This window comes from Flavobacterium galactosidilyticum, from assembly GCF_020911945.1.
In the GTDB taxonomy this organism is placed as follows: domain Bacteria; phylum Bacteroidota; class Bacteroidia; order Flavobacteriales; family Flavobacteriaceae; genus Flavobacterium; species Flavobacterium galactosidilyticum.
The window spans coordinates 1,038,086-1,153,428 of the sequence record NZ_CP087135.1; the positions used below are offsets into that span (position 1 = coordinate 1,038,086).

Consider the following 115,343-nt stretch of genomic DNA (forward strand, 5'->3'; position numbering starts at 1 on the left):
GAGCTATTCCTGCGGCAATAGCGTAAATATTTTTAAGCATTGCGGCATATTCTGTCCCTATAATATCATCAGTAATTTTAGTCTTGATGTAATTTCCTGATAAATTATCGGCTACCACTTTAGCTTTGTCGGGATCCCCGCAAGCTATAGTTAAATAAGAAAGACGTTCTAAAGCTACTTCTTCAGCGTGGCAAGGACCTGTAATTACCCCTATATTGTAATAAGGTATGTCGTATTTCACATGAAAATGCTCGCCAACAATCAAACTTGTTTCAGGAACAATTCCTTTTATCGCTGAAAAAATAATTTTGTCTTCTAATGAAACAGTCAAGTTTTCTAATTCAGCTCCCAAAAAAGCGGATGGAATAGCAAATATGATATAATCAGCATAAGCTACAGCCTCATTAATGTCATTAGTTAATTTTAGTTTATTAGTATCAAATTCAACTGAACTTAAATAATTTGGATTGTGTTTGTACATTCTAAGATGTTCTATTGCAGTCTCATTACGCATGTACCAAGAAATTTCTGAAAGGTTTACGCAAAGCATTTTTGCAATTGCTGTTGCCCAACTACCACCACCTATTACTGCAAATTTTTTATTCCCGTCCATTTTTTTATTGTATTTAATCAAAAGTACTTAAAAAAGTATTAATTAAACAAATTAAATTAAAACGGCTAACCTAGAATTCATAAGGCTTTGAGTGAAGTTTTCACAAAATTTTATTTAAATTACACTTATTTTAAGTTTATCAGGCAATATTATTAGTGCTAATTCGTTATCTTTATATATTGTTTTATATTTTAACATAAAAATCTGTTTTGAATTAGTTAGTTAGTATATTTTGAATTTTAAAAGGCGTCTCCCATAGATTATGGAAGACGCCTTTTTATTTGCGGACTTACTCGCTATTTGTTGTAATGACTAATAACTCATCTCTACAATTGATTTTACTTTTTCTAGAGTTATATTTTGTTTTTCACCTAATCCTAACCATTCTCTTTCTTTGAAACGATTCACGATGAAATCAGCAGTGTTATCATACTCTTTTGTATAATCTGATAATTTGGTGTCCATTCCCATTGCGTGGAAGAATTCTACTGTTTTATCAATCGCTTGTCTAGCAATTTCATCTTCAGTTCCAGTTAAGTTAAAAATACGTTTTCCGTATTGTGCTAATTTCCCCTTTTTAGTTTCAAACATTACTCTGTATAAGTTTGGACCTACTACAGCAAGTGTTCTTGCATGGTCAATTCCATATAAAGCGGTTAGTTCATGTCCTATCATGTGTGTTGCCCAATCTTGAGGCACTCCTTTTTGTATCAATCCATTCAAAGCCATGGTACAGCTCCACATAAAATTAGAAGCAAGCGCATAGTCTTTAGGATTTTCTACTACTTTTGGTCCAATTTCAATCAAGGTTTGTAGAATTCCTTCTGCAATTCGATCCTGAAGAAATCCTTCATGAATGTACGTTAGATATTGCTCTAAAACATGTGTGTAAGCATCTACAATTCCGTTTTGTAATTGTCTTTTTGGTAAAGATTCGATTACCGTTGGATCACAAATTGAAAATTTCGGGAATAATGCAGAGCCACCAAATGCTAGTTTTTCTTTAGTTGACTCGATCGTTACTACTGATCCAGAGTTCATCTCACTTCCGGTTGCTGGCAAAGTCAAAATAGTACCAAACGGAATTACAGCAGATAAATCTTTAATAAGTAATCTTTTTTGTAAAATATCTATTGGATTTCCGTCAAATTTGGCTGCAGCCGAAATGAATTTAGTTCCGTCAATTACAGATCCTCCGCCTACGGCAAGAATAAAATCAATATTTTGTTCCTTAACAATAGCTACTGCTTTCATTAAAGTTTCAAAATGTGGATTTGCTTCTATTCCGCCAAATTCTACGATTTCAAAACCTTTAAGATTAGCAATAACTTGAGCGTGGATTCCATTTTTAAAAATGCTCCCACCACCATAAGTGATTAATATTTTCGCTCCTTGTGGTACTAAAGTTGCTAGTTTTTCAATTTGTCCTTTTCCAAAAACTAAATTGGTAGGATTATATAATTCAAAGTTTAACATTGTATTATTTTTTTAAATTCAGTTGATTTAATAATTTTTGAGCTACTAATGTTGATGATGCTGGATTTTGTCCAGTTATTAGTAAACCATCTTCAACGGCGTAAGGCTGCCAATCTCCTACTTTTGAATAAGTTGCTCCATTGGATTGTAACACATCTTCTAATAAAAAGGGAACCACTTTAGTCAATCCTACAGCTTCTTCTTCACTATTAGAAAAACCCGTTACTTTTTTGCCTTTTACTAAATATTCCCCATTTACTTTTACATTTTTAAGCGCACCTGGAGAGTGACAAACAAATGCTACTGGTTTTTTATTGGTGTAAAAAGCTTCAATCAAGGCTATTGAGGTTTTATCTTCAGCTAAATCCCAAAGTGGTCCATGACCTCCTGGATAAAAAACAGCATCATAATCTTCCTGATTTACATCAGTTAATTTTTTAGTGTTTTTTAATTTAGCAAGAACTTCAGTGTCTTTATCTAATCTTTTAGTGTCAGCTGTTGCTGCAGATGGATCTTCGCTTTTTGGATCAATTGGTGGTTGGCCTCCAAGTGGAGTTGCAATATCAATTTGTACTCCTTTATCTGCTAATTCATAATAAGGGGCAGCAAATTCTTCTGTCCAAAACCCCGTTTTTTCTCCTGTGTTTCCTAGTTTATCGTGACTAGTAAGAACAAATAGTACTTTTTTCATGACTTTTTTATTTTGTTTCTGTGCAGTTGCAGTTAAGCAACTAACGGTTAAAGCTACAATAGTAAATAATGCGATTTTTTTCATATTTTATTTTGTTGGAACAAATTTACCTCGAATATGTTATTAGTAAAAATAATTTAAATTATGTTTGTGATAAATATATTTATATCATGGTTAATCTGGAATGGTACAGAACATTTAAGTCCGTTTACAAAAACGGAAATTTCTCACTGGCTGCTAAAGAGCTTTTTATTAGTCAACCTGCCGTGAGCCAGCAAATAGGAATGTTAGAGGCACATGTAGGTTATAAACTTTTCAATCGAAAATCTAAAGGAGTAGAACCAACGGAATATGCTAAGTTACTCAATAATTTAATCATTGAGGCTCTGGATCGTTTGGAAAATGTAGAAAATGGTTTTCGAGCCAAAGCATTCAATGCTAATAGATTAATTTCGGTAGGCATCTCAAAACATTTCATGATTAGTTTAGGGAGTGCTCTGTTATCGAAATTTGATTTTATCGATTTCAGCTTTCATGGAAACGACGCGCTTTTCGAATTAGTAGATTCTAAAAAACTAGATTTTGCTATTGTTACTAAACAATACGACACATTCGATACAATTCAAAGAAAGGTTGGAGTAATTAGACAAGTAATTGTTGGGTCGAATAGTATTGATGAATCAGAATTAAAAGCGAGTATTAAGAATCTGGATTTTGAAGCTACTGAAAACTGGTTAAATGAACAAAAATGGTTTAGCCACGATGCTGGAATTCCGCATGTGAAATTGTTTTGGTTACATGTTTTTAATAAAAAAAGGCCATCGATTGTTCCTAACTACATCATCCCTTCAGAATACGAAATGATAGAAATACTTTCTAGAAACTCTGGTGTTGCTGTAGTTTGGGATATTAATGCAAGGAATTTTATGGCAGATAAAAAAATACAGTTGTTATGGAATAGCAAAGAAATGCCAAGTACGGAAGTGTTTTTATTATCAGCAAAAAAGGAAACTTTAAGTGCCATTTTCGAAAAAATTGAAAAGGAATTAAAAAGTGCTTTGCAGTAATTATTTTTTATAGAAATTATTATGGTCAATATATTCCCACACTTTATTGGGTAATAATGGTTTTACATTTTTGCCGATTTTAATGTTTTCCCTAATAAAAGTAGATGATATTTCTACAATCGGAGCATGAATGATATGAATTTTTGGATGATTTTTGAATTCTAAATTCTCTTCCTCAGAGGATATTCTAGGATATACGTAGATTTCGTGATGCTCTAAAATTACTTCGTAATTTTTCCATTTATGAAGTGACTTTAGATTATCCTCTCCCATAATTAGCGAAAATTCATACTTGGGATATTTCTCCTGTAAATGAGTTAGAGTATTTATGGTATAGTTAGGTTGTGCTAACTTAAATTCTATATCCGAAGGTTTTATTTTTGGAAAATCTTCAGTCGCAAGATGTACCATTTGTAAGCGATGGGAATCATCTAATAGAGTGTTTTTTTTCTTCAAAGGATTGTGTGGCGTCACGACCATCCAAATTTGGTCTAAATCAGAATATTCAGCCATATGATTGGCAATGATAAGATGCCCAATGTGAATGGGGTTAAACGTTCCGAAATACAATCCTATTTTCATATTTATGAATAGTGTATAGTGAGTAGAGAATGCTTTATTCTCACTATTCGCTTTTTATTTGTTTACAAAATCCTTAACCAACTGATGCGCTTCTTCCAAAGCAACTTCCAAATCATAATTTTTGATCACAACATCAAATTGTGGCGCGGTAGCTAACTCAACAGAAGCTTTTGCAATCCGCATATTAATTTTGTCTTCACTTTCAGTAGAGCGTTTTTTTAAACGAATTTTCAACTCGTCGATACTTGGTGGTTTAACGAAAACCGCTAAAGTTTCTTTTGGAAATTTACTTTTGATTCTTAATCCGCCAGCTACATCAATATCAAAAATTACATTTTTTCCTTGCGCCCAGATGCGTTCTACTTCACTTTTTAATGTTCCGTAAAAATTATCGCGATATACTTCTTCCCATTCTAAAAAGTCATCATTTTTGATGTGCTTTTTGAACTCTTCTGTAGATATAAAGTAATAATCTTTCCCGTTTACCTCTTCGCCTCTTGAATCGCGTGATGCTGCCGAAATAGAAAATTCTAAATTCAAATCATCTTGTGCTAATAAATGCTTAACGATAGTCGTTTTTCCAGATCCAGATGGTGCTGAAAATACGATTAATTTTCCTCCTGTGCTCATTCCTGTGTTGTTTATGCTTTTCTAAGCGATTGTTGAAAATCGGATAGTTGTATGTTGTGATACTATGATTTTGTAAAAACGATTTTAATAAAAACAGACGCGATAAATCGCGTCTCTAAATGTTACAATACGTTTAAAACTTGTTCTTTTATTTTTTCCAATTCGTCTTTCATTTGAACGACTAATTTCTGCATTTGGGCATGATTTGATTTAGAGCCCATGGTGTTGATCTCACGACCCATTTCTTGAGTAATAAAACCTAATTTTCTACCATTAGCTTCGGTTCCGTTGATCGTCTCTAGGAAATAATCCAGATGATTGGTCAAACGTACTTTTTCTTCAGTGATGTCTAATTTTTCTAAATAATAAATCAATTCTTGTTCAAAACGATTTTCATCTACGTTTACTTTTAGTTCGGCAATAGCAGTTTGCAAACGGTCTTTAATCGCTTGAACACGTTCTGGATCAAGTGCTAAAGCATCGTTCATATATTGACGTATATTGCCAATTCGCAATTGAAATTCTTTTTCTAACGACATTCCTTCATCTCTTCTGAAAGTCAAAATGTTTTGTAGCGCTTCTTCGATAACGGTTTGAATTTGTATCCAGTCGTTTTCGTCTATTTCATCGCGTTCTACTTTCATAGTATCTGGCATGCGAATCGCCATTTTCATTAATTCAGTTTCATCAGCATCAGCATATACTTCTCGCAGCTGATTGATATATCCTTTTACGATTGGTACATTCACTTTTGTAGAAGTCTGTTCAGCAGTACTTTCGATAAAAATAGAAAAATCAACTTTTCCTCTTTCTAGTTTTAAAGCAATTTGGTTGCGTAAACCCAATTCCATTTCGCGGTAAAGCGAAGGCATTCTTACATTTAGATCTAAACCTTTACTGTTTAAAGATTTTACTTCTACTGTTATTTTTTTGGATGGTAATTGCAAAGTAGCTTTCCCAAAACCTGTCATCGATTGTATCATATAATTTTCTAAAAGAGGGCAAAGATAGTAAAAAGTGGTCAGTGCTCAGTTGTTAGTAGTCAGTTTGGGTATAGCAACTTGCTTTTATTGCTAAAAATAGCAAATTACTCAACACTCTTTTTCTGCGTTACTAAGTAAACTCCAATAAATATAAGCAATGCCGAAATAATCTTGACTACACTCAACTCATCTTTTCCTAAACCTATAGCAAAAATAGTCGCAAACAAAGGTTGTAGATAAATAAAAACCGCTACTGTTGTGGGTTTTAGTTCTTTCATTGAAAGCAAATTCAGTAGATAGGTCAAGAAAGTTGATATGACGACTACGAAAACTATTTTCCAAGAAATTGTAACAGGAATTGCAGACCAATTAACAGCGTCAAATTGGCTCCAGCCAAAAGGTAAAACCATAATAAAACCGAATAAATAAATCCATTTTACAAAGCTAAAAGCATTGTATTTATCCATTAATTTCTTGACGATAATCAGATAGAAGCCATAAGAAATAGCATTGACTAAAACTAGGAAATTTCCCAATCCAGCATTAGTAGCGCTGCCAATCGATTTTCCGTAAAGAATAAGAAAAGCAGTTCCAATTAATCCTAAAATGATTCCAAAAACCATTCTGCTCTTCATTCGTTCTTTCATTATAATTGCCGAAAGTGCTAGTACAATCATAGGCGTCGAAACCATAATTACGGCTGCCGAAATAGGTGAGGTAAGACTCAATCCTTTGAAAAAAGTAAGCATGATAAAAGCTACGCCAAAGAATGCTGCTGCTATAATTCGAGGAAAATCCTGGAGTGCAATTTTTTCTTTCGGCATAAAAAGCCAAACTAGCCAAAATAAAAGCACAGAGCCGCCAGCACGTAGCAAAATAAAACCGTACGCATCAATGTACAAGGGCATGACATCTTTGGCAATGGTAAACGTAACACCGTATATTATAGAAACAATTGTGGCGCCAATCAGTGCCAGATTTCTTTTACTCATCAGCTAAAGCAAGCATTACTTGGTGCATATTTTGTTGTGTGTTACCAATGTAGATTTTTTTATTGATAATGAAAACAGGACGACTCAAAAACGTGTAATGCTCCAGAATGTACTTTTTGTAATCATCTTCAGTCAACGACTTATTTTTTAAATCCATCGATTTGTACAACTGTGCTTTTTTGCTAAAAAGTGCTTCGTAACTTCCAGAAAGTTCGTGCATTTGCTCTAATTCGGTAACGGTAATGGGATCTTGTTTGATGTCACGAAACTTAAAATCATGATTTTTAGGTAATGATTTTATGATTTTTCTACAAGTGTCGCAAGAAGCGAGATAGTATATAATGTCCATAGTAAGGTAGTTTTCTTCGTGTAAAGGAAAATTATTTAATTCGGAAAATGTCTAGTTTTCTCTAAAAGTTCTAGGCCGGTGTCAAGTGATACGTATAATTTTTTTTTAGGAGCTATTCCCGCTATACATTTCCATTTCTGTCACGGTTAGGACATAGAGCGTATCGTTATTTAATCAGTAAAAATTCATTCACTTCTGTGTAAGGCAATAACAATTCCTTTGTTCCATCGGCATACGATGCTACTTCGTACGAGTTGTAGTAAAGAAGCAATCCATTGTCAGTAAAGAAAATATTTTGTGGTAAATGAAATTTTTCTTTCTCGAACATTAAACCAGTAGAGTTGATAGATTTTGGAGAAGGGATTTTATATTTAGCTCTGAATTTTTTTTCGGCGAAAGCCTTGAAAACTTCTCTATCTTTGAATAATTGATTGTTTGAAATTGACTTTCCAGTAGTGGGATTAAATAATAAGGAGCGCAAACCTTGATAGCCGTGTGCGCCGCCAGTGTAAGTGTAATGGTTGATTTCGATATTCAATACATTTTCAGATTGGTAAATTACGCTTGCTTTCACATCAGCTTCCCAACCAAATTTATCATTTGGAAAATCTTTCTGAAGTTTTTCGTAAGAATTGATAAATGAAGTCAATAATCCATTGTAATCTTTTGCAGTATATGGTTTCTCCCCAAAATAAATAATCTCTTTTAATACCGAAAATACTTTTTTATTAATACTATCAGCTACAACTGCGACACCATTTGCAACGGGTATTTTTACACTAATAGATGGACAATTCTCAGTACAAGGTAAAGTTGTTTTTTTTTGATAAGATTCGTCTTCAAAAACCAATTCGTTCGAACATTGTGCTACTGATAAAAGTAGTAGAGTGTAAATTATAAAGTATTTCATGTCAAAAATGTTAATTAAAAACAAAGGTACTTACTAGTTTCTTGGTTAGACAAAATTAAACGGTAAATTTGTAAAACATTTTTGCATAAAAATTCAAGATATGAAATTCAATACTAAAGTTATTCATGGTGGTCAACATCACGATCCAAGTACAGGAGCGGTTATGCCTCCCGTTTATCAAACATCAACATTTGTACAAACAAGTCCTGGACAACCTTTAAATCCAGATTATGAATATAGTAGAGCTGCAAATCCAACTAGGAGCGCGTTAGAAAATGCCCTAGCAAGTATAGAAAACGGCACAAGAGGCCTTGCCTTTTCTTCAGGATTAGCGGCTACTGATTGTGTTTTGCGTTCGTTCAAATCAGGTGATGAAATTATTGCTATGGATGATTTATATGGCGGAACATACAGAATGTTTACCCGTATCTATAAAGATTCTGGTGTCAAATTTCATTTTGTAGATATGAATGATCTGGATAAATTCAAGTCATTAATTAATGAAAATACCAAATTAGTTTGGGTAGAAACGCCTACTAATCCTTTAATGAAATTAGCAGATATTCAAGAAATTGCTAAAATTACAAAGGAAAATAAAATCCTTTTTGCAGTTGATAATACCTTCGCAACACCTTATTTACAAAAACCATTAGATCTAGGAGCTGATATCGTTATGCATTCGGCTACTAAATATTTAGGTGGACATTCTGATGTTATTGCTGGAGCTTTGATCGTAAAAGACGAAGCGCTTGGAGAACAATTGCATTTTCAGCAATTTGCAACTGGTGCTACATTAGGACCTATGGATAGTTTTTTAGTTTTAAGAGGAATTAAAACCTTGCATTTGCGTGTGGAAAGACATTGCGAAAATGGGGCTAAAGTGGTTGAGTTTCTAAACAATCATCCAAAAGTTAAAACCGTATATTATCCTGGATTACCAAGTCATCCGTACCATGAAATTGCAAAAAAACAAATGAGCGGTTTTGGTGGAATGGTCTCTTTTACTTTTGTTTCAGGCACAAAAGAAGAGGCTGTTAAGTTCCTTGAGAAACTTAAAGTATTCACTTTAGCAGAATCTTTAGGCGGAGTAGAATCATTAGCAAATCATCCTGCTTTGATGACACACGCATCAATTCCAGAAGATAAACGAAAAGAAGTTGGAATCACAGACGATCTGGTTCGATTAAGCGTGGGTATTGAAGATGCTACCGATTTAGTAGAAGATTTAAAACAAGCATTAGCTTAAAAATGAATCTCAAACAAATTAAAACCCCAATTCTACATTATTTAAGAATTGGGGTTTATTATTATTATAATTACGTACTAAATAGGCTATTGTAAATAATAGATATAGCCAACATTAAACCAAACTAACCAATCATTAGCTTTGTTTTCTTTGTATATATCTGGATTAGGATTTAAACCATCAACCCAGTTGGAAAAGAAATACTGAGCTCTTAAATCAATCATTAAATCGGATAATGGCGTGAGTTTATAACGAGTTCCTATACTAGAAACGACTGACCATACGGCGCCGCTTTCAGTTGAATAACCATGAAGACGACCCTCCGATGGGGTTAAATATTTTGGAAATGTCGTTAAGGAAGTACCTAATGGACCTAAAGTTGATGATGCCTTAGCATTATAGTAACTGAGCTGACCTCCAAGGCTTACAAATGGTGCTAAGCTACCTACAGTTACACTAAAATCACGAATGCTAAGAGGGAAAAATTCAAGCTGAACTCCTAGGTTTGTTACGGCAGTGCTTCCATGCATTGATCGTAACTGTATACCACCAAGAGTATTTTTTTCTGATTCAGGACCAAAATGATGTAATTCGGTTTTATTATATGATAGTTCTGATCTTAGTTTGAAATGGTCGTTAAAATAAGTATCTTGTGTGTAGCAATTACAATCAGCCTTATAGGAAAAGTTTAAGTAGTGAATAATTCCAATGCCAATTCCTGTATTTCCAGCGTTTGTTGAAAGGTCATAACGTTCTCCATAATCAGACTGAAATGCAATAGGGCCGGCAATAATTCCTACTTCATGGGAGAAACCACCGAATTGAGCGACTAAATTATTTGAAAACCCAATAAAAATTAGTGAAAAGAGTGTTAGTTTCTTGATCATTAGGTCTTAAAATTTTCAAATCAATACAAATATATAAAAACAACATTCATATAAAAATAAAATAAATTTAAAATAATTGCACAAGTTCGTATTTGGTTGCGAATTTATTAGTAAAAAGCTATAAAAATGTCTATTTGGAGTATAATTCTTTATGAATTCTTAATATAAAGATAATTCTAATGATATGATAAAAAAAAACGGAGTGTGAATATTTTATAAATGTATATTTGTTATCTATTACGAAATCGATTTCTTAATTTAAAATAGTATAGTCTATGTTACTAAAAATAAATGATTTTATGGCTCAAGTTGAAGCTAAGAATCCGAATGAACCTGAATTCATTCAAGCAGTTAGAGAATTTGCAGAAACTGTAATTCCCTTTATTGCAGAACAAAAAAAATACGACGGAAAAAATCTTTTGCTAAGAATAGTAGAGCCAGAACGTTCTATTATATTTCGTGTTCCATGGGTTGATGATAAAGGGGAGATCCAAGTAAATAGAGGTTTTAGAATACAAATGAACTCTGCAATTGGACCTTACAAAGGTGGAATTCGTTTTCATCATACAGTAAATTTATCGGTGCTTAAGTTTTTAGCATTTGAACAAGTGTTCAAGAATAGTTTGACTACTTTGCCTATGGGCGGAGGAAAAGGAGGATCTGACTTTGATCCACAAGGAAAATCTGATGGGGAAGTGATGCGTTTTTGTCAATCCTTTATGACTGAGTTGTGCAGACATATCGGCCCGCAATTAGATGTTCCTGCGGGAGACATTGGTGTTGGAGCAAGAGAAATTGGTTATTTATTTGGTCAATATAAAAGAATCAGAAATGAATTTACTGGTGTTTTAACTGGAAAAGGATTGGCTTATGGAGGTTCTTTGATTAGGCCTGAAGCTACTGGATATGGAGTGGTTTATTTTACAGAACAAATGTTACAAACTATTGGTCAAAGTATTAAAGGTAAAAGAGTTGCTATATCAGGATTTGGTAATGTAGCTTGGGGAGTTGCTTTGAAAGTAAACGATCTTGGCGGGAAAGTTGTTACGATTTCAGGACCTGATGGATACATTTATGATGAAGAAGGTATTTCAGGAGAGAAAATTGATTTCATGGTCGAGATGAGAGGTCGAGGAGATAATCGAGTGGAAGCCTATTTAGAAAGATATCCACATGCAGTTTTCCATAAAGGAAAAAGTGTTTGGGAAGTGAAGGTAGATGTTGCAATCCCTTGTGCTACTCAAAATGAGCTACATGAGGAAGATGCTAAAAAATTGATCGCTAATGGTGTTATCTGTGTTACTGAAGCAGCTAATATGCCAAGTACATTAGGCGCAATTAAAGAATTCCTAAACGCAAAAGTGCTTTTTGCGCCGGGTAAAGCTGCAAATGCAGGTGGTGTAGCAGCTTCAGGATTAGAGATGACTCAAAACTCTATTCGTTTGAACTGGACTAGTGAGGAAGTAGATACTAGATTAAAAGAAATAATGGTTGGTATCCATAATCAATGTAAAACATATGGCGCAGATGGTGAAGGCTATGTAAACTATGTAAAAGGAGCTAATATTGCCGGCTTTGTAAAAGTTGCTGATGCAATGCTTGCTCAAGGAGTGGTGTAAAATACTTGCTTTAAATTTTAAAATTAACCTTCTGTCATTTTTATGTCAGAAGGTTTTTTGATTAATAGAATGTTGTAGCAGAAATTTTTAATAGATGATTTTGAAAATTATTTTCTCCCGTAATGTTTTCCTGAGTAAGTATTGGAAAATGCGATTGAGAAGTAGTTTTTAAAAGAATTTAATTGCTTTTTTCCTCTTTTTTATTGTAAATATCGGCGCAGTCGATCGATGGTTTTTACGAAATTCTCAAATTACGCTGTTTGAATTGTTCTTTAAAATAAATTTGATAGCTGTTAATTAATGAATAGGGAATTCTTTTAGTAAAACAAAAATAAATTGTCATTTTTTTGATTGTAGCTTACCTTTGTAAATCTAAGAAATGATTTTTTTACAACGTTTATAATCCCTATTACCATGTCACAAAGTATCTCTGCTTTTATTGAGGAGGTTGCTAAAAACAACCCAAATGAGCCAGAATTCATGCAAGCTGTTGTTGAAGTTGCTGAAGCTGTAGTTCCTTTTATTGAAAATAATAAAAAGTACCAAAATAAAATGCTTTTAGAGCGGATGGTCGAGGCGGAACGTATTGTTATTTTCCGCGTACCATGGATTGATGACAGTGGAAAGACGCATGTGAATAGAGGATATCGCATTCAGATGAACTCAGCAATTGGGCCTTACAAGGGCGGAATTCGTTTTCATCCAACAGTAAATTTAAGTATTCTTAAATTTTTAGCTTTCGAACAAACCTTTAAAAATAGCTTGACTACTTTGCCAATGGGTGGAGGAAAAGGAGGATCAAATTTTGACCCAAAAGGAAAATCAGACATTGAAGTGATGCGTTTTTGCCAAAGCTTCATGAATGAATTGTGCAGGCATATAGGTCCTGATACAGATGTACCTGCAGGTGATATAGGAGTTGGTGCAAGGGAAGTAGGGTATATGTTTGGTCAATATAAAAAGATTAAAAATGAATTTACCGGAGTTTTAACTGGTAAAGGAATGTCTTTTGGAGGTTCATTAATCAGACCTCAGTCTACCGGCTATGGTACAGTTTATTTTGCACAAAGTATGCTAGCTACAAAGGGTGATGATTTTACTGGTAAAATAGTTGTGATTTCAGGTTCTGGAAATGTAGCACAATATGCAACCGAGAAAGTAAATGAATTAGGCGGTAAAGTGGTAGCACTTTCTGATTCCTTAGGTTATGTTTATGACGAAGATGGATTTGATGCTGAAAAATTAGCTCACGTTATGGAACTAAAAAATGAATTGAGAGGCACTATTCAGGATTATGTAACTAAATATCCTAATGCTAAATATATTATAGGAGCTCGTCCTTGGGGAGTGAAGTGCGACATCGCTTTGCCTTGTGCAACCCAAAATGAGTTGGACGAGGAGGATGCAAAAACGTTAGTAGCTAACGGATGTATTTGTGTTTCTGAAGGTGCTAATATGCCTTCAACTCCAGCAGCAGTTGATGTTTTTCAAAAAGCAAAAATATTATACGCCCCAGGAAAAGCGTCAAATGCAGGAGGAGTAACAACTTCAGGTCTTGAAATGTCTCAAAACTCATTGCGTTTAAAATGGTCTTCTGGTAAAGTAGATGATAGATTAAAAGAAATTATGGCTGATATTCACAGTTCATGTGTGAAATATGGCGCTGATGAATCAGGTCATATTGATTATGTGAAAGGAGCAAATATTGCCGGATTTGTTAAAGTGGCTGATGCTATGCTAGCTCAAGGCGTAGTATAAAACAAAAATATTTTAATTAAAAAATGCCTTCCACCACTGTTATTTTGGTAGGAGGCTTTTTTTTTAGGTAACAAATCGCAAACACTTTCGTTTGTTCTATATTTGTAAAACACTATTTGTTCAAATAATGAAAAATAATTGTCTCTATTTTTTACTTCTACTTTTTGTGCAATTCGCGTTTGCACAAAATAAATTTTCATGGCAGGGCTATTTTTCTTACAATGAAATTAAAGCGGTTTCAGAATCTATAAATACACTTTTTGCGGCATCTGAAAATGCCTTATTCTCAAAGAATGCAATTACAAACGAGATTAAAACAACCAATACAATTGATGGGCTTTCAGGACAAACTATTTCAGCAGTTTATCATAGTGTAAAATTTAATAAAACACTAGTAGGCTACGAAAATGGATTGATAATAGTGATTAATGAAGCAGATGGGAAAATGCTGAACGTTGTTGATATCATTAACAAACAGCTTCCCTCTGAATTAAAAAGAGTAAATCACTTCATGGAGTTTGACGGTATTGCATACGTTTCGTGTGACTTTGGTATCGTTCAATTTAATTTGGCTACCATGCAATTTGGAGACACCTATTTTATTGGTGATAACGGTGCAGAAATAAACGTGAAGCAAACTGCAGTGTTCAACGGATCTATCTATGCCGCTACAAATACTGGAATACGAAGAGCTGTAATAACTAACCCAAATTTAATTGATTTCAATCAATGGACAACAATAGATGGTAATTGGTCCAGCGTAATGGCTTTTGGGACTGATTTATATGCGATTAATACTGCTGGAAATATCCATAAATTTAATTCGGGTTCTAACTCCTTTACGGGAATTATTCCGCTCTCACAACCGGCATTAGATAGTAGAGCAACAGTAGATTATTTGATAGTAACCACTTCCAGTAGCATTTATATTTACAATACTCAAATGGCCTTAGTGGGGCCAATAAATGCAACCCAATTTCCAGAAAGCAACCTAGGTTTTACCTGCGCCACAATAATTGGAGATACTGTCTTTATTGGAACAGAAAAAGACGGAATGATTACAATTTCGCTTTCTGCAATGACACAATTCGAAAACATTACGCCTATTGGGCCTTTAAGGAATAATGTGTTTTCAATTACAGCTTCATCTAAAGCGCTGTGGGCAGTTTACGGATTGTATCCTGAAAATTATAATCCGTATGAATCACCTCAGAGCGAGCCTAGTTCGTACGGGATTTCAAAGTTAGACTATACAACATGGTGGAATATCCCGGCCTCAAAAGTATTAGGAGCAAGAGCCTTATCTAATATAGCTATCAATCCTAAAAATAATGATGAAGTGTATGTCTCCTCATATTTTTCTGGATTGTTGAAATTAGAAAATGATGTGGCCACAAAATTATTGACACCTGTAAATACGGCACCTAATGGTTTGGAACACGAGCAAAAAGAAGGAAATAGTAATGATATTCGTGTCAATAATGTAATTTTTGATAAAGATGGAAATTTATGGTTGACTAATAATCTTGTTGAAAAAGCGCTAAAAGTTTTAAGGACAAACGGACAATGGCAAAGCATTTCCTTAGCATCAGTTCTACCTGAGTTAACTGCTTTTGGTGGTTTGGAAATAGATAGTTATAATACAAAATGGGTAGCTTCGAGAAAAGGTGTTGTTGGTTACAATGAAAAAGGCGGTGTGCTAAAAGTGATTACTGAAGGAAGTGATAAAGGGAATTTGCCTTCTCCTGACGTGCGTTCTATTGCAGTAGATAATAAAAACCAACTCTGGATTGGCACCAATAAAGGATTACGGGTTTTATCAAACGTGGGTAATTATCAAACGGAGGGTCAAATGACTGCTAATCCAATTATTATTTTGGATGATAATTTAGCGCAAGAACTGCTATATGAACAATTTATTACGGATATTGCAGTAGATGGTGCTAATAACAAATGGATTGGTACAGCTGATTCAGGTTTGTTTTTAGTGTCACCAAATGGTCAGGAAACTAAGTATCATTTTACAATAAGCAACTCACCATTGCCCAGTAATACTATAAATGACATTGATATTAATAGCGCAACAGGAGAGGTTTTTATTGCTACTAATAAAGGTTTAATTTCTTTTAAAGGAGCTGCTACATCAGCCAACGAAGATTTAAATAACGCTTATGTGTACCCAAATCCAGTTCGTCCAGAATATCAGGGAACAGTAAAAATTGCAGGTCTAGTTGATAATGCTACTATAAAAATCACGGATATTGGTGGAAATCTGGTTTATGAAACTACGTCGCAAGGCGGAACGATAGAGTGGGATACAACCGCTTTTGGTAAATATAAAGTAGCTTCTGGTGTTTATATGATTTTTATCTCTGCAGAGGATGGAGTAGAAACTAAAGTTAAAAAAGTTATGATAATCCGCTAAAAAATTTCAAATCCTAAAAAGTGCAAGTTAAAACCAAAGCCATCGTTCTTTCGTCCTTAAAATTCCAAGAAAAAAGCTTGATTGTGAAATGCTTTACTCAATCACATGGCCTGAAGTCTTACTTTGTTCGGGATGCATTTTCTTCTAGGAAATCCAATCAGAAAATCGCCTATTTTCAACCGATGACGGTTTTAGATATTGAAGCGGTTCACAAGAATAAAGGTACTTTAGAAAACTTCAAAGAGATAAAAATTGCTTCGCCTTTTCATTCCATACATTCGGATATTTATAAAAGTACTATTGTGATGTTTATTTCTGAAATCTTACATCATTCCATTCACGAAGAAGAAAAAAACGAACACTTGTTTACTTTTTTAGAAACTGCTTTAGAATGGTTAGATAACCACGATGAAGTTGCTAATTTCCATTTGATTTTAATGTTGGAAGCTACAAAATATTTAGGTTTTTATCCTGATATTTCTGACATGGATATGCCTTTTTTCGAAATGACCGAAGGTGTTTTTACGCCTTTTCATGCCATAAGTTCTCTCACAGAACACGAAACAAATTTGTTCAAAAAACTGGTTGATTTGAAATTTGATAATGACCAGAAAGTGTTTCATGTTCTCGAAAGACAAATTGTTTTAAAAATTCTAATTGACTACTACAGTTTTCATCTCGATGGTTTCAAAAAACCAAAATCATTGGATGTTTTAAAAGAGGTCTTTTCGTAGAGATCCATATATTAATAGAAAAAACTAAAGAGTTTTAGATTTGCTTTATTCTATGTAGCTATTTTTACTTTAATTTCTTTGTTTTATTCAAAATTCCTTACTTTCGCACCACGATTTAAGAAAAGGATAAAATGAGCACAAAATTTACTGAATACAAAGGACTTGACTTACCAACTGTGGCGTCAGAAGTACTAGATTTTTGGAAGAAAGAAAACATATTTGAGAAGAGTGTAACTACTCGTGAAGGAAACCAACCGTTTGTGTTTTTTGAAGGACCGCCGTCGGCAAATGGACTACCGGGAATTCACCACGTAATGGCTCGTGCTATTAAAGACATTTTCTGTAGATATAAAACTCAAAATGGATTCCAGGTAAAGCGTAAAGCGGGTTGGGATACCCATGGACTGCCTGTAGAACTAGGTACCGAAAAGGAATTAGGAATTACTAAAGAAGATATTGGAAAAACCATTTCTATCGAAGAATATAACGAAGCGTGTAAAAAAACCGTAATGCGTTATACCGATGTATGGAATGATTTGACTGAAAAAATGGGGTATTGGGTTGATATGGAAGATCCATATGTGACTTATAAATCCAAGTACATGGAAACTGTTTGGTGGATTTTGAAACAAATCTACAATAAGGATCTGATGTATAAAGGCTATACTATTCAGCCTTATTCTCCTAAAGCCGGAACGGGATTGTCTTCGCATGAAGTGAATCAACCTGGAAGTTATAGAGACGTGACTGATACGACAGTTGTGGCTCAATTTAAAGCATTGAACGATTCTTTGCCAAGTTTTCTACAAGGCTTTGGAGACATTCATATTTTGGCTTGGACAACAACTCCTTGGACATTACCTTCAAATACAGCTTTGACCGTAGGTCCGAAAATTGACTATGTTTTAGTAAAAACATTCAATCAATATACTTTTTTGCCAAGCAATGTAATTTTGGCTAAGAGCTTAGTTGGAAAACAATTTGGTAAAGGTTTCTTCGAAAGTACAGATGTTGCTGATTTTGAAAACTTCAAAGAGGGTGATAAAAAAATACCATTCCAAATTATTGCTGAAGCAAAAGGAGCTGATTTAGTTGGAATCAAATACGAGCAATTGTTGCCATTTGCATTGCCATATGAAAATCCTGAAAATGCTTTTAGAGTAATTTCAGGAGATTTTGTAACTACTGAAGATGGAACAGGAATTGTACATACTGCGCCAACATTTGGTGCTGATGATGCTAAAGTTGCTAAAGAGGCAACTCCTGAAGTGCCACCGATGTTAGTTTTAGACGAAAATGGAATGCCAGTTCCTTTAGTCGATTTACAAGGGAAATTTACTTCGCACATGGGTGAATATGCCGGTAAATATGTAAAAAACGAATATTATGACGATGGTGAAGCTCCAGAGCGCTCGATAGATGTAGAACTTGCTATTCGATTAAAAGAAGAAAATAAAGCTTTTAAAGTAGAGAAATATGTCCACAGTTATCCGCACTGTTGGAGAACAGACAAACCTATTTTATATTATCCTCTAGACTCTTGGTTTATAAAAATCACTGAAGTTAGAGATCGTATGTTTGACTTGAATGAAACTATTAACTGGAAGCCAAAAGCTACTGGAGAAGGACGTTTTGGAAATTGGTTAAAAAACGCCAATGACTGGAATCTATCGCGTTCTAGATATTGGGGAATTCCATTGCCAATTTGGCGAACAGACGAAGGAACAGAAGAAATTCTGATTGGTTCTGTTGAAGAATTATATAACGAAATTGAAAAATCGATCGCTGCAGGTTTCCAAAAAGAAAATCCTTTTAAAGGTTTCGAAATTGGGAATATGGCAGAATCAAATTATGACTTGATTGATTTGCATAAAAATGTAGTTGATGAAATCACCTTAGTTTCTGCTTCTGGAAAACCAATGAAGCGCGAAGCTGATTTGATCGACGTTTGGTTTGATTCAGGCTCAATGCCATATGCACAATGGCATTATCCTTTCGAAAACAAAGATAAAATTGACCAAAATAAAGATTTCCCAGCTGATTTTATTGCAGAGGGCGTTGATCAAACTCGTGGTTGGTTCTATACATTGCATGCTATTGGTACTTTAGTTTTTGATAAAGTAGCGTATAAAAATGTAGTTTCGAATGGTTTAGTTCTAGATAAAAACGGACAAAAAATGTCCAAACGTCTTGGAAACGCCGCTGACCCTTTTGAAACATTAAAAGAGTATGGACCTGATGCTACGCGTTGGTACATGATTTCTAATGCAAATCCTTGGGATAACTTAAAGTTTGACTTGGAAGGAATTGCTGAGGTTCGCAGAAAATTCTTTGGAACATTATACAACACTTATTCTTTCTTTAGTTTGTATGCTAATATTGATGGTTTTAAATATCAAGAAGCAGAAATTCCGTTAAATGAAAGACCAGAAATTGACCAATGGATTATTTCTGAACTGAATACGTTGATAAAAGATGTCGATGGTTTTTATGCGGACTATGAGCCTACAAAAGCAGCTCGTGCTATTTCTGATTTTGTACAGGAAAACTTAAGCAACTGGTACGTTCGTCTATGTCGTCGTCGTTTCTGGAAAGGCGATTATGCGCAAGATAAAATTGCAGCTTATCAAACTTTATACACTTGTTTATTGACCATTAGTAAGCTTGGAGCGCCTATAGCACCATTCTTCATGGACAAGCTTTATAGAGACTTAACATTGGCAACGCAGTCAGAGCAATTTGATAGTGTACATTTGGCTGAATTCCCTAAATACGTTGACAACTTTGTTGATAAATCGTTAGAGAGCAAAATGCAGAAAGCACAGACCATATCTTCACTAGTTTTATCACTTAGAAAAAAGGAAATGATCAAGGTGCGTCAACCTTTGCAAAAGGTAATGATACCGGTGCTTGACGAGAGACAGAAGGCTGAAATTGAGGCTGTTTCTGAGCTGATAAAAGCGGAGGTAAACGTGAAAGAAATTGTGCTTTTAGATGATGCCTCAGGTGTTTTGGTTAAGCAAATTAAACCTAATTTTAAAGCGCTAGGACCGCGCTTTGGCAAGGATATGGGCTTGGTTTCTAAGGAGATACAAGGCTTGTCGAAAGAAGAAATTAGTCAGTTTGATAAGGTAGGAAGCTTAGAGATTGTTATTGCAGGAAATACCGTAACTTTAACTTTAGAAGATGTAGAAATTTCCTCGCAAGATATTGAGGGTTGGTTAGTGGCAAATGCTAATGGAATCACCGTTGCACTTGACATTACAATATCTGATGAGCTGAAACAAGAAGGCATCGCAAGAGAATTAGTAAACAGGATTCAGAATATCCGTAAAGATTCTGGATTTGAAGTTACAGATAAAATTAAAGTTGAATTGAAGAGAGATGGTGTTTTAGAAATGGCTATTCTTAAAAATGAAGAATATATTAAATCTGAAACATTAACAAGCGATTTGGTTTTTGTGGATGAAATAGAAAACGGTACAGAAATTGAGTTTGACGAAATAAAAACAATGATATTAATTACAAAATAATACGAAAATGGCAGACGAAACAGCAAGATACTCTGATGCAGAATTAGCAGAGTTCAAAGAGATTATCCTGAACAAGATGCAGAAAGCACAATCTGATTTAGATTTGATCAAAAGTGCTTACATGAATGACTTGAACAACGGGACTGATGACACTTCGCCTACATTTAAAGCTTTTGAAGAAGGAAGCGAAACAATGTCTAAAGAAGCAAATTCACAATTAGCTATTCGTCAAGAAAAGTTTATTCGTGACTTGAAAAATGCACTATTCCGTGTTGAGAACAGAACATACGGTGTTTGTAAGGTTACAGGTAAATTGATTGGTAAAGAGAGACTAAAAATCGTTCCTCATGCAACAATGAGTATAGAAGCAAAGAACTTACAACGATAAGAAAGTAACAATTTCAATATTAAATTCCAAATTCCAATAATTAACTAAAAATTATTGAAATTTGGAATTTAGCTTTTAGAATTTACCTACTTTTGCCCATTAAAATTTTTAAAAATGTCATTACGAAAAGCATATCTCCTTATTTTTATTCTATTGCTTGTTGATCAAGTTTCAAAAATATACATTAAAACTAATTTCATTTTAGGTGAAGAAGTTAAGGTGTTTAATTGGTTTAAGATCTTGTTTATAGAAAATGAGGGAATGGCTTGGGGAACCGAAATTCCGGGTCAGTATGGCAAATTATTTCTTACACTATTTAGATTAGTGGCAGTTGGCGGAATTGGCTATTGGTTATGGGATTCAGTGGAAAGAAAACACAGTTCTAATTTCCTGATTGTTGCAATTTCATTGATTCTCGCTGGAGCTTTTGGTAATATAATCGATTCTGTTTTCTACGGTGTCATTTTTAATGATAGCCATCAGGAAGTAGCAACACTTTTTTCAGATCAACCTTATGGAACCCTATTTCACGGAAAGGTAGTTGATATGTTTTACTTTCCTTTTTGGAATGGTATTTTACCAAGTTGGTTACCCATTTGGGGCGGAAAAGAATTTACCTTTTTCAATGCGATCTTTAATGTTGCAGACATGGCAATTTCTACTGGAGTTGGAATCTTGATTGTTTTTAACAAAAAAGCATTTCATCATCAAGAGTAGATTAATTTTTTACTTTAAAAAAAATGTAGTTCTCAAATAGAATAAACTCATATAGGTAAGCCCTCTTGATAGCAGTCAAGAGGGCTTGTTTTTTAATTGTACAACATATTTAAATTTATTTTTAAGATTAGTTTGTTTTAACCGCTTATAAATTCAAGTTGCCTAATTCCTTATTTATCTTCCGAATTTCGTATTTACTATATATTATTTTTTTAAGTTGTGGTAAATCTGGGTTTTAACAATTGTTAATTAATAGTTAAACCAAATAAGAATATACGCATTTGAAACCCTAAAAATTATTTTTGGCAAACTATAACCACTAAAAAATAATAAATGAAAAAGTTTTTTATTTTGACTGCTGCAACATCACTTTTGTTAATTCCTTCGACTCAGTTTGCTCAGTCTAAAAAGGAAAAACAGAAGAAAACAGAAACAACAGTAGTTGCACCCGAGAAAAAACCTGAAACCACGATTAAAGAGTATGGAAAAGTAATTACCAAGGACGCTAAATCTGATTATGGTCTTTTCAATGTTCACAAAGTAGATAAGAAATACTATTTTGAAATCCCCAATAAACTCTTAGATAAAGACATGCTTTTAGTTAGTCGTCTTTCTAAATTGCCATCTGATTTGGGCGGAGGCTATGTAAATGCAGGTTCTGAAACTAATGAGCAATTAGTAGTTTGGCAACGTTTTCAAGATAAGGTTCTGCTAAAAGTAAAATCATACAACGCCGTTGCTGATACTAGTTTACCCATTAGTATTTCAGTAAAAAATAATAATTACGAGCCTGTTTTATTTGCTTTTGATATTGTTGCTTTTAGTGCGGATTCTGAAAATACAGTTATTGATGTGACTAAGTTTTATAGTACTGATGTAAAAGCGATCAGCGGTTTATCAGCAGCAATGCGGGAAACGTACAAAGTAAAAGCAATGGATGATTCTCGCAGTTTTATAACGGCTATGAAGAGTTTTCCAATGAATATCGAGGTCGTTCAGGACTTTACTTATAACGCATCAAATCCTCCTGTGATGAAAGATGCTGAAACGATAAGTATCCAAATGAATCAGTCGATGATTTTATTGCCAGAAGTTCCTATGAAACCTCGTTTGGCAGATCCAAGAGTAGGTTGGTTTACGATGAACCAAATTGACTATGGAAGTAATGAATTGAAATCGGATAGTAAAACTTTTATCCGCCGTTGGAGGTTGGAACCAAAAGATCCTGAGGCTTACGCTAGAGGAGAACTAGTTGAGCCAATAAAACCAATAATTTATTATTTGGATCCAGCAACGCCAGAAAAGTTACGCAAATACATCAAGCAAGGAATTGAAGAATGGCAAAAACCGTTTGAAACAGCAGGTTTTAAAAATGCAATCATCGCCAAAGATCCGCCTACTAAGGAAGAAGATCCCGATTTTAGTCCTGAAGATATTCGCTATTCTGTAATTCGTTATGTGGCAAGTACTACTCGAAATGCTGTTGGACCTAGTGTTTCTGATCCAAGAACGGGAGAAATTATAGAGAGTGATGTTATTTGGTACCACAACCATTTACGTTCTTACAGAAATAGATATTTATTAGAAACCGGAGCTGCTAATCCTTCGGCTCGAACTTTAAATACTTCTGATGAAGAAATGGGTGAAATGATGCGTTTTGTGATTGCTCACGAAGTTGGTCATGCACTTGGTTTTCCACATAATATGGGTGCGAGTAGCGCTTATGATGTTGAAAGTTATAGAAATGCTGCTTTCACTCAAAAACATGGAATTGCAGCCAGTTTGATGGATTATGCTCGTTTTAATTATATTGCTCAACCCGGAGATAAAGGCGTTCGTTTCATTCGTCAAATGGGACCTTATGATCATTATGCTTTAAATTGGGGATATCGTGTCATTCCAAATGCAACTTCTCCAGAAGCGGAAGTTCCTACATTAAACAAATGGATATTGGAAAAAGCTGGCGATCCGATATATAAATATGGAAAGCAAAGCAGCTCTTTTGACCCAACTTCACAAACAGAAGATATTGGAAATAATTCGATGAAAGCGAGTACTTATGGACTTAAAAATTTAGAATATGTAGCTTCAAATTTGTCAAAATGGACGAGTGATGTTACCAATAATTATGAAGATTTAGATGAATTGTACAAGGAAATGCTGGATGTTTGGAGTAGGTATGTAGGGCATGTAGTGACGAATGTGGGTGGTGTGTATGAAAATACTAAAAAGCCAAATCAGAAAGGTAGCATTTATGATGTGGTACCAAAAGTGAAACAACAAGAAGCCATGCTTTGGTTGCAAAGTAATGCATTTGATTCTCCTACTTGGTTGGTTAATATTGCTACTTTAAGAAACATCGATTATACAGGATATGCTGAGCGTTTTAGAAGTTTACAGGTAAGACATTTGAATAATGTGTTGAGTTTTGATCGTATCCAAAGATTAATGGATGCTGAAATAGTGGGAGCTAGTAATTACGATGCTTTGGATTTGCTTCAAGACATGCGTAAAGGAATATGGAAAGAAGCCAGTACAGCATCGAATGTTAGTATTTATCGAAGAAACTTGCAGCGTGCCTACATTGAAAGAATGGCTTTCTTAATGAACGAAGAAATAAAAGTTGGTGCAACAAGAGATTATTTCAATGTTTCTCAATCTGATATTAGAGGATTAGTGAGAGGACAATTAAATATTTTGAAAGGGACGCTTGCAACCGCAAAAAGTGGAGCTGCTAATGCAGAAACAAAATTTCATTATATAGACTGTATCAAGAGAATTGAGAAAATATTAGATCCTAAATAAAATTTTGATATAAATAAAAAAATGAGCTCGATGTCCTGTCGGGCTCATTTTTTTATTTATTATTTTGAAATTTTCAGTCGTACTTGTTTTCTAAATGTTACTTATTTGTACTGTTATATCGGGTACTAAAATTCATAAATTTTTTCCGGCGTCAAACAATAATCTAACTTTACATCAGCTTCAAAAACATCAGCAATCATTTCTTCAGCTTCAAAGAAGGAAAGTCCTATTTTGATGGTTTCTGGTTTACACTCGGAAAGAAATTTATCATAAAATCCTTTTCCGTATCCTACTCGGTGTCCTTTTTTGTCGAAAGCCAAAAGCGGCACAAAAACGACTTCTATTTTATGAGAAGGAACTTCAATACCATCAACAGGTTCTGGAATATTATATTCGTTTTTTTTAATTTTTGTGCTATCAGTGAGCAGAAAATGAGTCATATTTCTAGTCTCGAAATCACTTTTAGAAATAATAATTTCCTTGTCTTTTCCCGAAAGTAAATGCAATATAAATTCAGTATTTACTTCATGATGTTCCGTTATTGGTAAAAAAATATGGAAATAGGTTTTCTCCCAAATGGGAAGAGCAAGTAATTTATTGGCAACAGCCAAACTCATTTCCTCGATTTCATTCTCAGAAAGTTGTTTTCGTAAGGCTTTGTATTTTGGTCTTAATTCTGATTTTTTCATTTAATTTGTATTTATTCCCCTTCCTCGGCATCAACAGTATTTGATAAATGATAAATGGCATCGCCTTCATATACAATAGGAGAATGATTAGCATTTATGATATATCCGTCGTTTGGTGCTTTTACTTTACGCTCAAATTTTCCATAAGGATCAGTTATTATCGCGAGCACGGTTCCTTTATTAACAAATTTACCAATCATATTGTAATCATGCAATAATCCAGAACATTTGGCTCGTATCCAGCCTGATTTTTCAATGTAAATAGTGTTGGAATCTTGTTTGTTTACAACGTGTTTTGGGTCTAACATGTCTAAATGAGACAGCAAACGTTTTGCGCCGTTTACACCTTCATTAGCGATTTCGGTATTGATGTCGAGTGATTTTCCACCTTCAAAAAGTAACATTTTCACATTCATTCGTTCACTCGAATTCCTAAATGATCCCACTATATTTCTAGAAAATAAGGTAAAAGGCGCGTTAAAAGCATCTGCCAAAACTTTTAAATCTGCATTAGTAGGAGCTATTCTGATTTGAGCCACATTGAATCGGCTGGCTCCACCCGCATGAAAATCGACTGCATAATTTACGATTGGCATTATTTGTTCTAGAATATGAAAAGCAAATCTACTAGCTAACGAACCTGCTTTACTTCCTGGAAAAACCCGATTCAAATCGCGCCCGTCTGGAAATTCTCTCGATTTATTGATGAATCCGTAAACATTAATGATGGGAATGCAAATAATTGTTCCCCGCTTTGGTTTATTTATTTTTTTGCGAATCAGCTGCCGCACAATTTCAACTCCATTAATTTCGTCACCATGAATTCCTGCAGAAAAAAGCACAGTTGGCCCTTCAAATTTAGAGCGTCGAACTATTATAGGCATGTTCAATTTAGTGGCAGTGTGCAATCTGGCGATTTCGACATTTATGGTTTTGTTTTCTCCTGGCATAATACTTTCGCCAAAAAGAACAATAGGAGCAGTGCTAATTTTCATCATAATTTCTTGAAAAGATAAAAATAACTATAATAAACAATTACGAACTGAATTTAATCTAAAACTTTTCTCGTCATTATTTATGAAAATTTTAGTTTGTATTTCGGAATTTTTGAGGTTAACTTTGTTGTATGACTCCAGCATCTTTAGCGCTCCAAATCCAAACTTTACCAGACAATCCCGGCGTATATCAATATTACGACAAGGAAGGGAAAATTTTATATGTAGGCAAAGCCAAAAATTTAAAAAAAAGAGTTTCTTCCTATTTCAATAAAATTCACGATACGGCTAAAACCAATGTGCTTGTAAAAAAAATTGTTACGATAAAGCATATTGTTGTTCCCACGGAAACCGATGCGCTTTTGTTAGAAAACAATTTAATAAAAACCTTGCAACCACGCTATAATGTACTGTTGCGAGATGATAAAAGTTATCCTTGGTTGTGTATCAAGAAAGAACCGTTCTCCCGCATTTTTGCAACAAGAAGAATGGTCAAAGATGGCTCAGAATATTTTGGGCCGTACACTAGTTTCAAGACCGTAAGCACTATTTTAGAACTTATAAAAGAACTGTATCCACTGCGCACGTGCAATTATGATTTAAGTAAAAGCAATATCGAAAGCGGAAAATTTAAGGTTTGTCTCGAATATCATATTGGCAATTGCATGGGGCCATGCGAAGGCTATGAAACGCTCGAAAATTATCAAAAACAGGTAGATGCTATTCGAGAAATTCTCAAAGGAAACTTCAAAGAAAGTATGAAAGATTTCAAACGTGTTATGACAAATCTCGCCGCTGAAATGCACTTTGAAGAAGCTCAAAAAATTAAGGAAAAGATCGAGATTCTAGAAAATTACCAGTCGCGTTCTACAATTGTAAACCCAAAAATCACCAACATAGATGTCTTTTCAATCGTTTCTGATGAAAGTGCTGCCTACGTCAACTTCCTCCAAATTTCCCACGGTTCCATTATTCGTTCCCACACTATGGAAATCAAAAAGAAGCTCGACGAAACAGATCAGGAATTACTCGAACTCGCCATTATCGAACTACGTGAGCGTTTTTATTTATTGTCTCGCGAAATCGTAGTCCCGTTTGCAGTAGAAGTAGGTGAGAATGTAAAAGTGACTGTTCCGCAACTAGGCGACAAAAAGCAAATTCTAGATCTGTCTATAAGAAATGCAAAGTTCTACCGAATCGAACAACTGAAACAATTGCAAATTGTAGATCCAGATAGACACACCAAACGCATTATGGCGCAAATGCAAAAAGACTTGCGCTTGCCAGTAGAACCGCGCCATATTGAATGTTTTGATAACTCTAATATTCAGGGAACAAATCCCGTTTCGGCCTGCGTCGTTTTCAAGGACGGTAAACCCAGTAAGAAAGATTACCGCCATTTTAATATAAAAACCGTTGAAGGTCCTGACGATTTTGCCTCCATGACCGAAGTGGTTTATAGAAGATACAAACGATTGCTGGACGAGAACGAACCACTTCCTGATTTGATTATTATCGATGGTGGAAAAGGGCAGTTATCAGCAGCACTCAAGAGTATCGATGAACTTGGTTTGAGAGGAAAAATCACGATTTTGGGGATTGCAAAACGTCTCGAAGAACTATTTTATCCCGGAGATTCCGTTCCTCTTTATCTCGACAAAAGATCGGAAACGCTCAAGATTATTCAGCAATTGCGTAACGAAGCACACCGTTTCGGAATCACTCATCACCGCGACAAAAGGAGTAAAGCTGCGCTTAATTCCTCTATAGAAAGTATTCCCGGCATTGGCGAAAAAACGATGTTGACCTTAATTCAGCACTTTAAAAGTGTTAAAAGATTGAAATTAGCCACAGAAAACGAAATTTCAGACGTTATAGGAGTATCAAAAGCCAAAAAAATTGTCGAATTTTACAAGAATAATTAGTCGTTTCTTTATGAGCCCATTCCAGCTGTCCGTTTCAAGCTCTCTGCAAAAAATCTTTTTTTCTAATAAAATAAAAGGAGCTTCTAAGGTCGCTCTTTTTTTTGATGAAAAAATAAATTTGTCGGCATCAAGCCTTTCCACTTCCATCTGGGGCCTAAACTCGGTTGCAAAACAACTATTACATTCTATAGTCTATTCTCTAATTTCTATTTTCTTTTTCTCTACGTCTGCATTCGCACAACAACAAAAAAAGCCAAAAATTGGTTTGGTTTTAAGTGGTGGCGGAGCTAAGGGATTTGCTCACATTGGCGTTCTAAAAGTGCTAGAAGAAGCAGGAATCAAGATAGATTATATTGGCGGAACGAGTATGGGTGCTGTTGTAGGCGGTCTATATGCTTCAGGATATAATGCCGCGCAAATCGATTCGATATTTCAAGCAACCGATTTTACTAAGTTAATAAATGATTTTATTCCCAGATCTTCTAAAAATTTCTACGAGAGACGAAATGAGGAATTATATGCGATTGTGCTGCCCTTTAATAAAATGAAAATAGGAATTCCTGAAGCCTTATCTAAAGGGATGTACAACTACAATTTGTTAAGTAGGATTACCAGAAATGTGCGACATATTAATGATTTTAATAAGCTTCCTATACCGTTTTTATGTATAGGAACTAATATCGAGAATGGAAAAGAAGTGCTATTGAACAAAGGTAATTTAGCACAAGCAATGATTGCGAGTTCGGCATTTCCATCCCTGTTTTCTCCTGTTGAAATAGATGGTGAAATCCTTGTTGATGGTGGAGTTGTGAATAATTACCCTATTGAAGAGGTACGCAAATTAGGTGCAGATATTATTATAGGAGTCGATGTTCAGCATGATTTATTAGATCGAACGCAACTTAAGGATGCTACTAAAATTTTAATCCAAATAACAAATCTACATTCGACAGAACGAATGAAGAAAAACGTATCAAATACGGATATTTATATAAGACCTGACATTACGCAGTATAGCGTGATTTCCTTTGATAAAGGAAAGGAAATAATAACTAAAGGAGAAGAGGCAACATTTGCTGTCTTTGAGGATTTGAAAAAATTAGTGGGAGAATCTGCTCCGTACAAGAAACCTAAGTTAGTATTAATTCCAGATAGTCTAAAAATTAAGGCCATAAAAGTCAATTCTTTAGAGGATTATACTAAGGAATATGTTTATGGAAAATTACGATTTAAACCAAAATCAAAAATAGATTATGATGATTTTCTAACGGGTATTAATAATATGAATGCAACGCAAAACTTTAGTGCAATATCCTATTCATTTGAACCTAATAAAGATGGCGTGGATCTAAACCTGAATTTAAAAGAAAATTCAACTAGGACTTATTTGAAATTTGGATTGCATTATGATAATCTATTTAAAAGTGGTGTTTTGTTAAATTTAACGCGCAAAAAGGCACTTCTAAAAAATGATATAGCGTCATTAGATATTGTTTTAGGTGATAACTTTAGGTATAATTTAGATTATTATATTGAAAATGGTTTTAATCTTAGTTTTGGGTTTAAGTCACATTATATCCAATTCAATAGGAATATTGCGGCAGGAATAAGTCCTACAATTGTAAATAATTCAGATGTTAACAACATCAATGTTGATTATTCTGATCAAACCAATCAAATTTATTTTCAATCTTTATTCGTGCAAAAATTCTTGATAGGAGGAGGGTTAGAGTTGAAGTATTTAAAAATAAAGTCAGGAACCTTAGCTAATGTTGATCCAATAATTGACAGAAGTAGTTATACGAGTTTATTTGGTTACCTAAAATTTGATTCATTTGACAATAAATACTTTCCTAAAAAAGGATGGTATTTTACAGGTGATATTCAATCTTTTTTATTTTCATCTAACTACACTGGTGATTTTAAACCCTTCTCAATTGCAAAAGGAGATTTTGGCGTTGCAGCAACATTATTCAAAAATACTACGATAAAAATACAGACGGATGCCGGTTTTTCTTTTGGTCAGGAAAGTGTTCCTTTTTTCAATTTTATATTAGGAGGATATGGCTATAATACCATAAATGGGTTTAAATATTTGTATGGGTATGATTATATGAGCGTGGTTGCTAATAGTTATATAAAATCGACAGCAACTTTAGATTATGAGTTCTACAAAAAAAACCATATTAATTTTTCAGCAAATTTCGCCAATATAGGCAATCGAATTTTTGAGTCAGTAGATTGGATTTCTATCCCCAAGTATTCTGGTTATGCAGTAGGTTACGGATTAGAAACAGTTATTGGTCCTATAGAAGTAAAGTATAGTTGGTCTCCGGAGCAGCCTAAAGGATTTACCTGGTTTAGTATTGGGTTTTTGTTTTAAATTTAATTTATATTAATAATAATTCCGATATTTGTTATTATGAAAACAACTTGGCTCGGTTTATTAGGATATTTGCAATTTCTGATCAAGAGAAATCCTGAATAAGAATCATGCGATAATCAGATGATGTAAGGAATTAAATACTATTTTCCTTTAAATGATTCTCGTACATTATTGTTGATTTTTCTAATAGGCGATCTTTAGCCTTGCCAAATTTTAGAATTGATATATTCTCTCATTGTCAAATTTTCTAATTCAAATAATCATGCCTTTATATCATAAATTGGGAAATATTCCCCAAAAAAGACACACACAATTCGAAAAACCTGACGGCGGCTTATACTATGAGCAATTGTTTGGAACAGAGGGATTTCACGGAAATTCCGCGTTGCTCTATCATGTACACAGACCAACACAAATCAAGGAAATTACAAAATCATATTCAGTTGAGCCAAAAATAGCTGTTGGTAAAAACATAAAATCCTTACTATTAAAAGGCTTTGAATTAAAACCTGAAGTTGATTTTCTAGACAGCCGCAAAGCAATGTTAGTCAATAAAGACTGTACTATAGGATTAGCAGCTCCGCGTAAATCTCTTCGTAATTATTTCTACAAAAATGCCGATGCTGATGAGATGATTTTCATCCATAAGGGTAAAGGAAAATTACGTACGATGATGGGAAATATCCCTTTTGAATACGGTGATTATTTGATTATTCCTCGTGGAATCATATACCAAATTGATTTTGACACAGAAGAAAATAGACTTTTCTATGTGGAGTCTTTCGCTCCTTTTTATACGCCAAAACGCTATAAAAACGAATCGGGGCAACATTTAGAACATTCTCCATTTTGTGAACGTGATTTTATTCTGCCAACAGAATTAGAAACACATGATGAAAAAGGTGATTTCTTGATTAAAATGAAGAAAGAAGGAATGATCCATGAAATAATTTATGCTACACATCCATTTGACGTAGTGGGTTGGGATGGCTATAATTTCCCGTATGGCTTCAGTATTCATAATTTCGAACCTATAACGGGTCGTGTGCACCAGCCGCCTCCAGTACATCAAACATTCGAAACTTCAACTTTTGTAGTGTGTTCGTTTGTCCCAAGACTGTACGATTACCATCCAAAATCGATTCCGGCTCCATATAATCATAGCAACATTGATAGTGATGAGGTTTTGTACTATGTTGATGGTGATTTTATGTCACGTAATAATATCGAGCAAGGTCATATTACTTTGCATCCAAAAGGCATTCCTCACGGACCAGCTCCTGGAGCAATGGAACGTAGCATTGGCCACACAGAAACTCATGAATTAGCGGTAATGGTAGATACTTTCCGTCCGTTGATGGTTACTGAAGAAGCGATGGGATTAGATGATGGTAAGTACTATAAGTCGTGGGTAGAAGCCCCCTAACCCCCAAAGGGGGAATTAACAAGATTGTGTAATATGACTTGTTAACGTAATACAAAAAACAGAAATTATTATATAACTAAAATCCTATTGACCCCTAATAGGAATTCCCCCTTCGGGGGCTAGGGGACTTATTATGTCAAAAGAAGTAAAATCAGTAGAATACGGTTTAGAAAAAATATTTGAAGGAGCACAAGATTTCCTTCCATTATTAGGAACTGATTATGTAGAATTCTACGTAGGAAATGCAAAACAGTCAGCACATTATTATAAAACAGCTTTTGGATACCAATCATTGGCGTATGCAGGATTAGAAACTGGCGTAAAGGATAGAACTTCGTATGTGTTGAAACAAGATAAGATTCGTATCGTTTTGACTACACCCTTAACGCAGGATTCTCCGATACATGAACATTTAAAAAAACATGGTGATGGAGTAAAAGTTGCTGCTCTTTGGGTAGAAGATGCTACAAGTGCTTATGAAGAAACAATGAAACGTGGCGCTCGTTCTTTTATGGAGCCAACAGTTGAGAAAGACGAATTTGGTGAAGTAGTACGTTCAGGAATTTATACTTACGGAGAAACTGTTCATATTTTTGTGGAACGCAAAAATTACAAAGGTGTTTTCTTGCCTGGTTACAAAGAATGGAAATCCGATTATAATCCCGAACCAACAGGATTAAAATACATTGATCACATGGTGGGAAATGTGGGTTGGAATGAAATGAATACTTGGGTGAAGTTTTATGAAGAAGTAATGGGGTTCGTGAATTTCCTTTCTTTTGATGACAAACAAATTAATACTGAATATTCGGCGTTGATGAGTAAAGTAATGTCTAATGGAAATGGTAGAATTAAATTCCCAATCAACGAACCAGCGGAAGGAAAGAAAAAATCTCAAATCGAGGAATATCTTGATTTTTATGGTGGTCCTGGAATCCAGCATATCGCTATTGCGACAGATGATATTATCAAAACAGTATCGGAATTAAAAGCAAGAGGAATAGAGTTTTTATCAGCTCCGCCTCATACCTATTATCAAGCAATTCCAGAACGTTTAGGAGATCATATGAAAATGATGAAAGAAGATTTAAACGAAATCGAAAAATTAGCGATTATGGTTGATGCCGATGAAGAGGGTTATTTATTGCAAATCTTTACAAAACCAGTACAAGATAGACCAACGTTGTTTTTTGAAATCATTCAAAGGATGGGAGCTAAAGGTTTTGGCGCAGGTAACTTTAAAGCGCTTTTCGAGTCAATAGAAAGAGAACAGGCATTGCGAGGAACGTTATAAAAGCACCTTTTTTTTACATTATGTGAAAAAATAACTAAAAATCAGGCAGTTGTTTAGCAAATGTTGTGTTAAACTTTTTTTTTCGCAAGAATAACTTGGTTTTATATCTACCTTTGCACTCGCAAAACTGGAAGGGGTGGTTTCCTTCCTAATTTGATGTAAATTTCATAATTTATAGTTTTTTGGTTAGTTAATAGCATAAAAACTCAGTCATTATTTGACTGAGTTTTTTTGTTTAATTATATTTGGAACAAAATTTGCAGGCAGAGACGTTCATCTGACAAAGAAAAGAAATGAAAAAGATACTACTACTCCTTATACTAATTACTACCCTAAGTTTGGATTCCCCGCAACAAGATGCTTATGATGTAGGTGAATATTTTAAACTTAGAATCCATTACGGTATTGTTAACGCTGGTTATGCAACGCTCGAAGTTAAAGACGCAACAGTCAATTCTAAAAAAGCTTTTCACGTTGTTGGAAAAGGATATACCACTGGAATGTCACGATTTTTCTTTAAGGTAGACGATCTCTACGAAAGTTATATTGACAAAGAAACTGGAAATCCATTTCAGTATGTCAGAAAAATAAATGAAGGTGGCTACACTAAAAATCAAGAGGGATTTTTTAATCAGGCAACAAATCGTGTTGTCGTAAAAGATTATAAAAACAAGAGTGAGAAAACTATAATGGTTCCAAAAAACACTCAAGATATCTTATCCACTTTTTATTATTTAAGGAATCATCCTAATATTGATAAGTTAAAAGTGGGTGAAGCAATTGCTATTGACATGTTTTTTGATGATGAAACTACAAAATTTAAGCTAAAGTTTATTGGACGAGAAAATATAACCACTAAATTTGGCGTTGTTCCATCAATGATTTTTAGACCTTTAGTGCAATCTGGACGTGTTTTTAAAGAACAAGAAAGTTTAACGGTTTGGATTTCAGACGATGATAATAAATTACCAATTAGAATTAAAGCTAGTTTAGCCGTAGGTTCAATCAAGGCAGACTTAGATGAATACAGAGGATTAAAAAATCCTTTCAAAAAGAAATAAGAATGAATGAAAATGAGGTTTCAGATGAATTACTAAAAGAAATTGAGCTTAAATACCAAGCAATAAATCAAAAGACAGAAACACAGTTAGAAGGACTATTATGGTCTAAACCCATTACTTATTGGGATTATATTCAAACGGATGCTTTGTTAAGTCTTCAAATTCAAAGAACTACACTTCCTGATGAAATGGTTTTTATCATGTATCATCAGGTTAATGAGTTAATTTTTAAAATGATTCTTTGGGAGATGAAACAAATCTCTTATTGTGAAAATATTCGAACTGAATTTTTCACTGAAAGATTAATGCGTGTAAGTCGATATTTTGATATGCTAACCACTTCTTTTAGCATTATGGGAGATGGTATGGAAGTCGATCAATATATGAAGTTTAGAAATACTTTGACTCCTGCCTCCGGTTTTCAAAGTGCACAATACAGATTAATTGAATTCTCCTCTACAGATTTGATTAATTTAATAGATTATAGATATAGAGGAACAATTGATAGAAGTACTTCTTACCATTTTGCTTTCGAACATTTGTATTGGCAAGCCGCTGGGAAAGATTATCAGACGGGAAAGAAATCGTACTTGCTAGAAGAGTTTGAAAAAAAATACAAAAAAGTGTTCCTAGCGCATATGCAGGAATACAATACCATTAATATTTGGCAAAAATTCAAACAATTGCCTGAATTGGATCAAAAAAATCCAGCATTAGTAGAAGCAATGCGTCATTACGACCACACGGTAAATATTACTTGGGTAATGCAGCATTTGAATACTGCAAAGAAATATATTGATCAAAGCGGGAAAGGTGATGGAGAAGCTACAGGCGGAAGCGACTGGAAAAAGTACATGCATCCAAAATACCAGAGAAGAATTTTTTTTCCAGAATTATGGAGTAGCGACGAATTGGAAAATTGGGGAGTGGAAATGTAGGTTGAATTAAAAAACAAGGTTTGAAATACGTATTAATAGTTATAATAGCACTATTCTCTTTAGTTTCATGTGATAAAACTAAAGAAGTAGCTGAGGAGAAAGTAGTAAAAAAAGTTCCTAAAAAATCGGAATTTGGGTTTGTATATGCTGACTTTAATGTTGTTCACGACACTATAGAAAGAGGAGATGCTTTTGGAACTATTCTAGAAGGCCAGAATATAGGTGATCGTAAAATATATGACGTTATTGCTGCAATAAAAGATACATTTAATGTTAGATCAATCAGATTTCATAAACCTTTTACTTTACTTCGATCTAAAAATAAGAAGCATGAACTACAGGTTTTTATTTATCAACCTGATGCTTTAAGTTATTATGTGGTCGATTTTCGAGATTCGGCTGTTGTAGCTTATAAAAAAATTAAACCTATTACAATTAAAAGACGTACCATAGGTGGCGTTTTGAAGGAATCATTGTCCGAGACTTTAGGCAATGCCAAAGTAGAAGGAGTCTTAGCGAGTAAAATAGCTAAGATCTATGCCTATTCTATTGATTTTATGAAACTAAAAAAAGGAGATCGTTTTGCAATAACGTTTACAGAACGGTTTATAAACGACTCAATTTATGATGGTGTGGAGGATTTAGAAGCATCATTTTTCGAATATAGAGGTAAGATTATTTATGCCTTTCCCTTCGCTCAAAATCCTAATTCAGACAAAATAGAATATTACGACGAAGAGGGAAAGACGCTCAAGAATTTCTTTCTGAAGTCACCTATTAAGTTTAGCAGAATTTCATCACGGTTTTCATCCTCTCGATTTCATCCTGTACAACATCGATGGAAAGCACATAAGGGAACCGATTATGCAGCGCCTCGCGGAACTCCTATTACTACCACGGCAGGTGGTGTTGTGGAGCAAAGCGGATATTCAGCTGGAAATGGAAACTTTGTAAAAGTGAAACACAACGGGACTTACGCTACGCAGTATTTGCATATGTCAAAAATACTAGTGAAACGCGGTCAGCGCGTTGCCCAAGGTCAAGTGATTGGATTAGTGGGAAGCACCGGGCTTGCTACGGGGCCACATGTTTGTTATCGTTTTTGGAAAAATGGGGTTCAAGTAGATGCATTAAAACTCAAATTGCCTAATGGCGAACCAATGACAGGCGCTAGCAAAAGTCGTTATCTTGAAAAAATCACTCCGTTAAAATTTGAATTAGATAGTGTTGCTAATTTGTAATACATTAGTTTATTATTTGGAGGTCTTTCAAATGATTGTTTCGTATTCATAAGTGATTCTTATTGTGCTTTTTAAAATTAAGATGATTTATTAGTAAATTGTGATATTGTTAAAAGCACTTGAATGATTAAAACTAATTTGAGTATTTTTGGCTTTATCAAAATAATATTAAAATTCTTTATAAATGGCTTTAGATACTATAAACCCAACGAAAACAAGTGCTTGGAAAAAATTGGATGCACATTTCAATGAAATGCAAAAAGCATCTATGCAAGAGCTATTTCAACTAGATGGCGATCGCACCAACAAATTTTACTTGAAATGGAATGATTTCTTAATTGATTATTCTAAAAACATCATCAATCAGGAAACAATTCAACTATTGTTAGAGTTGGCTGATGAAGTAGGTCTAAAAAATGCTATAAAAGATTATTTTGATGGTGCTGCAATCAATCAAACTGAAAATAGAGCGGTATTACATACTGCATTACGTGCTGATGAATCTGCAGTTGTAAATGTGGATGGAGTAAATGTCATTCCCCAAGTAAATGAGGTAAAGAATAAAATTAAAGCATTTACGCATGAAGTAACCTCAGGTCAAAGAACTGGTTTTACAGGTAAGCCATTTACTGATATTGTAAATATAGGCATTGGCGGCTCAGATTTGGGACCGGTGATGGTTGTTGAGGCATTACAATTTTACAAAAATCACCTAAATACACATTTTGTTTCTAATGTTGATGGTGATCATGTGAGTGAAATTATCAAAAAATTAAATCCTGAAACTACCTTATTTGTTATTGTATCTAAAACATTTACCACACAAGAGACATTAACAAATTCAGAAACCATCAGAAGATGGTTCTTGCAATCAGCGAAACAGGAAGATGTGGCCAAACATTTTGTTGCAGTTTCTACTAATATGCAAAAGGTAACTGAATTTGGTATCGATCCAGAGAATGTTTTTCCAATGTGGGATTGGGTTGGTGGCAGATTTTCATTATGGAGCGCAGTTGGTCTTACTATAAGTTTAGCAGTTGGATTTGATAATTTTAATGGTCTTCTGAAAGGGGCAAATAAAATGGACAGCCATTTCAAAAGCACTGATTTTGATAAAAATATGCCAGTAATTTTAGCATTATTAAGTGTTTGGTACAACAACTTTTTTAATGCTGAAAGTGAAGTGCTGATTCCGTACACGCAATATTTACAAAAATTGGCTCCATACTTACAGCAAGGAACGATGGAGAGTAATGGTAAAAGTGTAGGTAGAGATGGGGAACCAGTAAACTACCAAACGGGAACTATTATATGGGGAGAACCAGGAACAAATGCACAACATGCTTTTTTTCAGTTAATTCACCAAGGAACCAAGTTGATTCCTGCGGATTTTATTGGATTTATAACTTCTTTATACGGCGATAAAAATCATCATGACAAGCTGATGTCTAACTTTTTTGCGCAAACAGAAGCGTTAATGCACGGAAAATCTAAAGATCAAGTGCAAGCAGAATTTGATAAGCAAGGACTTGCGGTGGAAAAAGCAGCATTTTTATTGCCGTTCAAAGTTTTCTCCGGCAATAAACCAACCAATACTATTTTAATTCAAAAGTTGACACCTGAATCGTTAGGATCTCTGATTGCTTTGTACGAGCACAAAATTTTTGTACAAGGAGTTATTTGGAATATTTTTAGTTTTGATCAGTGGGGAGTTGAATTAGGAAAACAATTAGCAAATAGTATTTTAGATGAAATAAATACTAAAACCGTTAAAAATCATGACAGTTCTACAGCTTTTTTATTAAATCATTTTTTACAAAATAAGTAGAAAGTTTAGCAATGATTGTCAATTTATACCAGTAAGTCATATTTCTCAGCTATTAAAATAGTTGAGCAAAATAATTTAAGCCCTGATTTTAATCAAATTAGGGCTTTTTTTTATATCATTAAATTTATAATCATAGTTTTTTTTAAAAAACGACTAAAAATTAATAAAAGTAATTTCTGAAATTTTTTACGAAAGCATTAAATAAATAGTTGCAACAAAGGAAATATCTCATTAATTTTAGTAAAATGAAGATTTTCTGCTATTATTTAGTTAAAAGGACATTTAAAAATTTGAGATTCTTAACGTTGTATTAACTTATTCAAACAAAAATGTTATATTTTTGCCAAATATTATTAAACTAAACAATATGAAAAAATTATTAAGGATGTTTTTTGTGTTAGCAGTATTAATTTACGCTAACCCTGATGTTTACGCTCAGGGTAATACTAATTCTTCTATTAGTGGTGTAGTCTATGAGAAGGGTTCACAAACCTTACCAGGTGCATCTATTCTTGCAGTACACACACCATCAGGAACTCGTTATTCAGCATCTACGGATGGTACGGGTAATTTTAGCATCTCAAATATGAGAGTTGGTGGGCCTTACAAAATCACTATAACATTTGTAGGATTTTCTGATTTTTCAGAGAATGAAGTTTTTCTTCAGCTAGGGGAAAACAAAACTTTTAAAATTGTATTGGCTGAAGCGTCAAATGAATTACAAGAAGTTGTTGTTAAAGCTGTAAGAGATAATACTTTTAATTCTCAGAGAACAGGTGCTCAAACAGTAATTAATTCAGATAAAATTAAGGCATTGCCATCTTTGTCTAGAAACATTGCTGATTTTGCTAGATTAACTCCTTCAGCTCAATTGAGAGGTGATGATATTTTATCTATTGGTGGACAAAATAACAGATTCAATGCAATTTATATTGATGGAGCTGTTAGTAATGACGTTTTTGGTTTAGCTGCAAACGGAACTAATGGTGGTCAAACTGGAGTAAGCCCAATTTCAGTTGATGCAATTGAGCAATTTCAAGTAAGTGTAGCTCCTTATGATGTTAAACTATCAGGTTTTGCTGGTGGAGCAATTAGTGCAATTACTCGTTCTGGAACAAACAACTTCGAAGGGTCTGCTTACTTTTTATACAGAGATCAATCTCTTGCTGCTAAAACACCTCCTTCATTAGCAGGAACAAATGGTAGACAAAAATTAGCTGATTTCTCAGCACAAACATATGGAGTTCGTGCAGGTGGAGCATTAGTCAAAGATAAATTGTTTTTCTTCATTAACTACGAAAGACAAGACAATGAAACGCCACAACCTTTTGATTTAGCTAATTACACAGGTACGTCAAAAAACAGATTAGGAGAACTTAGAACTAAATTAGCCACTTATGGATACGACCCAGGTTCTTTTGAAAACAATGTACGTACACTTGTAAGTGATAAAGTTATTGGTAAATTAGACTGGAATATTAATGATAACCATAAATTGTCGTTGAAGCATAGTTATGTAACTGCTGAGCAATTTTCTCCAAGCCGTTCGTCTGCTACAGCACTTAACTTTATTAATGGTAGTCAAGTATTTAATTCAGTGACTAACTCCACATCTCTTGAGTTAAACTCAAGATTTGGAAATAAATTTTCAAATAACTTAGTGGTAGCTTACACTAATGTTGCTGATGATAGAGATGCTTCTGGAGATCCGTTTCCAACAGTACAAATATTTGACGGAGCAAATCAAAGTATTTACTTTGGAGCAGAAGGATTCTCTACAGCAAATCTTTTAGACCAAAAGATATTGACCATTACTGACAATTTTGAAATAAATGTTGGTATGAACAAAATTACTATTGGTACTCATAATGAGTTTTCTCAATCTAAAAACGTATTTTTTGGTAATAACTACGGTTCATACCGCTATGCTAATTTAGATGATTTCTTATTAGACAGAAAACCGAATAGATTTCAAATGAACTACTCTTTAATAGGAGGAAGTGGTGATGAATCTCTTGGGGCAGCTGAATTTGGAACAAAACAATTTGGTGTTTATGTTCAAAATGAAATGAGATTAACCAATAACTTTAAATTGTCATACGGTGTAAGAGTTGATGTACCAGTTTGGGAAAACGGTATGGGTAATGCAGACTTCAATAATAGAACAATAGGTTTGTTGCAAGCTGCAGGTAAAGATTTACAAGGAGCAACTGTAGGATCTAGAATTAATACTACTCCACATTTTGCACCACGTGTAGGTTTTAATTATGATGTAAACGGTAATAAGTCTACTCAAATTAGAGGAGGTTTAGGGATTTTCACATCAAGATTGCCGCTAGTATGGCCAGGTGGAACGTATAATAACAACGGGGTAACTCAAGGTGCTATATCAATTACATCTGCCACAGGAATGCCTACTTTTAGTGCAAATACGAGTGTAGATAGTCAGCTTGCACCACTTCCAGCTTCTTATCCTAGACCAGGTTCAGGAAAAACTGGAGGAAACATTGATTTGTTTGCTAAAGATTTCAAGTTACCACAAGTATTCAAAGCAAGTTTTGCTGTTGATCAGAAGCTTCCTTTAGGATTTGTTTTCACTTCTGAGATCACATACAACGATAATATTAGTGCTGTTGTTTACGAAAACTTAAATATTAAAAATGCTTCAAGTAACTTAACAGGAGCTGATACGAGACCTCGTTATAACGGAAATAGTAGAGTTGATCCATCTTATTTAGGAGTTTATTTAGGTTCTAATACGAGTGAAGGAAAGGCATATAATGTAGCTTTTACATTAGCTAAAAACTTTAGATCTGACTTTATTGATGCTAATATCTCTGGTACTTATTCTTACGGTAAGTCTACCGTTTTGATGGATGCAACTTCTTCTCAAAATAGTTCTCAGTGGAATAATACTGAAACTGTTAATGGTGCAAACTACTTAAGACTTGGAAGATCTGATTTTGATCCAGGAAGCAGAATTGTTTCTAATGGTAACGCTACGTTCAAATGGAACAGCTTTACTAAATCTAGAATAGGTTTCTTCTACGAAGGAGCTCAAGGTAATCCAATTAGTTATGTTTATAATGACTCGGGTCGTTTATTGCAAGATACATTCTCAAACTCAGCTTTGATTTTTATTCCTGCTAAAAAATCTGACATTAATCTTATTGCGGCAAACGGTTTAACTCCGGATCAGCAATGGGATGCGTTGAGTGCTTTTATTGAAGGTAATGAGTATTTGAGAAAGAGAAAAGGTGGTTATGCAGAGCGTAATGGTGATCGTTTAAAAACTACTCATGTAGTTGATTTAAAATTTGCTCAAGAATTCACTATTAATGTGGGTAAAAAGAAACACACTCTTGAGTTTACAGCAGATATCTTTAACTTTACCAACCTTTTAAACAAAAATTGGGGTAAAAGATACTTTACTAGCAACGACCAAGTACAGTTAATCAAACAAGAGAACTTCTTGCCTGGAACTAACACGCCAACTTTCAGTTATAATCCAACTGTTGCTACAAATATTAACCAGCTAGATGACGTAGGTCTTAACTCATCAAGATGGCAAATGCAAACTGGTGTTCGTTACACGTTCAACTAGTTTAAATTAAAATAATTCAACCCTCATTTCATTTGAAATGGGGGTTTTTTTTATAGCTTTTTTTCCTATATTTGTTTAAAACAAAAAATATATTTATGTACAATTTTATTCAAAAATTTCATTCCGGTTGGGCTTATTTAGCACTTTTAGTATTAGTAATTGCAGTGGTTAATTCCTTTATTGGGATGTCATCTAAAAAAGAGTTTACTGCTAAAGATAGAAAAATTGCACTATTTGCATTGATAGGAATTCATACACAATTATTAGTTGGTCTTATATTATATTTTGTGTCTCCTTTAGGTTTTGCTTATTTAGGACAAATGGCTGACAAAGCGTTGCGCTTAACTTCATTAGAGCATCCATTAATTAATATCATAGGAATTACTTTAATAACAATTGGATGGTCTAAACATAAAAAATTAAATACTTCAGAATCTAAATTCAAAACTTTTTCTATTTTTTACGGTTTAGGTTTATTACTTATACTAAGTAGAATTCCATGGTCTATGTGGTTGTAAAAAAAACAAAAAAAAAGCTCTAGAAATAGAGCTTTTTTTATCTAGGTATGGTTTTTGTAAAATAGGTTTAACTAATCCGATGTATATGAAAAGATCAATAACTTTATTTTTTTTATTGGCAGTTATAAGCTTAGTCAGCGGTCAAAATACTAAAAAAGACAAACAACAAATTCCTGCTCCAAAAACTACTTCTACACAAATAATATCTGCAAAATCAGCTGCTCAAAAGAATCAGGTTCTGAAAGATAGCATCAAAAAGAATAAAGAAGTAGTTGAGATTCAAGAGAAAAAAATAGATTCTTTAGTTACTGTTTTAGGAATTTTTAAGCCTTTCAAAAAGGAGGCCCATGCTTCGTATTATGCCGACAAATTTACTGGTAAAAAAACGGCTAGCGGAAGCAGGTTTGATAATAATAAGTATACAGCAGCACATAAAAGACTACCTTTTGGAACAAAAGTAAGAGTCACCAATGAAAAAAACGGAAAGTCAGTTGTTGTAGAAATTACGGATAGAGGACCTTTTGTAAAAGCTAGAGAAATTGATCTTTCAAAACGAGCATTTATGGATATTGCCTCTAATAAAGGAAGTGGAGGAATGCTAGTAACTATAGAAGTAATGGACAAGTAATCACCACTTTTTAAAAGGATTCTTGCTTAAGTACGAATTGTAATAACGTATATCTCCGGTTACTTCTTCGCCAAGCCAATCTGGTTTTTCAAAAATTTCATTTTCAGAATTTAGTTCGATTTCAGCTACTATTAAACCCTCATTTTCATCGTAAAATTCGTCCACTTCAAATGTGTGATTTCCTGATTTAACCTCAAAACGGTTCTTATTAATTACTCCTTCCTCGCACAGTAGCAATAAATTTTTAGCTTCGTCAAGTGCGATTTCTTTTTCCCATTCAAATCGTGATAGTCCAGATTTATTTGAAGCTCCTTTAATGGTTAAAAATCCTTTTTCCCCTTTGATCCTAACACGGACTGTTCGCGCTGCTACAGAACTTAAATAGCCTTGCGCAATGTGGTTTTGCGTAAAAGCATCGTTCTTGAATGAATTATTTTTAACCAAAAATTTTCTTTCTATTTCAATCATTTTTGCCTTCTATATTTCGTTTAAAACCTTAAAAGAGTTTTTGGTTTTTTAATTTTACTTGTTGAACTCGATTTCTTATTTTCAAAAATTAGATTTACACTTCGTGCTCTTTTTTTAAAAGAAAAAACGACTTTGATTTAGCGATAATGTACGCTGCTAATTTTGTTGATCTTTCGCTCAAATATAGTGTTTTTCAATTATACTTATTTCGTTGCGATCTTCGATTTTCAGTTCTTCTATGTGTTGTATTAGTTGCGTTTTTTGTGAAAAAGATTGATTCAAATTTTTTAACGCTATTTTAATGTAATTTCTCAACCGATTTGTATTTTTACAGAAATTAAAGCGCCTCAATGAAGTCATTTTTTAAAGTAAAACCAAAGGTTACACCTCAAGGTCTATTAACGGAGTTTTTTGGCGAGGCTCAATCTTGGCGAGATACTAATGATAATTTAGAGCCTTTAGTGGAGCTAATTCGGCTAATTCGACCGGTAGATATCAAAAATAGTGAAAAGGTTGATCTGCGCGAAATTATTGATTTTTTAAAGGAGAATTATTCCTGCAGAAAACAGCTTTCAATCTACTTAAAAGCTGTTTTTAAAGACAGAAAATTCAACAAGATACTTTCCGATGCTGCCATTATGCAGGATGTAGATTTTATTTTTGAAGTTAAAAAAAGAATTTTCGCCAAATTTTTACCGTATCAGCCTCAAAAAGATACTCTAGAATATGTTCTCAACCAGGTTTTTTATCTTGCTAGCGACGGGATTTGGATTGATAGAATTCCTTTAAATCAGTTAGAGGAATTATATGGTCTTTTGAAGTTTAATTCTATTTATGATAGTATGGAACTAAATTCTGTATTATCTGAAATTTTAATTGCCCAGCATTTGTTAATCCAGCGAATTAGTGGGCGCGCTATGGAAACAGAAGTTATAAAAATGGTTCCAGAATTTGATGATCTGGAGAATCCGTTTTCGGCATTTGAGAAAGAATTATATTTAATAGAAGAAAGAGTTAGAAATTCTAATAATCATTACATCACTTCTGATGATATTTCTTATTCACAGTTATTAGTTTTAGAAAAGCAGTGTGAAGGATTTGTGGATAAGGCTTTTAAAAATAGTTCGAAGTATGGTATTTCATTGCGTGTAAACCAGAACTTACTTAAAATACGACAGCAATTAGAACGCCTTAGATTTTTAGTTTCATTGCTAACGGTTGATAATGAAAAGGACAAAAAATATAATGGAATTTCTTTATCCTTACAGTTAATTAAATTTAATTGCTATAAAAATAATGTCCGTAAATTTATTGGTGAAAGCACACAGTTAATATCATATGAAATTACGCAGCATACTGCTAAAACAGGAGAACGATATATAACAGAAAGCCGTAAGGAATATTTTAATATGTTTAAGGCTTCACTTGGTGGAGGCTTTGTTGTTGGGATTTTATGTGTTATAAAGATATTATTATCTAAAGCAGACACAAGTTATTTTGGATATGCCTTTATTTATAGTATGAATTATGCTTTAGGTTTTATTGCTATTTATGTATTGGGGTTTACTTTAGCCACTAAACAGCCTGCAATGACGGCCTCAGCATTAATCAAGGCGCTTGAAGAAGGTGTTTTGCAGCAAGGGAAAAACGCAGAAAAGTATAAAGCGTTTGCAGTTCTATTTGCTCGTGTTTTTAGATCTCAGTTTATTGCTTTCGTGGGCAATGTCATTATGGCTTTTCCGGTTTCTTTGTTGGGGATATGGTTAATCGACTACTTTTTTCATTACAATATTGCAGCAAGTAAATGGGAGCATTTACTTATAGATTTGAGCCCAATTCATTCCTTAGCTATTTTTCATGCAGCCATTGCAGGATTGTTTCTATTTTTATCTGGAATTATTTCTGGCAGTATTTCTAATAGAGACAAACACAATCAGGTTTATTTTAGGATTACAGAACACCCTTTTCTTAAAAGAAATTTGGGTAAAACAAGAACTAAGAAACTAGCCGATTTGTATGAAAAACGATGGGCTGGTATTGTTTCTAATTTTTGGTTTGGTGTATTTATGGGGAGCACGGGTTCTATAGGATTGTTTTTAGGTTTAAATTTAGACATAAGACACATTACTTTTGGAAGCGGTAATTTAGCTTTAGCGTTATACGGGGCTAATTACGAAGTTAGCTATTGGATGTTGTTCTGGGGAATCTTTGGGATTGGTGTCATTGGATTGGTTAACTTTATAGTGAGTTTTAGTTTGTCGCTTGGACTTGCGTTTCGCTCTCGAGCAATTTCATTATTTGAATTGCGATTTGTGACAGGCTCCATTTGGAAGCATTTTAAATCGAGACCTATCAGTTTCTTTTTTCCAACGGAAAAGAAAATAAAAGAATTAGTTGTCCCGCCATTTAGTAATTCGTAATTCTTTACGACTCTTAAAGAGAAACAGTTTTTAGATTGTTTACTATGGACGAATTAACTTCAAATCGGAAAATTATTCATGTCGATATGGATGCCTTCTACGCATCTGTAGAGCAATTGGATAATCCATTACTACGCGGTAAGCCAATTGCTGTTGGTGGTTCTGAGAATCGTGGTGTTGTTGCTGCGGCAAGTTATGAAGCAAGACGATTTGGTGTTCGTAGTGCTATAAGTGGCGCTGCAGCTAAAAAAAACTGTCCAGATCTTATTTTTGTAGCACCGCGATTTGATCGGTACAAGGAAATCTCAGCTCAAATTCAAAAAATATTTTATGAATATACTGATTTGGTTGAGCCGCTATCCCTTGATGAGGCGTACCTCGATGTAACTATTAATAAAAAAGGAAATCCAAGCGCTACTTTATTGGCACAAGAAATTAGACAACGAATTTTTGATAGTGTTGGATTGACTGCTTCGGCTGGGGTGTCAGTGAATAAGTTTGTGGCTAAAATTGCCAGTGATTACAATAAACCCAACGGACAGAAAACCGTTAATCCAGATGAAGTGATTGCGTTTCTGGAAGTTTTAGCTATTCGTAAATTTCATGGGGTAGGAAAAGTTACTACAGAAAAAATGTACCAATTGGGGATTTTTACAGGATTAGACTTAAAAGCTAAATCAGTAGAGTTTCTGGAGAAGCATTTTGGTAAATCCGGCACTTTCTATTATAATGTAGTTAGAGGTATCCATAATAGCGAAGTAAAATCAAATCGAATTACAAAATCGGTTGCGGCTGAGCATACTTTTGATAGTAACCTTTCCTCCGAAATTTTTATGATGGATAAGTTGGAACTGATTGCGGTTAGTTTAGAAAGAAGATTGAAACGGAATAATTTGGCTGGTAAAACAATTACTTTAAAGATTAAGTATAGTGATTTTACGCAACAAACGAGAAGTAAAACAATGCCTTACTTTGTTTCTGATAAAGCTTTGATCTTAGAGATAGTTCGAGAACTTTTGTATCAAGAGCGCATGAAGGATTCAGTTAGATTACTCGGTATCTCAGTGAGTAATTTAAATACTGAAAAGAAACAATTTGTTACCGTACAGCTTAAATTTGATTTTTAAACTGATGAAAATGGCGTTCAACAAGGGTTAAAGTTGGTAAATTGCTATTTTATCTTTATAAATAAATTTACTTTTGATGTTGTAAATTTAATTATTATGAGTGACTTTAATCAATATGATGAAAATATAGCGCTGTATAACAGTAGTTTGAAAGTGAAGAGTCCTCCTATATATTGTTGGGATTTTAATTTTAACTTTCTAGAGGATGTTAGAAACTTCTATTTGGATTTGAATAAATTAGATGCAATTGCTTCACAGAATAAATGGTCGGCTAATGATTGGGATTTGAAGAGTAAATTGAAAGAGGAGGTAATAATTGTAACGGATAGCAAACTGAAAATTGTATTCGCTTCGCACAACATCGTTGCAATGAATGGGTATTCTTCAAATGAGGTGTTAGGTAAAAGTCCGAGAATGTTCCAAGGTAAAGAGACTAATGCGATCGTGTCAAAGGAAATACGAAATGCTATTATAGAGCTCAAGCCTTTTGAAAAGACCATAATAAATTATAAAAAAAATGGTGATACATATCAGTGCTTAATAAAAGGTTTCCCTGTTTTTAATAATAAAGGTCATCTAAGTCATTACATCGCTTTTGAGAAAGCTGCATAAAAGAAAACCTTTCCGATCGGGAAAGGTTTTCTTTTATATGCTATATTTTTTCAAATTTAATCTTTACTATTTAGTTTTGAAAGCAATCTTAGGAATTCGATATACAACCAAACTAGTGTAATCATCAATCCCATTGCGCCATACCATTCCATGAACTTTGGCATTTTTTGTTCAGCTCCTTTTTCAATTCTATCGAAATCTAAAAATAGGTTTAAAGCAGCGATCACAATTACAAAAACACTAATTCCTATGCTAGTCATTGAGTTGCCGTAATGAACCGGTACAAAGCTGGTAAATAATGAGAACAGCCATGATATAAGGTAGTAGGTTGCTATGGCAAGTGTAGCAGCCACGACAACGGATTTGAATTGCTCCGTTACTTTTACAATTTTATATTTATAAAGGACTAAACATACCATGAAAGTTACAAAAGTTGCTCCCACTGCTTGTATAACTATACCTGGATACATTGCTTCAAAAATAGCTGAAATTCCACCTATAAAAAGACCTTCGAAAAGAGCATATCCCGGGGCTAAGTAACCTGAATACTGTGGTTTGAAAGCGGCAATAACAACCAAAACTAACCCAACTATAGCGCCGCCAATTGCAGGCGCCATTGGATTTAGTCCGTTAAATGCCATCCACCATATCACCATAGCCGAAGCGGTAAGAAGCAAGAATAAAATAATGCTCTTATTAACAGTTCCTGACACTGTCATATCCTGATTGTAATCTATAATAGTTGACTGACGAGTGTCATCTTTTCTAGATACAGCAGTTGAAAAAGTTTTATTATTTAAAAATGGATTATTAGAATTTAAACTCATAATTAGATTGGTTTATTGTTGCTCAAATATAAATGATATTTTATAGAAGAGTGTTTATTTATTCTTAATATTTGGAAGGTAGTTTACTTAGCTAAACGCAAAAAATCCGTCTCATTTAATAACGAGACGGATTCTATTTTTAATTGAATAGCTTTATTCTATTTCAGAAACTCTCAAGGTATTTACCATCCCTTTATCTTTTATTGGCATAGCTGCTAAGTTGATCAGTAAATCTCCTGCTTCCACAAAGCCTTTTTGTTTTACTATATCATTGATATCTGTTACAGTGTCGTCAGTACTTACTGTTTTTTCATAGAAAAAAGATTTTACACCCCATAATAAATTTAGTTGCGTAAGTATTCTTTTGTTCGAAGTAAATACTAAAATATGTGCATTAGGTCGCCATGCTGAGATTTGAAATGCAGTATAACCACTGTTTGTCAATGTACATATTGCTTTTGCGTGAATTGCATTCGCCATTGTTGCTGCGTGGTGGCAAATCGTTTTAGTAATAAAACGTTTTGTCTTAATCTGTGGTGTATTTTGAGGAACCTGAATTAACGGAGAATCTTCAACTGCTTGAATAATTTGCGACATTTTTTGGATAACCTGAACTGGGTAATTACCAGTTGCAGTTTCTCCGGAAAGCATTACAGCATCAGCACCATCCATAACAGAGTTTGCAACATCGTTTACTTCTGCACGCGTTGGCGTAAGGCTAGTAATCATTGTCTCCATCATTTGTGTAGCTACAATTACTGGTATTCTAGCTGTTTTTGCTCTGCGAATTAACTCTTTTTGTACAAGAGGTACTTCATGTGCGGGAAGTTCAACACCTAAATCTCCTCGAGCAACCATCAGACCATCGCAATAAGCAACAATTTTATCGATGTTTTCTAGTGCCTCAGGCATTTCTATTTTAGCAATAATTGGAATTTTGTAGTCAGAATGTTTTGCTATTAATTCCTGTAGGTCTTGTAAGTCTTCTGGTGTCTTTACAAATGATAAAGCAATCCAGTCCACATGTTGTTCGATAGCAAAAATAGCATCTGCAATATCTTTTTCGGTCATAGCCGGAAGTGATATTTTAGTATTAGGTAAGTTAACTCCTTTTTTAGATTTCAATTCACCACCTTGAATTACTCGCGCTACAACTTCTGATTTTTTATCAGTTTCAACTATTTCAAAAATAAGTTTACCATCATCAAGTAAAATTCTTTCCCCAGGATTTACATCGTTTGGAAAGTTTTTATATTTCATGAATACTTTTTTTGCAGTTCCAAGTATGTCTTCGGCTGTAGTAAACGTAATTAAATCGCCATCTTGTACTACAACGCCTTCTTCCATAACTCCTACGCGAAGTTTAGGGCCTTGTAAATCACCAAGGATTGCTGTAGTGTAGCCAAACTCTTCATTTAAACCTCGTATAAGGTTTATCTTTTCTTTTACATCATTGTAGTCAGCATGTGAAAAATTCACTCGGAATACATTTACCCCAGCGTCAATCATGTCTTTTATGATTTCTCTAGTGCTACATGCAGGTCCAAGTGTGGCTACAATTTTAGTTTTCTTGTTCGTAAGCATTTTTATTAAAAAATTAAATTGTTTTTAGATTTTATTAGACTTGTTTCTACTATGTAAACTGTAGATACGTTTTCTATGGTATTTAATATTAATTGCACGTTGGAAATATCCAAAGTGTCTTCGTTGTTTTCTATTTTTAAAAAATAATCTACTTTTTTAAATTCAGGAAGTAAAAAGGCTTTTGTAGCTACTTCCATAGTCACATTTGAAAATAGATTTTGAGTATTTCCGTCTTTAATGTGGATGACCTCATTTACATTTTGAATTAAATTCCAGGAAGCTGTGTTTTCTTCATCATTATAATAAAATCTGGAAAAGTTTATTTCACCTTCTTTTATTTTTATTTGAATTTCATTTTCACTTTTACTTAAATTAACTGGTAATTTTTGATTGATAAAGTATGCCAGTCTATAATCTTCTAAGGAAGTATGAATCGCAATAAGATAGTAATCTATTTCGTCGAATTCGCCAAGATCCAATTTGTGAATAGCCATTTCATTAAAAAATAAAATGTAAATATACTATTTCTATCATTGTGTTTGGCCAGCGAAAGCGTATGTTTTTGTTAATTTATGAACGATAACGTTGTAGTTTTACGAACATTGAGGTTATTTTCTGTCCATTTTTTCTTGAAATGCGAAATAAGCGCGTTGTGATGCTTTTTCTTCTGCCTTCTTTTTAGATGTTGCTCTAGCTTTTGCAATTACTTTATCGTCAATACTCAGTTTGACGCCAAAAAGACGTTGCCCATCTATAGCATTGTCCTCAAAAATATCGTAATGGAATATTTTCTTTTCCTTTTGGCACCACTCAATAACTAAGCTTTTGTAGCTAATTACTTTGCCTTCTAGTCTAGCAATGTCAACGTAAGGAGTAATCACTCGCTTTTGAATGAATTTTTCACAGTATTCGTACCCTCTGTCTAAGTAAATGGCTCCTACAAGTGATTCAAAGATATTTCCATGCACATTGTCACCAAAATGCTGAACGGGAACTTTGCTCTCTATAAAATTACATAAATTTAAGTCCTTACCTAATTCGTTCAAATGTTCTCTACTTACAATTTTTGATCGCATTTTTGTAAGATAGCCTTCGTCACCTAATGGTGCTTTGTCAAATAAATAAGCTGCAATTACGGAGCTAAGCATTGCGTCACCTAAGAATTCAAGTCGTTCGTAATTCATTGGATTTCCTGAACCATCTACACGATTTGCGGAACGATGCGTGAATGCTTTTTTGTAATTGTCTAAGTCTAAAGGAGCAAATCCTAAAATTTTCTGAATAGAATCAAAAAAAATCCCGTCTTCTAGAGAACGGGATTTTGAAAATATTTTTCTGATTATACGCATATATAATTAGATTTCTAATTTTTTTACTAATACACAAGCATTATGTCCTCCAAAACCGAAAGTGTTACTCATAACAACTTTCATGTCTCTTTTTTGAGGTTTGTTGAATGTGAAATTCAATTTAGAATCTATGTTCTCATCATCTGTAAAATGATTGATAGTAGGAGGTACAATACCATGTTTCAACGAAAGAATCGAAGAAATAGTTTCAATAGCTCCAGCAGCTCCAAGTAAATGGCCTGTCATAGATTTAGTTGAATTTAAATTCATCGTGTAAGCATGCTCTCCAAAAACGTGCAATATCGCTTTTGATTCTGCAATATCACCGAGAGGCGTTGATGTTCCATGCATGTTCACTCCATCTACATCAGATGGTTGTAAACCTGCATCTCTCAAACAGTTAATCATAACATTTTTAGCGCCTAATCCTTCAGGATGTGGAGCAGTAATATGATAAGCGTCTGCTGACATACCGCCACCACCTATTTCGCAATAGATTTTAGCACCACGAGCAATAGCATGTTCGTACTCTTCAAGAATTAATGCTCCTGCTCCTTCACCAAGAACAAAACCATCACGGTCTTTATCCATTGGTCTTGAAGCTGTTTTTGGATCGTCATTTCTGGTTGATAAAGCATGCATTGCATTAAAACCACCCATTCCTGCAATCGTTACAGCAGCTTCAGATCCGCCAGTGATCATCGCATCTGCATGGCCTAAACGAATGTAATTGAAAGCGTCTATAATAGCATTAGTTGACGATGCACAAGCTGAAACAGTAGCAAAATTAGGACCTCTAAAACCATATTTTATTGAAATATGCCCGCAAGCAATATCCGAAATCATTTTAGGAATAAAGAAAGGATTGAATTTTGGAGTTCCATCACCTGCGGCGAAGTTTAACATTTCGATTTGAAATGTTTCTAGACCACCAATTCCTGATCCCCAAATAACACCAATTCTATCTTTGTCTAATTTTTCTAAGTTAAAACCAGCATCAACAACTGCTTCGTCAGAGGCAACCATTGCATATTGTGCATAGCGGTCCATTTTTCTTGCTTCTTTTCTATCTAGAAAATTTTCAGCATTAAAATTTTTCAATTCGCAAGCAAAATGAGTTCTAAACTTAGACGCATCAAAATAGGTTATTGGCGCTGCTCCGCTAACGCCATTCATAAGTCCATTCCAATATTCTTGAATATTATTTCCTATAGGTGTAAGAGCGCCTAAACCTGTTACAACAACTCGTCTTAATACCATAAATTCTTTATTTTTGTTATCTTTAAACAAATAAAACCCATGTGTTCTTTGCTGTATTATAGTACAAAAAAGCCATGGGTGTTACAATAAATATAGTTTTTGATTGAATTTCAATCTCGAATTTAATTTTAATACAATAATAATAACACCCAGTTTGTAGCTATTTGAGCAGCTAAAAACCGGGTGCAAAGTTATTATTTTTTAGCTTCCTCGATGTATGAGATAGCTTGACCTACAGTAGCAATGTTTTCTGCTTGATCGTCTGGAATTTGAATGTCAAATTCTTTTTCGAATTCCATAATAAGCTCTACAGTGTCTAATGAGTCAGCTCCTAAATCATTAGTGAAGCTTGCTTCTGTTACAACTTCGTTTTCGTCAACGCCTAATTTGTCTACGATAATCGCTTTTACTCTTGATGCAATGTCTGACATAATCTTTAATTTTAGAATTTAATTTGTTGGCAAAAATAAAAAACTTTATTTGAAAACAACTATTTAGTTAATAAATGTGAGGACTAATGTATAAAATTTATTCTAACAAAGCGGAGGCAATGTTATTTATTTTCGTTTTTTATGCGTTTTTTTGTGCTTTAAAAATAGACTAGATTATGAAAAAAATTGTTGTTTTTGCTTCTGGATCGGGTACAAATGCTGAAAATATCATTCAGTATTTTTCGAAAAATGGAGTTGGAAGTGTTGCGGCTGTTTTTACAAACAAAGCAAATGCCGGTGTGATTGAAAGAGCAAAAAAATATAATGTTCCTGTTGAAATTTTCTCAAAAGAAGATTTAATAGAAGGTAAAGTACTACAAAAACTTAATGACATTGCTGTAGATTGGATTATTTTAGCAGGATTTTTATTAAAATTTCCAGAAAACATTGTCAAAGTGTATCCTAATAGGATCATAAACATTCATCCGGCGTTGTTGCCAAAGTATGGCGGAAAAGGAATGTATGGAATGCACATCCATAAAGCAATTGTTGATAATAAAGAATTAGAAACGGGAATAACTATTCATTACGTAAATGAAAATTATGATGAAGGCGCTATTATTTTTCAGGAGAATGTAGTTTTGTCAGGAAAGGAAACGGCAGAGGATGTTGCGGCAAAAATTCACCTATTAGAACAAGAACATTTTCCAAAAGTGATATTGAGTCTTTTAGAAAAATAGAGTTGAAGTGTTTTGATAGGCCACGGTGCTGTAATCTTTTATTGCAAAACCTTGCAAGTAACAATACTAATTTTAGGTCTTAATTGGCTAATACTATAAAATGGAATACGACGTACATATATACACTGACGGTGCTGCCAAAGGAAATCCAGGAAATGGAGGTTATGGTGTTGTAATGGAATGGGTTGGTAAACCGTATAAAAAGGAGTTCTATGAAGGTTTTCGTAGAACTACTAACAATCGTATGGAATTGCTTGCCGTTATTGTAGGTCTTGAGAAATTAAAAAATCCAAACACAAGGGTTTTAGTGATATCGGATTCGAAGTATGTAGTGGATTCTGTGGTTAAGAAATGGGTTCTTGGTTGGGAGAAAAAGGGTTTTGTAGATCGAAAAAATTCTGATTTATGGAAGCGGTTTCTAATCGTTTATCGCAAGCATAAAGTGGATTTCAAGTGGATCAAAGGACATAACAATCATGTTCAAAATGAAAGATGCGATGAGTTAGCGGTTATGGCTTCGATGCAAAAGCAACTTTCTATTGACGCTTTTTACGAAAAGGAGGAGGCGAAATTGCTGTAAATTTTTCAATATTCTAATTGAAAAATTAGCAAAATTTTACGTTTTAAATCCATTGCAGTTTTATTACTTATAAACTATCTTTGCACCTTAATTCGAAACGTATATAATGAATAAATTATTGATTGTTGGAACTGTAGCTTTCGACGCAATTGAAACTCCTTTTGGAAAAACTGATAAGATTTTAGGTGGTGCAGCTACTTATATTGGATTGTCTGCTTCATTTTTTAATTTACAATCGGCTATAGTTTCTGTAGTTGGAGATGATTTTCCACAAGAATATTTAGATTTATTAACAGCAAGAAATATTGATATTTCTGGTCTTGAAGTTGTCAAGGGAGGGAAAACTTTCTTTTGGAGCGGTCGCTACCATAACGACTTAAATTCAAGAGACACGTTAGATACGCAATTAAACGTTTTGGCAGATTTTCAGCCGAAAGTTCCTCAAGATTATAAAAATTCAGATATAGTGATGTTAGGAAACTTGCATCCTTTAGTGCAAAGTAGCGTTTTGGATCAAATGGAAAAGCAACCAAAATTAGTGGTACTTGACACGATGAACTTCTGGATGGATTGTGCGCTACCGGAATTATTAGAAGTGATCAAGCGTGTAGATGTTATTACAATCAACGATGAAGAAGCGCGTCAGCTTTCTGGTGAATATTCTTTAGTTAAGGCTGCAGCCAAAATTCAGACGATGGGTCCAAAATATGTGGTGATTAAAAAAGGAGAACACGGAGCGCTTTTGTTTCATAACAAAGATGTGTTCTTTGCACCAGCTTTACCATTAGAAGAAGTTTTTGATCCAACTGGAGCTGGAGATACTTTTGCCGGTGGATTCGCTGGGTATATTACACAAAGCGAAAACATTTCATTTGATAATATGAAAAATGCAATTATTCAAGGTTCTAATCTAGCTTCCTTTTGTGTGGAGAAATTTGGAACGGAAAAAATGCTTGATTTAGATAAAAGTGACGTGTTGTCAAGATTGCAACAATTTAAGTCATTGACACAATTTGATATAGAATTATAATGTATGAAAAACCTCGGAAACGGGGTTTTTTTGTTTGCTAAAATAGCAACTAACTGCAGCGAGTCTGATTATTGAAAACAGCATAAATCAGCTCAATTAATACACAGAATAACACAACAATTACAAATAAATACAATGAGTGACGCTTTAAAACATGAATGTGGTATAGCCTTAGTACGACTACTTAAACCGCTTGAATTCTACAAAGAGAAATATGGAACTTCTTTTTACGGAATTCAGAAAATGTATCTTCTTATGGAGAAGCAGCACAATCGCGGACAAGATGGTGCTGGTTTTGCAAGTATAAAATTAGATGTGGAACCAGGAGAGCGTTATATTAGCCGCGTTCGATCGAATGATTCACAACCGATTCAGGATGTTTTTACTCAAATTAATGATAGAATAAACGAAGAAATGACAGCTCATCCTGAATATGCGGATGATGTGGCACTTCAAAAAAAGAAAATTCCATATTTAGGCGAATTGTTTTTAGGACATGTTCGTTACGGAACTTTTGGAAAAAATAGTATTGAGAGCGTACATCCATTTCTACGTCAGAATAACTGGATGCATAGAAACCTGATTCTAGCAGGTAACTTCAATATGACTAATGTGCAAGAACTTTTTCAAAGTTTAATTGAATTAGGGCAGCACCCTAAAGAAATGGCAGACACGGTTACTGTTATGGAAAAAATTGGACATTTTCTAGATGACGCAGTGACTGATTTGTACCAAGATTGTAAAAACGAAGGTTTAAATAAGAGAGATGCTTCGGCTGTGATAGCAGAGCGACTAGATGTAGCACGCATCTTAAGAAGAGCGTCAAAAAACTTAGACGGAGGTTACGCAATGGCCGGTCTTTTAGGTCATGGTGATGCTTTTGTTTTTAGAGATCCTGCAGGAATTCGTCCCGCTTATTTTTATCAGGACGACGAGATAGTGGTGGTTGCTTCTGAAAGACCAGTAATTCAAACTGCTTTTAATGTTCCTTTTGAAAAAATTCAAGAAATTGAGCCAGGAAGTGCCTTGATAATCAAAAAGAATGGAACCATTTCTATGGAAGAAATTCTGACTCCTACAGTTAGAAAATCATGTTCATTCGAGCGTATTTATTTCTCTAGAGGAAGCGATGCCGAAATATATCAAGAAAGAAAAACTCTAGGAAAGTTAATTCTTCCTGCGGTTTTAAAGGCAATAGATAAAGATACAGACAATACTGTTTTTTCGTATATTCCTAATACTGCTGAAACCTCTTTCTACGGAATGGTAGAAGCTGCGCAAGATTTTTTAAATAAAAGAAAGAATAACCATATTCTTAAAAACAGAGATGTTTTAACTAAAGAATCGCTTGAAGAGCTATTAGCTGTAAAAATACGTACTGAAAAAGTAGCAATTAAAGATGCGAAATTAAGAACATTTATTACTGAGGATAGTAGTCGTGATGATTTAGTGGCGCACGTTTATGACGTTACTTACGGTGTTATCAAGCCAACAGATAATTTAGTAATTATCGACGATAGTATTGTGCGTGGAACTACGTTGAAAATGAGTATCATTAAAATGATGGATCGTTTAAACCCTAAACGAATTGTTATTGTTTCATCAGCTCCACAAATTCGTTATCCTGATTGCTATGGAATTGATATGGCTAAAATGGAAGGGTTAATTGCATTTAGAGCAGCACTTGAGCTATTGAAAGAAAGAAATCAATATCATATTGTTGATGAAGTGTATTTGAAATGTAAAGCGCAAGAAAACTTTTTAGATACTGAGGTTGTTAATTATGTTACAGCTATTTATGCGCCATTCAAACCACAAGAAATATCAGATAAAATTGCTGAAATGTTGAGTTCACCTGAAATTAAAGCAGAAGTGAAAATTATTTTTCAAACGGTTGCTAATCTACATATTGCTTGTCCTAAAAATTTAGGAGATTGGTATTTTACAGGTGATTATCCAACACCAGGAGGGAATCGCGTGGTAAATCGTGCATTTATGAATTTTTACGAAGGAAAAGACGCAAGAGCCTATTAAGTTGATAAATGGTGGCTTTTATCGGTTTTATTAGTTGTTTGTCTAATATATTTGGCGATAAACGCCTTCTGTTATAAATTTGATCTACCATAAAATTAGTAGGTTAAGCTTATGGTAGATTTGGGGCAAAAAGGGTGGAAGTAATTCCACCTTTTTTATGGAATACACTCAACGAAAAAGAATCGAAAAAATACCAATATAAAAAAACGGATGAACTTATTAGCTCATCCGTTTTTTATTTTCAGTGATTAGATCTGTGTTATAATTAAAAAAAATCTATTTCTCTAAAGCATATCTTCTAGCTACTTCAGTCCAGTTAATTACATTGAAGAAAGCTTCGATATAATCTGGTCTTCTATTTTGATAATGCAAGTAGTAAGCATGCTCCCAAACATCCATTCCTAAAATTGGAGTTCCGCCACAACCTACACCAGGCATTAATGGATTATCTTGATTAGGTGTTCCGCAAACACTTACTTTTCCGCCTTTATGAGTGCAAAGCCAAGCCCATCCAGAACCAAATTGTGTAGCTCCTGCTTTACTGAAACTTGCTTTAAATTCGTCAAAGGTTCCAAAAGCAGCCTCAATTGCAGCTAATAAATCACCAGTAGGTAATCCGCCACCATTAGGAGCCATAACAGTCCAGAACAAGTTGTGATTGTAAAAACCACCACCGTTGTTTCTAACAGCCATGTTTTTCATGTCAAGATTGATCAAGATGTTTTCAATAGTCTTACCTTCCATATCTGTACCTGCAACTGCAGCGTTCAGATTAGTAGTGTAAGCATTATGATGTTTTGTATGATGGATTTCCATTGTACGAGCATCGATATTTGGTTCTAATGCATCATAAGCATAAGGTAATTGTGGTAATTCAAAAGCCATAATATGATTGTTTAAATTAATGTATAATATTATATTTAGTCAAATTTAGACATTTAAGTTTGGAATTGGAAATTCTAGGGTGTTATAATTTCATTAAATAAAGGGATAAGGAACTCCGTTTTGCTATAAATTGATTGATAATCAGGAGTTTTTAGGGGTTTAATTCTTAATTCCTCGGTGACATAGATGCAGAGTTAGAACGTTATGGATTCGTAAAGTAGTATTGGGTTCTGTTTATGAATTGTTAAACTTGGCTTATGGTTGAATTAGTGAATGCAATTGCGGTTATATGTTACGATTGTGCCATTGCCATGCAAACAATACTAATTCTAGCTCCAGGAATTTTTAATAACGCTCGAGAACAAGCTTCAAGGGTAGATCCTGTGGTGATTACGTCGTCAATTAGTACGAAATGTTTATTGTGATCTTTCTCTGAATAAGTAACGTCAAAAACACTTTCAATTCCTTCTGTTCTGCCCAAAAGATTTTTCTTAGATTGTGTTTTCGAATATTTATTTCGAACCAAAAGGCAATCATTATAAGGTATATTTAATCTACCAGAAAGTGCTTTGCCAAACGTTGTTACCTGATTGTAGCCCCGCTCTCTGAATTTTCTTGGGTGTAAGGGAACTGGGATTATTTCATCTACTGTTTTCATGAATTCCATACAACTTAAATCTTCAGCATACCATTCGCCAACAATGGAGCCTATTTCTTCATGCCCTTTGTATTTTAAATTATGAATGAGCTGTTGTACAATTCCCTTTTTATGAAAATAAAACAATGCCGATGCATGCAGTATCGGAACTCTTCCATAAAACTTTTTTGAAGCGTCGTTATCAGGACTCAAATGATGATTTGTAAGAGGTATATCATGTCGGCAAACGGTGCAAATTACATTTTCATTTGTGAGTAAAAAGGAGTTGCATCCGGAACAGACTTTTGGGAAAAAGAGATTTAGAATGCTTTTAAACATATAATCAGAGATTTAATTGTAAAAATAAGCAAATCGATGTTTGAATCTTCAGCAATTTACTTTTTTTAGAACATCGCTTTTTATATTTTTGCACCACTATGGCAAAACAAGAAGATTTATTTAAGAATGTAGTTTCGCACGCAAAAGAGTACGGATTTATTTTTCCGTCAAGCGAAATCTACGATGGTTTAAGTGCGGTATATGATTATGCACAAAACGGAGTGGAGTTAAAAAAGAATATTCGTGAATACTGGTGGAAAGCGATGGTTCAAATGAATGATAATATTGTGGGTCTAGACTCATCAATTTTAATGCACCCTACAACTTGGAAAGCTTCTGGTCACGTAGATGCGTTCAATGATCCGTTAATTGATAATAAAGATTCGAAAAGAAGATATAGAGCTGACGTTTTGATTGAAGATTATGCTGAAAAGTTAAATCAAAAAGCAATTAAGGAGATTGAAAAAGCACGTACTCGTTTTGGTGATGCCTTCAATGAGGAGGAATTTGTAACGACTAATGCACGAGTGATTGAATACAAATCAAGAGAAAGAGAAATTCTAGAAAGAATGGGACGTTCACTTGGAAATGAAGATTTAGAGGATGTTAAAGCCTTGATCGAAGAGCTAGAGATTGCTTGTCCTGAATCAGGTTCACGAAATTGGACAGAAGTACGTCAGTTTAACTTGATGTTTGGAACTAAGTTAGGAGCATCATCAGATACTGCAATGGATTTGTATTTACGTCCAGAAACAGCACAAGGTATTTTTGTTAATTTCTTGAATGTTCAAAAATCAGGACGAATGAAAGTCCCTTTTGGTATTGCACAGACGGGAAAAGCCTTTAGAAATGAGATTGTTGCTAGACAGTTTATTTTCCGTATGCGTGAATTTGAACAAATGGAAATGCAATTTTTTGTTCGTCCAGGTGATGAAATGAAGCATTACGAGTTTTGGAAAGAAGCTCGATTGAAATGGCATGTGTCTCTTGGTTTAGGAAGAGAGAATTACCGTTTTCATGATCACGAAAAGTTAGCACATTACGCTAATGCAGCAGCAGATATTGAGTTTAATTTTCCTTTCGGATTTAAAGAGTTAGAAGGAATTCACTCTCGTACTGATTTTGATTTAAAAGCACACGAACAATTTTCAGGAAGAAAATTACAGTATTTTGATGCTGAATTGAATCAAAATTATGTGCCTTATGTAGTAGAAACTTCAGTAGGGTTAGATAGAATGTTTTTAGCTGTTTTTGCCACTTCATTAAAAGAAGAAACGTTAGAAGATGGTTCAACAAGAACAGTATTAAAATTGCCATCCGTTTTAGCACCTACAAAAGCGGCAGTTTTACCGTTGGTTAAAAAAGACGGTTTACCTGAGATTGCACATAAAATTATTGAAGACTTAAAATGGGATTTCAATGTGTCTTACGATGAGAAAGATGCAGTAGGAAGACGTTATAGAAGACAAGATGCGCTAGGAACTCCTTTTTGCATTACAGTGGATCATCAAACTGTCGAGGATCAAACGGTAACTATTCGTCATAGAGACACGATGAAACAAGATCGCGTAGCTATTTCAGAATTAAAATCAATTATTGAAAATGAAGTTTCAATGAAAAATTGGTTGATGAAAATGTAATTATATTTTGACTTTAATGCAAAGGCTTCTCGATTTCGAGAAGCCTTTGTTGTTTAATAATGGATTTGTTCGACTCATTTTAATAACGACCGTGAAAACATCAACCGGCGGTCAGATTAACGGAAAATTGTCAAAGCTTCATAAAATTAAAAGAGGGCAAGCCGACTCACAAAGCCAAAGCTTTTGCACCACATTTAATTTTACCCCAACACACCAAGCCCACCCACCACAGCAATGATAGAAACTTTGCTAAAAATTTTGGCATCAGGAACAGAATGACTAAATTTGCCAAAAGTGTCAAGAAATAAATTTCAAGATTATGAAAGAAACATTTGGCGAATATATTCACAACCTTAGAACAGACAATGGTTTGACTCTAACCAAACTAGCGGCTGCATTAGACATTGACCAATCTACACTTTCAAAAATTGAGAATGGCAAAAGAAATGTACCAGAGGAGATTTTACCAAAACTCTCAATTGCTTTTAATCTTGACTTAAAAGAATTAGAACACGAATATTTGAGTGAAAAAATTGCGGAAATGATTTATCCGCAAGAAGAAACTCAGAAACTATTTTTAGCTGCTGAGGAGAAAGCTAAATATATGAGAATTAAAAACCAACAACAAAGTACAATAAAGTTTTAACTATGATAGGAGTATCATTATTTTCAAGTGCAGGCATAGCAGAAACTTACTTTGACGAAGTAGGAATAAATATTGTTGCAGCCAACGAATTGGTTCAGGAAAGAGCCGATTTGTATCAGGCGTTATATCCTAAATCTAAAATGATTGCAGGAAGTATTTTAGATGAAAATGTTTTCAATACACTTGTAGAAAGTACACCAAAGAAATTAGATTTTTTAATTGCTTCACCGCCTTGTCAGGGAATGAGTGTTGCGGGAAAAAATAGAAATATTGAGCAAATGCTCAATGATGAAAGGAATTATCTTGTCTTTAAAATCATTGATTTTATTAAGTTAAAATCGCCCGACTTTGTACTGATTGAAAATGTTCCTACATTTTTCAAAATGATTTTACCATACGAAAACCAACATTTGAAAGTAACTGAAATTTTAAATCTCTTATTTGTTAAAGAATATAATATTGAAGCCAATGTTTATGATGCAGCCGAATATGGTGTTGCCCAAAGGCGAACAAGAGCAATTATAAAACTATTTCGAAAAGGAAAAAAATGGGGAGAACCTATAAAATCTGAAAAACAAATAACAGTAGAAGAAAAAATCGGTTTTTTGCCAAGCATTGAAGCTGGACAGTATTCAAAAATCAAATGGCATTTTGCCCGAAAACATTCAGATAATCACATAACTTGGATGAAACACACACCAACAGGGAAGACAGCTTTTGAGAATGATAAGTATTTTCCAGTGAAACCAAACGGAGAAAAAATAAAAAGCTACAATACTTCATATAGACGGATTAAATGGGACGAACCTGCACCAACTATTACAATGCGTAATGATGCAATCAGTTCACAACTGAATGTACACCCAGGCAAAGAATTAAAAAACGGAACTTATTCTGACGCAAGGGTTTTAACACCTTTGGAGTTAATGTTGTTATCATCCTTGCCGCAAGATTGGAATATTCCAGACAATACACCCGAATTATTAATCAGAAAATGCATAGGAGAATGTATTCCACCTTTGTTAATTAAGAATATTGTTGCTCAAATAAATCGATAATATGACTTTAAGAATAGACAGTAAAAAGTGGATTTTGTATAGGCACACGACTGATTTTGATAAATTGGTTGTGTTAGCTGAAATTTTAAAGTCATTTACAAAAACAGGAATTTCAAAGGAAGATAAAACAAATCTTAATTTAAAATTAAAGGAATTAGGTTTGTACAACGAAAGAAATCCTGAATTACCACTTGATGCAATAAATCACAAAATCAATCAACTTTCCTATTATATGTTTGGTTATCAAGCCAAAGTTGAAGGACAAGATAGATTTTTGTTCAGTCCACTTGGTAACTTGTTTTTGAAAAACGTTGATGATAAAGAAAAAACAGCAAAGATTTTTCTCACAATGCTTTGGGCTGTTCAATATCAACACCCACATAGCGGAACAGATAATGAATTTCAACTTTACCCATTTCGTTTGATTTATAAACTTCTGACCGAACCAAAACTTTCTAATAAACTTTATGCTTTTGAAGTCGCTTATTCTGTTGTTTTTGTTAAAGAAATAACGCCTAAATCTTATGATGAATTAGTAAATGAACTATTAGAGTTAAGAAAACTTTCAGACGAAGAACTTGCACAAAAATTTCAAGAAGATAGACACGCTTTTGTAAATTCTGCATACGAGTGGGATTATTACGTTTCAACTTTGTTTGAAAGTGCTGGTGTGTTAAATAAAAGTGCTGGCGTTGTTATTTGTAAACTGCAACACGGGATTACAAATACTTTCAGAAAAATAACAAGAAACGAAGTTTCAATTCCGGAAAATTTAAAAGCTTTAGTTCAGCAGTTAGAAAACGAATACTCATATTTAGAAAAACCATTATTGCTCAACGACACTGAACGCTTGAAAATTGATGTTATAAAAGAAATATACAGTTTTTACCCGAAATCGCTTTTAATTGAAATTGGGGAACTTGCAGATGACATCAAATATGAATTACTTAATCTTCCAAAATTGATTGAACAATACGCTAACAATAATGATGGTGCAGAAGCATATCTCTTTGAAGATGCTCTGACGGATGGTTTCAATATGTTTTACAATGTAGAAGCAGAAAAAGTAGGAGGTGCAGGAAATACTGATTTAGAATGTTTGTATCTCACCAAAAAGAAAAAATTTGCCGTTGATGCCAAATCTACTAAAAATAAACTTTCAGGTATAAATGCAGGAAGATTAGAAGGACACAGAGAAAAAATTGGTGGTGCTTACACAATTGTAGTTACACCAAGATTTGTACCTGCCGTTCTTCAAGATATTCGTACAAGTCCAATCGTTATTATTCGAGCAACCACCTTTTCAGAATACTTGTATAACTGCATTGATAACGATATACGAGAAATTGATTATGAAGATTTTGACAATATTATCGTCAATAATCTTGGAAAAGACATTAGTAAAAACATTTCGGATTTAACGATTTCGAGATTTGCAACCAAAAATTAAAACTTGCTATGATTACAATTACGAGAGAAGACAATATGGAATTAATGGCAAGATACCCAGACAACTATTTTGACCTTGCCATAGTTGACCCACCTTACGGAATTTTGAATAAAACTAAAAGAGGTGGCGACCGTAAATTCAATATGGAAGAATACAGCCAATGGGATGTAAAACCCAATGATGAGTATTTCAATGAGTTAATTCGTGTTTCAAAAAATCAGATTATTTGGGGTGGAAACTATTTTGGGCAACTTTGGTTAAGAAGCGAATATAACAAAGGGTTCATTATTTGGGATAAAAATCAACCTGAAACCTTAAACAATTTTTCGATGGCTGAAATGGCTTGGTCATCATTAGACAAACCTTCAAAGATTTTTCGATATAGTGTAAGGAAAAATAGAAACAAAATCCATCCGACACAAAAACCCGTTGAACTTTATGAATGGCTTTTGAAAATGTACGCCAAACAAAATGATAAAATCTTAGACACACATTTGGGAAGCGGAACAATTGCTATTGCTTGTTATAACGCAGGACTAAGCTTAACAGCCTGTGAAATTAGCGAAACTTATTATTTGAAATCTTTAGAAAAGATTAAAGAAGTTATTCCCGAAAGTTCCATACATACAGATGATTTAGACACTTTTTCCCTGACATTTCCAGAACAGACCAAATCCGAGAATGGTTTGTACAAACAATACAAAGAACAAGTTGAACAACTTAGATTATTCAAAGAAGAAAGAACAAAATATTATGCAAGTGTGAGATAATATCAATAAAATTATCGCAAAATGATGTAATGAAAAAAGTAAAACTAAATAATATCGCGATTTTTGTGTTGTTCATTACATCATATATTCCTTTATTTGGACTATTGATTTTGCGACAAATCAAACAAAATATTGACTATTTGAATTTTGGAGGAATTAGCCAAGAAAGCATTTTCTTAGCTTTTAGAAAATTCGGATTAAGTGGTTTCCTTTTACTTGTTGCAGTCTTCGGTTATATCGGTTTGAAATTCTTACTGACAAATTTAGATACAAAAAAATCAAATGGCGAGCTTGTAAAAATTGTTGATGTAGAAAACAAGAACAATGAAAGCATTAGTTACATTTCAACTTACATTGTTCCCTTTATCTTTCAAGATACGAATAACTTCTTTGAAATTACTTCGATTTTCATTATTTTGATAATCATATTTTTCATTTACACAAAATCAAATATGATTGTAATAAATCCAATATTGAATATTACCCATACGCTTTACCAAATTGATTACAATAAAAAGAACCAAACAAAAAAAGCTCTTTTGATTACAAAAGAAGAAGATTTGGAAAGCGGACAAGAAATAAAGATAAACCTAATTACGAAAAATATTTATTATGGATAAATCAATATTGGTTGATATAATTGGTCAGGCAAGTTCAGAAAATTTGAAGATGTATTTTGTAACTCGTATTCTCAAAGAAGGAATAAAAGCTAATTCACGAGTTTTAGAAAAGTTTGATTTTAAAGTTTATCAAATAGAAATTACAGATGAAGTGAGAAGTTATATTTATGAACTTTCACTAAAGCAGTTCAAGAAACTTCAAGATAATGACGAATTAAATTTCTTTGATTATGATGTTATTGCAGACGAAACAGAACATTTATTTACCTATCAAATGCAAAATAAAGTTGGTTCGTTTTCAGACGTTGTTTATAACCAATTGAACCAAAGCCCTCAAAAAATTACAGATTTAAACGAAATACTTCAGGACGAAACTCTTTGGGCATATTGAGTTGAATTTGAAATAGACAGTGATAAATCTTTTTATACATTCAGAAAAATTTCACCAGGAAAAGTAGGTGTCGAAAAAGAAAAAGACGGAGAAAAGAAAAGTTTCAGCAGTCAGATAAGGACATTTTTTGACACAAATACCAATACATTGTCATTACTAAAAAGCGACACAGTTTATTTAGACAAAGAAATAGATTGTATTTTTTATGAAGAAACTTTTTATGTATTGAAGAAGTTTTACTTTGAGTAACTTGTGGGATTGCAGGAGGAATATAAAAAACGAGCAGAAGCGGTTGCTACAACAATTTCAAAACATCAATGCTTTGGAGATATAAAACTTCTAACTGACAAAATAGAAACAAAAGTTTCTATTCATAAAAAATTAATGAAGTTAGAGAAATTAGGAAATCTACATTCTTTGACTTCTAAAAATATAAAAAAATTGGAATCATTGGGTAAAAAGAAGAAAGCACCAATAAATTTACAAGATGGTAAAATTCAATTTGAAACGGAAGAAGATATAGACAATGTAATCAAACTATTGTGTGATTATTTCAAAACAGGAGATTATTCAGGTAAACCATACGGAACATACGCTGGAAAATTACAGCCAATAGAATAGCCCAACGCTTTTGTTGGCACATTTGTATTTTGCTAACACACAAATCTAACGCAAAAAATGCAAAAGAGATACCACGCTTATTCGTGCCAATACAGACAAAATCAACGCATAAACAGCAGCTGTTAAAAACAATGAAGGCATAACATCACCAATACTCAATCAGGCATTCTTGCTTGGTTAGATAGGAAGGTTCTATATTTAAAGTTCAGTTTTTCATAGGAAGTTCAGTGGTATAGTCCCTGCCTGCGTATGGCTGAGAACTGTTGAAAACTAATAGTACATCGTATTTTTTTCATATTTTATTTAACGATGCAATCATGTATTCAAATTAATGACACATTTTAGTATTCCAGTTAATATAGCGCTAGGGCTGAACTTCAATAATTACACTACTGAGTGACTTGATAACCATTATTAAAGTAATAAAGTAGTAGGGAATTGTGATTAAGCCCGCGATTTAATGAATTAGTTTTAATGTATTTAATCGATAAATTTTGTTAGAAAACGTTGAATATCAATATTTTTACAAAATAAAAACAGAAGTTGGTATTTCGTATTGTATTAAATATTACATTTGCCTCATTATAAATTATTATTACAATTACAATGCGTACAGGTACAGTTAAATTTTTCAATGAATCTAAAGGTTACGGATTCATCACAGACGAAGAAACAGGAAAAGACATTTTTGTTCATGCATCAGGAATCAACGCGGAAGAATTACGCGAAGGTGATAGAGTAAGCTACGAAGAAGAAGAAGGAAGAAAAGGGAAAGTTGCGGCTAAAGTTGCAGTTATCTAATCAAAAAAAAATTTTTTTTGATAAAAACGTTTGAAACGTTTCGATTTATGTCGAGACGTTTTTTTTTGCGATAAACTGAAAGTTATTGTTTTTTAAATTCGAAAGCGGCAATCTTATTTATAATCAATAAAAATTAGTCTGTAATTGTAATTTGCTTTAGATTTATCGCTGTTTTAAACTTGTGTTTTACATACGTGAAACCTATCTTTGTAGCTTATTCTCATTCAAAAAAATACGCATTATGCAATCTGATCAATTAAATTATATTCCCATTTTAATGCAGTTTTTATTAGCTGCGGGGTTTGTAGTGGGGACAATTATTGTTTCTGGTAAATTAGGGCCTAGAAGAAAATCAGCAATCAAAGATCAAAATTTTGAATGTGGTGTTGAAGGTATTGGAAATGCGCGTATTCCATTTTCTGTAAAGTATTTCCTTGTTGCTATTTTGTTTGTACTTTTTGATATTGAAGTTGTTTTTCTATATCCTTGGGCAGTCAATTTTAAGGAGCTTGGAATGGAAGGGATGTTGAAAATGATTGTTTTTATGCTTTTGCTTCTTGTTGGTTTCTTCTATATAATCAAGAAGAAGGCTTTAGAGTGGGAGTAGATTTTAGGAATTCTGATTTCGCAGCTTTTAAGTTTATATTAAAATAAGATAATTATTGATTTTGGCTTTTAATTTAAAATCCAAATCTAAATCAAAAATAAAATGAGTAATTCAAATATAAAGATGGCTGAGGCGCCGGAAGGTTTTGTTGGGGAAGGGTTCTTCGCTACAAAGCTAAACGACGTTGTAGGTCTAGCTCGGGCTAATTCACTTTGGCCGTTGCCTTTTGCAACTTCTTGTTGTGGTATTGAATTTATGGCTACCATGGGTGCGCATTACGATATTGCACGTTTTGGATCTGAGCGTTTAAGTTTTTCTCCACGTCAATCAGATATGCTGTTGGTTATGGGAACTATCTCAAAAAAAATGGCTCCCGTTTTACGTCAAGTTTATGAGCAAATGTCTGAGCCAAAATGGGTTATTGCGGTAGGTGCTTGTGCTTCTTCTGGAGGTATTTTTGACACCTATTCTGTGCTTCAAGGGATTGACAAGGTTATCCCTGTTGATGTTTATGTTCCGGGTTGTCCTCCAAGACCAGAGCAAATATTAGAAGGTGTAATGAAATTGCAAGAATTGGTTAAATCGGAATCGGTTAGAAGAAGAAGTTCTCCTGAATACGAAGCATTATTAGCCTCTTATAATATCAAATAACGACATGGCATTAGAAAACACAGCTATTCAAGATAAGTTAGTAGAGACATTTGGCGAGAGTGTATTTCGTTTTAATGAAGAAAAAGATATTTTTTCATTTGAAGTGGCATCAGACAAGATTACAGCGATTATTCTTTTTTTGAAAAATGATCCTGTGTTGCGTTTTCAGTTTCTGACTGACTTGTGTGCAATACATTATCCAGATAATGAAGTGGAAAGACAGTTTGTAGTTGTGTATCACATGCACAATTGGTACGACAACAAACGAATAAAAATAAAAGCTTTTATCAATGGTGAAAAGCCTGAGATAAAAACAATCTCAAATATTTTTCTATGCACCAATTGGATGGAAAGAGAAACATTTGATTTCTACGGAATTGATTTTATCGGACATCCTCAATTGAAACGTATTTTAAACATGGATGAGATGATTTCATTTCCTATGCGTAAAGAGTTTCCAATGGAAGACGGTGGACGAACAGATAAAGATGACCGTTTCTTCGGAAGAACAATAGACAATTGCTAAAAACACAATATATAATTTTTCACATTCTATAAATGTCAGAACTATTATTACCACCAGAGCATAGATATGCTAAAAAAATGAAAGAGCAGCTAAATGATGATGGAAGCGAGCTTTCTATCTTGAATTTAGGTCCTACTCACCCTGCGACACACGGGATTTTCCAAAATGTTTTGCTAATGGATGGGGAGCGTATTTTAGAAGCTGAGCCAACCATTGGTTACATTCATAGAGCTTTTGAAAAAATTGCTGAAAATCGTCCTTTTTACCAAATCACACCGCTTACAGACCGTATGAATTATTGTTCATCGCCTATAAACAATATGGGTTGGTGGATGACATTAGAAAAATTACTTGATATTGAAGTGCCTAAACGTGCTCAATATTTAAGGGTAATTGTAATGGAATTAGCAAGAATTACGGATCATATTATATGTAACTCGATTTTAGGAGTTGATACTGGTGCCTTTACCGGATTTCTTTACGTGTTCCAGTTTAGAGAAAGGGTTTATGAGATTTACGAGGAGATTTGTGGTGCTCGTTTAACTACAAATATGGGAAGAATTGGTGGTTTTGAAAGAGATTGGTCTCCTGAAGCTTTTAGAAAATTAGACTTATTTTTAGAGGAATTTCCAGTAGCTTGGCAAGAATTTGAAAATCTATTTGTAAGAAATAGAATTTTTATGGATCGTACTGTCAATGTTGGTCCAATATCAGCAGAACAAGCAATTTCATACGGATTTACAGGTCCTAACTTGCGTGCAGCAGGAGTTGATTATGATGTGCGTGTTGCTCAGCCTTATAGTTCATATGAGGATTTTGATTTTATAATTCCTGTTGGAAAATCAGGAGATACATACGATCGTTTTTGTGTTCGTAATGCCGAAGTTTGGGAGAGTTTAAGTATTATTCGCCAGGCTTTAGCTAAAATGCCAGAAGGGAATGATTTTCATGCTGACGTTCCTGATTACTATCTTCCTCCAAAAGAAGATGTATACACTAGTATGGAGTCTTTAATTTATCACTTCAAAATTGTGATGGGTGAAGTGCCAGTTCCAGTAGCGGAAATATACCATCCTGTAGAAGGTGGAAATGGAGAGCTAGGTTTTTACTTAGTAACTGACGGAAGTCGTACTCCTTATAGATTGCATTTTCGTAGACCGTGTTTTATTTATTACCAGGCGTATCCAGAAATGATAAAAGGCGCATTACTATCAGATGCGATTGTAATTCTGTCTAGCTTAAATGTAATTGCTGGAGAATTAGACGCTTAATAGGATTTTTGATTAACGATTTTTGATTTCAGATTTATTTTATCTGATCAATAATAAGAATTTTTGACTTTGTGCCTTTGTGGCAAAAACAATAAAAATGGAAAGAACGTATCACAAGCAAGAAATAAATATTACTGAATCATTGATGAGTCGCATCAATGAATTGATCAGTCATTATCCTGAAGACAAACGAAAATCAGCATTATTGCCGGTTTTACATGAAGTTCAAGATGCTCATGAGAACTGGTTGAGTCTTGAATTGATGGACAAAGTGGCTGAAATTATCCAAATTAAACCAATCGAGGTGTATGAGGTAGTTTCATTTTACACGATGTACAATCAAAAACCTATTGGTAAATATATGTTCGAATTCTGTACAACATCGCCATGTTGTTTGAATGGAGCTGAAGATTTAATGGATTATACTTGTGAAAAATTAGGAATAAATCCTGGTGAAACAACTGCTGATGGGAATTTTACTGTAGTTGGTGTTCAATGTTTAGGTGCATGTGGTTATGCTCCAATGATGCAATTAGGTGATTTTTACAAGGAAAATTTGAACGAAGAGAAAATCGACCAATTAATTGCTGATTGCAAAAACGATAAAATAATAGTACACGATAAATAATATGTCACAAAAAATATTATTAGATAAAATAAACGTTCCGGGTATAAAATCTTACGATGTTTACCGTGCAAACGGAGGGTATGCTTCAGTAGAGAAAGCATTAAAAACCTTAACACCTGACGAAGTAGTTGAAGAAGTGAAAACTTCGGGATTGCGTGGTCGTGGTGGAGCTGGTTTCCCTGCTGGAATGAAATGGAGTTTTATTGATAAAAAATCAGGAAAACCAAGACATTTAGTTTGTAACGCCGATGAATCAGAGCCGGGAACTTTCAAGGATCGTTATTTGATGGAATTTATTCCTCATTTATTGATTGAAGGTATGATTACTTCTAGTTATGCATTGGGTGCAAACCTATCTTATATCTACATTCGTGGAGAATATATGTGGGTTTATAAAATATTAGAAAGAGCCATTAATGAAGCAAAAGCTGCTGGATTTTTGGGTAAAAATATATTAGGTTCAGGTTACGATTTAGAACTTTATGTTCATTGTGGTGCTGGAGCTTATATATGCGGTGAAGAAACTGCATTAATTGAATCATTAGAGGGGAAAAGAGGAAATCCTCGTATCAAGCCACCATTCCCAGCTATTTCTGGACTTTGGGCTAATCCTACTGTGGTAAATAACGTTGAAACTATTGCAACGGTGCCTTGGATTATAAACAATTCAGGTGCTGATTATGCAAAAATTGGTATTGGACGTTCTACGGGAACTAAATTAATTTCAGCTTCTGGGCATGTTAAAAATCCGGGTGTTTACGAAATTGAATTAGGATTAAGTGTTTACGAGTTCATGAATTCTGATGAGTATTTAGGTGGAATGAGTTCTGATAGACCTTTGAAAGCTTTTGTTCCAGGAGGAAGTTCTGTTCCTGTTTTACCAGCGCATTTAATTTATAAAACAGCAAGCGGCGATGATCGTTTGATGACGTATGAATCGTTAAGTGATGGTGGTTTTGCAACAGGTTCTATGCTAGGTTCAGGTGGATTTATCGTTTACAATGATACATCTTGTATTGTGCGTAACACTTGGAATTTCTCAAGGTTTTACCATCATGAAAGTTGTGGTCAATGTTCTCCTTGCCGTGAAGGTACTGGCTGGATGGAAAAAGTATTGTATAGAATTGAAAATGGTCAAGGCCGTGAAGAAGACATCGATTTGCTTTGGAGTATACAAAGTAAAATTGAAGGGAATACAATTTGTCCGCTTGGTGACGCAGCAGCATGGCCGGTAGCGGCAGCAATTCGTCATTTTAGAGATGAGTTTGAATACCATGTGCGTTTTCCAGAAAAAATAAAAAATAGAAATCACTTTGTTGAAGAGCCTTTTGAAAAGGTGAAGCATTTAGTTGGTATTCAGGCAGTTTAAATTAGTTTCAAGTTTTATGATTTTATGGTTTCTACACGATTAGCTGAAACTTTAAAGCGTAAGCTAAAAAAACAAAAAAGATAAATGAAAGTAACAATAGACGGACAGTCGATAGAAGTAGAACCAGGAACAACAATCCTGCAAGCGGCACGTATGATAGGTGGAGAAGTAGTTCCGCCAGCAATGTGTTATTATTCTAAACTAAAAGGGAGCGGTGGTAAATGCCGTTGTTGTTTAGTAGAAGTTGCTAAAGGAAGTGAAGCTGATCCAAGACCAATGCCAAAATTAATGGCATCTTGTGTAACAGGTTGTATGGACGGAATGGAAGTGAATAGCAAATCTTCTGAAAGAGTTCAAGAAGCTAGAAAATCAGTAACTGAATTTTTATTAATCAATCACCCACTTGATTGTCCTGTATGTGACCAAGCTGGTGAATGTGATTTGCAAAACTTAAGTTTTGAACACGGAAAATCACAAAGTCGTTTCATAGAAGAAAAAAGAACATTTGAACCAGAAAACATAGGGGAGAACATTCAACTGCACATGAATCGTTGTATTCTTTGCTACCGTTGTGTGATGGTTGCAGATCAATTGACTGATGATCGTGTGCATGGAGTTATGGATAGAGGGGACCATTCAAATATATCAACTTGCATTTCCAAAGCCATTGACAATGAATTTTCAGGAAATATGATTGATGTGTGTCCAGTAGGAGCGTTGACTGATAAAACGTTTAGATTCAAATCTAGAGTTTGGTTCAACAAGCCTTACAATGCACACAGAGATTGCGATAAATGTTGTGGAAAAACTACAGTTTGGATGTTTGGTGATGAAATCCAACGTGTAACTGGTAGAAAAGATGAGTTTCATGAAGTAGAAGAATTTATTTGTAATGGATGTCGTTTTGATCACAAAGAAGTATCAGATTGGACTATTGAAGGACCAAGAGAATTTGAAAAAGATTCTGTTATCAATCAAAACAACTATACTAGAAAGTTAGAAACTGTTGAAATTGCTACTGAAGATCAAATCCTAAAAGGTAGAGAACAAGACCGTAAAAAAATAAGCATGCCAGCTATCCCTTTGGATAAAAAAGAAGAGGAAGATTTTAAACATGGTAACATTTAAAAAATGGATAGTACTATAATTATAGAGAAAAGCGTTATTATTTTAGTTGTATTTGCAGTTACAATGTTAATGGCGATGTACTCTACACTAGCGGAACGTAAAGTAGCCGCTTGGCTTCAAGATCGTATTGGTCCGAATAGAGCTGGAAAAGGCGGGGTTTTGCAGCCTTTAGCAGATGGTTTGAAATTATTTGCTAAAGAGGAATTTGAACCAAATACTCCTAACCGTTTTTTGTTTTATACAGGACCTGCTCTTGCAATGACAACGGCTTTAATGACAAGTGCTGTTATCCCTTGGGGAGATAGATTTCATCTTTTTGGAAGAGATATTATTCTTCAAGCTACGGATATTGATGTGGCGTTGCTATATCTTATTGGTGTAATGTCAATAGGAGTTTACGGAATCATGATTGGTGGATGGGCTTCTAATAATAAGTTTTCATTGATTGGTGCAGTTCGTGCAGCTTCTCAAATGATTTCGTATGAGGTAGCAATGGGGCTTTCATTAATCGCTTTATTAATGATGACTGGTACTTTAAGTTTGAGAGAGATTTCAGCGCAACAATCTGGAATGAACTGGAATGTTTTTTACCAACCATTATCATTCTTTATTTTCTTAATCTGTGCTTTTGCAGAAACAAACAGAACTCCTTTCGATTTAGCGGAATGTGAAACAGAGTTAGTTGGAGGATATCATACAGAATATTCTTCGATGAAAATGGGTTTCTATTTATTTGCTGAATATGCAAATATGTTTATCTCTTCTACCATTCTTGCTGTCCTATTTTTTGGTGGTTACAACTATCCAGGAATGAGTTGGGCCGTAGAAAATTGGGGTGTAAATATTGCCAATGTAATAGGAATAGGCGCTTTATTTGTTAAAATATGTGGTTTTATTTTCCTTTATATGTGGGTACGTTGGACTATTCCAAGATTTAGATACGATCAATTGATGCATTTAGGTTGGAGAATATTAATTCCACTAGCGATTGTAAATATCATTATAACTGGAATAGTGATTTTGAGAGCAGAAATAGCAGTTTATTTAGGATTTTAATTAGCACCGAAAAGCCATAGCCCTGATAATAGTGGAAATCCTTTATGTCTGCGATAGCGACATAAAGATTGAAACGGATAGCAGGAATAAGCTTCAAATAAAAATAGAAAATGTCAATAGAAAGTATATCCTTATCGGGAAGAAAAAAAGTAGTCTCTAATAAAGACATGACTTTTTGGGAAAGAATGTATCTCCTTGCGATTGTCAAAGGTATGATAATCACGATTAAGCATTTGTTTACCAGAAAAGTTACGATTTTGTATCCAGAGCAGGTCCGTGAAATGAGTCCGGTATATCGTGGTCAACACCAATTGAAACGTGATGAGCTAGGAAGAGAGAATTGTACGGCTTGTGGATTATGTGCTTTGTCATGTCCTGCAGAGGCAATTACAATGAAAGCTGCTGAGCGTCGTGCCGATGAAAAACATTTGTATAGAGAAGAAAAATATGCTTCTATCTACGAAATAAATATGTTACGTTGCATATTTTGTGGATTATGCGAAGAAGCTTGTCCAAAAGATGCTATTTATTTGACTACTTCTAAATTACTTGTCCCTTCAAGTTATGATAGAGAAGATTTTATTTTTGGAAAAGATAAATTGGTCATGCCGTTAGATATCGCAATGAAAAATGCTCAATTAAAAAACGCTAAATAATGATTCATATACCTGATTTTGCAAATGCAAGTGCTATTCAAATTATATTTTGTGTATTAGCATTTATAACATTATTAACTGCATTTTTAACTATTTACAGTAGAAATCCAATTCACAGTGCGATTTATTTAGTGATTTGTTTTTTCTCAATTGCGGGACATTATTTCTTGCTGAACGCTCAATTTCTTGCAATAGTTCATATCATCGTATATTCTGGAGCGATTATGATTTTGTTCTTATTTACCATTATGTTGATGAATTTGAATGAGAAAAAAGAAGTGCACAGACCTAGAATCACTAGACTAGGTGCTATTGTTTCTTTTGTTTTGATCAGTTTGGTTTTAATTGCCATTTTTATCAATTCAAAACCAATTGTAGGTGAATATACTGCAACAGGTGAGGATTATCAATCTATTAAAGTATTAGGGAAAGTGCTATTGAATGAGTACATGGTTCCTTTTGAATTTGCTTCTGTATTACTTTTAGTGGCAATGATTGGAAGTGTTTTATTGTCTAAAAAAGAAAAATTAGAAAAGTAATATGAATAATATTTTAAACCAAATTGGTATTGAGAATTATATATTCCTAAGCGTAATACTTTTTTGTATTGGTGTTTTTGGGGTGCTATACAGACGAAATGCCATTATCGTATTTATGTCAATTGAAATTATGTTGAATGCAGTAAGTCTTTTGTTTGTAGCATTTTCTACTTATCATCAGGATGCAGAGGGACAAATATTCGTTTTCTTCTCGATGGCTGTTGCTGCGGCAGAGGTTGCAGTAGGATTGGCGATTCTAGTTTCTATTTTTAGAAATGTTGGGTCGATTACAATAGATAATTTAAAAAACTTAAAAGGATAAACTATAATGAATACAAATTTATCTTTACTCTTATTATTAGCTCCTTTTTTAGGGTTTTTAATTAATATTTTTTTTGGTAAAAGTTTAGGGAAAACGTTGTCAGGAATAATCGGGACAATTGCTGTTGCAGTTTCTTTTTGCGTAACATTTTATTTCTTTGGCACAATAGCTGCAAAACCGGAAGGAATTTATATTTCACTTTTTGATTGGATTCAAATCAGTAATTTCAAAGTTGATTTTGGTTTTCTATTAGACCAATTATCTATTTTATGGTTACTATTTGTAACGGGAATAGGGTCTTTGATTCATCTTTACTCTATCAGTTACATGCATGACGATGAAAAGGTACATACCTTTTTTGCATACTTAAACCTGTTTGTGTTTTTCATGATTACACTTGTAATAGGAAGTAACTTGTTAGTAATGTTTATTGGTTGGGAAGGTGTAGGTCTTTGTTCTTACCTATTGATTGGGTTTTGGTATAAAAACCAAGAATTCAATGATGCGGCTAAGAAAGCCTTTATCATGAACAGAATAGGAGATTTAGGATTATTGATAGGGATTTTCATCCTAGGAATGATGTTTAATACCTTAGATTTCTCTACTTTAAAAACGGCAATTGCTGGAGCATCAGACCTTAATTTATATTGGCTATCTGCTGCTGCTTTTGCGCTATTCATTGGAGCTTGTGGTAAATCAGCACAAATACCATTGTATACTTGGTTACCGGATGCGATGGCTGGTCCAACACCAGTTTCAGCATTGATTCACGCTGCTACGATGGTAACTGCTGGTATCTTTATGATTACTAGAATGAATTTCTTATTTGATTTAACGCCAGATGTTCAATCCATAATTGCGGTTGTAGGAGCGATTACTGCTTTAGTAGCTGCTACAATTGGTTTAGTTCAAAATGACATCAAAAAGGTCTTGGCTTATTCTACAGTTTCACAATTGGGATTAATGTTCTTAGCTTTGGGATTAGGTGCTTATGAAGTGGCTGTTTTCCATGTCATAACACATGCTTTTTTTAAAGCTTGTTTGTTCTTAGGTTCAGGGTCTGTAATTCATGCTTTAGGTGGAGAACAAGATATGCGTAATATGGGTGGATTAAAAAAGGTGATGCCAATTACTTTTGCAACCATGCTTATTGCTTCTCTAGCTATTTCTGGAGTTCCATTATTTTCAGGATTTTTCTCTAAAGATGAAATCTTGTTAGTGGCTTTCCACCATAATATTCCTCTTTGGGTTATTGGTTCTGTAGCTTCAATCATGACTGCGTTCTATATGTTCCGATTAATGTTCTTAACCTTCTTCAAAGAATTTAGAGGAACTGCAGAGCAAAAAAATCATTTACATGAAAGTCCTTCATTGATTACTTTTCCTTTGATTGTTTTAGCTGTTTTAGCAACTATTGGTGGTTTGATTAGCTTACCTGGAAACAGCTGGTTGAATGAATATTTAACTCCTATTTTACCAAAATTAGCAACAGCGGCTCATCATTTAGGGACTACTGAATATATATTAATGGCTATTGCAGTCGTTGGTGGTTTAGTAGGTATTGGTTTGGCTTACTCCAAATACATTAAGCAAGATTCAATTCCTGCAGAAGATGCTGCGATTACTGGATTCTCAAAAGTGCTTTATAATAAATACTACGTTGACGAAATTTACGATGCTATAATTGTAAAACCTATTAATGTGTTATCGGGATTTTTCAGAGACTATGTAGAAACTAGTTTATCTGCTTTAGTTTTTGGACTTGGGAAAGTTACTAATGAACTAAGTTATCAAGGTAAGAAATTACAATCTGGAAGTATAGGTCTTTATGTTTTTGCCTTTGTAATTGGGCTTTGTGCCATTATTTCTTATTTATTTTTAGCTCAATAATATATACTATGAATGTATCTCTAATATTAATTATACTTTTTGTTGGCGCTTTAGTCACATTTCTGTCAGGCGATAAACTAGCTTCAAAAGTAGCGTTGTTCTTTGGATTGGCTGCCGCAGCTTGTTCGATCGTATTATTAAATCATTTTAATCTTGGTGAAAATATTAGTTTCATCAGTCAGTGGATTTCAAAACCTAATGTTTCATTTGCTTTAAAAGCTGATGGACTTTCAATAGCGATGGTGCTATTGACAACGGTTTTAACTGCAATTATTACTTTCTCTTCTTTTGAGAGTCAGTATAAAAATGCAAAATCTTTTTACGCACTTATTCTTTTCATGTCGTTTGCAATGGTGGGTACCTTTTTAGCGAGCGATGGACTTTTATATTATATTTTTTGGGAATTGTCACTTATTCCTATTTACTTCATCGCGTTAGTTTGGGGTAATGGAGATGTTGAAGAACGCAGAAAAGCAGTGGTTAAATTCTTTATTTACACACTTGCTGGTTCGTTATTTATGTTAATTGCATTTGTTTATTTGTATCAAAAATCCGGAAGTTTCCTTATCGAAGACTTATATAAAGTTACTTTATCATCAACTGAGCAGTTTTGGATATTCTTAGCTTTCTTTTTAGCGTATGCTATTAAAATTCCTTTAATTCCTTTCCATACTTGGCAAGCGAATGTGTACCAAAAAGCGCCTACTGTTGGAACCATGCTTTTATCTGGTATTATGCTTAAAATGGGATTATACAGTATCATTCGTTGGCAATTACCTCTTACGCCATTAGCTGCTGAAGAGTACAAATATGTATTTATCGCTATAGGAATTGCAGGAGTGATTTATGGTTCGATAGTAGCTTTAAAGCAAAGAGATTTAAAAAAATTACTAGCCTATTCTTCACTTGCGCACGTAGGATTGATTGCAGCTGGAACTTACACATTAACTATTGATGGATTGCGTGGTGCAGTTTTGCAAATGATTGCTCACGGATTTGTAGTGGTTGGTTTGTTTTATTCTGCTGAAATCATTTATAGAAGATATGAGACAAGAGTAATTGCTGAAATGGGAGGAATTCGTTCTCAGACTCCAAAGTTCACATCGATGTTTTTAATTTTGGTAATGGCATCTATTTCGTTGCCTGCTACTTTTAACTTTGTTGGGGAATTTACAGTATTGTATAGCTTATCACAAGTAAATCTGTGGTTTGCTATTCTAGGCGGTACAACAATAATATTAGGTGCTTACTATATGTTAAGAATGTTTCAATATGCCATGTTAGGAGAAACTAATTCTAAAATGTTTGCTGACGTAAGCATGAATGAAGGAATTACATTAGTAGCAATTATTGCTGTTTTATTGTTTTTTGGGCTTTATCCAAAACCAATAATAGATTTGATCACACCAAGTCTAGAAGAAATCTTAAATCAAATTAATAGAATTAACTAGTCAGATAAAAAAATGAATACATTAATAGCTATAATAGGATTAGGTGTTTTATGCCTTTTACTTGAAATTTTCAATTTGACTAAAGCCATTGTGCCTTTAACAATCGTTGGGTTGTTAGCCGTTCTTGGTTTAACTATATCTGAATTTAATTCGACAGAGAGTTACTATAACAATATGATTGTTGTAAGTAAATTTTCAACTGCTTTCTCTTCATTGTTTATAGTGCTTACTATTTTCTTAGTTTCTTTAAGTGGTAACTTTTATGAAAATCATCAATCTAAGATTTCAGATTATATGGCAATAAAAATATTTTTACTTTCAGGAGCTGTAGCAATGGTTTCTTTCGGAAATTTAGCGATGTTCTTTTTAGGAATAGAAGTATTATCTATTGCGCTTTACGTGCTTGCAGCAAGTGATCGTTTGAATCTAAAAAGTAATGAAGCTGGAATGAAGTATTTCCTAATGGGATCGTTCGCTTCAGGGATTATTCTATTTGGTATTTGTATGATTTACGGTGCAATGGGAAGCTTTAACGTTAGTGATATTGCCGCAATGTCTCAATCTGCTGAATTGCCGGTATGGTTCCCAATAGGAATTGTGTTATTGACTATAGGAATGTTATTTAAGGTTGCTGCTGTTCCTTTTCACTTTTGGGCACCAGATGTTTATGAAGGTTCTCCAACAATGACTACAGCATTGATGAGCACATTAGTAAAAGTGGTGGCTATGGCAACATTGTGCCAATTATTATCAGTAATGAATGCTGATATTTCTGAGTCATTCAAAATAGTGATTGTGATTATTTCTATGGCATCTATGACAATTGGTAATATTATGGCGTTACGTCAAGTTAATGTAAAGCGTATGCTTGCTTTTTCAGGTGTATCACATGCAGGTTTTATGTTAATGACTTTGTTAAGTTTGTCAACATCAGCGGGAAGTTTATTGTATTACGCCTCTGCGTATGCATTATCTGGAATTGCAGCCTTCAGTGTAATTATTTATGTTTGTAAAAATCGAGACAATGAAGATATTGTAAATTTCCACGGTTTAGGAAAAAACAACCCTTTGTTAGCGGCTATTTTAACGGCTTCGTTACTTTCTATGGCAGGTATTCCTATTTTTGCTGGATTCTTCGCTAAATTGGTCTTGTTTAGTCAAACAATCGAGGCTGGTTACCTAGCTTTAGTGATTGTAGCAGTCATCAATTCTATAATAAGTGTTGGATATTATTTCAAGTTGATCTTGGCAATGTACACTAAAGAACCAAATGAAGAAAGAAAAGCAACTCCATTTGTTATTTATGCAGTTGCAGTTATAGCCATTGTCTTGAATATCGCTTTAGGATTGTTTCCTTCGGTAGTACTTGATTTATTGGCATAATAGTATAGACCACAATTATATAAATCAAACCATTCGTTCCTGCGAATGGTTTTTTTTTTTGGTTTACAGTTTTTCTAAATGGTTGTGATTGTACTTTAAACTACAGATGTAATGTCAATTGGGTATTTACTAATGTTTATTCACAAGTAACAAATGAAATATGAATACAAACGGAAAAGGTCTTAGCATTTTAGTAAACGCTAAGACCTTTCAGATATAAGTTCTGTGTAAATTACCTTCTGCTAATTCTCGTCAGGCATCGGTGCAGTTGTATTACTTTTTTTATCTATTGGCATAGTTGCTTTCCATTGGCGTAATTGTGTGCCTAGATCTCTAGATAGAGTTTTCACAACTTCTAGATTTTGCGCTGCCACATCATTATTTTCGCCTATATCAGTTTGTAAGTTATACAATTGCTTAGATTGGTCACGCATATCGTAAACCATTTTCCAATCTCCTTTTCTAATAGCACTTTGATAGTTGATACCAGGCCCATCGACCGCAGTCCACTTATTTGGAATATGAAAAATTAAACTCCTACTATCATCTTTGAAGTTGGCATTTTTTAAAATAGGCAAAAAACTTTTTCCGTCGATAGATTGTATGGTTTTATACTTAGGTACTTTTGCCATTTCCAGTAGAGTAGGGAAGAAATCCTCAATAATCACATACTGGTTTGCAATTGTTGCTGGTTTGGTTACACTTGGCCATTTTACAATCATTGGCACTCTTATTCCACCTTCGTTTACTGAGCCTTTTCCAGCTTTCAGTGGTAGATTTTGAGTGTGTTCTTTGCCACCTCTTGGCGGTATTGTACTTAAACCACCGTTGTCACTCATAAAAATAATAATAGTATTTTTATCTGCCTTTTTAGATACTAAATAATCCATTATATCACCTAAGCTAGTATCCATTCCTTCGATAAGACTGGCATATTTTGCTTCAATTGGATCTAATCCTGCATCTACATATTTTTGGTGGTAGCGAGGATCTGCCATTATAGGATCATGTATCGCATAATGCGCCATGTTTAAGTAGAAAGGTTGTCTGTCATTTATAGGTTTTTCTATTGTTTTAATCGCTTCTTTAGTAAGTGCATCGGTCAAAAAAGTGCCTGTGTCGTAGTACTCTTCTAAATCGGGAACCGACTGCCAACTTCCCTTTCCTGGTTTATTACCGTAAAAATCTTCTGATAAATAACTTTGCGGATGACCAGCAGAATGACCTGCTATATTAACAATAAAGCCCAAGTTCATAGGATTAGCTCCGGGAGTTCCTGCTGAGCCCCAATGTGCTTTACCAACATGAACTGTAAAATATCCTGTATCTTTCAATAGTTGTGGAAAAGTAGTGGCGTATTGCGTATGAGGGATTCCTGGTACAGGACTTAATCCGTTGTAATTCCACTCAGATGATGAAAACTGACTGTCTGCAGCATCTGTAGGGTTGTTTTTTGCAGGGGAAGTCCAATTTGTAATTTTTGCGTGAGCAGAATTCATTCCAGTTAACATACTAACTCTTGTTGGTGTACAAACTGGTTGCGCATAAGCATTGGTAAATTTCATGCCTTCTCTTGCCAATCGTTCCATATTTGGCGTATGGTAGCGTTTGTTTAATGGCATTGCACTTTCTCCAAAAGGCAGAGAAGTGTCCATCCAGCCCATATCATCGACCATAAAAACAATAATATTTGGTCTGGATTGTGTTTGTTTTTTTGATGCTTGCGCAAAAGCTCCTCCAGAAAATACAAATGTGGTCAATACGCATAGACACAATTGCTTTATTCTAGATAAGTTGGTACTGTTTTTTTTCATTTTGTATTAGATTATAAATTTTTTATACTTGGCCACTAATCAACTGGTTTTGAAAAGAAGTAGTCACGAATTTCAAAGACTTGCACGAACATATAATTGTTGCAGTTTCACAAATTCTTAATTTATAGAGACTGTGTATAAGTCCGTAAAGTCTGCATTATTGTTAATTCATACAATTCCTATCAGACTTTTACAGTAATTATTTTACTCTTTTTTTTAATTGAAATAAATCATTTCCGTCTAAGTTTTTCCATTCTGTTGCTGATGATGTTTTCCATTTTAGGTCGATTGTTTCTTGTGCAGCGGATTTCTTTAATAAATAAACTGAGATTGGATGATATCCTGCTTTCAAAAATACCTCTTTAGATAATTCTGTGCCGGGTTGATACCCAAAATCAGCATCAAAAAGGCTTGCATCATGCAAACGAACAAAAGCCTTAGAAGATGTATTCATCGAAAAACTATATTTTCCATCCTTTGGTACTTTTACGAAAGTGGTGTAAAGAAACATTCCCTTTTTATTAGTTTGAGAATTATCATTAATTGTTTTCGTAATTTTTTGTTCCTTGGCTTTTAAATCTTTTACAGCAGCTACCCATGGGAAATCACCTTCAAAAAATTGTTGTACTACTCCGTGGTAAATTTTACCTGACACTATCAATGCAGGAATTAAAGCAGTATCATAAGGTCGAGGAGCTTCAACATCTGCATGTCTCAGTTGTAAAACTGAAGCTTTCATTTGTTGCTGCATTTTTTCAAAACCAGGTTTTGATGCTAGATTATTGATTTCTCTTGGATCATTTACTACATCATAAATTTCAAAATTATCTTCAGCAGATTTAATATCGTAACGAACGCCTTTATAATTTCCAAATCGGATTAATTGTTGTTGCCCACGTTTTTTGTTTCTATGCGTTGGGTCAAATTCTTTGTAATTAGGTGTTCTACCTTCTCCTTCATATTCTACATATACTAGAGTTTCTTTTTGTTTTCCTTTAGCGGTTAAAGAAGGCAATAATGAAACGCCATCTGTTCTTGCAGGAGCTGGAATACCGGCAATATCCGAAAAAGTAGCCATCCAATCCGATAACATTGAGGGCGTATTAATAACTTTGCCTGCTTGAATGCGGTTAGTCCAATTTACTAAAACAGGCATACGAATACCTCCTTCAAGAACATCTCTCTTGATGCCATCAAAAGCAGCATTACTTGCAAAAAATGTTGATTTGTAATCTACGAACGGTGCTGGAAGATAAGCTTCATTTGAAGCACCATTATCAGAAGAGAAAACTACTATAGTATTTTCTTCAATTTTTAGATCTTTCAATAATTGTAAAATATCACCAACTCCATCGTCAATACGACGATTCGCAGTAGCGTAACGCTTGTAAGTATCTGGCCAGGAAATTTCTGCTGTAGCTGGATTATTATCGTTATCATAAGTTGCGGCCGCATACTCAGGATATACAAAACTATCAGGAACGCCAGAAGCCGTATTTATCATTTCGCCTTTTTTACCGGTCCATTGCACCCCTCCATTTAAGCCTAATCCCGCTGGATAAGCTTGTGTAGGTAATTCTAAAACGGCGTGTGGTGCATCGTAAGCTAGATACATAAAGAAAGGTTTATCAGCAGTTGTTCCTTCAGAATGCTCTACTATCTGTTTTTTGGCAACAGCCGTCCACAAATCTGTAGTGTACGATTTAGCCAATCCATCCGCTACATTTACGTAATTATCATAGACTTCTTTTTTGCCTCGATAAATACCTTCGTACGGATAATGCTCATGGCCATCCATGTGCCGTATGTAACCGTAATACGAATCAAATCCTCTTTTCAAGGGATGAGCTGGCCAGTATGGACCTGTTTCTGCCACTCCTTGTAATCCCCATTTTCCAATTGCCATAGTCTGGTAACCAGCTTGTTTTAAAACTGTACCAAGGGTGTGATTGTCCTCGAGTGCTTTATCAAATTGATTGTTTCGAACATGTGCATTTCCTTGATTTACTCCCGTTAATAAAGATCCTCTTGAAGGCGCACAAACTGGAGCATTGCAATATTGTTGTGTAAATATTGCTCCCGTAGCAGCCATTTGGTCTAAATAGGGAGTGATTTGGTATGGTTTTGAGCGATCATCACTCTTCATACGTTGGTTTTGAAAAAACACTCCAATATCGCCGTACCCCATATCATCCACAAGAATATAGATAATATTAGGACGTTTGTTTTGGGCAGTTAATTGTAAACAACTGCATAGTGAAAATGCTACTACAATAAAATAACGACTGAATACTGTATTGTTCATATTTTAAGTTTTTTGACAGTTTTAAAAAGTAATAAAGTGACCGTATTAGATTAGTGCGTATTTATATAATCGGACGCTCTTTTAGTTACAAAGTATTCAAAATGTGTTTTGCTTTTGCAACCATTTCTTCGGCACTTTGTTTCGATAACTTTTCAATTTCAAATTGCATTAAAACAGCGTTTAATGCTTTTGATTCTTTCTCTTTACTTTCTTTTTTAAACTCTTCTTTTAGGATTTTTATTTTTTCGAAATCCTGAATGCCTTCAATCAGTTTTTCAAAACGGATAGAAGATAGTGGTCCTGGATACACCTGGAAAGTATCTCCTGCGGGCCAAGCTGTAAATCGGCTGTCTTTCAACGGTTCTTTTGGCCAACTGTTATAAGCCCATCTCAAATAACCATCCATATTTTTTGCGGCGGTGTACCAACCGAGCCATACGTGTTCTGCTGCTGGTGAAAACGTAAATCCATTTGGATATTTCTCGACACAGCAGGTATACCATGTGCTCATCTTACCTTGTTGCTGACGCTTTTTCAATATAGCATCTGGAAAACTGTGATAGGAAGCGATGCAATAATCAAAAATATCTTGCTCTATTTCAGGGTGATATTCTCCAGCTAATGTAATTTTCCACTCGGGGTCTACTTGTTTCAAAAGTTTGATAACGGATTGCATAGCGGGCATAGGACGCTCATCCATTGCAATTGCAGTTATTGAAAACCATCCTTTTTGTTTAAGGTGTTTGGTGAAATCTTTAAGCATTGAAGTCCAAAAAACATTGTATTCGTCAGAACCAATTGCTCCTGTAAACGTAGTGTTCTTGCCCAAATTCTCATCATAATATTGAAAGGCAATTTTCCAAGGAACCATACTATAACAATTGATGCGTTGATTGATTCCGCAGCTCATTACAAACGAAATATATTTGTCAAATAAACTATAATCATACATCCAGCTACCATCTTTCTTTTTGGTCCATTTTACAAGACTTGGATAATCATCATAGGTTTGATGTCCCCAAGGTTCATCTACAATACTTGCTGTTATATTTTTCTGACCTGCGTCGGCTAGCATGGTATAGTATTTTTTCATTAAGTCAAAATGCACATCACTCCACAACTCCACATTATGCACTCTTGCAACGGCTGCGGGATGCTGCCAAAAATCAAGATTGAATGACCACTGCGATGGAGCAGGTAATGTTCTTTCTAGTACTTTAACGGTAAGTTTTAACTGGTAAATTTTATCTGCATTAACGGTAATGGTAGTAACATAATCGCCCTGTTTAGCATTTGATGGAATTTTAATACTTAACCAAATAGGTTGAACATTATTTGCCTTTAAAGTCGCCGTTGTCGCAATGGTATTGATGGGATCAGCAACTAATGACGAAGCAAAATCTTCTGGTTTACGTAAGCCACAGCCCGCCACGAATTCATCCGTTATTACATAATCAACAAATCCAGCGCTGGTATTGCTTTTAGATATTAGTTTTCCATTAGTTGATTTCAAATCGCTTATCGCTACTTTAATAGAAGGGACAGTAGTTTTGGCCCAAACTAAAAGTTGTGCATTCAGTTTTTCTCCTTTCCAAGCGGTAAGCGTCAAATTATTTTCCTGTTTGATTTCAGGAAAAACATCTTGAGTGTAACGGATATTGCTATTGGCAAAAGTAACGCCAACTTTGCTTTTCATACTGTTCCATTTTGCGGCTTGTGCTACCGTATCAAAAACGGGTACTTTTTGCAATTGAAGGCTTATATCCTGTGCATTTGCATTTGATAACATAAGAAGGGATATGAAAATCCATATAATTTTTTCTCTCATAGGTACTAATTGTTACTACTATATTTTACTCAAATAAAGTGATTAATCGCTTTTGCTTGATACTAGTTGAAATGTATTACTTTCCTTCTACATGATAAGCAGAAAAATTGATTATATCTGGCTGTGAGACTGATTCATTAATCAGCAATCGCACTTTTTTTGTAACTATAGTTTTCTCAGATAGATAAATATATTTATTTCCTATCGATGTGCCCTTATTAATAGTAATCCATTTTCCGCTTTCATGTACTTGTATGCTAAAAGCTCTCACACGATGTCCTAAAGCGATATTTTCTTGAATTACGAATTGGTTTACTTCAGTTTCTTTGTCGAGTTTTAATTCAATTGTTTTTCCTTTTCCTTTGGTCACGGCTATGGGAGAATCGAACCTTCTTTGTATTTCATCACCCCATTCCTTTAGGCGTTGCACATCTTCCTTTGGCATAAGCCCTCTATTATCGGGAGTTAATCCCATAATTAAAGTGGCGTTTCGTCCAACTGATTGATAATAAATTTTCATTAATTCATCTAATGGATAGATGCTCTTTTCATCTCCGGGTTCCCAGAACCATTCATGTCTGCCGTTGAAACCGCGCAAAGGAGCATCGGCCATCGCGGGTACCCAATAGTTACCATTTACATCTCCACCTTTTAATAATGCAAATCCATTTTTAGAAATTCCTGGTATCGCACTTTCTCCTGAACCAGTAAAGTTGTAGGGAAATGTAGACCAACAAGGATAACTTACTGTACCGCTTTCAGAACCTCCCCAACGCGCTTCAGCCAACTGATCGTTGTGGTAAAACAAGCAATCCGGTTGGTATTTCTTTACTATTGGTAGTACATCTGGCGCACCTTTTTCTGGAGTACTGGCACCACCATCAAACCATATTTCGAACAAAGGACCATAATTAGTACAAATTTCTTTGACCATTCCTTCTACCATTTTATTGTAGTAAGCCTGTCTTTTTTTCTGCATGGCACCATTAGGTTCACCATCTACAACAAAATCGTGAACTCCGAAAAACGAATTCCAACGAATCCCTAAGTAAACACCTGGCTTAATATCATGCTTGCGACACGCATCTGTAAAATCCTTAAAAAGATCCGCTTTTCCTTCTTTAAATTTTAAGCTTTTCATGGAATACGGATTCACATCCGATTGAAATAAAGCGAAACCTGTTTCATGGGTAACAGTAAGAATTGCAAATTTTGCGCCGGCAGCTTTTGCAGAAATTACCCATTGCTCGACATCTAATTGTTCTGGGTTGAAAATATTATAATCTTCAATAGGTGTGATCCTATTTGTGCTTTGGTTGTACTTTGATTTGTCAAAAACATGTAAATCATAATGAAAAACCACTCCTAGCTCTGCCTTCTGCCAAGCTAATTGCTGCTTATTGGGCAAAGGCAAGGACTTTACTTGTGCATGTACCGAATTAACACACAGTAAAAAAATGGCTGCTAGCAGATTGGGATATTTTATGATTATTCTCATTCGTAATTTTTAACTGTTTTTTCAACTTATAACTAAATATCAGTACTTAAAAAAAGAGATTAGTATTAAATACCAATCTCTTTTTTTGTAAAATTAAATTTGTTTTGCTTCAGTATTTTAGCATCTTGATCATCATATTCATTAATTAACTGGTCCATTTTGAGATTCAGTTTATCAGTGATTTTTTTATACTTCTTTTGTCCGTACAAATTATTCATTTCGTTAGGATCTTTTTTCAAATCATATAATTCCCAAGAATTGACACGTTTGTAAAAACGCACTAATTTGTAACGCTCCGTTCGTATTCCAAAATGAGGTGAAACTGAATGTTCCCCGTTTTCATAATAATGGTAATAGATTGCATCACGTCCTTTAGCATTTTTATCTGTAAACAAAGGCAACATCGATTTTCCTTGTTCGTCTTTTGGTATCGCGACACCTGCAGCATCAAGCATAGTAGGAGCAATATCTAAATTCATTACTAAATCATTAGAAACCGTTCCAGGCTTAATAACTCCTGGATAACGCATAACCATTGGAGTTCTAAAAGATTCTTCGTATATAAAACGTTTGTCAAACCAGCCGTGTTCTCCTAAGTAAAATCCTTGATCAGACATGTAAATCACGATGGTATTCTCTGTCAAATTATTTTTGTCCAAATAATCTAAAGTACGACCAATATTTCTATCCAAAGAAACCGCTGTACTAAGATAATCTCGCATGTAGCGTTGGTATTTCCATTCCGTTAATTCTTTTCCTTTTAAATTTCGAGCTTTGAAATCAGCAGCAATTGGCAAATAATAGTCATCGAATTTTTTGCGTTGTGCTGCGTTCATTCTACCTATAGTTCCTTCCATAGTAGCCGCTGCATCGTCCTTAAAAACTTTAAGGTCGTATCCCATAACCATCGTTTCAGCTATTGACATATCCTGTACTTTTGCAGCTTCCCGGTTTTTATAATCATCATAAAAATTGTGAGGTAGAGGGAAGATAACATTGTCAAAAGTTCCCATGTCTCTTGCATCTGGAATCCAAGTACGGTGTGTTGCTTTATGACCTATTACCAAACAAAAAGGTTTGTCTTTGTCACGGTTATCCAACCAATTTTCTGAAACATCTTCCACTATATCCGAAACGTAACCTTCAGTTCTTTTTTTGGTTCCGTCCATCATTTGGAAATCTGGATTGTAGTAGTGCCCTTGTCCAGGTAGAATTTGCCAATAATCAAAACCTTGTGGTTGGGATTCTAAGTGCCATTTTCCAATCCATGCCGTTGAATAACCTGAACCTTTTAGTTGTTTTATAAAACTGTCCTGACTTCCGTCAAAGTGAGAGTTCTCATTATCCTTAAATCCATTTTTATGACTGTATTTTCCAGTTAAAATTACGGCACGACTTGGTCCGCAGATCGAATTGGTTACATAACCTTTATTAAATAGTACTCCTTCTTTAGCAATACGATCAATATTAGTGGTCTTTGCATATTTATTACCGTAAGCACTTATCGCCTGAAAAGCATGATCGTCAGAAATGATGATTACTATATTAGGTCTTTTTTTAGTTTCTGCTTTATTCTGCGCTAGTAATGGAGCAGAAAAAGAACATGCCAGTGCTAGAACTAGCGTTGATGTTTTAAATATTTTCATCTTTATTTATTTTTTCATTTGAATAGTTGCCATAGCATTTTGTAAACCTTCACTAGTTGCTGAAAGCGAAAAATCACCTTCCTTATCCATAGATTCTAAAATAATTTGGCATTTTCCGTTAAACAGGGAACGCTTCCAGTTACCATCTAAACATTTATCAGCCTCATGCGAACTTGGATCACCGTTTCCTACTCCTAAAATAGTTGCATTTCCGTTTAATTTAAACTGAATCATATTCATTGCATCTGGAATTTCTCTTCCTTGTTTGTCAAGAACCGTTACATTGATCACAGAAACATCATTTCCGTCAGCAGCTATCGATTTGCGATCTGGTGTTAAAACAATTTGGTAAGGAGCAGTAGTAGTTTCAACAGCCGTGCGAATTGTTTTTCCATTTTTCGTACCGATAGCTTCTAATTTTCCAGGCTCATAAATAACATCCCATTCTAAATGTCCGTTGCGTGGCATAACTTTTTTACCAAGACTTTTTCCATTTAAAACTAGTTCGACTTCATCGGCATTACTGTTACACCATACATTTACTTTGTCACCAGTTTTGTGACCGTTCCAATGTGGATAAATTTTAATAACATCTTTATCCGTCCACCAACTTTGGTAGTAATAGTAGGTGTTTTTTGGAAAACCACAAACATCCATTATTCCAAAATGTGAATTCACATTAGGCCACGTAAACGGAGTGGGTTCCCCGCGGTAATCAAAACCAGTCCAAACAAAACCGCCCATTAGCCAAGGTCTGTCTACGGTAAATTTCCACCACTCTTCGGCATTTTGTCCCCATCCTGGTTTATTCATGTCGTAATCTGGTAAATATCCTTTTTCTGGATCTTTTACATACATTCCTCTTGAACTTACCATACTTGAAACTTCGCTAAAAACGATTGGTTGTGTAGGATGTTCTTTGTGGTAATCATCTAATTCTTTAATGTGGTAGTTAAAACCTCTCACATCCATTTCCTGATTAATTCCTTTGAAATTAATGCCGTTATTTCCGCCATACGTACTCAAACGTGAAGGGTCTAATTCTCTTTGACGTTGTACTAAAGTATGCGCCATACGTCGTCCTAAATCTGTGTTTTGAACCCCAGTTTCTTCGTTTCCTAAGCTCCAAAGCATAATGCTTGCATGGTTGCGGTCTCTTTTTACCAATCGCTCAAATTGATCCAGATTTTCTTTACCTGTTCCTATAACACGAATCTCATCCATAACCATCATCCCTAGTTTATCACAAGCTTCCAAAACTGATTTTGACGGTGGATTATGGCTACAGCGATACGCATTGACTCCCATTTCTTTTAGAAGTTTTATTCTGTAAAATACTAAAGCATCTGGCACTGCCGATCCAACGCCTGCGTGATCTTGATGCACACACATCCCTTTTATCTTCATCGATTCTCCGTTTAGAGAAAATCCTGTCGTAGCGTTATAATCAAAAGTTCGAACTCCAAATTCTGTTGAAAGAGTATCAATTATTTTTCCGTCTTTTTTTACGATCGATACTAATCGATATAAATTAGGCGTGTTGAGCCCCCACAATAGCGGATTTTTGATAGAAAAATTCTGTTCAACTTGTTGTGTTTCGTTGTTTTTTATCTTTAATTTCTCTGTTCTAGTTGGGGTAACTTGTGTTCCTTTGGCATCCATCACATAAGAAGATACCGTACATTCTGCAGTTTTACCTTCTTGATTTTTTACTGTTGTTTGCGCAACTACTTTTGCTTGTGATTTCTCTACTTTCGCATACACATAAACGCCATATTCTGGAATGTGAACGGGAGTAAAAGTTTCTAAAGCTACATTTCTATAGATACCCGCTCCTTCGTAAAACCAACCTTCATACTGAGTCGCATCAACGCGAAGAACGATTAAGTTTTCTTTGTCAAATTCGATAAAATCTGTGATATCGAAAGAGCTTTCGGTATAGCCACCAAAATTGCCTCCAATGTAATTATTGTTTACAAATAACTTAAAATCACGATAAACACCTTCAAATCGAAGTACAAAACGTTGTCCTTCTTTTTCTTTATCTACATTAAAACGCTTTCTGTACCAACCCACGCTGTTCTCCGGGTAAAAACCACCAACAGGTCTGTAACCATGACTTTGAACGTCAAAATGTTTATGATATTCAAAAGGAAGTTCAACTGCCCAATCATGAGGCACATTTACCGTGCGCCATTTGCTATCGTCAAATTTTGGAGATACTGCACCGCCACCGCCACCAGCAATAGTAAAATTACGAACAATGCCGTAACTGAAATCTTTTTCAGGATTATTAGCACTGCCTAAATGGAATTTCCAGTTTTTGTTAAGGGATTCGGTTTGTCTGGCTGTTGTTATTATACCATTTTTCTGTGCCTCGGTATTTTGAAAGGAGAGCAACAAAATTGAAATGAAAAACAATAATCCGTAGCCTTTTTTTAATGAAGTCGTCATGTTTTAATTTAGTATATAGTTTTAATTGTTTTTTTAAATGCTATCTAAGGATGCAGGTCTGAAGTAAATACGACAACCCCAAGATCTCCCAGCCTTTTTGAGTGGGAATGAGCCTTGCTTTTGAATCTGTCCCAGTTCTTGTTTTCTACAGGCGACCACAAAACCTCTGATAAAGCCAGCATACGCGGCATAGTCATTTGTTCTAAATGGGGCACCGAAGAAATAAATTCGGTCCAAATACAGCCTTGGGATCCCAGTACAAAACGGGACTCGGCAGCTGTTAATTCCTTTGGTATGGGTTCGTAATCATATACTTTCTGTAACGTGTTAATAGTGAATTTTGCCGCAAGTGGTTGGGGAACGGCAAGGGTATCGGCCTGATATCTGTTAAAATAAAGCACCTTAGACGGAGTCATTATTACATCGTGTTGGAGTTTTGCCGCTTCAATTCCGCCTTTCTCCCCACGCCAGCTCATCACTGTCGCCTTGGGAGCCAACCCGCCTTCGAGTATTTCATCCCAACCTATCATTTTCCTGCCTTTGGACGTTATAAATTTGCCCATTCTTTTTATGAAATAACTTTGTAATTCCTTTACATTTTTCAGCCCTTCTGTTTTCATCCTTTGTTGACATAAAGTACAGTTTTCCCAACATTTTTTATCTACTTCGTCGCCCCCGATATGAATATAAGTGGATGGAAAAAGTTGCATCACTTCTTGTAATACGTCCTGCAGGAACGCAAAAGTTTGTTCCTTTCCTGCACAAAAATTAGCTTCAGCACCAGGGAGTGGCCCCATTGAAGATCTCACTTGCTGTGGTTTTTCAGTGCAACCAAATTGAGGATAAGCCGCTAAAGCCGCATCTGAATGACCGGGCATTTCAATCTCTGGGACCACCGTCACATTTCTTGCTGCGGCATAGGCAACAACTTCCTTAACTTGTTCTTGAGTGTAATAACCGCCATAGCTAAATGGTTCACCTGATAGCTTTTGATTGTTTTTGTAAAAAATACTTCTTGGCATTTCTGTTCTCCAAGCACCAACAGATGTTAGTTTTGGATATTTTTTTATTTCCAATCTCCAACCTTCTGCATCGGCTAAATGCCAATGGAAAACATTCATTTTGTAAGTAGCTAGTAAATCAATATATTTTTTGACAGCCTCTGTTGAGTAAAAATGTCTACTGACATCTAGCATCATTCCTCTCCACTGAAAACGCGGATAATCTGTTATAGTAAGTCCTGGAATTTCGAGTTTTTGATTGGTACGAATAGCAGGCATGGTTTGTAGTAAAGTTTGAATACCATAGAAAATTCCTTTATCTGTATTTGCAGATATAGTAATTCCTTTGTCAGTAACATTCAGTTTGTAGCCTTCTTTTCCAATACCATCTATTTTCGAAATCAACAATTGAATAGTTGATTTATTAACTGACGAAGCGTCTTTGATTTTAATTCCCGAGAGCGATTCGATGGTTGCCTTTAAATAGGAAGCGTGTTTAGTAAGAATGGTTTGTTTCTGATTATAATAAATAGTTGTATTTACGTTGATAGTATAAATTAAATCAGCGGTCTGCATGCTAACTGGTTGAGGAATGATGTTTATTTTTTGACTAGTATTGCTGCCACAACGCTTCATAATCGTATCTTCAGAAACAAGAAAATTTGTTTTACGATCCAATTCTTCTTTATTAGAAACTGATAAAATGATGCTATTTTTACTGAAATCATTAAAAATTCCGTTCTTTGAAAAGCCACTTGTGGACATTCCAAAAACTAGATATAATACTATTATTTTAATAAATTTAAAATGCATCGATTTTTTTTTAGATTTGAGCAACTTTCTTAAATTCAGCTGGCATAATAGTTTGATGTAAGCTAAAAAAAGATATTCTCAAAAATAGAATACATTCTTTGTTAAATACACCAGTGCCTACCAGTTTTTTTTGTTGTATATATAAAAAAAAGCATAATTGTCATTTTTGAAATTTATGCTTTTTAAATAGGGTTCACTTTTGTTTTCGACAGATTTTAGGGGGTAATGAATTTTTAGCCAATTAATAACAAAAAGAAAGAGGCTTTTTACGAATAAAAAGCCTCTTTCCAAAATATATAACCAATTCAAAAAAAATATATTACCAGTTTGGATTTTGTGTATATCCAGCTAACGTAATTTGGTTTAAAGGGATAGGTAATAAATAATCTCTATCCGCTCTAAATTTATATCCTGTTGCCATAGCACTTACGTTTTTGTATGTTTCTACGTAACCATTAGCATCTGTTTTATAGATATCAATATTTGGTACGCCAGTCCATTGTGCTTTTTTAGCACCTAATGGTTTTTTACCAATGATTAACTCATCTGCTCCAGCCCATCTCCAGATATCGTCATGACGGAAACCTTCAACAGCTAACTCGATACGTCTTTCTCTTCTTACTTCATTAATAAGAGGTGATAATGCTGGGAATCCCCAATTAGGGTCAGTTACTATACTTCCAATTACTAAATTTGGCATAGAAACTCTAGCTCTTAACTTATTAATTGTTAGATCTAAGTCTGCTTGAGTAATGGTTCCAAGTTCTGCTTTTGCTTCAGCGTGAATCAATAATATCTCAGCATATCTAAAGAAGATAAGCCCTTGATCACCCATTCCGTTAAATTGCTTTACATAATTTGGATCTGTTCCTTTGTAACGCATAAAACCAGTTGAACAATTGTCTTCTGTTGCTTGATCTACAATTGGGTTTTTGAATTCGTCATTTGCAGCTCCTCCTGGTTTGTTATTAGTACGAGGATGCATATTATCATTCACATAAATAGATTGGTTCAATCTAGGATCTCTGTTTTTTACAATATCAATTAATGTAGCATCACCTTGATAAAGTGCACTTGAACTAATTGGTTTACCATCAATACATAAGTAATCATCGACTAAGCTCTTTGTTAATCCTTTACCAGTTCCTAGAGCTGAATATTGTGCCCAACGCGTAGTAAAGTTTGAAGCGACATCGTATCTTCTCCAGAACATTACTTCTTTACTACTATCATAGTTAGACTGGTTGAAAACAGACCAATATCCTCTATTAGCTCCAGTAGTTTTATTATCTAAATCAAAGTAACCAGAATCCATAATTGCTTTAGATACAGTAGCTGCTTTAGTTAGGTATTTGTCTCCATTGGATCCCGTTACCCCAAAGGCAGTTCCTGCGTGGTATTTTTCCCAAGTCCCTTCGTACAATGCAATTCTAGCTTGTAATGCCATGGCAACTTCTCTGTAAATACGGTTGCTTGATGCTCCACTTTTGGTAGGTAAATAAAGAACTGCCTTATCAAGGTCAGCCAATATATTATCGGCAATTATTGATCTTGATGCTCTTGGTGCTTTCAAAAACTCAATATCACTTGGTGTTAACGCTTTATCAATCCAAGGTAAATCGCCAAATTTTTTCATTAAGTCAAAGTACAATAATGCTCTAAAATAATGTGCTTCACCTACTTGCGCCTTAATTACATCAAAAGGCTCTGTGCTTTTAGTATAGTTTTGGAGAAAATAATTTACGTTTCTAATTCTTCCCCAATCACCTGTACTCCAGCCTCCACCAGAAGAGGGTACAATACGCTCTCCATTAAGGATGTTTCCATTGAAGTTAAGGTGCACCATGTTATCTGATCCTTCATCAGCATCTAAACCGTAAATTCCTTGGGTCATAAACCCTTGATAAGATGGAAGATAGTTATTGTAAAAATTATTAGTGTATAATTGCAAATCGTTTTTAGTTTTCCAAAATTCACCGTCACTAATATTAACCTCTGGCGAACGCTCCAAGAAGTCTTTTTCGCAGGAAGTAAGTGCCATAAGGCAAACTAATCCTGCACTAAAATATTTTATAAATTTCATATTCTTATATTTTTAGAATTATTGTTTTCTTTACAAAGTGATGTTAGCTCCTACAGAAACAGTTCTTTGAAGCGGATAGTTTTTAGCATCAGAGAATGTGTTTTCTGGATCTAAAACAGAGTGATCACTCATTTTAGTAAATGTACCTAGATTGTCAACACTAATGTAAAAACGTAGTTTTTGTATTTTTATTTGGCTCGAAATGTAGTTAGGAAGTGTATATCCTACTTGCACATTTTTGATACGTAAATAAGCTGCGTTAATTAAATATTTAGTTTGAGTTTCCGTATTCTTCCACCAGTTTCCGCCGCCTATGTAGGCTTTAGGGAAAAATCCATTAGGAGTTTCAGGAGTCCATCTGTCTAAGTGTTCCGTAAATAATGAGCTTTGCCATTCGCTACCCACAATTCCAAAATACATATTACTAGTAGTGTAGTAATCTCTTTTTCCAACACCTTGAATGAAGATGCTGTAATCAAATCCTTTATAGCTACCATCAGTGAACAAACTATAACTGTATCGTGGAGTTGAGTTACCAATTACTTTTCTATCACCAGGATTAGCAACAGTAGAAGTACCATAAGTAATATCTCCATTACCATCTAAATCAACATATTTGATGTCTCCAGGAGACCAGTTTGATAAGCCTAGTTGCTTTACGTTTGGCAAATCATCTGCTGCTGTAAAGTAACGGTCTGTTACAAATCCCCAAATATCGCCCATATTTTCTCCTTCGAACCAGTTGTTTAACAATTTGTTAGGATTAGGATATTTGGTTACGCGTCCTTGGTAATCGCTTAAAACACCTCTAACACCATATTTGAAATCACCTATGTTGTCATTCCACGCTAATGTCAATTCGAAACCTTTCGTTTCTAATGCAGTACTATTTGTTCTAGGCGCTGCTATTCCTAAAACGCCAGGTAATTCTTGTGCTGGACCGATATAATCATCCATTTTTCGGATGTAAGTATCAAATGTAGCTGTTAATCTTCTGTTTAAAAATGAAGCATCAACTCCAAAGTTTCTAGTGGTTGCCGTGATCCAAGATAAAGTAGGGTCTACTAATCCAGGAGTGTTTACGTACGGTTGTCTTGTTGGACCAAAAAACCAGTTACTTGATGTAGGAGAAACTGTTTGTAAACTTGGATAAAAAGGATAATTTCCTAGTAGGTCTGGAGCTTGATCTCCTAATGAACCATAAGAAGCTCTGAATTTAAGTGTGTTCACTACATCAGCGATACCTTCTTTCCAAAAGCTCTCTTTATTTACGTTCCAACCCACTGAAACTCCTGGGTAGGCTTTCCAACGTACGTCTTTTAAGAAACGTGAAGTACCATCATAACGACCAGTAACTTCTAATAAATACTTATCATCATACGAATAGTTAATTCGTCCAAAGTATCCTTGAATAGCTAACTTGTAAGCATTATCAGAAACGGAAGGTGTTGTTCCATAAGAGGTGCTAATAGATGGAATTTTATCTGAGTATAAGTTATTATTAGAACCATTTAAAGATGAAAACGTTGTTAATTCCTGAACATATCCTCCTAATAATTTAACTTGATGCTTTCCAAGGTTCAGATCATAATTAGTAAATGCATTTGTAATGTTTTTTTGGTACTTATTGAAAGATCTAGCAAAACCATTTGGAGCAGTACCACCTATTTCTCTTAGCATACCGCTTGGCAATGCTGTATAAAGAGTTTTTACATGACTAGTGGAACTGTTAAATGAGCCATCGTACGTGTAGTTTACTGTACCAGACCAGTTTTTAGCAAATTTAGCTACAAACTCTCCTGTGAATATTGGTTTATCGTTTGTAGATATATTTCTACCACCATCTTTTAAAAGTAAAACATCACTCTCGTCAGAAATACCTCCGTCTGGATTGTATAAGGCTAAGTTAGGGTGTTTTCTACCAATTTGGTGCATATAATTCCCTCCCGTTTTACCATTGTAAGTGTTTGGAGTGTCAAATTTGTCTTGTGAAAAGGCACCTCTAAAATTAAATGTAAGCCAATCCGTAAGATTACTTGAAAGGTTAGCACGAAGGTTATAACGTCTGTAGTTATCATCACCATAGCGGTACATTCCTTCCTTTTTGTTGTATCCTAAACCAACATAATAATTAGAATTGTCAGTAGCACCACTTACACCAAGATTGTGTTGCTGGCTCATTGACACATCTTTAAAATAGATTTTATACCAGTCGTTGTTAGCATTTGCGCCTCCCCAAGCTTTGTACGAATCGCCTGTTGTATTTGCAACTGTTTCAGTTTTTAGCGTTCCATTTTGAAATGCCGCCATTCTGTCTATAGTTTCTTGATTAAAGAAAGGAGCTCCTCCGCCATTAGCTAGCGACTGATTGTAGATTTTTGCAAACTCTAATGAGTTTAACATTGTAGGAAGTCCAATTGGAGATTCAAAAGTAAAATTGTTGTTATAGGTTATAGCAACAGGCTGTCCTTTTTTCCCCTGTTTTGTTTTAATCAAAATTACACCATAGGGAGCACTTGAACCGTAAACTGCAGATGCAGCAGCATCTTTAATAACTGAAACACTTTCCACATCATTTGCATTGATAGAGTTAATGTCTCCACCTTGTATTCCATCAATAACGATTAATGGTGATCCAGCAGAACCTAATCCTGTAAATCCACGAATATTAATTGACTGTGTTGCGTTTGGCGCTCCACCATTACTAATAATGTTCAAACCACCTACAGCACCTTGCAAACCTTGAGATAATCTAGTGATTGGTCTATCTTTTAAAACTTTAGCGTCAATTTGAGTAACTGATCCTGTTAGGTTTGTTTTTTTCTGAGAACCATACCCTACAATTACTACTTCGTTCATTTGTTGAGCCTCAGATTTCATTACAATCTTAAGGTTTTTATTGTCTCTAATTTGTATTTCCTGATTGTTAAATCCAATATAAGAAAAAACTAAAATTTCTCCCTTGTTAGCGTCAATTGTAAAATTACCGTCCATGTCAGTAGAAACTCCAGTTTTACTGCCTTTTTTCATTACATTAACTCCAGGTAGCGTGTTTCCTTGCTCATCTACTACTGTTCCTGTAATTTTTTCGAATGCAATACTATTGATAGATAATGGAGCGCGTGATTCTGAAACTTCTCTCGCATTTCCATTGTCAGCATAAGCTGTCCCAACCATAAAGGTTCCTAGAACAAGCTGTGCAAATACGATCTTTCTTATTTTGAAAATCGTTTTAGTGTTATGATTTTTAACCATACTTTAGTTTATTTTGTTAGTTTATGACTAAATAAAATTCAGCAATTCCAGTTAGGTAATTCCTGTTTTTTTTGAGGGTTTTTGCTATAAAGCAATTTTCCCTTTTTCGTGCAATAGGTGCTAAATCGTTTTTCCTTTCTTCATAAATTCTGGTTATATTAATAATTAGTTTAGTTAATGTTATAATTTGGTTTATATCAAAATCGAATACCAGTATCTTTTGCTAAAAAAATCATAAATTATACCTACCAGATGGCAAATAGAATTAATGCTGCTTTTGTTTTGGCTTGCGATAATCCTAAACATATTCAATGTGACACCTTAATTCGACCTGCTAAACCTAAACCGATTTAGCAGGTCGAATTAAGTGTGTTTTAATGATTTAAACCTCATCGTTTACTTGGTTTGTTTTTCAGTATTTCATAAAAAAATCTTAAAATACTATTCTCAAAAATATAACATTATAAGTGAAAAATATACCTGTACCTACCAGTTTTTTTATCTCTTAAATAAAAAAAAGTAATTAAATTTATTTTAATGTAATTTATTGGTAATGAAAAAACCACATATTCTTTGTTTTTAGTAAAAATTATGTAATAATTGGATTACCTTAAAACATAACTAGTGAGGGTTATTTTTCTTCTAAAAAAAAAAGAGTAACAAGGTTGTGAAACCCTATTACTCTTTTTTAAAATTAATTAACGTCTGAAGTATGTTACTGTACTTTTTATCTATAACTCCAACTATTATTTAGTTGCCGTTTTTAATTTAGAGTTTGCATACTCTTTAGACAATTTCAACATAGACTCTTTAGTTCCTTTTTCAAAAGGAATTAAGAAGTAAGAATACCCTTGAGCTACGTTTCCTTTGATCTTGTATTTATCTTGTGGTTGCGCTCCCCAACTATCATCTCCCGCTACACCTCTTTGACCTAAATCAATATTAAGCTCTACTAAGTCGCGCTCTTTTATGTCATTAATGTGTTTACTAGCGTTGATTTGTGGCACTCCGTCAGAGATGTATTTAGCTTCAATTTTAGATGCATTACCGTAATCTAAACCATCTGCAGTATCAAAATCTTCCATAGGCATGTGCAACGCGCTGATCCCTAATCCTTGTTTAACATTTTCAGCAACAACAAGAAGTCCGTTGTCTTTATTGTCTGTTAATGCAACCCATCTAACACTAGTTTTATACCCATTTTCTTGAGGTCTTACATAAGGAACATATTGGTCACTTACACTAGACTCATATAGATCTACAAAAGCAGAGTGGTATCTGTCTGAGTAGTTTTCCCATGGACCACGACCAAAATAAGTCATTTTGTTATACTGTTTTGGCAATTGCATACGCATTCCAAGTCTTGGTAAATCTGCTTTATAATCTGTTTTATCAAGAACATTGTCCACCTTCACAATTCCATTACCATCGATTTGATAGGTGCTAAAGAATTTTGTATTTACACCTGGCAAGTCATACGTTACTTTTAATTCAATTAAATTATCAGCAATCTTTTTTGTTGTCATGCTTGTAACTTCAGAGAATAAAGTCGCTTTTTTCCATTCAATATTACCAGAATACATTCTGTTTCCTGCATCATTGTCCGTTACCGCTCTCCAGAAGTTAGGTTTTGGTCCTTTTCCGTCTTTTATAAGCTCGTTCCCTTTGTAAACATAAGACGTGATACGTCCTTGTTTTTTATTAAATTCTAAACTAACAACGCTATTTGAAACAACTACTCCGTTAGCTGTTTCTTTTACTTTTAGCGCCGCACCTTGAGCAACAGCTGCCTGCTCTAATACATGTAATCTGTCTACTTTTATTTGCTCATGAGCTACTTCAAAACCTTTAGGTAGTAGTCCCCAATCCTTTTTAGTAACGGCAGATATTTCAACAAAATACTCTGTATTTTTTTTGAAATCAATTCCTTTCAAGTCGATGCGGATTAATTTACCAGTTTGCGTTTCAACATCTAAAGTTTGAGCTGGAATGCTTTTCAGTATTTTACCATCTGCTTTAATTTTAGCAATTAAATCAAATTCATTCAGGTTCGTAAAGTCATATAAGTTTTCAACTAAGACGCGTAATTCATTATGACCGTTAATTCCTTTTTGCTTAAAGTTGATAAACTCATGTGCTTTCTTTACTTCATATAGAGCCGGTTGTGGCGATCTATCTGGAAATACAATTCCGTTGTTCAAGAATGAATTATCCGTTGGCATATTTTTACCATAATCTCCACCATAAGCGTAGAAACGTTCTCCTTTTTCATTTGTTTTCCAAATCGATTGGTCAACCCAGTCCCAAATAAACCCACCTTGTAAATTTTCATGTTGTTCGATAATGTCCCAGTAATCTTGGAAGTTACCTGTACTGTTTCCCATGGCGTGAGCATACTCACTTGGAATAAAAGGTCTATCCGTTTTAGATCTTCCTATTTCTTCAAACGCAGCAGGTGATGGGTATTGAGGAACAATAATATCTGTATTCCAGTCCATGTCATAATTGCTACCGTCGTAATCTTTGTAAGGACGCTCATATTGAACCGGTCTTTTAGACTTGTCCATTGCTTTGATTGCTTTGTAACCAGCATAGAAATTCACTCCGTTTCCAGCTTCATTACCCATTGACCAAATGATAACTGATGGGTGATTTTTATCACGAGCAACCATACGAGTCATTCTGTCTACGTGTGCATTTTCCCAACTTGGTTTTTTAGCTAAAGAGCGGTCTCCGTAGTACATACCGTGAGATTCGATGTTAGCTTCGTCAACTACATAAATACCATGTTCGTCACATAATTCATAAAATCTACTTCCACGTGGATAATGACTCAAACGCACTGCGTTAATATTGTTTTCTTTCCAAAGGCGAATGTCTTTCATAATCATTTCTTCGGACATTACGTGACCCGTTTCTGGATCTGTTTCTTGAGCATTTACACCTTTCAGTTTAATGCTTTTACCATTTACTAAGAGCAATCCGTTTTTGATTTCAACACTTCTAAAACCAATTTGACGAGTAGTAGATTCGATTGTTTTTCCTTTAGAATCTAATACATCAATATTTAAAGTATATAAATTAGGATGCTCTGCGCTCCAAACTTTTACGTTTTCTATAGATGTTTCAAAAGCTAATTTTCCTATTGCGTCTTTATCGATAGTAAGTGCTTGAGTTCCTTTTTGTAGGATCTGTTTTTCATCAAGAATACTATAAGAAACTTTTAATTTTTGGTTTTTATCCAAATGATTTTTTAATTCAACATCTAAACTGAAAAGTCCTTTTTCATAGGCTTTATCTAACGTAGAAACCACTTCAAAATCTTTGATTCTCACTTTTGGTTGAGCGTATATGTATACACTGCGCTCAATTCCACTTATTCTCCAGAAATCTTGACATTCTAAATAACTACCATCAGTCCATCTAAAAATTTGAAGAGCAATGGTATTTTTTCCAGGTTTTGCGTATTTAGTAATGTTAAATTCTGCTGGCAATTTACTACCTTGAGAGTAACCAACATATTCACCGTTTAACCAAACAAAACCACCTGATTTCATTGCACCTATGTGAAGGAAAATTTCTTTTCCGTTCCAGTCATTTGCGATGTCAAAATCCCTACGGTACGATCCTACTGGATTGTTTTCGTGAGGAACCTTACCCGGATATTTAGGATATATTCCGTCTAGCTCCATATCCTTTGCGATAGGTGCTTTATAATCAGCAAATTCATATTGATGATTTACGTAAATAGGAATACCGTAACCTTCTACTTCCCAGTTAGACGGTACTTTAATATTATCCCAACCGCTTAAATTCTCTGAAGGATTCATAAAAGTAGTTGGACGATCTTTTGGAGAGTCAACATATTTAAATTTCCACAAACCATCTAGTATTTGCTTATACTTTGCTGTTCCATTTAATGCCTCAGCAGCAGATGTAAATGATGTAAATGTGGCATGACCAGGTTCTTTGTTTTCACTTATTACATTTTCATTTTCAATATAATGCCATATATCAGCTTTCTGGCCGTAGGAATTCATACCGAAAAGAAACAAAGAGCTAATGACTAATAGGCTGTTGATTTTCATATTCGAAAGGTTATAAATTAGGTGTTTTATTTTGTTCTTTTTTTTTGGTTTCAATGTAAACTCTCCAGTTGTAAATATCTAAAGAGGTTGTTTTTTTAAGGCTCCTTTTATTAATGTAAAAAAGACCATTTAAGTTTAAACAAAATGTTTTGCTAATGTGGATTCTCTTTTTGATTGGAAATCTTAAAAAGCCAAATATATATTGAAATTTGAATACGACACACCAGTGCCTACCAGTTTTTATTGCGACATATGTAAAAAAAAATACTTTTTTTTAATTAGTCCTATATTATTTCAGAAATAGGTAAGGGATGAGTGTATTATAGAGCTACAGGACTAAAAATGGATAATAGAAAAATTTACTTTTTACAAATTGTAGGCTATCGTTGAGTGTATTAGGTCTCTTCTCCATTGATCTAACGTTATTGATTGATTTTTGTAAACGCTCATTAATAAAGTGGTCTTATTTTTACAGAAACCAAAATGTTTAAAAACGTAAAAGGTTGAAAAATATAGCTATTTTTACTCGATAATTGCAGTGATATTAAATCAAGGAAAAATGATTAACAAGAATACAAATAATGAAATAATTCGATGGGGGATTTTAGGATGTGGAAGCGTTACTGAAAAAAAAAGTGGGCCAGCTTATCAAAAAACAGAAGGATTTGAAGTGGTAGCGGTGATGAGAAGAGATAGCGATAAAGCTGCTGACTATGCAACGAGACACGGAATTAGTAAATATTATACTGATGCCGACGCTTTGATTAATGATCCCGAAATTGATGCGATATACATAGCAACACCGCCAGATACACATAAGTATTATGGACTTAAAGTAGCCGAAGCTGGAAAAATTTGTTGCATCGAGAAACCTTTAGCGCCAAGCTACCAAGACTGCATGGCGATTTATGAAGCGTTTTACGAGAAAGATTTACCATTATTTGTAGCGTATTATAGGCGTTCGTTACCTCGTTTTAAACAGATAGAAGCGTGGCTCGATGACAATAAAATTGGAGAAGTGAGACACATAAGCTGGCATTTAAGTAAGCCGGCAACACCGCAAGATTTAGAAAAAACCTATAATTGGCGCACTGACGTTACGATTGCCACTGCAGGTTATTTTGATGACTTAGCTAGCCATGGATTGGATTTGTTTGTACACCTTTTAGGAGATGTAAAAGAAGCAAAAGGAATTTCCTTAAATCAGCAGGGTTTATATTCTTCTAAAGATGCAGTTACTGCTTGCTGGCAACATGAATCTGGAATTACTGGAACTGGGAGTTGGAATTTTGGCTGTAGCACCCGAGAAGATGCTGTTGAGATTTTTGGTAGTAAAGGTAAAATAACGTTCTCTGTTTTTAATGAGGAACCTGTAGTGCTTTCCAACGAGCAAGGCAGAACTACACTTTTTATTGAAAATCCTGAAAATATTCAGCTGTGTCATGTAGAGCAAATTCGGGAGCAACTGCTAGGCAATAGTATTCATCCTTCTAATGGATGTAGTGCGACGCATACAGCTTGGATTATGGATAAGATTGTTGAGAACATTTAATTACAAAAACATTTTTTTAGTTCACCATCCAATTTGCAACAAAAATTAAGCGTAATGTATTTGAAGTTTCTACAGGACTGTCATTGCGCTAACATTTCCTAATATAAACTTAAAAACCAAACAGCTCCACTTTCAATTAGCTAATTTTGCAGTACAGAATTAGTTTCAATTTTGATTAACATAAAGTAAGATGGAAAATAAAATAAAAGTACAGATTTGGTCGGATATAATGTGTCCGTTTTGTTATATAGGAAAGAGAAGAATTGAGGAAGCTTTAAGTCTTTTTGAACATAAAGATGCTGTTGCAATTGAATGGAAAAGTTTTCAGTTAGATGCTAGTTTTGTAGCTTCTCCAGATGACAATATGGTAGAACATTTAGCACATAAATATGGAAAAGGTGCTGAGTGGGCTCAAGGAATGCTGGACAACATGACGCAAAATGCTAAAACTGCAGGATTAGATTTTCATTTCGATAAAGCAATTTTGGCAAATTCTTTCAACGCACACCGCATGCTGCATTTGGCAAAAAAGTATCAGTTAGCAAATGATTTAGAAGAATTATTGTTTAAAGCGTATTTGACAGAAGGTAAAAACATAGACGATAATAATACTTTAAAAAAATTAGGAGTTTCAGTAGGATTAAATGCGGAAGCTATTGATGAGGTGCTGAATTCTGATGCCTACGGAAGTGATGTAAAGCAAGATATTCAAAATGCAAATTCAATAGGAGTGCAAGGAGTTCCGTTTTTTGTTTTCGATAATAAGTATGCTGTTTCGGGTGCGCAACCTGCAACTGCCTTTTTAGAAATTTTACAAAAAGTATGGGAAGAAGGAAACTTTGATTCGAAAGTGACTTTGATCAATACAACTGAAGGAGATTCTTGTGGAATTGATGGTTGTGACTAAAGCTTAAATAGCTCTAAAAAACAAAATTCCCGCTGGTACTCGTGCCAACGGGAGTTTTTTAAATATTGTAATTTGTAATCTAGAGCAAATTTATCTTTTAATTATGGTGATATTTGGACTTACTGCCTCATTAGCATTGCTACTTCTGTAGTACTTATCATCATTGTTGTTTTGATTATGCTGATAGGCATAATTAGTTTGGTTGTTAGATAATACTTTTCCACCATTTACATTCCCTACTGTATCTACAATTTGTCCGCGACGGTTGTACATAATTTGTAAGCCACCTACTTGTTCTAGGGCGTAACGATTATACGTCATGTAAACAGAACCTACACGTTTTACTCTGTTATTTGAGTCATAATTAATAAACACATTACCTACTTGTCTCACTCTACCCATGTTGTCGTGCGCCACTTTTACTCCGTAATTTTTGTTTTTATAAAATTTTGGAGCGCCATAAGTACGATTGACATCACCGCGACTATTTGTTTTATAATATAGTTCGCTACCTTTTGAAGGGCGAGTGTTGAAGTCTAATTGACCGTCAGGAAATATGAAGAATTCAATTCCTCTTTCTGTAAACACAATTGGTTCACCATTTCTAAAATCTACGGGAGATTTTTTTTCTACAGAAAAAGCGATTTTTTCTGCTGCGTTAGCTGCACTACCTCCTAAAAGGAAAATACTAGCTACTACTAAAGTAATTTTTTTCATGATACATCTATTTTGAATTTTTGCCTACTCGTTAGCTTTTCGGCTTTCGCTTTTTTATGCTTATTTGATAAGAGATATTCAAGTAGCATGCCATAAAATTAAACCGTAGTGCTGTGTTACTATTGGATTTACGTATTTGTAAATTGTAACTAGCTGTAAATAAGGTTAATGCTATTTTTTATAGAACATAAAAATAATTTTAAAAGCGAGTTTTTTTAAGTTTTTTTTAATAAAACGAAGTCGAATTTCGGCTTTTCTGTTTTAGATGTAATGAAGTAAAGTTGCTAGATATAGAATTGTTTTTTAAATTTTTGTACCATTTTTAAGCGAGCCTACAAATCAATAATTTTCTAAAATAGCATTAAAAGATAAATTTAGGTCATTTAAAATTATGATATACCTATTATAAAGAAAGGCTTCCAATGTAGTTGGAAGCCTTTCTTTATATGTAAAAATGAAATTTAAACCGTATGTTTCGGATTAAAACCATCTTCACTCAATTCTCTATGCTCATAATCAGCAACCATTTCAGTTTCATAATCGATTTTTTCGCCTTTGCTGAATTTAGCAATTATTTTCTCCATAATTTCATAAATTACAGGAACTACAATCAAGGTTAAGAACAATGAACTGAGTAATCCTCCTATAATTACCCAAGCCAAACCGTTTTTCCATTCTGCCCCAGCTCCAGAAGCTAATGCAATTGGAAGCATACCAAATATCATTGCGATGGTAGTCATCAAAATAGGACGCAATCGTGCGTGATTCGCTTGAATTAATGCCATTCTGATGCTTTCACCAGCAGCTCTTCGTTGGTTGGTATAATCCACAAGCATAATGGCATTTTTACAAACCAAACCAATCAACATGATGATACCAAGAATGGTAAATATATTCAGTGAGTTATTGGTCAAAGCCAAAGCTAATAACACTCCAATAAATGAAAGCGGAATCGCAAACAATACCACAAACGGGTGAACGAAGCTGTCGTACAATCCAACCATTACTAAATAAACTAAAATAATAGCGGCCAATAAGGCAATTCCTAAAGTACCAAAACCTTCGCTTTGATTTTCCTGATCACCTCCCCAAATATAGTTTACACCAACTGGTTTCTCCAGTTTATCTATTTTTTCCTGCCATTGTGTAACAATTGTTCCAGCCGGAACCCCAACATTTTGACCTTGTACCGTTACCGATGCTGTCTTGTCTCTACGCTCTAATTTACTTGGGCCAGAATCTTCAGTGATTGTTGCGAATTGATTTAATTTGATTTGCTGACCAGCATTGTTGATGAAGATTAAATTACTAACATCAGACATGTTTTTTCTGTCAAAAGCATTGTATTTAATGTTGATATCATATTCATATTCACCCGCTCTAAATTTCCCATCGGTATTACCGCTGTAAGCCGTTTGCATGGTCAAACCTACGGTTTGCAAGTTTAATCCTAAAGCAGCCATTTTATCTCTATCTACTTGCACGTTTATCTCTGGATTTCCGTCTTCTACTGTTAATTTAATCTCAGTAGTACCCGGAATTGTGCGCAATTCAGCTTCAGCTAATTTTGCGAATTTCATAGCGCTTTCAACGTTTGGACCTGTTACAATTAATCCTAAAGTAGCATCTTCAGCTGTTCCTAAAAGACCTACAGGAACGGTCTTTACTTTGGCACCTACTAAAACTTTCTCTAATTTACGTTTTGTTTTTGCAGCATATACAGATGCATCATCCGTACGGTCTTTTTGATCAATCATCTTAACGTTAATCTCAGATTTGTACGCTGTTGCTTGCGATGCTCCAAGACCTTCACTAGTTTGTCCTACTGTTGTAATTTGACTGAAAACATATGCTTCTTTTTTCAAGAAAGCTTCTGCTTTTTGAGTCATAAAGTTAGTTTGTTCTAACGAAGCGTCTTTTGGCATTTCAATTTGAACTAAGAACTCACCACTATCCGATGCAGCGAAAAACTCACCACCAATAAAACCACCACCAAGTAAGGAAATAATAGACCCAAAGAAAATCACTAATACTACTACAATTGTTTTTATATAATGATCCAAACACCAGCTTAACAAGTTAGAAACCCAGTTTGTAAAACGTGTTAAATAGCTTTCGAATCCAAGAATGACTTTTCCAAAAGCATTTTTACCTTCAATATGTTCTAGTTTTCCAAAACGAGAAGACAACCATGGTATGATAGTAAACGAAGCTAATAATGAGAATAATGTTGAAATAATTACAGTTACACAAAATTGCGTAATGATGTTTGAAACCAATCCAGAACTCATTGCAATTGGTAAAAATACGACCACAATTACTAAGGTAATAGAGGTTACTGTTGCGCCAATTTCGGCAGTTCCGTCATAAGAAGCTCGGATTCGGCTCTTACCCATTTCCATGTGCCTATATATATTTTCTATTACCACAATGGCATCATCAACCACAATTCCGACGACGAGTGATAATCCTAACAAACTCATTAGGTTAAGGGTATAACCCAATAAGTAAATACCAATAAATGTTGCAATCAATGAAGCTGGAATTGCTACCATTACAATCAATGAGTTTCGAACACTATGTAAAAAGAACAACATTACAACGGCTACTAAAAAAATAGCAATTAATAAATCATGTACAACAGAGTCAGCTGCTTCTAATGTAAAAACGGTACTGTCTTTTGCAACTTCAAGTTGAAGTTGTTCCGATTTGTAATCGCTTTCAAGAGAGACGATCTCTTTCAATAATTCTTCACTTACAGCAACAGCATTGGCATCGGATTGTTTTACGATTTGAAGAATAATGGCGCTTTTTTGGTTTATACGCGCAATTTTCTCGACAGTTTTTTGAGTATCTTGAACGTCGGCAATATCGCCTAGACGAACTTGTATACCGTTTTGGGAGGAAACCACTAAATTTCTTAATTCCTCAACACTTTTATATTTACCCGCTAAACGAATTAATATTTTTTGTTCACGAGTTTGAATATTTCCTGTTGGAAAATCTAGATTTGAGGACAAAATAACTTGCTGTACTTGTGGAACTGATAGTCCGTAACCTTGCATTTTTACTGCGTCAAGATTAACTTGAATTTCGCGTTCTTCTCCACCAATAATATTTACTTGAGCGACACCTTGAACACGTGATAAAATAGGCGCAATCTTTTTGTCAATTAAATCAAAAAATTTAGCCTCGTCCATTTTGCCACTAGCACCAATGGTCATAATAGGCAAATCACTTAGCGAGAATTTTGTTAATGAAGGCGGGTCAGTATCGTTTGGTAAATCACTTAGAATAGCGTTTATTTTACGTTGAGCATCATTCATAGAAACATCAACATTGGCATTTGAAGTCAATGTAATCGATACTATCGAGAGGCTTTCGTATGACTTAGACTCTATTTTTTTTATATTTTCTAAAGACGCAATAGCATCTTCAACTTTTTTGGTGACTGTGTTTTCTATTTCACTGGGAGAAGCTCCTGGATATACAGTAGAAACAGTAATAACGTTTGTTTCAAATTTCGGAATCAGTTCGTAGCCTAACTGGCTGTAGCTAAATAATCCGCCAAGAGTCAAGATTGTAAATAATACGATGACTAATGAAGGACGTTTTATGGATATTTCTGCTAATTTCATATATTTATATTTTTGGTCTTAAAGTCATAAAGTTTTTGACTTATGATTATTTTATAATCTCCACTTTAGATCCGTCTTGAAGGTTGATTTGACCTGTGATAATTACAGTTTCACCCTCTGAAAGTCCGTTCAAAATCTCCACTTTATCACCCAGAATTCTTCCAGCTGTAACCGTTTTTAGTTTAGCAGTTCCATTTTCGATTACAAACATTTCGTTGCTGCTCACACTTCCTATAAAGGCATTTCTAGGAACGATTAATAAGGATTTTTTCCCTTGGTTTGCAGTAAATTGAGCAGTTCCGTACATTCCTGCTTTTAAATCTTTTGAAGCGTTATTTGTAATTTCTATTTCAACAGGAAAGTTCAAACTGCTATCTGCTTTTGAAGCGATAAAAGTAATTTTTCCTGAAAAAGTTTTATCTGGATAAACACTTGCAGTTACATTTGTGGCACTACCCACTTTTAAACTAGCGATTTGGTCTTCATTCACAGTAACTTTTAATTTCAATCTAGAAACATTTACGATATCAAATAAAGGTGTTGCTGGCATTGCCGAAATTATTGAACCTACTTCGATGTGTTTTTTATTAATAAAACCGCTAATTGGAGCTTTAATTCTGGTATCGCCCACATTAATGTTTGCTTGCGTTAACTGTGATTTTGCATTTACCATTGCTAGTTTAGCTTGATCGAGTTGTTGCTTAGTAACACCTCCTGTTTTGAATGCATTTTCAAATCGGCTGTAATCAGCAACTGCGTTTTGATAGATAGCATTTGCATTTTGAGCAGTTACATTTACAATATCACTTCTTACAATAGCTAGCGTTTGTCCTACGGTAACAAAATCACCTTCTTTTACAATTATTTTTGTTATTTTTCCTGATTTTTCAGCAGAATAACTTAACTCCTGAATTGGTTCAAAAATACCATTAGCAGAAAAATCTAAGGCAACTTCTTGATTTGTTGCTGTTGATGTTTTTACAGAAACGCTTGCGTTTTTCTCTGCTACAATAGCGGTTTTAGCTTCGTTTTCTTTTTTATTATTCATTAACGTATATGCGATAACGCCTAATGACGCTACGATTGCTACTATGATTAGTACTATTTTTTTCATTTTTATTAGTTATTTATAAGTGTTTTTAATTCTCCTTTTGATTTGATTAATTGTATTTCAGCCAGTTTGTACTCTAATATTGCTGATGTATAGTTGTTTTGCGCCTCAGTCAATGCGTTTTCAGCATCTAACAAATCAGTTAATGACGCCAATCCTTGTACATAATTGTTTCTGGTATTATCTAAAACCTCTTTGGCTAATTGTGCATTTTCTTTTTGATTGTTAATAGTAATCAAACTATTGTCAATTTGCGTTTTAGCATTTGCAAAAGAAAGATCAAGTGCTAATTTAGTATCATCCAGATCTTCTTTTATAGTTTTTAAGTTGATGTCTGCTTGCCTAACTTTAGCTCTTGTTCCAAAACCTGTAAAAATAGGCACTCTAAGGTTTAAACCAATTGAAGAGAAATCAGACCAGTATACGCCATCAGAAGGTTTTGCACCAATAGGCATTTTAGGACCTTGACCAATGTAGTTGTAACCAGCACTCAGTGATAATGTTGGGTAATATCCAGCTTCAATTGACTTTTTCTGGTAATTTAAAAGTTCTTCTTGTTTTTTCAGAAGTAAAAATTCACTTCTGTTAGCCGTATTTGGAACTTCAGATAAAGATTGAGGACTTACTTCAAATGCAGTTTGTGGAATCTCGATTTGAGTTTCTATAGGCATTCCCATATAAAATTTCAAAGCATTTTCTTGAATTTGTACAGCGTTCAATACTTGTTGACGCATGGTGTTGATATTTGAAATCTTAACTAAAATACGATCTAAGTCGATTTTTTTAGCTAAACCATTGTCATATTGACCTTTGATAATATTTTTTACTTTACTAGTAGTTTTATAAGTGCTGTCAATAACAATTAGTTTTTGGCGTTGCACATATACTTGATAATAATTATTAGCAACACGCTCAATTACTTGCTCTTCTGTCAATTGATTGTTGATTTGGTAAAACTCTCTAGTCGATTTTGCTGCTTTTAAGCCCGTAAAAACGGATTGATCAAATATGGCTTGTGTCAAAGAAACTCCTGCAGTTGAACTCCATTTTTGTCCAAAAGCTGCTTGGATAACTGTTCCTGGCTGTCCAAAAGCGGATCCGTCAATTACAGTTGTTTGCAATACAGGATTATAGGTTAAGCTTCCGTTTGCTGAAATTTGAGGTAAAGCTCTAGAACGAACTTCTTGTATTTGATATTCGCTATTTTCTACTTTTAATTGTGCTTTTTTAGCATCAGCTTTATTTTCTAAAGCATAAGTGATCGCTTCTTTTAGCGTAAGCGTTTTTACTGGACCTGTTGCAGTAGCACTCAAGTTTTGAGATTGCGCTGCTAAGCCAATTGTCAGCATCGCTATTAAAATTATTCTCTTCATTATATAGTGTAGTTAAGTAATTGATTTTCTAATTCGATTATTCCAGCGGGAGTTGCCATGGCTCTGGTGTGATATTCTAAAACTTCTAGTTCAATTTTTTGGCCTTCTTTTTCAGAACTTATGTTTTCTCTAATGGTGAAGACAAGATTGTAATAAAATTGAATATAGTTTTTGACATTTATGTTTTCTCGATATAATCCCTGTTGGATCCCTTTTATTATATTTTGTTCAAATGTGGTGTTACATTCATTTATTTCCCTATCCATTACTGTTTGGTATATTTCGGGATAGTGTTTTTTTAATTGATAAACTGGAGAATTGTCGGATGATTTAAACATCTCTTTAAACATTTTTCTAATTTCAAAATTCTCTTCGATGGCATTGTAGTTTTTAGAAATTATAGTATTAATAATTTCATGTATTTCCTTGTGAACTGTTGCGGTGCTCTCTTCAATAAGCAACTCTTTATTGCAAAAATATTTATAAATTGTTTTTTTTGAAATACTCATTTCTCCCGCAATATCATCCATCGTTACACTTTTAAAACCTAGTTTTAAAAACATATCGCTTGCTTTATTTATAATTTTTTCTTTCATCTTTTTATCCTGAAATACTATCAGTGTTTTTTAATAGAGTTAAAATTGATGGGCAAATGATTTATTAATTGCGATGCAAATGTACAAAGGAAACTTTTAACACTAAAATAGTTTCCATGATGTTTAGAATTATTTAACAGTAAGTAATTATGACTCTATACGCTAAATTCTAAATTAGCAATCAGTTTAATATCTTGACCTAGCGCTAAACCACCAGTTTGATTGAAAGAATTAAAGGTAAGGCCAAAGTCTTTTCTATTAATTTTTCCTGTAACTTCAAAAGCTGCCTTTTGATCACCATTAAAGTCATTGATACCGGTTCGGGGCTTTGCGATGGTGGGGCAATCGAAGCACAAATCTTCAATTTTGCACTAAAGTTCAACCGAAGAACAACCGTTGAACTTTGCAGTTTCGCCCCACTATTGCAAAACCCTTGTTAGCGGCTGGCATTTTAGTGTGCTGCTGATTTTGAGAAAAAATTCATTACGATAACTCCTGTCACAATTAAAATAATTCCAATAATTGCTGGAATGTCTAACGATTGCTTAAATACCACAACCGAAATTATAGCTGTCAAGACAATTCCTAAACCACCCCAAATTGCATAAGCTATTCCCAAAGGAATGGATTTTAAAGCTTGCGACAAAAAGAAAAAGCAAGCAATATATGCCACAATTGTTATCGCTGTTGGCAATAATTTTGAAAAACCGTCTGATGCTTTCATAAAGCTCGAACCTACAACTTCAAGTACGATTGCTAATGATAAAAATAAATATTTCATTGTTCTTTTGTTTTAACTGATGCAAAGAAACAAAAATTAAAAAGTGCTTTTTTTGACAAATGTCAAAATCGTTATTTCTTTCTAATACGGCTCAATGTTTCTTGCGAAATACCCAAATAAGAAGCAATATGTCCTAAAGAAATTCTTTGCAAAGCTTCGGGTTGGTTTTTCAAAAGCCAATGATAATGCTGTTCTGCGGTATGTGTTTGTAATAAAAAAGAACGTTCCTCTAAAATTTTGCAATATTCTTCTGCCATTTTTCTACCAATCGTATTCATTTCCTGCGATGATTTGTAGAAACTTTCAAGGTCATTGCTTGAGATATAATATAAAGTGGTGTCTTCTAAAAACTGAATGTTTTCAATTGAAGGTTGGCTAAAAAATAATGGCATTACTGAACCTAAAATTCCGCTCTCAAAACCAAACCAAACATTAATTTCTCTTTCATTGATATTATAAAACGAACGAACAAGCCCTTTTTCAATTACGAATAAATTTGAAACAATTTGTCCTTCTTTGAGCAAAAAATCGCCTTTTTGTTTTATCAGACTTTTAATTTTTTCGTTAAGTTCTGTTTCGATTTCAGAGGTCAGATTTCCGTATTTTTTAAGTTGTTTTATGAGAGGGTTCATTCTTTGTACGGTGTTGGTTTATGCTTGCCGCTAACTATAAACTCTGCATCAAGCTCAACTGCTTTAGTTACGTTTTTGATCGTTAAATTACCTTTCAGGAAATTGATGTTTTTATTTATTTTCTCGAATGATGTTGACTTAAACTGAATAATTGGATATTCATTCACATCAAATAAGTCATTCATTTTCAAATGAGAATCCATTTGTTCCAATTTTGCGTCTTTGTTATTTACATCTAATGAAAATTCGATGGAAGCATCTGCTATCTCATTATTTTCAATGTCAATATGACCGTTGAATTTATTTATTGTTCCTGCTAAATAAGCTATTATTGAATGTCTCATTTTAATAAGAACATCAGATTGACTGGAATCAATTGTCCATTTCGTTTTCATAATTTGGTTATTGTGGTGAGAATTTAATTGACTTCCCCTTCAGTAGTATCAGTCAATAAAAAAATTTTGTGCAAATGTAAATCGGAAACTTTGAATACCAAAGAAGTTTCCTTTGTATTTT

General features: G+C 34.2%; 93 protein-coding genes (1 of these 93 cut by a window edge). 53 read left to right on the forward strand and 40 right to left on the reverse strand.

Annotated elements, in window-relative coordinates:
- The 3 genes from LNP27_RS04550 to LNP27_RS04560 all read right to left on the reverse strand — a co-directional run.
- A protein-coding gene (locus LNP27_RS04550; protein ID WP_229943348.1) for an NAD(P)H-dependent glycerol-3-phosphate dehydrogenase crosses the window boundary here: on the reverse strand, positions 1–613 show its 5' portion. It extends 383 nt beyond the left edge of the window; 613 of the gene's 996 nt are visible here — the first part of the coding sequence; it begins with the start codon at positions 611–613; the stop codon falls past the left edge of the window.
- Between the two features lie 312 nt (positions 614–925).
- The gene (locus tag LNP27_RS04555; RefSeq protein WP_229943349.1) at positions 926–2,089 is read right to left on the reverse strand and encodes an iron-containing alcohol dehydrogenase; all 1,164 of its coding nucleotides are present in this window, start codon (positions 2,087–2,089) and stop codon (positions 926–928) included.
- Between the two features lie 4 nt (positions 2,090–2,093).
- The gene (locus tag LNP27_RS04560) at positions 2,094–2,864 is read right to left on the reverse strand and encodes a type 1 glutamine amidotransferase domain-containing protein (RefSeq protein ID WP_229943350.1); all 771 of its coding nucleotides are present in this window, start codon (positions 2,862–2,864) and stop codon (positions 2,094–2,096) included.
- An 86-nt stretch (positions 2,865–2,950) separates the two neighbouring features.
- Here LNP27_RS04560 and LNP27_RS04565 point away from each other — a divergent pair, with 86 nt between their 5' ends.
- Complete coding sequence (locus LNP27_RS04565; protein WP_229943351.1) at positions 2,951–3,847, forward strand: LysR family transcriptional regulator; 897 nt, start codon at positions 2,951–2,953, stop codon at positions 3,845–3,847.
- On the opposite strand, the gene nadD is transcribed toward LNP27_RS04565, so the two are convergent.
- The 6 genes from nadD to LNP27_RS04595 all read right to left on the reverse strand — a co-directional run bounded on the left by nadD (position 3,848) and on the right by LNP27_RS04595 (position 8,293).
- On the reverse strand, positions 3,848–4,429 hold the full coding sequence (gene nadD / locus LNP27_RS04570) for a nicotinate (nicotinamide) nucleotide adenylyltransferase (protein ID WP_229943352.1): 582 nt from the start codon (positions 4,427–4,429) through the stop codon (positions 3,848–3,850).
- Positions 4,430–4,483: 54 nt separating this feature from the next.
- On the reverse strand, positions 4,484–5,059 hold the full coding sequence (gene gmk, locus LNP27_RS04575) for a guanylate kinase (protein ID WP_229943353.1): 576 nt from the start codon (positions 5,057–5,059) through the stop codon (positions 4,484–4,486).
- A gap of 122 nt (positions 5,060–5,181) precedes the next feature.
- Positions 5,182–6,042 carry a YicC/YloC family endoribonuclease gene (locus tag LNP27_RS04580; RefSeq protein WP_229943354.1) on the reverse strand — a complete coding sequence of 287 codons (861 nt, stop codon included), beginning with the start codon at positions 6,040–6,042 and terminating at the stop codon, positions 5,182–5,184.
- A 104-nt stretch (positions 6,043–6,146) separates the two neighbouring features.
- Positions 6,147–7,034, reverse strand: a complete 888-nt coding sequence (locus tag LNP27_RS04585) for a DMT family transporter (protein WP_229943355.1) — start codon at positions 7,032–7,034, stop codon at positions 6,147–6,149.
- On the reverse strand, positions 7,027–7,383 hold the full coding sequence (locus LNP27_RS04590) for an arsenate reductase family protein (protein WP_229943356.1): 357 nt from the start codon (positions 7,381–7,383) through the stop codon (positions 7,027–7,029). The genes LNP27_RS04585 and LNP27_RS04590 overlap by 8 nt, the downstream gene beginning before the upstream one ends.
- 166 nt (positions 7,384–7,549) lie before the next feature.
- A complete protein-coding gene (locus tag LNP27_RS04595) occupies positions 7,550–8,293 on the reverse strand; it encodes a DUF3298 and DUF4163 domain-containing protein (protein WP_229943357.1) in 744 nt (247 codons plus the stop codon).
- Between the two features lie 100 nt (positions 8,294–8,393).
- Between LNP27_RS04595 and LNP27_RS04600 the strand changes: the two genes are divergently transcribed.
- A complete protein-coding gene (locus LNP27_RS04600; protein WP_229943358.1) occupies positions 8,394–9,539 on the forward strand; it encodes a cystathionine gamma-synthase in 1,146 nt (381 codons plus the stop codon).
- An 86-nt stretch (positions 9,540–9,625) separates the two neighbouring features.
- Here the strand turns inward: LNP27_RS04600 and LNP27_RS04605 are convergent, their stop codons facing one another.
- Complete coding sequence (locus LNP27_RS04605; protein ID WP_229943359.1) at positions 9,626–10,426, reverse strand: THC0290_0291 family protein; 801 nt, start codon at positions 10,424–10,426, stop codon at positions 9,626–9,628.
- A gap of 275 nt (positions 10,427–10,701) precedes the next feature.
- Between LNP27_RS04605 and gdhA (LNP27_RS04610) the strand changes: the two genes are divergently transcribed.
- The 8 genes from gdhA (LNP27_RS04610) (at position 10,702) to LNP27_RS04645 (ending at position 24,405) form a co-directional block, all read left to right on the forward strand.
- Entirely contained in the window at positions 10,702–12,045 is a 1,344-nt protein-coding gene (gene gdhA, locus LNP27_RS04610) for an NADP-specific glutamate dehydrogenase (RefSeq protein ID WP_229943360.1), read from the forward strand.
- A gap of 414 nt (positions 12,046–12,459) precedes the next feature.
- Complete coding sequence (gene gdhA, locus LNP27_RS04615; protein ID WP_229943361.1) at positions 12,460–13,803, forward strand: NADP-specific glutamate dehydrogenase; 1,344 nt, start codon at positions 12,460–12,462, stop codon at positions 13,801–13,803.
- Positions 13,804–13,930: 127 nt separating this feature from the next.
- The gene (porZ, locus tag LNP27_RS04620) at positions 13,931–16,228 is read left to right on the forward strand and encodes a type IX secretion system anionic LPS delivery protein PorZ (protein WP_229943362.1); all 2,298 of its coding nucleotides are present in this window, start codon (positions 13,931–13,933) and stop codon (positions 16,226–16,228) included.
- Between the two features lie 20 nt (positions 16,229–16,248).
- Positions 16,249–16,962, forward strand: a complete 714-nt coding sequence (recO, locus tag LNP27_RS04625) for a DNA repair protein RecO (protein WP_229943363.1) — start codon at positions 16,249–16,251, stop codon at positions 16,960–16,962.
- Positions 16,963–17,093: 131 nt separating this feature from the next.
- Positions 17,094–20,495 carry an isoleucine--tRNA ligase gene (ileS, locus tag LNP27_RS04630; protein WP_229943364.1) on the forward strand — a complete coding sequence of 1,134 codons (3,402 nt, stop codon included), beginning with the start codon at positions 17,094–17,096 and terminating at the stop codon, positions 20,493–20,495.
- A 7-nt stretch (positions 20,496–20,502) separates the two neighbouring features.
- Entirely contained in the window at positions 20,503–20,883 is a 381-nt protein-coding gene (locus LNP27_RS04635; protein WP_229943365.1) for a TraR/DksA family transcriptional regulator, read from the forward strand.
- Between the two features lie 114 nt (positions 20,884–20,997).
- Positions 20,998–21,600 (forward strand): lipoprotein signal peptidase, encoded by a 603-nt coding sequence (locus LNP27_RS04640; protein WP_229943366.1) that lies wholly within the window; start codon positions 20,998–21,000, stop codon positions 21,598–21,600.
- A 333-nt stretch (positions 21,601–21,933) separates the two neighbouring features.
- Positions 21,934–24,405 (forward strand): zinc-dependent metalloprotease, encoded by a 2,472-nt coding sequence (locus LNP27_RS04645; RefSeq protein ID WP_229943367.1) that lies wholly within the window; start codon positions 21,934–21,936, stop codon positions 24,403–24,405.
- Positions 24,406–24,530: 125 nt separating this feature from the next.
- Here the strand turns inward: LNP27_RS04645 and LNP27_RS04650 are convergent, their stop codons facing one another.
- The gene (locus tag LNP27_RS04650) at positions 24,531–25,094 is read right to left on the reverse strand and encodes a 5-formyltetrahydrofolate cyclo-ligase (RefSeq protein ID WP_229943368.1); all 564 of its coding nucleotides are present in this window, start codon (positions 25,092–25,094) and stop codon (positions 24,531–24,533) included.
- An 11-nt stretch (positions 25,095–25,105) separates the two neighbouring features.
- Complete coding sequence (locus LNP27_RS04655) at positions 25,106–26,089, reverse strand: succinylglutamate desuccinylase/aspartoacylase family protein (protein ID WP_229944035.1); 984 nt, start codon at positions 26,087–26,089, stop codon at positions 25,106–25,108.
- Positions 26,090–26,220: 131 nt separating this feature from the next.
- Between LNP27_RS04655 and uvrC the strand changes: the two genes are divergently transcribed.
- The 11 genes from uvrC to LNP27_RS04710 all read left to right on the forward strand — a co-directional run bounded on the left by uvrC (position 26,221) and on the right by LNP27_RS04710 (position 42,938).
- Positions 26,221–28,014, forward strand: a complete 1,794-nt coding sequence (gene uvrC / locus LNP27_RS04660; protein ID WP_229943369.1) for an excinuclease ABC subunit UvrC — start codon at positions 26,221–26,223, stop codon at positions 28,012–28,014.
- 10 nt (positions 28,015–28,024) lie between these two features.
- Entirely contained in the window at positions 28,025–30,397 is a 2,373-nt protein-coding gene (locus LNP27_RS04665) for a patatin-like phospholipase family protein (RefSeq protein ID WP_229943370.1), read from the forward strand.
- 265 nt (positions 30,398–30,662) lie between these two features.
- Positions 30,663–31,826, forward strand: coding sequence for a homogentisate 1,2-dioxygenase (locus LNP27_RS04670; protein ID WP_229943371.1), 1,164 nt, complete (start codon positions 30,663–30,665; stop codon positions 31,824–31,826).
- 133 nt (positions 31,827–31,959) lie between these two features.
- Positions 31,960–33,120 carry a 4-hydroxyphenylpyruvate dioxygenase gene (hppD, locus tag LNP27_RS04675; RefSeq protein WP_229943372.1) on the forward strand — a complete coding sequence of 387 codons (1,161 nt, stop codon included), beginning with the start codon at positions 31,960–31,962 and terminating at the stop codon, positions 33,118–33,120.
- Positions 33,121–33,413: 293 nt separating this feature from the next.
- Positions 33,414–34,181, forward strand: a complete 768-nt coding sequence (locus LNP27_RS04680; protein ID WP_229943373.1) for a DUF3108 domain-containing protein — start codon at positions 33,414–33,416, stop codon at positions 34,179–34,181.
- 2 nt (positions 34,182–34,183) lie between these two features.
- On the forward strand, positions 34,184–35,119 hold the full coding sequence (locus LNP27_RS04685; RefSeq protein ID WP_229943374.1) for a tryptophan 2,3-dioxygenase family protein: 936 nt from the start codon (positions 34,184–34,186) through the stop codon (positions 35,117–35,119).
- Between the two features lie 20 nt (positions 35,120–35,139).
- Positions 35,140–36,360: a M23 family metallopeptidase gene (locus LNP27_RS04690; RefSeq protein ID WP_229943375.1), complete on the forward strand. Its 1,221-nt coding sequence runs from the start codon at positions 35,140–35,142 to the stop codon at positions 36,358–36,360.
- Between the two features lie 184 nt (positions 36,361–36,544).
- Positions 36,545–38,188 carry a glucose-6-phosphate isomerase gene (pgi, locus tag LNP27_RS04695; RefSeq protein WP_229943376.1) on the forward strand — a complete coding sequence of 548 codons (1,644 nt, stop codon included), beginning with the start codon at positions 36,545–36,547 and terminating at the stop codon, positions 38,186–38,188.
- A gap of 367 nt (positions 38,189–38,555) precedes the next feature.
- The gene (locus LNP27_RS04700) at positions 38,556–41,792 is read left to right on the forward strand and encodes a TonB-dependent receptor (RefSeq protein ID WP_229943377.1); all 3,237 of its coding nucleotides are present in this window, start codon (positions 38,556–38,558) and stop codon (positions 41,790–41,792) included.
- Positions 41,793–41,887: 95 nt separating this feature from the next.
- A complete protein-coding gene (locus LNP27_RS04705) occupies positions 41,888–42,310 on the forward strand; it encodes a hypothetical protein (RefSeq protein WP_229943378.1) in 423 nt (140 codons plus the stop codon).
- Positions 42,311–42,395: 85 nt separating this feature from the next.
- Positions 42,396–42,938, forward strand: coding sequence for a septal ring lytic transglycosylase RlpA family protein (locus LNP27_RS04710; protein WP_229943379.1), 543 nt, complete (start codon positions 42,396–42,398; stop codon positions 42,936–42,938).
- Here the strand turns inward: LNP27_RS04710 and LNP27_RS04715 are convergent, their stop codons facing one another.
- Complete coding sequence (locus LNP27_RS04715) at positions 42,939–43,406, reverse strand: CYTH domain-containing protein (protein ID WP_229943380.1); 468 nt, start codon at positions 43,404–43,406, stop codon at positions 42,939–42,941. It abuts the gene before it with no gap.
- 350 nt (positions 43,407–43,756) lie between these two features.
- On the opposite strand from LNP27_RS04715, the gene LNP27_RS04720 reads away from it, so the two are divergent.
- From LNP27_RS04720 to LNP27_RS04730, 3 genes are all read left to right on the forward strand, one after another.
- Positions 43,757–45,826 (forward strand): site-specific recombinase, encoded by a 2,070-nt coding sequence (locus LNP27_RS04720; protein WP_229943381.1) that lies wholly within the window; start codon positions 43,757–43,759, stop codon positions 45,824–45,826.
- Positions 45,827–45,870: 44 nt separating this feature from the next.
- Entirely contained in the window at positions 45,871–46,953 is a 1,083-nt protein-coding gene (dinB, locus tag LNP27_RS04725) for a DNA polymerase IV (RefSeq protein ID WP_229943382.1), read from the forward strand.
- Between the two features lie 96 nt (positions 46,954–47,049).
- Complete coding sequence (locus LNP27_RS04730) at positions 47,050–47,565, forward strand: PAS domain-containing protein (protein WP_229943383.1); 516 nt, start codon at positions 47,050–47,052, stop codon at positions 47,563–47,565.
- A 56-nt stretch (positions 47,566–47,621) separates the two neighbouring features.
- Here the strand turns inward: LNP27_RS04730 and LNP27_RS04735 are convergent, their stop codons facing one another.
- The 6 genes from LNP27_RS04735 to LNP27_RS04760 form a co-directional block, all read right to left on the reverse strand.
- Complete coding sequence (locus LNP27_RS04735) at positions 47,622–48,392, reverse strand: Bax inhibitor-1/YccA family protein (protein WP_229943384.1); 771 nt, start codon at positions 48,390–48,392, stop codon at positions 47,622–47,624.
- A 153-nt stretch (positions 48,393–48,545) separates the two neighbouring features.
- Positions 48,546–49,976 carry a pyruvate kinase gene (gene pyk, locus LNP27_RS04740; RefSeq protein ID WP_229943385.1) on the reverse strand — a complete coding sequence of 477 codons (1,431 nt, stop codon included), beginning with the start codon at positions 49,974–49,976 and terminating at the stop codon, positions 48,546–48,548.
- 5 nt (positions 49,977–49,981) lie between these two features.
- On the reverse strand, positions 49,982–50,470 hold the full coding sequence (locus LNP27_RS04745) for an IPExxxVDY family protein (protein ID WP_229943386.1): 489 nt from the start codon (positions 50,468–50,470) through the stop codon (positions 49,982–49,984).
- Positions 50,471–50,584: 114 nt separating this feature from the next.
- The gene (gene rnc, locus LNP27_RS04750) at positions 50,585–51,325 is read right to left on the reverse strand and encodes a ribonuclease III (protein ID WP_229943387.1); all 741 of its coding nucleotides are present in this window, start codon (positions 51,323–51,325) and stop codon (positions 50,585–50,587) included.
- Positions 51,326–51,331: 6 nt separating this feature from the next.
- Entirely contained in the window at positions 51,332–52,585 is a 1,254-nt protein-coding gene (gene fabF / locus LNP27_RS04755) for a beta-ketoacyl-ACP synthase II (RefSeq protein WP_229943388.1), read from the reverse strand.
- 194 nt (positions 52,586–52,779) lie between these two features.
- On the reverse strand, positions 52,780–53,016 hold the full coding sequence (locus LNP27_RS04760; RefSeq protein WP_007137004.1) for an acyl carrier protein: 237 nt from the start codon (positions 53,014–53,016) through the stop codon (positions 52,780–52,782).
- 176 nt (positions 53,017–53,192) lie between these two features.
- Between LNP27_RS04760 and purN the strand changes: the two genes are divergently transcribed.
- From purN to LNP27_RS04780, 4 genes are all read left to right on the forward strand, one after another.
- A complete protein-coding gene (gene purN, locus LNP27_RS04765) occupies positions 53,193–53,756 on the forward strand; it encodes a phosphoribosylglycinamide formyltransferase (RefSeq protein WP_229943389.1) in 564 nt (187 codons plus the stop codon).
- 100 nt (positions 53,757–53,856) lie between these two features.
- Positions 53,857–54,336 (forward strand): ribonuclease HI, encoded by a 480-nt coding sequence (rnhA, locus tag LNP27_RS04770; protein WP_229943390.1) that lies wholly within the window; start codon positions 53,857–53,859, stop codon positions 54,334–54,336.
- A gap of 106 nt (positions 54,337–54,442) precedes the next feature.
- A complete protein-coding gene (locus LNP27_RS04775) occupies positions 54,443–55,366 on the forward strand; it encodes a PfkB family carbohydrate kinase (RefSeq protein WP_229943391.1) in 924 nt (307 codons plus the stop codon).
- Between the two features lie 135 nt (positions 55,367–55,501).
- On the forward strand, positions 55,502–57,400 hold the full coding sequence (locus LNP27_RS04780; protein ID WP_229943392.1) for an amidophosphoribosyltransferase: 1,899 nt from the start codon (positions 55,502–55,504) through the stop codon (positions 57,398–57,400).
- A 276-nt stretch (positions 57,401–57,676) separates the two neighbouring features.
- On the opposite strand, the gene LNP27_RS04785 is transcribed toward LNP27_RS04780, so the two are convergent.
- Together LNP27_RS04785 and LNP27_RS04790 are read right to left on the reverse strand one after the other, a co-directional pair.
- Positions 57,677–58,285: a superoxide dismutase gene (locus LNP27_RS04785; protein ID WP_229943393.1), complete on the reverse strand. Its 609-nt coding sequence runs from the start codon at positions 58,283–58,285 to the stop codon at positions 57,677–57,679.
- A 292-nt stretch (positions 58,286–58,577) separates the two neighbouring features.
- Positions 58,578–59,261, reverse strand: coding sequence for a ComF family protein (locus LNP27_RS04790; protein WP_229943394.1), 684 nt, complete (start codon positions 59,259–59,261; stop codon positions 58,578–58,580).
- Positions 59,262–59,359: 98 nt separating this feature from the next.
- Between LNP27_RS04790 and LNP27_RS04795 the strand changes: the two genes are divergently transcribed.
- The 23 genes from LNP27_RS04795 to LNP27_RS04905 all read left to right on the forward strand — a co-directional run bounded on the left by LNP27_RS04795 (position 59,360) and on the right by LNP27_RS04905 (position 80,735).
- Positions 59,360–60,901 (forward strand): glycine--tRNA ligase, encoded by a 1,542-nt coding sequence (locus LNP27_RS04795; RefSeq protein WP_229943395.1) that lies wholly within the window; start codon positions 59,360–59,362, stop codon positions 60,899–60,901.
- A gap of 319 nt (positions 60,902–61,220) precedes the next feature.
- Positions 61,221–61,547 carry a helix-turn-helix domain-containing protein gene (locus LNP27_RS04800; RefSeq protein ID WP_229943396.1) on the forward strand — a complete coding sequence of 109 codons (327 nt, stop codon included), beginning with the start codon at positions 61,221–61,223 and terminating at the stop codon, positions 61,545–61,547.
- Between the two features lie 2 nt (positions 61,548–61,549).
- Complete coding sequence (gene dcm, locus LNP27_RS04805; protein WP_229943397.1) at positions 61,550–62,605, forward strand: DNA (cytosine-5-)-methyltransferase; 1,056 nt, start codon at positions 61,550–61,552, stop codon at positions 62,603–62,605.
- A gap of 1 nt (position 62,606) precedes the next feature.
- The gene (locus LNP27_RS04810) at positions 62,607–64,055 is read left to right on the forward strand and encodes a restriction endonuclease (protein WP_229943398.1); all 1,449 of its coding nucleotides are present in this window, start codon (positions 62,607–62,609) and stop codon (positions 64,053–64,055) included.
- Between the two features lie 8 nt (positions 64,056–64,063).
- On the forward strand, positions 64,064–64,825 hold the full coding sequence (locus tag LNP27_RS04815; protein ID WP_229943399.1) for a DNA methyltransferase: 762 nt from the start codon (positions 64,064–64,066) through the stop codon (positions 64,823–64,825).
- Between the two features lie 29 nt (positions 64,826–64,854).
- A complete protein-coding gene (locus LNP27_RS04820) occupies positions 64,855–65,445 on the forward strand; it encodes a hypothetical protein (RefSeq protein WP_229943400.1) in 591 nt (196 codons plus the stop codon).
- A complete protein-coding gene (locus LNP27_RS04825) occupies positions 65,438–65,836 on the forward strand; it encodes a hypothetical protein (RefSeq protein WP_229943401.1) in 399 nt (132 codons plus the stop codon). The genes LNP27_RS04820 and LNP27_RS04825 overlap by 8 nt, the downstream gene beginning before the upstream one ends.
- 252 nt (positions 65,837–66,088) lie before the next feature.
- Positions 66,089–66,457 (forward strand): Kiwa anti-phage protein KwaB-like domain-containing protein, encoded by a 369-nt coding sequence (locus tag LNP27_RS04830; protein WP_229943402.1) that lies wholly within the window; start codon positions 66,089–66,091, stop codon positions 66,455–66,457.
- 606 nt (positions 66,458–67,063) lie between these two features.
- Positions 67,064–67,258, forward strand: a complete 195-nt coding sequence (locus LNP27_RS04835; protein WP_007137066.1) for a cold-shock protein — start codon at positions 67,064–67,066, stop codon at positions 67,256–67,258.
- 241 nt (positions 67,259–67,499) lie between these two features.
- Complete coding sequence (locus LNP27_RS04840) at positions 67,500–67,865, forward strand: NADH-quinone oxidoreductase subunit A (protein WP_229943403.1); 366 nt, start codon at positions 67,500–67,502, stop codon at positions 67,863–67,865.
- 102 nt (positions 67,866–67,967) lie between these two features.
- The gene (locus LNP27_RS04845; protein WP_121924586.1) at positions 67,968–68,516 is read left to right on the forward strand and encodes an NADH-quinone oxidoreductase subunit B; all 549 of its coding nucleotides are present in this window, start codon (positions 67,968–67,970) and stop codon (positions 68,514–68,516) included.
- A gap of 4 nt (positions 68,517–68,520) precedes the next feature.
- Positions 68,521–69,042, forward strand: coding sequence for an NADH-quinone oxidoreductase subunit C (locus LNP27_RS04850; protein ID WP_229943404.1), 522 nt, complete (start codon positions 68,521–68,523; stop codon positions 69,040–69,042).
- A 32-nt stretch (positions 69,043–69,074) separates the two neighbouring features.
- Positions 69,075–70,313: an NADH-quinone oxidoreductase subunit D gene (locus LNP27_RS04855; RefSeq protein ID WP_229943405.1), complete on the forward strand. Its 1,239-nt coding sequence runs from the start codon at positions 69,075–69,077 to the stop codon at positions 70,311–70,313.
- 97 nt (positions 70,314–70,410) lie between these two features.
- Entirely contained in the window at positions 70,411–70,941 is a 531-nt protein-coding gene (locus tag LNP27_RS04860) for a complex I 24 kDa subunit family protein (protein WP_229943406.1), read from the forward strand.
- Between the two features lies 1 nt (position 70,942).
- Positions 70,943–72,310 carry an NADH-quinone oxidoreductase subunit NuoF gene (gene nuoF, locus LNP27_RS04865; RefSeq protein WP_229943407.1) on the forward strand — a complete coding sequence of 456 codons (1,368 nt, stop codon included), beginning with the start codon at positions 70,943–70,945 and terminating at the stop codon, positions 72,308–72,310.
- Between the two features lie 84 nt (positions 72,311–72,394).
- A complete protein-coding gene (locus LNP27_RS04870; protein ID WP_229943408.1) occupies positions 72,395–73,438 on the forward strand; it encodes an NADH-quinone oxidoreductase subunit G in 1,044 nt (347 codons plus the stop codon).
- A 3-nt stretch (positions 73,439–73,441) separates the two neighbouring features.
- The gene (gene nuoH / locus LNP27_RS04875) at positions 73,442–74,494 is read left to right on the forward strand and encodes an NADH-quinone oxidoreductase subunit NuoH (protein ID WP_229943409.1); all 1,053 of its coding nucleotides are present in this window, start codon (positions 73,442–73,444) and stop codon (positions 74,492–74,494) included.
- 110 nt (positions 74,495–74,604) lie between these two features.
- Entirely contained in the window at positions 74,605–75,150 is a 546-nt protein-coding gene (locus LNP27_RS04880; protein ID WP_229943410.1) for a NuoI/complex I 23 kDa subunit family protein, read from the forward strand.
- Positions 75,150–75,689 carry an NADH-quinone oxidoreductase subunit J family protein gene (locus LNP27_RS04885; RefSeq protein WP_229943411.1) on the forward strand — a complete coding sequence of 180 codons (540 nt, stop codon included), beginning with the start codon at positions 75,150–75,152 and terminating at the stop codon, positions 75,687–75,689. Before LNP27_RS04880 ends, LNP27_RS04885 begins: the two co-directional genes overlap by 1 nt.
- A 1-nt stretch (position 75,690) precedes the next feature.
- A complete protein-coding gene (nuoK, locus tag LNP27_RS04890) occupies positions 75,691–76,011 on the forward strand; it encodes an NADH-quinone oxidoreductase subunit NuoK (RefSeq protein ID WP_229943412.1) in 321 nt (106 codons plus the stop codon).
- 6 nt (positions 76,012–76,017) lie between these two features.
- A complete protein-coding gene (gene nuoL / locus LNP27_RS04895) occupies positions 76,018–77,901 on the forward strand; it encodes an NADH-quinone oxidoreductase subunit L (RefSeq protein ID WP_229943413.1) in 1,884 nt (627 codons plus the stop codon).
- A gap of 8 nt (positions 77,902–77,909) precedes the next feature.
- Positions 77,910–79,352 carry a complex I subunit 4 family protein gene (locus LNP27_RS04900; protein ID WP_229943414.1) on the forward strand — a complete coding sequence of 481 codons (1,443 nt, stop codon included), beginning with the start codon at positions 77,910–77,912 and terminating at the stop codon, positions 79,350–79,352.
- A 12-nt stretch (positions 79,353–79,364) separates the two neighbouring features.
- Positions 79,365–80,735, forward strand: coding sequence for an NADH-quinone oxidoreductase subunit N (locus LNP27_RS04905; RefSeq protein WP_229943415.1), 1,371 nt, complete (start codon positions 79,365–79,367; stop codon positions 80,733–80,735).
- 242 nt (positions 80,736–80,977) lie between these two features.
- On the opposite strand, the gene LNP27_RS04910 is transcribed toward LNP27_RS04905, so the two are convergent.
- From LNP27_RS04910 to LNP27_RS04955, 10 genes are all read right to left on the reverse strand, one after another.
- Positions 80,978–82,549 carry a sulfatase gene (locus LNP27_RS04910; protein ID WP_229943416.1) on the reverse strand — a complete coding sequence of 524 codons (1,572 nt, stop codon included), beginning with the start codon at positions 82,547–82,549 and terminating at the stop codon, positions 80,978–80,980.
- A gap of 199 nt (positions 82,550–82,748) precedes the next feature.
- Positions 82,749–84,854, reverse strand: a complete 2,106-nt coding sequence (locus tag LNP27_RS04915) for an arylsulfatase (RefSeq protein ID WP_229943417.1) — start codon at positions 84,852–84,854, stop codon at positions 82,749–82,751.
- 85 nt (positions 84,855–84,939) lie between these two features.
- Complete coding sequence (locus tag LNP27_RS04920; RefSeq protein ID WP_229943418.1) at positions 84,940–86,682, reverse strand: DUF4091 domain-containing protein; 1,743 nt, start codon at positions 86,680–86,682, stop codon at positions 84,940–84,942.
- A gap of 76 nt (positions 86,683–86,758) precedes the next feature.
- Positions 86,759–88,180, reverse strand: a complete 1,422-nt coding sequence (locus LNP27_RS04925) for an alpha-L-fucosidase (protein ID WP_229943419.1) — start codon at positions 88,178–88,180, stop codon at positions 86,759–86,761.
- Between the two features lie 65 nt (positions 88,181–88,245).
- The gene (locus LNP27_RS04930; RefSeq protein WP_229943420.1) at positions 88,246–89,826 is read right to left on the reverse strand and encodes a sulfatase family protein; all 1,581 of its coding nucleotides are present in this window, start codon (positions 89,824–89,826) and stop codon (positions 88,246–88,248) included.
- Positions 89,827–89,832: 6 nt separating this feature from the next.
- On the reverse strand, positions 89,833–92,280 hold the full coding sequence (gene galA, locus LNP27_RS04935; RefSeq protein ID WP_229943421.1) for a beta-galactosidase GalA: 2,448 nt from the start codon (positions 92,278–92,280) through the stop codon (positions 89,833–89,835).
- 44 nt (positions 92,281–92,324) lie between these two features.
- On the reverse strand, positions 92,325–94,094 hold the full coding sequence (locus LNP27_RS04940) for a beta-N-acetylhexosaminidase (RefSeq protein WP_229943422.1): 1,770 nt from the start codon (positions 94,092–94,094) through the stop codon (positions 92,325–92,327).
- Between the two features lie 319 nt (positions 94,095–94,413).
- Entirely contained in the window at positions 94,414–96,177 is a 1,764-nt protein-coding gene (locus LNP27_RS04945) for a RagB/SusD family nutrient uptake outer membrane protein (protein WP_229943423.1), read from the reverse strand.
- A 30-nt stretch (positions 96,178–96,207) separates the two neighbouring features.
- The gene (locus tag LNP27_RS04950; protein ID WP_229943424.1) at positions 96,208–99,432 is read right to left on the reverse strand and encodes a SusC/RagA family TonB-linked outer membrane protein; all 3,225 of its coding nucleotides are present in this window, start codon (positions 99,430–99,432) and stop codon (positions 96,208–96,210) included.
- A 746-nt stretch (positions 99,433–100,178) separates the two neighbouring features.
- The gene (locus LNP27_RS04955) at positions 100,179–103,472 is read right to left on the reverse strand and encodes a glycoside hydrolase family 2 TIM barrel-domain containing protein (RefSeq protein WP_487318930.1); all 3,294 of its coding nucleotides are present in this window, start codon (positions 103,470–103,472) and stop codon (positions 100,179–100,181) included.
- Between the two features lie 607 nt (positions 103,473–104,079).
- On the opposite strand from LNP27_RS04955, the gene LNP27_RS04960 reads away from it, so the two are divergent.
- Both LNP27_RS04960 and LNP27_RS04965 read left to right on the forward strand, forming a co-directional pair.
- Positions 104,080–105,072: a Gfo/Idh/MocA family protein gene (locus tag LNP27_RS04960; protein WP_229943426.1), complete on the forward strand. Its 993-nt coding sequence runs from the start codon at positions 104,080–104,082 to the stop codon at positions 105,070–105,072.
- 190 nt (positions 105,073–105,262) lie between these two features.
- Positions 105,263–105,979, forward strand: coding sequence for a DsbA family oxidoreductase (locus LNP27_RS04965; RefSeq protein WP_229943427.1), 717 nt, complete (start codon positions 105,263–105,265; stop codon positions 105,977–105,979).
- A gap of 90 nt (positions 105,980–106,069) precedes the next feature.
- On the opposite strand, the gene LNP27_RS04970 is transcribed toward LNP27_RS04965, so the two are convergent.
- The 9 genes from LNP27_RS04970 to LNP27_RS05010 form a co-directional block, all read right to left on the reverse strand.
- The gene (locus tag LNP27_RS04970) at positions 106,070–106,696 is read right to left on the reverse strand and encodes a hypothetical protein (RefSeq protein WP_229943428.1); all 627 of its coding nucleotides are present in this window, start codon (positions 106,694–106,696) and stop codon (positions 106,070–106,072) included.
- A 461-nt stretch (positions 106,697–107,157) separates the two neighbouring features.
- Positions 107,158–110,334 (reverse strand): efflux RND transporter permease subunit, encoded by a 3,177-nt coding sequence (locus tag LNP27_RS04975; RefSeq protein ID WP_229943429.1) that lies wholly within the window; start codon positions 110,332–110,334, stop codon positions 107,158–107,160.
- Between the two features lie 46 nt (positions 110,335–110,380).
- Positions 110,381–111,448, reverse strand: coding sequence for an efflux RND transporter periplasmic adaptor subunit (locus LNP27_RS04980; RefSeq protein WP_229943431.1), 1,068 nt, complete (start codon positions 111,446–111,448; stop codon positions 110,381–110,383).
- Positions 111,449–111,453: 5 nt separating this feature from the next.
- The gene (locus tag LNP27_RS04985; protein ID WP_229943432.1) at positions 111,454–112,818 is read right to left on the reverse strand and encodes a TolC family protein; all 1,365 of its coding nucleotides are present in this window, start codon (positions 112,816–112,818) and stop codon (positions 111,454–111,456) included.
- Positions 112,818–113,414 (reverse strand): TetR/AcrR family transcriptional regulator, encoded by a 597-nt coding sequence (locus LNP27_RS04990; RefSeq protein WP_229943435.1) that lies wholly within the window; start codon positions 113,412–113,414, stop codon positions 112,818–112,820. Before LNP27_RS04990 ends, LNP27_RS04985 begins: the two co-directional genes overlap by 1 nt.
- A gap of 155 nt (positions 113,415–113,569) precedes the next feature.
- On the reverse strand, positions 113,570–113,770 hold the full coding sequence (locus tag LNP27_RS04995; protein ID WP_229943436.1) for a YceI family protein: 201 nt from the start codon (positions 113,768–113,770) through the stop codon (positions 113,570–113,572).
- A 95-nt stretch (positions 113,771–113,865) separates the two neighbouring features.
- The gene (locus LNP27_RS05000) at positions 113,866–114,195 is read right to left on the reverse strand and encodes a DMT family transporter (protein ID WP_123904558.1); all 330 of its coding nucleotides are present in this window, start codon (positions 114,193–114,195) and stop codon (positions 113,866–113,868) included.
- 71 nt (positions 114,196–114,266) lie between these two features.
- Entirely contained in the window at positions 114,267–114,827 is a 561-nt protein-coding gene (locus LNP27_RS05005) for a Crp/Fnr family transcriptional regulator (RefSeq protein ID WP_158728188.1), read from the reverse strand.
- A complete protein-coding gene (locus tag LNP27_RS05010; protein ID WP_229943438.1) occupies positions 114,824–115,222 on the reverse strand; it encodes a YceI family protein in 399 nt (132 codons plus the stop codon). Before LNP27_RS05010 ends, LNP27_RS05005 begins: the two co-directional genes overlap by 4 nt.
- Between the last annotated feature and the right edge of the window lie 121 nt (positions 115,223–115,343).

Bases quoted from the DNA above. Each gene is read 5' to 3' on its own strand.
- LNP27_RS04555 (WP_229943349.1), bottom strand. From the start codon at position 2,089: ATGTTAAACTTTGAATTATATAATCCTACCAATTTAGTTTTTGGAAAA.
- LNP27_RS04560 (WP_229943350.1), bottom strand. From the start codon at position 2,864: ATGAAAAAAATCGCATTATTTACTATTGTAGCTTTAACCGTTAGTTGC.
- LNP27_RS04565 (WP_229943351.1), top strand. From the start codon at position 2,951: ATGGTTAATCTGGAATGGTACAGAACATTTAAGTCCGTTTACAAAAAC.
- nadD (WP_229943352.1), bottom strand. From the start codon at position 4,429: ATGAAAATAGGATTGTATTTCGGAACGTTTAACCCCATTCACATTGGG.
- gmk (WP_229943353.1), bottom strand. From the start codon at position 5,059: ATGAGCACAGGAGGAAAATTAATCGTATTTTCAGCACCATCTGGATCT.
- LNP27_RS04580 (WP_229943354.1), bottom strand. From the start codon at position 6,042: ATGATACAATCGATGACAGGTTTTGGGAAAGCTACTTTGCAATTACCA.
- LNP27_RS04585 (WP_229943355.1), bottom strand. From the start codon at position 7,034: ATGAGTAAAAGAAATCTGGCACTGATTGGCGCCACAATTGTTTCTATA.
- LNP27_RS04590 (WP_229943356.1), bottom strand. From the start codon at position 7,383: ATGGACATTATATACTATCTCGCTTCTTGCGACACTTGTAGAAAAATC.
- LNP27_RS04595 (WP_229943357.1), bottom strand. From the start codon at position 8,293: ATGAAATACTTTATAATTTACACTCTACTACTTTTATCAGTAGCACAA.
- LNP27_RS04600 (WP_229943358.1), top strand. From the start codon at position 8,394: ATGAAATTCAATACTAAAGTTATTCATGGTGGTCAACATCACGATCCA.
- LNP27_RS04605 (WP_229943359.1), bottom strand. From the start codon at position 10,426: ATGATCAAGAAACTAACACTCTTTTCACTAATTTTTATTGGGTTTTCA.
- gdhA (WP_229943360.1), top strand. From the start codon at position 10,702: ATGTTACTAAAAATAAATGATTTTATGGCTCAAGTTGAAGCTAAGAAT.
- gdhA (WP_229943361.1), top strand. From the start codon at position 12,460: ATGTCACAAAGTATCTCTGCTTTTATTGAGGAGGTTGCTAAAAACAAC.
- porZ (WP_229943362.1), top strand. From the start codon at position 13,931: ATGAAAAATAATTGTCTCTATTTTTTACTTCTACTTTTTGTGCAATTC.
- ileS (WP_229943364.1), top strand. From the start codon at position 17,094: ATGAGCACAAAATTTACTGAATACAAAGGACTTGACTTACCAACTGTG.
- LNP27_RS04635 (WP_229943365.1), top strand. From the start codon at position 20,503: ATGGCAGACGAAACAGCAAGATACTCTGATGCAGAATTAGCAGAGTTC.
- LNP27_RS04640 (WP_229943366.1), top strand. From the start codon at position 20,998: ATGTCATTACGAAAAGCATATCTCCTTATTTTTATTCTATTGCTTGTT.
- LNP27_RS04645 (WP_229943367.1), top strand. From the start codon at position 21,934: ATGAAAAAGTTTTTTATTTTGACTGCTGCAACATCACTTTTGTTAATT.
- LNP27_RS04650 (WP_229943368.1), bottom strand. From the start codon at position 25,094: ATGAAAAAATCAGAATTAAGACCAAAATACAAAGCCTTACGAAAACAA.
- LNP27_RS04655 (WP_229944035.1), bottom strand. From the start codon at position 26,089: ATGAAAATTAGCACTGCTCCTATTGTTCTTTTTGGCGAAAGTATTATG.
- uvrC (WP_229943369.1), top strand. From the start codon at position 26,221: ATGACTCCAGCATCTTTAGCGCTCCAAATCCAAACTTTACCAGACAAT.
- LNP27_RS04665 (WP_229943370.1), top strand. From the start codon at position 28,025: ATGAGCCCATTCCAGCTGTCCGTTTCAAGCTCTCTGCAAAAAATCTTT.
- LNP27_RS04670 (WP_229943371.1), top strand. From the start codon at position 30,663: ATGCCTTTATATCATAAATTGGGAAATATTCCCCAAAAAAGACACACA.
- hppD (WP_229943372.1), top strand. From the start codon at position 31,960: ATGTCAAAAGAAGTAAAATCAGTAGAATACGGTTTAGAAAAAATATTT.
- LNP27_RS04680 (WP_229943373.1), top strand. From the start codon at position 33,414: ATGAAAAAGATACTACTACTCCTTATACTAATTACTACCCTAAGTTTG.
- LNP27_RS04685 (WP_229943374.1), top strand. From the start codon at position 34,184: ATGAATGAAAATGAGGTTTCAGATGAATTACTAAAAGAAATTGAGCTT.
- pgi (WP_229943376.1), top strand. From the start codon at position 36,545: ATGGCTTTAGATACTATAAACCCAACGAAAACAAGTGCTTGGAAAAAA.
- LNP27_RS04700 (WP_229943377.1), top strand. From the start codon at position 38,556: ATGAAAAAATTATTAAGGATGTTTTTTGTGTTAGCAGTATTAATTTAC.
- LNP27_RS04705 (WP_229943378.1), top strand. From the start codon at position 41,888: ATGTACAATTTTATTCAAAAATTTCATTCCGGTTGGGCTTATTTAGCA.
- LNP27_RS04710 (WP_229943379.1), top strand. From the start codon at position 42,396: ATGAAAAGATCAATAACTTTATTTTTTTTATTGGCAGTTATAAGCTTA.
- LNP27_RS04715 (WP_229943380.1), bottom strand. From the start codon at position 43,406: ATGATTGAAATAGAAAGAAAATTTTTGGTTAAAAATAATTCATTCAAG.
- LNP27_RS04720 (WP_229943381.1), top strand. From the start codon at position 43,757: ATGAAGTCATTTTTTAAAGTAAAACCAAAGGTTACACCTCAAGGTCTA.
- dinB (WP_229943382.1), top strand. From the start codon at position 45,871: ATGGACGAATTAACTTCAAATCGGAAAATTATTCATGTCGATATGGAT.
- LNP27_RS04730 (WP_229943383.1), top strand. From the start codon at position 47,050: ATGAGTGACTTTAATCAATATGATGAAAATATAGCGCTGTATAACAGT.
- LNP27_RS04735 (WP_229943384.1), bottom strand. From the start codon at position 48,392: ATGAGTTTAAATTCTAATAATCCATTTTTAAATAATAAAACTTTTTCA.
- pyk (WP_229943385.1), bottom strand. From the start codon at position 49,976: ATGCTTACGAACAAGAAAACTAAAATTGTAGCCACACTTGGACCTGCA.
- LNP27_RS04745 (WP_229943386.1), bottom strand. From the start codon at position 50,470: ATGGCTATTCACAAATTGGATCTTGGCGAATTCGACGAAATAGATTAC.
- rnc (WP_229943387.1), bottom strand. From the start codon at position 51,325: ATGCGTATAATCAGAAAAATATTTTCAAAATCCCGTTCTCTAGAAGAC.
- fabF (WP_229943388.1), bottom strand. From the start codon at position 52,585: ATGGTATTAAGACGAGTTGTTGTAACAGGTTTAGGCGCTCTTACACCT.
- LNP27_RS04760 (WP_007137004.1), bottom strand. From the start codon at position 53,016: ATGTCAGACATTGCATCAAGAGTAAAAGCGATTATCGTAGACAAATTA.
- purN (WP_229943389.1), top strand. From the start codon at position 53,193: ATGAAAAAAATTGTTGTTTTTGCTTCTGGATCGGGTACAAATGCTGAA.
- rnhA (WP_229943390.1), top strand. From the start codon at position 53,857: ATGGAATACGACGTACATATATACACTGACGGTGCTGCCAAAGGAAAT.
- LNP27_RS04775 (WP_229943391.1), top strand. From the start codon at position 54,443: ATGAATAAATTATTGATTGTTGGAACTGTAGCTTTCGACGCAATTGAA.
- LNP27_RS04780 (WP_229943392.1), top strand. From the start codon at position 55,502: ATGAGTGACGCTTTAAAACATGAATGTGGTATAGCCTTAGTACGACTA.
- LNP27_RS04785 (WP_229943393.1), bottom strand. From the start codon at position 58,285: ATGGCTTTTGAATTACCACAATTACCTTATGCTTATGATGCATTAGAA.
- LNP27_RS04790 (WP_229943394.1), bottom strand. From the start codon at position 59,261: ATGTTTAAAAGCATTCTAAATCTCTTTTTCCCAAAAGTCTGTTCCGGA.
- LNP27_RS04795 (WP_229943395.1), top strand. From the start codon at position 59,360: ATGGCAAAACAAGAAGATTTATTTAAGAATGTAGTTTCGCACGCAAAA.
- LNP27_RS04800 (WP_229943396.1), top strand. From the start codon at position 61,221: ATGAAAGAAACATTTGGCGAATATATTCACAACCTTAGAACAGACAAT.
- dcm (WP_229943397.1), top strand. From the start codon at position 61,550: ATGATAGGAGTATCATTATTTTCAAGTGCAGGCATAGCAGAAACTTAC.
- LNP27_RS04810 (WP_229943398.1), top strand. From the start codon at position 62,607: ATGACTTTAAGAATAGACAGTAAAAAGTGGATTTTGTATAGGCACACG.
- LNP27_RS04815 (WP_229943399.1), top strand. From the start codon at position 64,064: ATGATTACAATTACGAGAGAAGACAATATGGAATTAATGGCAAGATAC.
- LNP27_RS04820 (WP_229943400.1), top strand. From the start codon at position 64,855: ATGAAAAAAGTAAAACTAAATAATATCGCGATTTTTGTGTTGTTCATT.
- LNP27_RS04825 (WP_229943401.1), top strand. From the start codon at position 65,438: ATGGATAAATCAATATTGGTTGATATAATTGGTCAGGCAAGTTCAGAA.
- LNP27_RS04835 (WP_007137066.1), top strand. From the start codon at position 67,064: ATGCGTACAGGTACAGTTAAATTTTTCAATGAATCTAAAGGTTACGGA.
- LNP27_RS04840 (WP_229943403.1), top strand. From the start codon at position 67,500: ATGCAATCTGATCAATTAAATTATATTCCCATTTTAATGCAGTTTTTA.
- LNP27_RS04845 (WP_121924586.1), top strand. From the start codon at position 67,968: ATGAGTAATTCAAATATAAAGATGGCTGAGGCGCCGGAAGGTTTTGTT.
- LNP27_RS04850 (WP_229943404.1), top strand. From the start codon at position 68,521: ATGGCATTAGAAAACACAGCTATTCAAGATAAGTTAGTAGAGACATTT.
- LNP27_RS04855 (WP_229943405.1), top strand. From the start codon at position 69,075: ATGTCAGAACTATTATTACCACCAGAGCATAGATATGCTAAAAAAATG.
- LNP27_RS04860 (WP_229943406.1), top strand. From the start codon at position 70,411: ATGGAAAGAACGTATCACAAGCAAGAAATAAATATTACTGAATCATTG.
- nuoF (WP_229943407.1), top strand. From the start codon at position 70,943: ATGTCACAAAAAATATTATTAGATAAAATAAACGTTCCGGGTATAAAA.
- LNP27_RS04870 (WP_229943408.1), top strand. From the start codon at position 72,395: ATGAAAGTAACAATAGACGGACAGTCGATAGAAGTAGAACCAGGAACA.
- nuoH (WP_229943409.1), top strand. From the start codon at position 73,442: ATGGATAGTACTATAATTATAGAGAAAAGCGTTATTATTTTAGTTGTA.
- LNP27_RS04880 (WP_229943410.1), top strand. From the start codon at position 74,605: ATGTCAATAGAAAGTATATCCTTATCGGGAAGAAAAAAAGTAGTCTCT.
- LNP27_RS04885 (WP_229943411.1), top strand. From the start codon at position 75,150: ATGATTCATATACCTGATTTTGCAAATGCAAGTGCTATTCAAATTATA.
- nuoK (WP_229943412.1), top strand. From the start codon at position 75,691: ATGAATAATATTTTAAACCAAATTGGTATTGAGAATTATATATTCCTA.
- nuoL (WP_229943413.1), top strand. From the start codon at position 76,018: ATGAATACAAATTTATCTTTACTCTTATTATTAGCTCCTTTTTTAGGG.
- LNP27_RS04900 (WP_229943414.1), top strand. From the start codon at position 77,910: ATGAATGTATCTCTAATATTAATTATACTTTTTGTTGGCGCTTTAGTC.
- LNP27_RS04905 (WP_229943415.1), top strand. From the start codon at position 79,365: ATGAATACATTAATAGCTATAATAGGATTAGGTGTTTTATGCCTTTTA.
- LNP27_RS04910 (WP_229943416.1), bottom strand. From the start codon at position 82,549: ATGAAAAAAAACAGTACCAACTTATCTAGAATAAAGCAATTGTGTCTA.
- LNP27_RS04915 (WP_229943417.1), bottom strand. From the start codon at position 84,854: ATGAACAATACAGTATTCAGTCGTTATTTTATTGTAGTAGCATTTTCA.
- LNP27_RS04920 (WP_229943418.1), bottom strand. From the start codon at position 86,682: ATGAGAGAAAAAATTATATGGATTTTCATATCCCTTCTTATGTTATCA.
- LNP27_RS04925 (WP_229943419.1), bottom strand. From the start codon at position 88,180: ATGAGAATAATCATAAAATATCCCAATCTGCTAGCAGCCATTTTTTTA.
- LNP27_RS04930 (WP_229943420.1), bottom strand. From the start codon at position 89,826: ATGAAAATATTTAAAACATCAACGCTAGTTCTAGCACTGGCATGTTCT.
- galA (WP_229943421.1), bottom strand. From the start codon at position 92,280: ATGACGACTTCATTAAAAAAAGGCTACGGATTATTGTTTTTCATTTCA.
- LNP27_RS04940 (WP_229943422.1), bottom strand. From the start codon at position 94,094: ATGCATTTTAAATTTATTAAAATAATAGTATTATATCTAGTTTTTGGA.
- LNP27_RS04945 (WP_229943423.1), bottom strand. From the start codon at position 96,177: ATGAAATTTATAAAATATTTTAGTGCAGGATTAGTTTGCCTTATGGCA.
- LNP27_RS04950 (WP_229943424.1), bottom strand. From the start codon at position 99,432: ATGGTTAAAAATCATAACACTAAAACGATTTTCAAAATAAGAAAGATC.
- LNP27_RS04955 (WP_487318930.1), bottom strand. From the start codon at position 103,472: ATGAATTCCTACGGCCAGAAAGCTGATATATGGCATTATATTGAAAAT.
- LNP27_RS04960 (WP_229943426.1), top strand. From the start codon at position 104,080: ATGATTAACAAGAATACAAATAATGAAATAATTCGATGGGGGATTTTA.
- LNP27_RS04965 (WP_229943427.1), top strand. From the start codon at position 105,263: ATGGAAAATAAAATAAAAGTACAGATTTGGTCGGATATAATGTGTCCG.
- LNP27_RS04970 (WP_229943428.1), bottom strand. From the start codon at position 106,696: ATGAAAAAAATTACTTTAGTAGTAGCTAGTATTTTCCTTTTAGGAGGT.
- LNP27_RS04975 (WP_229943429.1), bottom strand. From the start codon at position 110,334: ATGAAATTAGCAGAAATATCCATAAAACGTCCTTCATTAGTCATCGTA.
- LNP27_RS04980 (WP_229943431.1), bottom strand. From the start codon at position 111,448: ATGAAAAAAATAGTACTAATCATAGTAGCAATCGTAGCGTCATTAGGC.
- LNP27_RS04985 (WP_229943432.1), bottom strand. From the start codon at position 112,818: ATGAAGAGAATAATTTTAATAGCGATGCTGACAATTGGCTTAGCAGCG.
- LNP27_RS04990 (WP_229943435.1), bottom strand. From the start codon at position 113,414: ATGAAAGAAAAAATTATAAATAAAGCAAGCGATATGTTTTTAAAACTA.
- LNP27_RS05000 (WP_123904558.1), bottom strand. From the start codon at position 114,195: ATGAAATATTTATTTTTATCATTAGCAATCGTACTTGAAGTTGTAGGT.
- LNP27_RS05005 (WP_158728188.1), bottom strand. From the start codon at position 114,827: ATGAACCCTCTCATAAAACAACTTAAAAAATACGGAAATCTGACCTCT.
- LNP27_RS05010 (WP_229943438.1), bottom strand. From the start codon at position 115,222: ATGAAAACGAAATGGACAATTGATTCCAGTCAATCTGATGTTCTTATT.